The sequence below is a fragment of the Shewanella pealeana ATCC 700345 genome (assembly GCF_000018285.1).
Classification (GTDB): domain Bacteria; phylum Pseudomonadota; class Gammaproteobacteria; order Enterobacterales; family Shewanellaceae; genus Shewanella; species Shewanella pealeana.
In genome coordinates, this window is record NC_009901.1 from 2,434,191 (window position 1) to 2,549,533 (window position 115,343).

The following is a 115,343-nucleotide window of genomic DNA, read 5'->3' on the forward strand; positions in this document are numbered from 1 at the left end:
GTGGGTCTTAGTCAAACTTGGGGATATGGAGCCTCATACTATAGCTGCTTACCGAGAGAGTATTTATGATCCTAGTGTTGAGGCGGGTCTGAAACGCTTTCAAATAAGGCATGGTTTATCAGTTGATGGCAAACTGGGAAATCAAACACTGTTATCCATTAATACCAAGCCTAGCTTCAGAGTCGTTCAACTACAGAAGGCTTTAAAATTAAGCCTAAAAAAGTTTGATGAAGAGCAAGAATACGTCTTTGTCAATCTTACCGATTATACGTTACGGATCAGTAAAAATGGTGTCGAGCAGCTAAAAATGCCTGTCATAGTGGGAAAACCTAGCAGTAAAACGCCAGAATTAAACACGGTAGTGAGTGTTGTTACTATTAACCCGACCTGGACTCCACCCGCAAGCATTATTTATCAGGATATAATGAAAAGCGTTGATGAACACCCTAACTATTTGAGGAATAATAATTTTGTACTTAAGAGTTACAAAACAGGGATTGAAGATTCTAATCTCGCAGGTATGGATACTGCTATTTTGAAGCACAAGCTAAAAACGAGTACTTTAGTTCAGCGCTCCGGCGATAAAAACGCCTTAGGAAAATTTCGATTTACAATCCCAAATACTAGTGCCATTTTTCTCCATGACACACCAAATAAGTATTTGTTTAAAAGAGCTAATCGAGCCCTTAGCCACGGCTGTATTAGGCTTTCTGAACCAGAACGATTTGCTCATTACTTAATTAGCAAAGAGCCCTTACAAACGCAGCATTTATTTCAAAAAGCGCTTAAAACCAACAAAACAATGCATTTCAGACTGAGAAGCAGGCTGCCAATTAACATCATTTATCAAAATGTTTGGATTGATAAAGATGGCCGTTTGCAAATAAGAGAAAGTTAGGAGATCAAAATGGACAGTTTTTGCCATGATAATACCATGTTAGCCAAGCTTATTAGAAAAGAGAAGAATGCAAGGATGAAGGTTAAGTTATTGGCGGTTTTACATTTTCAAGATGGGAAGTCAAGGTATCAAATTGCCGACTTTCTCAAAGTTAGCCGCACCAGTGTCAACCGTTGGATTAGCCTCTATTTAGCAAGTGGATTAGAAGGATTAAAAGAGAAACCCCATCGTGGAAGACCCAGCATTCTCAATCAAGAACAGCTGGTTCAGTTGCAAAATCATATTGAAAATAAGAGTTATCATGGAGAAAAAGTAAAATTAACTGGCGTAGACATTCAGCTCTACATCGAGAAACAGTTTGGCATTAAATATGAGATATCTAGCGTATATAAATTAATAGAGCGATTTTAGGCCAGTCTTCACTATACGAGCAGCAAAGATGACGAATACAGCATGGTTCGATGTTAGAACTGTCTTTATTCCGTAAATATTCTGCACATTCGCTGTTATCCCCTCAAACACCTTGGTTTTCCTGCTTTATCATTTTCTACTGATTTTTTATTGAATAATAAAGTGGTCTGATTTTACAAGTTATTCACCTCTGTTCCGGTTGTTATGTCATGCACTTGAATACTAATAAGCTAAGTTTGTCTAATCCATAAAGAAAAATATCCGTCGAAATGAGTCGATATCACAGTAGATATTGAGCTTTGAGCGATGTTGAATGAGATTTTACAGTGAAAAATTAAAGCTGGAAGGGATAATTGAAATAGCTTCAGTAACTAACAAATAGACCAATGAATTATTCCATATGGAGACTTGATTTTACCTTTGCTACCTTTATTAACAGCGTTACTTAAGCAATAAGCTAAATTTTGCGTTTGTAGCCGAACTAGTTGTAGCTCATTTTTAGATAGGACGAATAGGTGGATACATTATGGATATCAAAGTTTTATTAAAAGAGTTTGTAGAGGATGAAAGTGGCTTAACTGCAGTTGAGTATGCAATCGCGGGAGGCTTAGTTGTTGGTGGCATGATTGCAGCATTTAATACCTTAGGAACAAACGCAACGGATAAAATTGATTGTTTAGCTTCAGCTGTAAATGGTAACTCAGCTGATTGTACAACAACAACCCCTTAAAACCGCAAAATCAAAGGGATTAAAGATTACTCATCTTAAGGTGAGTAATCTTCTGTTGCAAGTTTAGGGAATTTTATGGCTGATAATCAATTGCTATTTCAAGTCGTCACCGCTGGAGTATTTTTTGTTTTAGCGATTACCTTTGATTTAGTCAGAGAAAAAATACCAAATTGGTTGTGCTTAATTGCTATTTTTTGCGGGTTTTTAATTAATAGTTATTTTGCTCAATTAAATGGACTTATGCTGTCTTTTATCGGTTTTAGCCTCGCATTTATTATCTTGTTTCCGACCTTTATGTTCAAAATTCTAGGCGCGGGAGACATTAAACTTATGATGGGAATAGGCGCATTAATTGGGCCACAATTATTAGTTTGGAGTATTGCATACGCCATTATTGCTGGTGCAATAACAAGTTTATTACTAGTGATATGGAAATCAGGTCTAAGCGGTTGTTTCAAAACGGTACGACGTTATTGGGATTGCTTTTATTTGAGAACCTATTTTAAACCTGAAGAGGGGGAGGCTGCAGGACAAAGGGTTCCCTATGCCCCAGCTCTCGCAATTGGGTGGTTATGGGCCTGTTCTCTAAATCCAGATATTACATACTTATACTCAACTATCAGTTACTCTTTATTTTCGTAGGACATGTGCCATGAATATACCTAGAGAAGAGCAGGCTCATGAGTCAACCTCTTCAACTGCCCCAGGCTTACAAATGGAACCTCAGCTAGCCCCGCGGCCCAAAACAATTAAAGAAACCGGAGTATCTGAATCTTTATTGCTTGACTTGGTGACTAAACATCTCTTGTCTGCAGGCGTATTAACTCGAGAGCAGCTCGTAAATTTGATTGGTGTAACAGGTGGTATTATTCAACAACTGCTGGATACTGCAAAATCCTTAGCTTGGGTTGAAAATAGACAAACAACTTCAGATGGGCAGATGCGTTATGCACTTAGTGCCGGTGGAGAGATCCATGCAAAGCTGGCTTTGTCTAGAAATGGATATTTAGGTCTAGCACCTGTTCCGTTGAAACAGTATTCGGATATTTGCCAGAAACAATCTAGCAGATCAAAGGCTATCACTTTTGAAATGCTTGAAAGGGGGTTGTCAGCGTTAGTTTTACCGAAAGATTTACTCTTTAAAATTGGTCCAGCAATGAACTCCAGTCGGCCAGTACTTATCTACGGCCCTCCAGGTACTGGAAAAAGTTACTTATGTCGTCATTTGAATTTGACATTAGGAGACAGTGTACTAATTCCCTACGCGATTGCGATAGGGAATGAAGTCATCCAAGTTTACGACCCTGAATTACACCATAAAGTTGATGAGGGAGGTAAGGGAAACAGTCTTAACTTGTCTGAGGGACATGATCCAAGATGGCTCAAGTGTGAAAGACCACTACGAATTACCGGGGGGGAGTTGACGGCTGAAATGCTAGAGGTTCAGTTCGACAGTCACAGCCGTACTTATATGGCTCCCCTTCAACTTAAAGCAAACAACGGAATTTTATTGTTAGATGATTTAGGTAGACAAAAAATCAGTGCTAAACAGCTATTTAACCGTTGGATTATTCCTATGGAAGAGCGAAGAGATTTTTTAAGTCTACAGTCTGGGGAGCATTTTGAGATCCCTTTCGAACTAATTCTATTATTTTCTACTAACCTTGATCCAAAGGAGCTAGTAGATGAAGCCTTTTTAAGACGTCTAGGTTACAAAATTCATTTCGATGCCTTAGATGAAGAACTGTATAAAAAAATTTGGTTTCAAGTCTGCGAAGATTTAGGCCTAAGTTGTACTGAAGAGGTATTTCAATACTTATTAGTTGAATACCACAAGCGATATAAGAAACCGCTAATCCCATGTTATCCCAGGGATCTGCTGGGGATTATGTCAGATCAAATTAGTTTTATGGAATTTGAACCTGTGGTTACGCCATCCTTGGTTGATTCTTCTTGGTCAATATATTTTGTATAGAAAGGTTACATTTTTAGGAGCGACAAATGAATAATAAAACCGTCTTATTTGTCATTTTGTCATTAGTGTTTGGAGTTACTGCTGTTTATCTTGCGCAGAACTGGCTGAAAACAAATACTAAAACAGAAGCAGTAGCATCAACATCCAATGTGATGACTATGGTGACAGAGGTACCTTTGGGGACAATTATAGAAAGAAAGCATCTCGCCTTAACTCCAGTGGCTGACAATTTAATCCCAGAAGGGGCTATCACGGATATTACCGAGGCAGAAGGGTTTGTGGTCAAGCATCGACTTTATCAAGGGGAGGTATTACGCAAAGAGCGAATAACTCCTAAAGGAGAGGGGAGCACATTAGCCAGTTTGATTACCCCGACAATGCGTGCTGTTACGATAAGGGTAAACGATGTTGTTGGTGTGGCTGGTTTCCTACTGCCTGGCAACAGAGTCGATATTATCAATATTTTTACAACTCCTAGTCTAAAAACGGACATTGTGCTTTCAAACGTGAAAATTCTCGCTATCGACCAAAAAGCATCGAATGATGAGAACAAACCAGTCTTAGTGCGAGCGGTAACATTAGAATTAAGCTTAGAGCAGGCTGAAACCTTGATGATTGCCAAGAGTCGAGGTTCTTTGCAGTTGGCATTAAGAAATCCCAATGACACGGCAGTTATAGAATTAGCAGATATTGAAGAAGCGAATAAAACAGAAAAGACTGATAAAGAAGTGCTTTCTCAAACTGTTAAAGTCGCACAGTTTGCCAGAGTATCTGAAGCTAGCACAAATAAGGTTTTGTTGCTTAAAGGCATGAGTGAGCAAGAGATAAAAATCGACAACAATTAATTTGTTAGCATCGATCAAATAGATTCATGTTTTAAGGAGAATAACATGTCATTCCTTCGCCACTGTTCAATTGTTTGTTTATTGGCATTATTACAGCTATCAACCGCTTATGCAGGAGGACCAACGGCAGGAGCTAGAAATGATGTCCAATTGATCCCGATTTTTAAATCAAGAGTATTAATGCTGAAGGGACCTGTACATAGAGTGTCAGTAGGTAATCCAAGTATTGCCGATATAAAACTTCTTCCAAATGACGAGCTTTATATTTTGGGTAAACAGCTAGGCAGCACAAATGTCATGATATGGGATAAAAATGAGCAACTAGCAAGAATAATGGATATTGAGGTGACCCATGATTTAAATGGTTTAAAGACTAGGTTATATCAGTTCCTTCCTACTGAGAAATTAGGTGTGCAGACTTCTCAAGGACAATTGCTATTAAGCGGGCAAGCATCAAACTTACAAAAAATGAATACTGCGGTGGAGTTAGCCCAAGGTTATGCCGAAGCGGCAGCTGGAGGACAAGCTCCGAGTAAAGTGCTTAATATGATGACCATTGGAGGCGACCATCAAGTCATGTTGGAAGTGGTCGTTGCAGAGGTACAAAGAAATGTAGCGAGGCAATTTGACTCCAAGTTCTTTATCTTCAATCAAGGCTCAAATTTATCTGGTGGTCTTGTTGGAGGAGGTGGAGGTTTTGATCCTGGCAGCATTGGTGGAATAGATGCTAAGGGCTTATTTGCACAATATATTAACGGCGATTTAATGATGAATTTTGCGCTCGATATCGCTAAACAGAACGGATTAGCAAAAGTATTAGCTGAGCCGAATGTTACGGCTATGAGCGGCCAGTCTGCAGAGTTTCTCTCTGGTGGCGAATTTCCTATTCCAGTCCCTGGTGAAAATGGCAATACAACCATTGAATACAGAGACTATGGTGTCGGTGTTAAATTTGTACCGACAGTTCTCGACTCTGGTCAGATAAATTTAAACTTAAATGTAGTGGTCAGTGAAATTAGCACAGCAAATGGCTTTGCCATTTCAGGCAATACATCTACTACATTAGTTGTACCATCACTCGTAAAACGGAGCACAGCAACGACTGTCGAGTTGGCTGATGGTCAAACGATTGCTATCAGTGGTTTGATCAGTGACACATTGAGAGAAAATATTGATAAATTACCTGGCTTAGGGGATGTCCCGGTTCTAGGACAGTTATTTACTAGCAAAAGCTTTCAAAGTGGACAAAGTGAGTTAGTTATTTTAGTAACACCTAGACTCGTAAGGGCTTTCAATCGAAAAGATATCTCCTTGCCCACAGATGGTTTTGTTCTTCCATCAGATGTTGAGTTTTACTTGTTAGGTAAGCTGTCCCATAAAGAAAACTCTGATGACAGTAGTGATACTCCTTATGAACCTGCCGAATCAGATACGCAATTAGATGATACAGGCACTCAGCAAAAATATGGTCATTCACTTTAAATTGAGGAGTAATACTTATGAGGGACGACAAGGCTGTTTCAGTAATCAATTATTTTGCAATATTTTTTATTATTTGCTTCAGTTTGGGTGGTTGTACAAAGGTTAACGATTTTCCTATGGGAGAAAGTCATTATCAAATTAAACAGGTTCAAATATTAGACCCTCAAGCTGCAGAACGTAACGACGGTATTATACTTGATCTCGATGGGACCTACGGTGAAGCTGTAATGCAGTCTTATCGTGAAAGTAGTGTTAAACCTGGAGACTCAAAAAGTATGGGTTCTATTAGAGCAAATAGTTCTGGAAGAAGCTCTGGTGGCAGTAATTAGTATTTTGTAAAGTGCTGCTTGAGCAAAAGTAGAGGTTATGATGTCCAAAATAATTAAAGGTGGAAATCAGAGGCTTTTAGAAAAGCGAAATCAATCTGGTGCAATTTTAGTGATGTTTACGATTGGGCTGTTTTCCATACTCGCTTTCGCAGCTTTGGCTTTAGATGGTGGCCATATTTTGCTTAGTAAGGGGCGCTTACAAAATGCTGTAGATGCTGCGGCTTTGAATGCGGCAAAAGAGTTACAGCAAGGAGCGACTTTGTTTGAAGCGAGACAAGCCGCTTATACCATATTACTGCAAAACCTAGGTTTTTCTGAAAATGGTGAACTCAATAATTCAATATCATTGTCTAGCCCTGATTTCAACACCACACAGGTAACAGCACGTTTACATGTGGAGTTTTCAGAACAACCTGATCCGTTCAATCCTATACTTGTAGAAGGAAGTGAGTATGTTCGAGTAAGGGTTGAAAACGTAAACCTTTCAAATTTCCTTGCAGATATCCTAAATTTTGATAAAAAAATTAGAGCATCGGCCGTTGCTGGTCGTAGTCAGGATTTATTATGTGTGAACAGAGTCGCACCACTTTTGGTTTGTGGAGACGAAAATTCTACAGCAGAAGATAACTACGGGCTATCTGAAGATCTTTACCTGATGAAAATTGGTGCAAATCAGCCTAGTGCCAATGGTGCCGGTAATTTTCAATTGATTAATTTAGATGGTGACAACGGTTCACGAGCGATAGCTGATGCATTATCAGGAAACTTCTCTCCAGATCAGTGTATAGGTTCAGGAGATGATGTAGATACTAAACCTGGTAATTCAGTTGGTATAAGACATGGTTTTAATACCATGTTTGGTGTATGGGGGCCAATGAGCACTAATAATGAAGATCATCCCAGAGATATTAATATATGTGAAGGAACTCCAGTATCTATTGTAGAAGTTCAAGCTAAAGATAGTGAAGGCAATCTTCTTTTTGATGATAATGGCAACGCCATAATGGAAACAGCGATTGATCCTGACTCGATGGCGACAGCCTATCGGTGGTCACAATATGATATCGATAATCGAGCAAGTATCCCTCCAAATTGCGCAACTACTTCAGATCCTTATGCAGCGGCTTTACGTCGAGAAATGGCAGTGGTTATTGGTGTGTGCGACCCAGATCAGCATGGTACTTATCCAGTCACTGTTTTAGGTACTGGCTGTTTCTTCTTGACACAAAAAATGGGTACCAGTGGTCAGGACTCTTATATCGTGGGTGAGTTTTTGCAAACTTGTTCTAATTCAGGACAATCATCACTAGACCCAGATTATGAAGGGGACAGTTCAACGATTGTTCTGTACTGGGATCCAGATAGCCCGGATTCATGAGGAGAGAGCAATGTTAAATTTATTAAGCAGTAACAAACAAAAAGGCCTTGCTGCAGTTGAGTTTACGCTGCTGGTTCCATTTTTTTTGTTTCTGATATTTGCTGTAGCAGAGTTAGGTCGCGGGCTTTACCAATATAGTCAGCTGACCAGAATGATTCGAGATGCTGGTAGGCACTTATCTCAATCCATAATAACAACAAGAAACGGAGTGCCGTCTGATTTAATTGATCAGAACTGTGACAACTGTATTTCAGATACCTTAAATATCTTAATGTACGGCGCTAATACAGGCACTTCAAAGTTACTATCTGGGATTGAGATCACTGATATTTCAATTTCTGAGTTTCCGATTGATAGTGGGATCTTAGTGATCTCCGTTGACTATAATTGGACACCAATCTTTTTCGATAAGCTTTCAGGTTTTGGCTTCAATAATGACGCTATTGATCTAGGCTTTAGCCTTAACTCGACCTATGCAGTGAGGGCAATATGAAAATAATTAAGAGGACAAGGGGGGTATACGCTGTTGAGTTTTCGATTGTAGCAAGTGTGTTTTTCCTTTTCTTATTTTCTTCTATAGAAGTTGGTAGGTTGCTATACACCTACAATGTGCTACATGAAGCTGCCCGACGTGCAGCTAGAATTGCTGTGGTATGCCAAGTCAACACGGATATACGCTCACAAGCACTCTTCAATGGGGCTAATTTAGTACCAAACCTAACTAACGATAACTTGTTTATAACTTACTTACAATTAGATGGAAGTGCTGCTACAGATTTAGTGTATGGCAGTGATGTTCGCTTAATTAGAGCTGAAATACAAAACTATCAGCATCAATTCCTAGTACCTGGTCTTACACATACACTTAATTCTCCTGTTTTTTCAGCTACATTGCCTAGAGAAAGTTTAGGCGTTTTTAAGGGAGGGACCTCTGATTGCAGTTAATTCATTTTCAATCAATAGGTAAATAATCAAATACCTTATGGATTGTTGTCTATAGTAAATATAGCTGCATTGGAAAAGGAAGTAAGGTGTGTAATGGATAAACCCTTAGAGCTATGTGTCTCGAATAATGACCAACAAATACCTATGACTTATTGTTTACCTTTTCCTGTGCAAGCAGTTGTTGCAAGTAATGGAAGTCGAACGCTTACTTGGCTAACGGAAAGTTTGAACCAGTTTGAAAATTTAAAATGGCAGTCGTCAACTTATGAGGATGATCAATTAGCAAAAGAAAAAAATAGGTTTAATCTAGTGTTATTAGTCTTGCCTTCAGATGAGTTGGAGGCTAAGAAAGCATTATCCTATGCGGCAAATTTTGACTGCGACATTATTTTAATCGGCTTTAATACGCCACAGAATATTCTAAGATTAGCATTTCAATATGATGTTAGTGATTTTATTCCTTCATCATCACCGTTACATGAATTTTTTACTTCTTTAGAGAAAGTTTCTGACCGACTCGTAAAGAATGCTGAGCTAGCTCCTGTGGTGGCTGTGATAAACGGCAAGGCTGGTTCTGGAGCAAGCTTTATATCCGCTAGTTTAGCCGACGTTGCCTCTCAAAGAGAAGGGAGCGATCTTGCACTCCTGGATATGGACCTTCACCACGGCACTCTTTCACATATTCTTGGCTATGACGCTAAGTATTCAATTTGTGATGTGATTGAAACTATCGAAGATCTAGATGAGATCGCGTTAAAAAGCACCATGACTAAGAAAGGAAACCTTAGCCTACTTGCTGCTAAGCCCTTCGAACTTCTTACTTTAGATCAAGATGTTGATTTTAGTCGTATTAATGAACTGATGTGGAAATACCGTCAGTTCTATAAGCAAGTTATTTTAGACTTCTCTAGAGGACCTGAAGATTGGAATTGTAATTTGTTATTGAGTGCGACAATTTTAGTTGTAACTCAACAAAATATAATGCACTTACGTCAAACCAAAGACTTGATTAATCAATTGACGACAAGGATGGGGATTAATTCAAATCAGATAACTTTGGTTGTAAATCGATATAACAAAAACTCGAATATAAAATTATCTGATATCGAAGAAGCAATTGGAATATCAAGCATAAACACAGTCGTTAATGATTATAAGTTATCGAACGAGTGTGTAGATTTAGGGAAACCGATAACTCAAGTAGCAAAAAAGCACAGAATAGTTACCGATGTACGCTCTTTAGCGGATAGGTTTTTACCGATTAATAATGAACAAAATAAAAAAAGTACAAGTTTTTGGAAGCGACTTTTAGGAAACTAATATGGAAATTAGGCAAGAAAGTAATCGAATTCAAGATTTCCAGCCATTAACTCAAGATGAGCAGGATATTAAGGTTGCCCTATACGATAAGTTATTGAGCGTAATGGATCTATCTCTTATTGAGACTGTCTCGAAGGAGCAAGCTCGAATTCAGATTAGTGAAATATGTGAGCAAATTTTAAATGGGTTGAATCTACCAATTAATCTCTCCACACGAAAGCGTCTAGTAGGCCTGATTATTGATGAAGTACTGGGACTTGGCCCCCTTGAAACCCTTCTGGCCGACCCGTCAATATCAGATATTCTGGTAAACTCCTACGACAGGGTATATGTAGAGCGAAAAGGTAAGCTAGAAGCCGTTAATATCAAATTCCACAGTAATTCACATCTTTTAAACATCATTGATAGGATTGTGTCTAGCGTAGGTCGACGAATTGATGAGTCGTCGCCTATGGTTGACGCAAGGCTCGCTGATGGTTCGCGTGTAAATGCAATTATCCCCCCTCTAGCTCTTGATGGACCCTCACTTTCAATTCGTCGATTCGCTGTAGATAAGCTAAATGCTGGGCAGCTTATTGAAATTGGTTCTGTAACAGAGGCGATGATTGAACTTCTTAAAGGGGGAGTAAAGGGTAAGTTAAATATTCTTGTCTCGGGTGGTACGGGTAGTGGTAAAACAACGTTACTGAATATGCTCTCAGGCTTTATTCCAAGTGATGAACGCATCGTTACTATTGAGGACTCCGCCGAACTACAATTACAGCAACCCCATACGGTAAGGCTAGAAACTCGTCCTCAGAATATTGAAGGGAAAGGAGAAGTTTCACAGAGAGATCTAGTGAAGAACTGCTTGAGAATGAGACCCGACCGAATAGTGATAGGTGAGGTTCGTGGTGGTGAAGCATTAGACATGCTTACGGCAATGAACACGGGTCATGAAGGGTCGTTAACAACCTTACATGCTAACAGCCCTAGAGATGCTCTTGGTCGACTCGAATATATGGTTTGTATGGCAGGTTTTGATATGCCAGTAAGCAATATTCGAACGCAGGTAGCTTCAGCAATCGATATGGTTGTTCAGCTAGAACGTCAGGAGGACGGTCGCAGAAGACTCACGAGTATACAAGAAATTAATGGCATGGAAGGGGATATTATTACCATGTCAGAAATCTTTCGTTTTACGAGAAAGGGTTTAGATGAAGAAGGAATGATTATTGGAGAATTTGAGGCGACAGGTGTCATCCCAAGCTTCCATGCAAAACTTAAGCAACATGGTATTGAGCTTCCATACCATCTTTTCAATTGTGGTGATCCATTTGCAGAATTTTAGGGAGCTAATGTATGTTTTCTAATCAAGTTATTTTCCTCGGCCTCGTTTTTATCGCGGTACTTTTCTTGTCACAGGCTCTTTTTTTACCTGTATATAGCCCACAAAGGGCAAATAGTGCATTGGTACGTAAACGTCTTAAGAAGCTTTCAGAAGAGTCTGGAGATATAACATATGAGACGTCATTACTTCGCAAGAGTCGCTTAGGGAAACTTGGGCCAATAGGGCGTTGGTTGGAGCATTTTCAATTTATTGAAAATCTAAGTTACCGCCTTGAATTAGCAGATTACAAACTCATGGGTCATCAATATATCATGCTTGCTCTCTTTTCTGCTTCGGCAGTTGCGGTAATGGGCTGGTTATATTTAGGGGAACTGGTTGCGGCCGCATTTATGTTTTTCGTGATGCTATTTTTATTTAATTTCAAGCTAAATAGAGATACTTCTAAGCGCATGGATAAGATTGAAGAGAGCTTTCCTGATGCATTAGATGTGTTAAGGCGGGCGTTGCAAGCTGGTTATTCATTCTCTGATGCTATTAAGCTAGTGACTGAAGAGATGGATGGACCCTTGGCTAAGGAATTTAGCTTAATGTTTGCTAACATTAATTACAGTAAAGACACAAAAAGAGCGCTTTTGGGCTTCATCGAGCGTGTTCCTAGTGTATCGGCGATGGCATTCGCCAGCGCAGTCATGGTTCAAAAAGAAACCGGCGGTAATTTGGCCGAAAATATTAATAACCTAGCTAGGGTCATTCGCTTACGCTTTACTTTCAGACGAAGAGTGAGAACGCTATCTGCTGAGGGAAGACTTTCTGCCTGGATCTTAATTTTACTGCCGTTTGTATTATTTGCCGTTATCTATATCCAAACGCCTGGATACGTTGGTGAGCTAACAGGCACAGAAGAGGGGAATCAATTGCTCATCTGGGGGGCTATCGGTATGTTTGTCGGTGGCATGTGGATTAGTAAGTTAATAAGGATAGATATGTAATATGGACTTCCTAATTGGTTTATTTGGTCAGTTTTTTGATGATCCTCAGCATGTAGAATGGGCAATTTACTCGATTTCCGCGATTGCAGGAGTCACCTTAGCAATATCGATTTCCTATCTGATAAGCGGTGTCTACTCCCCTATCAGATCAAGGTTAAAATCACTTAATGGAGAGAAAGTGACTAAAAATAGTCAGGATGTCACTGGTACGCTCGAACATGGCATAGGCGAGATGGCTAAAAAGCCATTTCTCAACTTTTCTAACCATGAAACCAGAAGGTTACTTATACATGCTGGATTTCATTCTGAAAATGCTTTAGCCGTTTTTAATGCTTCTCGCTTATTGCTTATTCTGTTTGGTTTTATCACCTCTTTACTTATTTTAAACCTGTTCCCTAATATATCGGGATTTTGGACTTTTTATATCTTTTGCCTTTTTATTGGCGGAGCATTTATTGCGCCCTCAATGGTTTTGCAATCACTTTCAAAACGACGTATGCGAAAGCTTAGGGTCGGTTTTCCCGATGCATTAGATCTGTTAGTTGTTTGCTGTGAAGCTGGTTTAGGGCTGATGGCCGCTATGCAACGGGTTGCTAGGGAGTTGGCATTTAGTCACCCGAGCCTAGCCAGTGAGTTGGAATTGGTCTGTAGTAAGGTTAGAGCAGGACTTACCATTAAAGTTGCCCTACAAGAGTTTACCGAAAGAACTGGTTTAGAAGATATTAAGGGGCTTAATTCGGCAATTTCACAGAGTATGCGCTTGGGTACTGGCATAGCAGAAACATTGCGTGTTTTTTCTGATGAATACCGAAACAAAAGACTGCAAGCTGCAGAAGAGCAAGCGGCTAAACTTGCTGTCAAGATGATATTTCCGATGATGTGTTGTATTTGGCCGTCATTTTTTATCGTTGCTGTAGGACCTGCGGTATTAAAAGTGATGAAAGTATGGGGTCAGGCTTTTTAGTAAAATGATAAAAAGGAGATGATTATGACAATAAAATGGATACTCGAATATGGCGGGAGGAAAGCATCCTTTATCTCTTTAGTAAGAGCATGTTTGATGGTCGGTATATTGTCAGTTCTGTCTGCTTGTAGTTCTACGCCAGAAGAGACACTAACACCAGTAAAAGCGCCTGAGCGCCAAGATTTACTTGATGTTGGCGCTTTATCATCCGTAAGTGCGGACTTCTCTGCACCAGCTACTGAAGAAGAAGCGTTACTAAAAGCTCATAACGAAGAAAAGTCAGGCAATATTGAAAAAGCACTATATGCTTACATTCAAGCACTGGATTTCAACGCTAGAAATGCACAAACCTTCTATCAAATAGGCCGTATACATACCATGAGGGGAAATCCTGAAATAGCTCTTAAGGCCTATAATGAAGCGCTCGCTATTGACCCTAATTTGATGATGGTTCATGCAGATCTTGGGGTTATTAGCATGGATAAGCGCCAATATAGAGACGCACGTTTACACTTAGAAAAGGCAATTGAGTTAGATCAACAAAGGTTAGCAGAGCTGGAAGTACAGCAGGTCATGGGGTCTTTCTTAGTACCGAATAGAGAGTCACCGGCGAGAGTGTATAACGCCATTGCGATTCTGGAAGATGTAGAAAATAATCATCGACAGGCTAGAGAATATTTCAAATTGATTCTAGAGCTTCAGCCTCACTCGGCGGTATTGATTACCAATCTTGGTTATTCTTACTATTTAACGGGTGAATTAACCATGGCAGAAAAATATTTAAGGCAAGCTCTTAGAGAAGACTCTCGCTTTGACAGAGCTTGGACAAACTTAGGTCTTGTCTATGTCCGTAAAGGTATTTACAAGCGTGCGCTTTCCGCTTTTGAACAGACTATGTCTCCTGCTGATGCGTTAAATGATTTGGGTTACTTTTTGATGCTTGAGGGCAAGTATGAACGAGCGATTGCTTTATTTGAACGAGCAATTGACATGTCTCCTAGTTATTTTGATCAGGCTCAGAAAAACTTAAGAAGGGCTAGGGCCGAGATCTCGGATGAGTTTCAGCATGCGGGCTATTGACTGGTTAGATTGCATACTTAACTATTAAATAGGTAAATAAATTGAGATATTAATATGCCCTACCCTTAAGAGTAGGGCTAATCATTTCGAGCCAACTAAGGTTGCACTAATTCTAGCTGCATGAGTAACATATCCTCTCCATCTAGGACTTTCGTCTGACCGCTTTGACAATGACTACAAATAACGCTTCGCTCGTTATGTTCGGTAGTTTCACCACAAATTAAACATGAGAGTACCAAGGGTTGGATATTCATAACTAGCTCGGCTCTACGACAGATCCCTTCTAACTTAAAGGTCTCGAATGCCGTCCTGAGTAATTCTGGTTCTACTCCGCTCAAAATTCCAAGTTTGATTTCAACACGGCTAATTTCATTTGCGTTATTGGCCGCGGCATGGCGTTCGCACTCTTCAATTAGTGCTGTAACAATTGAATACTCGTGCACTAGCAGATCCTCGGTAACAGCTCGCCTTGTGGTAAGTCTAGATAACGAGAGCTCCCCCAAGGCGTGTTGAGTACAACTTTTCCTTTGCGGTTATCGTTTACGTTACCAATTACGGCTGCTTGCTCGCAATGACAAAAGCGTTTCATTATTTCTAATGTCGCGTCGGCACTCTCCTTTGGTACTGCAAGAATAAAGGTACCTTCATTGGCGAGATCGAGTGGCTCAAAACCATATAACTCGCAAAGTCCTCTCACTTCATCGCATACTGGGATCGCTTGTTCGTTTACATTGATCTCGACATTTGATGCACAGGCCCATTCATTAAGTACTGCAGATAGACCACCGCGGGTTGCATCACGCATCGCATGGATTTCGATGTTTGCCGCTATCAGCTGTTCAACTATTGGCCATAATGTCGCGCAATCACTGGTTAGCTCTGACTCAAGTGCTAGCCCTTCTCTCGCCATTAAGATTGCTGCTCCGTGTCGTCCAACATCTCGAGATACAATAATGACATCATCGCTAGCTAGGTTTTTAACTGATATTCCTTTTCGCAGAATACGACCGACTCCAGAAGTATTAATGAAGATCCCGTCGGCACAACCACGAGGAACGACCTTAGTATCTCCGCAAACAATACGTGCTCCCGATTGCTTTAATTCGTTGGCCATACTTTCGACTATGGTTTTTAAGTGAGTAATTTCAAAACCTTCTTCGATTATGAAACTGCAGCTGAGATATTGTGGCTCAGCCCCCATCATTGCCAAGTCGTTAACGGTTCCTGCAATGGATAGCTTGCCAATATCTCCACCGGGGAAAAAAAGGGGAGAGACAGTAAACGAGTCTGTCGTAAAGGCAAGATTACCGTCGAAATGCAAAACAGCTGCATCTTCTTCGCTGCGTAAAATAGGATTATCGAAGGCTTTAAAGAACAGATCTTTAATCAAGTGGTTCATCTCTTTACCACCACCGCCATGGCTAAGTTGTACTATTTTTCGAGAATTATTCTGGTTCATTACAATACTCCGTTATAGCGATAGTAAGCGTTGCAAGCGCCCTCAGAGCTGACCATACAACTGCCTAATGGCGTTTCAGGTGTACAGCCACGCCCAAATACCTTACAGTCTTTGGGCTTACATAAACCACGAAGAATATCACCGCACTGACAGGCTTTATGATCGTCAATCTCCTCACTTGGGAGAAACTCAGCAAAAAGACGTTCGGCGTCTCTATGAGCATATTTATCTCTTAATATCAAAGCAGAAGAGGGGATTGGGCCAAGACCTCGCCAGCGAAAGTTATCTCTTACTTTAAAATAGCGGTTTACCATCTCTTGGGCGGCAAGGTTGCCATCTTCTGAAACAGAGCGACTGTACTGATTCTCTAGCTCCGCCTTCGAGGCCACTTTTTGCTTTACAATCATCAAAATTGACTGCATGACATCGACAGGCTCAAAGCCTGAGATGACCACTGGAGTGTTATAGTTGTTTACTGCTGGTCGGTAGACTTTCGCACCACTAATGACGCTGACATGGGACGGTCCAATAAAGGCATTCACTTTAACCTTGGGATCGGCCATAACGGCATCAATAGCGGGAGGGACAAGCACGTGGTTAATGTGAAATACAAGGTTTTTGATATCACGCTTTTCTGCTTGGTCAATAAGAACCGCTGTCATAGGGCTCGAGGTTTCAAAACCAATCGCGAAGAAAATGACGGTTTTATCAGGATTATCGATAGCGATCTGTAAGGTATCTAGCGGATCGTAAATAGGCCGAATATCACAACCACTTGCTCTGTGCTGTGCCAAGCTTCCTTTCGATCCTGGTACACGGATCATGTCACCAAGGGTAACCAAAATGGAATTGGGCATGCTCGCCAGTGCGGCGGCATGATCGATTCGCTCTTTTGGCATGATACAAACAGGACAGCCCGGCCCATGGATAAAATCGATATTGTCTGGTAAGAGCTGGTTTAAACCGTACTTCATTATGGTGTGAGTATGGCCGCCGCATACTTCCATTATATTAATCTTACCGTCGAGCAAGTTTGCTTGAGTGGCTATCTCTTTAGCTAAGGAGCGTATGACTTTGGGATCCCTAAAGCCCTTGTATAGATCTGTTAGACCAATCATTAAGACTCCTTCTCTTCAAGTTCGAGTTTTTCTACTATCTCTCGATAGAGCGCTAAACTCTCCATAGCATCGGTTTTATCTATCTTGTTCATTACAAAACCGATGTGGATCAGCACATAGTCTCCAATCTCAAGGGGCTCAGCCATAAGGTGGCTACTGACCTTACGTTTAACGCCCATAGTATCGACGGTAACAGCCTGCTCATCTTGATGAATAGTTATAACTTTGGAGGGAATTGAAAGACACATTAGGCAGTTGCTCCCTTTTGTCTTGAAAGCCAGTCTGCGACCTGAATGAGTGATTGTGGCTCTTTAACAGATATCTCCATTAACTCAACGTTGGGATTCAGTTTTTTGAGCTGGGCCCGTGACTCCTCCATGCTAAAGTCAAAATAGGGCATAAGATCAGACTTAGTGATCAGCACTAAATCTGCACGGCGGAACATGACGGGGTACTTCTCAATTTTGTCATCGCCTTCAGGCACAGACAAAAGCACGATATTTTTATGAGTGCCAACATCGTAACTGGCGGGGCAGACTAAGTTGCCGACATTTTCAACAAAGCAGATATCCAGAGGGTCTAAGTTAATGTGATGTAAGGCGCTATGCACCATAAACGCATCTAGATGACAAGCTGCACCAGTTTGGATCTGAAAGGCATCGATACCTTTTGCTTTTAGTCTGTCTGCATCTCTGGAGGTTTCAAGATCCCCTTCAATAACAGCATACTTAAGGTTAGTGTATTCATGTAGATGTTCTAACAGTGTGGTTTTACCACTACCAGGACTGCTCATTAAATTAAAGGCGGTGATCCCTTTAGCTTCGAAATGAGCTCGGTTATGCTGCGCTTCAATATCGTTTTTATCTAAAATCTTATGAATGAGAGATAGGGTCTTTTTATCGTTGAGCTGAGGGTTCGTTGCGATATTATCGTCAGTTTTTGAATGCGAATGACCCGAACTTAATAAATGATCATGACGAGTAATCGAACAACCACAATCTTGGCACATAGGTAACTCCGTTATTTTCGTTTTACTTGATTGTCACGCAGGCCGAATACTACGGCTTTGATGCAAATCAGATTTATGTCTATTGAGTGGTGATGGATATCACACATGTGTACTGTTATGCATTGCGTACCAAAGCTGACCTAGGGCAATACCTGCATCATTTATTGGTACTTTTTCACTTGAAAGCAGGCGATTCCCTTGGGCACTCAATTGTTTTTCACACCGCTCGAGTAGATAACGATTTTGAAATACGCCGCCGCAAAGTACGATTGGGGTATCGAGGTAGTCTTTAGCACACTCACATAACATATTGCTCAAAGCGTCCATAAACGCTTTAGCGATTTGCGCAATGCGATATTGGCTTAGTGGGGCTTCAGTTACTCGCTCTATAATCTGGTGTAACAGCTCTGAGCTATCCCACTGGGAATTAACCCGTTCTATATTAAATTGAATGGTTTGTTTGCTATCAATATTTTTCAGCTTAACTTGGTTCTCTAGGCTATTGGCTGCTGTTTCAATCAAGATCCCAGCTTGTCCTTCATAGACAGTTTCATTGATTAGTCCAAGAACAACCGCGACAGCATCAAACAATCTACCAATTGATGAGGTCTTGATGCAGTTGTCAGACTGCCAAAGTTTAACAAGGTTGTTAAACATCATCGGTGAAAGCCTGTTAAACGCTGCAAGGTTAAGATCTTTAATTTCTTGTGGTGAATACTTTTCAAGCAAGATAGCGAGCAAGAGCCTAGTAGGCTGCTTGATTGCTTGCTCGCCGCCAATAAGTGCAAAGTTTTTAAGATGAGCGATACGCCGATATTGGTTTACGTCACAGTAAAGCGCTTCTCCCCCCCATAATGTTGTGTCATCACCTAAACCTGTGCCATCGAAGCTAAAGCCAAGGACTGGAGTGGTCACCTTATTTACGGCCATGACACTCAGTACATGGGCGAAGTGATGTTGAACCGAGCTTGTGTTAGCCACATTTTGGGCTAAAGCCCACCGACTGGTGGTGTAATCTGGATGACTGTCATGAACCAGTCGGTCGGCACTAAATCCATATAATCTTGAGAATGTATTCAGTGTATGGTGAAAATATTCCTCGGCTTCGATAGATAGCAGATCACCAATATGAGGACTGACAAATAGGTTATGATCAAATCCAAAACAGATGCTGTTTTTTTGCTGGGCACCGAGAGCAAGAATGCTCTCTGAGAGGGGGGCTTCGCTATATACAGAAAGTGGTGCATAGCCTCTGGCTAAGCGTAGAACCTGCAATTTATCGTTGATCAGCTGAACAACACTGTCATCGCAACCATTCAAAATAGGCCGATCGTGATCGAGAATATTGTCGATCACATGGGCCAGTTTAGTCTTGATGGTTTGGCTATCAGTGATGATAGGCTCACCCGCTAAGTTAGCACTGGTCATGACTAAAGGTCGCTTAACGCCGCTGAGTAACAGTTGATGTAAAGGCGTATATGGCAGAAATATACCGAGTCTGTCTATCTCTGGGGCAACTAAGTCACTCAGCTCTAATGTTGAGCCTTTTTGGGCATTAGGTTGAGCATTAGTATTGAAATCAGAATCAGAGGCGAATTTTGTATGAGCATCGAGTGCCGTCACTTTACGCATCAGTGTAATAGGGCGCTCGGCACTGCTTAAAGTTGACCACTCTGCTTGGCTGCCACTCACTAATTTCGCAGCGGCTTCGATATTTTCAACCATGACGGCAAAAGGTTTTGCTGGGCGACATTTTCGCTGTCTTAAGCGCTCAACGCTTTGATCGTTAGTGGCATCACAGACTAAATGAAAGCCTCCAATGCCCTTAATAGCTAATATTTTCCCCTCAATTAATGCGTTGATCGCACTCTCTAGTGCATCAGCTTTAACGCTTAACTCACTAAGGTCGGCTTGTTTGAAACTTAACTGAGGACCACACCTAGGACAACTCACTGGTTGGGCGTGGTATCGTCTGTCCATTGGGTCTAAATACGCCCGTTCACAATCAGGGCACATGGAAAAACTAGCCATAGCTGTGTTGGGTCTATCGTAGGGCAGCGCATTGATCAGCGAATACCTTGGGCCACAATTTGTACAATTGGTGAACGGGTATCTGAAATGGCGGTTATTTGGGTCTCTTATGTCATCAAAGCAATCGCTACAGGTGCATTTATCGGATGATACTGCGACTACGGCTTGGCAATCTTTTTTACTATGTATGATCTCAAAGACATTACAGCCGTCAATAATTGGCACACTAGTGGCACTAACACTATCAATACGAGCGAGGGGAGGCGGTTGATCTCTAAGGGCGCTTTCAAACTTGGCGAGGGCAACAGCGTGCCCCTGAACCTCAATGGTGACTCCTTTACTGTTATTAAGTACGCTACCAGTAAGATTTAACTCCTGAGCTAAACGGTAAACATAGGGACGAAAACCGACACCTTGAACGATGCCGGTGATCTTTACACATAAACGACTTTTAGTCAGATTCTTAGTCATGGATACAGTCACTGCTACTTAGTGTCTACGCTGCTTAAGATACAATGCACCTACTGCAATATTCAGCCCATCAAGATCCATCTGTGGATTAGTGTTGAGGCTAAAGTTCTTCCCAAGACGCAGGACGACTCTTTGTGCTAGAACCTCATTAGCAAAACTATTACCGGCGATCACAACGGACTTAATATTGATATTTTGATCCAGATGCTCAATCCAGTTACAAATATAATCAGCAAAAGAGTCATGCATACCAAAGGCGAGTTTGTCGACGTTTTCTTCTTCTGCGAGTCTAAAGCTGATAATACTGCCTAAAGTCTTGCACCAATTAAGGCTTCTAAATGCTTCACCTCGAGTTAATGGGAAATCGACCCGGGGGGCATTGGCTCCTTTATGACACATGGCGCGGGCGACTACAAAATCGCAAAGCTCCGTTTTGCTTAATGCCCTCGTTTGGTTTGTTTGACTTGTTGCGCCAAGAAATATTGCTGCAATGGCCCATAAAGTTTCAATATTATCAGTTGGTTGGGTAAGCTTTAAGGAGAGAAGTTTTAAGTAATCATCTGGATAAAGAGTTTTAAATTTATCCAATAGTGTTTTCTGCGGCGAGAGCTCAAGATGATGCACTATGTCGTAGCCATTATCGGGTAAACTTGGAAACTCGAAAAATAGCTCAAGTTGCTGTTTGCCATCTAAAGTGACTATCTGAGTCTTACTTGTATTACTGAAATATAAGGCTGCGATGTTCTTCGGTTTCTTATCATTAATCGTTGCAGCATGCAGTGCACAATTTGCGGCATTATTGATAGGTGTTATAGCATTGCCTTGATTGACACTGTGCTTATCTGCGGTGATCTCAATATGTTTTTCAGTCCAGTGCGCTTGGTAGTTTCCTGCTTGAGCATCATCGTGTAAAGGTTGACGAACCGCATTGATGAAGAGCTTTTGGGCCGATGACGGCGTATCAATCAATGACCATTTAGCCTCAACCATAGCAATCTTAGGGTTTTGACTGTTAGCAATATAGACGTAATCAATGCCTTGTTGGCGCATGATTTCGCAGATCACCAGTAATAAGCGCGACTTGGCGAAACAGAGCTCATATATGGGCTGCTTGAGTCGAGTATGGCTACTGATTGGTCGCGCTTTAATGAAAGGCTTTTCAATACTCGAAAGCGCCAGTATTTGGCTATCGTTAACACAGAAGTGTGCGTGCAAATTATTTGGATTACAGATCACCAATTGCTGACGAGCTTCAAGGGATTGGTTTTCAATGGGTTGGAAACTGATAATGGTACCGAAGCCATTATTCCCTTGTGGGAGCTCTATCGAGCCTAATTTATCGAGCTTTTTCACTAGCGCTCTGGCATCGGCTAAGGAAACCGCTTGCTCATCGGCAGATATGCGGGTGTGAGCCATGCAGCAAGGGCAGTTAAATCCTATTTCTCCAAAGTGGGCAGCTTGATTATCACCAAGCTGGGGTTGGCAATGCTGACAATACTCAAGTTCTAGCTCAGTTGTTTCGAGAAGTTTTTTTGTACCACATGGCGTTTCGATAGCACTGATCTGTGGCTTTACTAGCCAAGTAGAAATTAAGAAATCATTAGCTATAGCGTCGGCGAGAGCTTCAAGTTGACTCTGTTCACCTTTAGCCTCGATATAATAAAGGTTATCGTTTTTTCCTATGGTTACATCATACTGTTCGTTTTGCAGGTATTGATTGCAAAGGTGTGCGTAAAAAGGGACTTCACGGGTACAATTAAATTCAAATCTAATATTCTTCATCTACAGTTAAGCCACGTTTATAAGAGTCGGGAATGAGACTGTTAATATCAATGTTTGCAATACGTTGGTGAGTAACGCCTAAAGAGTCCATGTGGCTCAGTAGCGTTTTTTCCATTAAAGGCACGGCGGCCAGGATCTGCTCGGTTAATCCAAGCGTCATAGGCTCAAGAACCGTAGGGGTAACACCTAGCACGAAGGTTTTGGGTCTATCACCGACCATTTCCATCATAATCAGGGTTTGTAGCATTTCAACTTCATGGGCACTACCTTGCCAATCAATCTCGGAAGGGGCCTTGTCGAAGTCGAAGAAATACACTTCACCTGGAGCGACACCGTTAGCATTCACAGTGTCAACAACGATAAGATAGTCGTATTGGCAAAGTGTGGGAATAAGACCTTGGGCAAGCGTTCCACCATCAAGCAGATCAAGTTGATGGGTTTGATGATGGAAGCGGTAGTTTTCTTGGATGTAATTGACGAAATGTACGCCGATGCCCTCATCGGCGTACAGGACATTGCCAATACCAAGTAGCAATATCTTCATGTTTTCCTTTTATTTTTTCTTATGGTAATCATAACCAGAGACGATAGAGTCAACAGAGTTATGCTTAAAGCGAATACCAGACCAAACTGCCATATACACATGTATTACCACAAAGATGATAAATACCCATGTAAGATAGTGGTGCCAGATCCGAACCGGTGCTAATCCACCCATCAAAGCTGTTATCCAGTTAGCCATTGGCGCAAGTAAGCCACCAAGACCTTCGTGATATACATTGGCATACAAGACTAGGCCTGTAATGCAGATTAATAACGCAACTACAGAGATTGCTAGGTAAGTCACGAACTGTAGTGGACCATATACCCCGGCTTTGTCTAAATGTCCCATCCAAAGATAGGACTTAAGCTGGGTGATCCAACTCTTCACGCTCATCACATCTTTAAATGAACGTCGCTCGATGTCACTCTTACCAAAAAAGAACAGGTAAGCGCGGACTATGGTTATTGCGACTAAAATAAATCCAAAGATCTGATGAGCCGCACGAATATAGCCTTGCACTAGTACATCGGAGTTATCAGGTGCAACCAGAAATGGCCACGAGATGTAAAACCCAGTTATTACCAGTACAAGTATGGCTAAGGCTCTTAGCCAGTGAAATATCCTTATTGCAGCACCAAAGATCAGTTCCCTTTGGTAGGGCGCAGATTGAGTTGCCATACTATCCCCCTTGATTAAAATCCGTTGGGATCAATTTTAAATTCACCTAGGTTTTGGCCTTTGTAATCCATTACGTGTACAGCACACGCCATACAAGGGTCAAAAGAGTGAATAATACGGATAACTTCTAAAGGCTTAGTAGGATCTTCAAGCTTTAAGCCAATAAGTGAGGCTTCATAAGGTCCCATTTTGCCCTGTGCATCTACGGGACCCGCATTCCAAGTTGTCGGCACTACCGCTTGGTAGTTCTCAACTAAGCCCCCCTTGATGCGGATCCAGTGACTAAGCATGCCGCGCGGCGCTTCAATCATGGCATGGCCAACATACTCTTTGCTGGAATCTATCTCAGGTTTCACGTAAGTGGCTTCGTCCGACTGCATGTTGGTTAGCATTGCATCGAATGTCTTAAGACCCTCTTCGGCAACGATAACCGTTTGCAGCATACGTGCGGCGGTGCGGCCCAATGTGGTGAATAATGCTCCAACGGGGAGGCCAGTCGCTTCCAGTAAACCATTTACTGAGTCAACAACGACTTGGTTACCACGAGCATAGCTAACTAATAGGCTTGCCAGTGGGCCCACTTCGACAGGTTCACCGTTGTAACGTGGTGACTTAACCCAAGTATACTTACCGTCGCCATCGACAGTCGGTAACTTACCGTAAACGGTATCTCTTTCAACAAAGCCTGTGTAATCAGGAACTGTTGTACCGTCATATGGATGCTGTGGGCCGTCAGCCTTATACCAAGCGTGAGTCGCATCTTCTGCAATCATGTCTGGATCTAAGTCACTCACATTTCCAAGATCGCCATTCATGATAACGCCTTGGTTAAACATGTACTGGCCATCACTTAACAGGAAGTCTTCAGTTGCGAGGAAGTTCTTAACGTTTACGCCACCGAGAACACTTGGTTCAGCGCCAAATGCAGCAGCCGCCATCACGATGTCTGCTTTATAAGCGCGGATAATAAAGTCTTGAACGATTTGATGTTTTTGCTTCCACTCTTGCAAGCGAGCAGGGCTTAGCATGTCGCGTACTGAAGTGACACCACCGACAACGATTGATTGTGGGTGAGGCGACTTACCACCGAAGATAGCTAGCATCTCTGCTGCGATACGCTGAATTTCTAGTGCTTTTAAGTAATGCGATAGAGCAATTAGGTTTTGCTCTGGGGTGAACTTATAGGTGCCATTACCCCAGTATGCATTTGCGAATGGGCCTAACTTACCAGTTTCAACAAGACCAGCTACACGCTCTTGTACTGCGCGAAGATCGCCTTCACCTGCAGCGATAGGGTTAGCGGTGTACTTCATTGCTTCTTGCGCGGCTAGCGCTGGATCGGCGCTCAATGCTGAAACTACATCGACCCAATCTAGGCCGTGAAGGTGATAGAAATGCACGATATGGTCATGCATATAAAGCGATGTTTGCATTAAGCTTCTAAGGTATTTTGCATTGAGTGGAATTTTTACGCCCAATGCATTTTCTACCGCTTCTGTACCGCAGCGATAGTGTGAATAGGTACACACGCCGCAAATACGTTGAACGATGAGGCCAACATCCATAGGTGTACGGCCTTTTAAAATGACTTCAATGCCGCGCCACAAAGTAGAAGATGACCAGGCTTTCTGAATAACATTATTTTCGTCGACTTCGACTTCGACTCGTAGATGTCCTTCAATACGAGTGATTGGATCTATGACTACACGTTTACTCATGATTATTCCTCTTCAGATTTGGCAAAAATACTGGCGACAGCGTGGGCGCCAATTCCGACTGCGGTTGCACCTAGAATGACCGCGCCGACAGTGTCGCTTGTCGCATCTAGACCATGCAGTAATTGCCTTCCTAAAGGTTTCTCAAAATCAGCCATATCGTCCCAGAAGTTTGGCTCAGAGCAGCCGATACAGCCGTGACCGGCAAGCACTGGCCAACTGGTATGGTGGTTGAATCTTTCGGTTGGACAGTTGTTATAGGTGTAAGGACCCTTACAGCCAACCTTATAGAGGCAATAGCCATCTTTTGCGCCCTGGTCGCCGAACTCTTCAACAAACTCGCCAGCATCAAAACGGCCACGACGCTCGCAGTTATCGTGAACGCGAGCACCGTATGCCCACTTAGGACGGTTAAACATATCAAGGGCAGGTAACTTACCAAACATGATGAAATACATCAGCGTGCCGACGATGTTTTTCTCACTTGGTGGGCAGCCACCTAAGTTAATAACGGTTCTATCAACGACTTCGTAAACACCTTTGGCCCCTGTTGGGTTAGGTGCGGCAGCTTGAATACCGCCAAAGGCAGCGCACGTACCGACAGAAATAATTGCTGCAGCGCCTTCGGCAGCTTCTTTAATGATATGCAGGCCAGTATGGCCTTTACAGCCCACCGTTAAGTAAGCGCCATTATTTGCAGTAGGAACTGCGCCCTCAACAGCAAGCAGATAGTTACCCTTGTAGGCTGATAATGCGTGCTCAAGATTTTCTTCTGCTTGCCAGCCAGCTGCGGCCATTAAGGTTTCATGGTACTCAAGAGAGACATGATTAAAGATTAGGGTATCTAAGTTAGGTGTGTCGGTACGGATTAGCGACTCACTGCAGCCTGTACATTCGGCCATGTGTAACCAAACAAGCGGGACTCGGTCTGCAAGTTCGGCAGCTTCAGCAACTAAAGTACTAAAGGGTAAGGGTAAAGCTAACATGGCGGTAACGGCAGCGCTCCACTTCATAAAGTCGCGACGAGTAATGCCATTTTGTTCCATTTTTTGCTGTAGCGTTTCACCAGTACGGGGCTGTAGCTTGCGAAGTTGTTCCATTCGCGCCACACCTTGTTGGTAAAGGGCTTCATGTGTTTCCATGGTTAAACCTTTTTTTGTTTTTAAGGAATTTGCTCAACGAAAACAGTCTAGGCCTCAAAAGCTAGGGTCTTATTGATATGAGTCAAGATTTTGAGTTCTTTGGGGGATACTACACAGACCAGTCGTGACTCAGTTGAGCTAGATCATTAAATGGGTTTTCAGCGGGACATTATGACCCTATTTATTTCGAAAGGTGATCGTGGTCACGTAAATTGGAGGTGTTTGTATTTAACAATGGCTTAACTAAGTATCTCCTTATAAATGTATGATTTAAAAAGGGTAGATTACTTTAGTTGACTTTAAAGTTGTCAGTTTGTTGTTGACTGTGTACTGAATTTGATTGGGGAATGCTTAATAAAAAAGCCTCTGACATAAATGTGAGAGGCTTTATTGTTTAATCGTGTAGCTAAACGCTTATTCGATTAGAAGTTTGCAGACTTTGGTGAGCGTGGGAATGGGATCACGTCACGGATGTTAGATACACCAGTAACATAAGAAACCAAACGCTCAAAACCTAGGCCGAAACCAGCGTGTGGCACTGTGCCATAACGACGCAGATCGCGGTACCACCAGTAATCTTCCTGACTAAGTTCCATCTCTGCTAGACGTGCATCAAGTACATCTAAACGCTCTTCACGCTGTGCACCACCGATGATTTCACCGATACCTGGAGCAAGTACGTCCATTGCTGCAACAGTTTTACCGTCGTCATTTAAGCGCATGTAGAAGGCTTTAATGTCTTTCGGATAATTCTTCACAACAACTGGCGCTTTGAAGTGTTCTTCAGCAAGGTAACGCTCGTGCTCTGAGTGTAGATCGATACCCCATTCAACGTCGTACTCAAAGTCTTTATCGCAAGCTTTAAGGATTTCGATAGCATCGGTGTAATCGATTTGTGCAAAGTCACTGGTAACGAAGTTTTCTAAACGCTCGATTGCTGTTTTCTCAACACGTTGAGCGAAGAACTCTAAATCATCACGACGTTCTTCCAGTACCGCTTTAAAGCAATACTTCAGCATATCTTCAGCAAGCTTAGCCGCATCATCTAGATTGGCGAAGGCAACTTCAGGCTCAACCATCCAGAATTCTGCTAAGTGACGGCTGGTGTTTGAGTTCTCTGCACGGAATGTAGGACCAAAAGTATAAACTTTTGATAATGCACAGGCATAAGTCTCAGCGTTTAGCTGGCCAGACACGGTTAGGAAAGATTCTTTACCAAAGAAATCTTCAGCGTAATCCACAGTGCCTTTATCTGTACGTGGCAGGTTCTCAAGATCTAGAGTCGAAACTCGGAACATTTCACCAGCGCCTTCAGTGTCTGAAGCCGTGATAAGTGGCGTTGAAACCCAAATGTAACCTTGCTCATTGTAAAAGCGATGAATTGCTTGAGATAAACAGTTACGAACACGTGCGACTGCACCAATAATATTGGTACGAGGACGCAGGTGAGCAAGTTCACGCAAGTGCTCAATTGAGTGACGCTTAGCCGCCATTGGGTATGTGTCTGGATCTTCAACCAAACCAGCAACCTCAACCTTAGTGACTTGCATCTCGAATGCTTGGCCTTGGCCTGGAGATTCAACTACTTCACCTGTCATAACAACAGAGCAACCAGCAGTAAGCTTTAACACTTCGTTGGTGTAATTCTCTAGATTATTTGGCACAACGCCCTGAATAGGGTCAAAACATGAACCATCATAAACAGCTAGGAATGAGATCCCAGCTTTAGAATCGCGACGGGATCTTACCCAGCCACGCACTGTGATTTGCGAACCAATCGCAAAGTCACCTTTAAACACAGAAGCGACAGATGTAATGCTCATTGTTGCTTAGTTCTCCAACGAAACGTTTTTTTAAATAATTTGGAGGTTTATATTACCTGTATAAACACTTTTCTCAAGTGGAAAGTAGGGTATCTTAGTACCTAAATTGTTATTCTGACGACAATCATGACAAAAATGATGGGCGGTTAGCATGAATAGAACAAAATTCTTCCAATTCCTCTTGTCGACCCTATCTATAGTGGGTTGGTCTTTGGCGATTTATGCGTTACTGATTTTTGATAAGGCGCGACCAGATACAGCCATAGGTTATTATCAGAGCAAGGGAGCGTCGGTAAGATTAGAGTGGGATCCAAGCCAAACAGTATTACTCGAACATATTATCTGGGTTTGTGCTGGCTTAAGCTTTATCAATTTAGCCTTCAACTTTTATGTGGCAAACCATAGTCGTCTTGGCTGGTGGGTCAATATCCCACTCTTGTTTACCTGCTCCTTAGCGGCGGGGCTGTATATCCGCTTCGTCGTTTAACTTACTAGACTAATCAGAGCCCGTAAAAGAGAGTTAGGTTAAACAGAGCCTGTATAAGCAGAGCTAGAGCTTAGTTGCCTGCAGAGCAAGTCAATCATGGCCGCTGTTGCGCCCCATATAAAATGTTCCTGATAGGGGATAAAGTGCACTGGATACTCAATCCCTTTTCGACTAAAACGTTGTGTATGGCGATTATACTGTTTTAGTAAATATGACAGTGGCACAGTAAAGTATTCATCGACTTCACCAGGGTCTAACACTGGATGAAAAGCTTGCTTCACGATACCGACGAAAGGCGTTATCTCAAAACCCGTGAAGGTTTTGTGGGCGGGAAGGGAGCCGATAACCTCGACATTTGAGCGCTGCAAGCCAATTTCCTCTTCAGCTTCCCGTAATGCGGTGAATTGATGGCTTGAATCTGACGCTTCCACTTTACCACCTGGAAAACTGATTTGACCCGGATGAGCGCGAAGATGAGTCGGTCTGCGAGTCAATATTAGCTCTAATTCGTTATCGACTTCATAGAGTGCAATTAACACGGCAGCTTTACGCAGCTTTTGACTCAAGTGAATCAAATCCAGCTCTGGCAAAGTATTAAGGTTATACCTGAGTCTAAACTCTGCCAGCTTCATTAAACATCCTTTTAGTTTTAAAGGGGATAGCTCTAGGCTAGGTTAAATTACATTTGTGACAACACAGGCAAGATCCGGCTGACTTTATCGAAACTTTCCTGATATTCGGCGTCGACTTTGGAGTCGGCCACGATACCTCCACCAGCCCAACAGTACAGGGTTCCACCAGCATCTGGATTATCTATCTTTCTCTGCCCGAGCAGGGTACGAATAGTGATGCTGGTATCCATATTGCCATCTTGGCTGATGTAACCGATAGATCCACAATAGATACTTCTTCTAGACGGTTCAAGCTCTTCGATGATTTCCATTGCACGGATCTTCGGGGCCCCAGTAATCGAGCCACCAGGGAAACAGGCCTGCAATAGGTCAGTCGGACAAAGGTTTGGCTGCAGTGTAGCGGTTATCGTGCTCACAAGATGATGCACGGCAGGAAAGCTTTCGACATCGAAAAGTCGAGGTACATTGACGCTCCCCGGCGCAGCGACCTTACCAATATCATTACGCAGAAGGTCAACAATCATTAAGTTTTCAGCACGATCTTTTTCTGAGGCCTTTAACTGCTCAGCAAGTTGATAGTCTCGGTGAGGGTCTTTATCTCTAGGCATAGTGCCTTTAATAGGTTTAGTCTGCACTTTACCCAGTTGATGTTGTATAAAGCGCTCTGGAGATATCGATAACAAGGCATGCTGCTCTAAGCGGATAAACGCCGAGAAGGGGGCAGCATTAGTTTGACGTAGCGTCTTATACGCTTGCCACTCATCGCCTTTGTAATCGGCACTAAAGCGTTGAGTTAAGTTAATTTGATAGCAATCTCCGCTATGGAGATACTGCTGAACTTTGGCAAATCGATGACAGTATTCTTGTTCTGACAGTTGGTTGTGCCATTGCCCGTCGAGTGCAAAGTTTTCAGTTAACTTAAGCTTTGAAGGTTTAGCAGCAATCACAAGAGCATTCAGTCTCTGTTCGAGTTCTTCTAACGCCTGCTCAGATAGATAATGAACTAGATGCCAACACTTGATCTCATAATCAAATACAAGTGCCCAGTCGTAACAGCCCAGGTTCATTTCTGGAAGCGATATATCATTGTTTGCAATGACAGGCAGTTTTTCAATTCCGCGGGCGAGATCATAGCTAAAACTGCCCATGACTCCGCCAGAAAACAGAAACGGGCTCTGTTTTTTCTGCGGATAGTATTCGTTAATTAGCTGCTTGACGACATCGAACGGTTTACCACTTACTTCGGTAACGCTAGCTTCAAAATGCAGATTTACATTACCAAGCATGTAGAGCGGCGCTCTATCTTTAGAGCGGGTTACAATAGTCGATTGAGCCTGAGTTACAAGGGTGGCAATAGGCTCGGCACAGATCACATCAAATTTTGCATCTACGTGATCGGCGTCTGCCGAATCGAGAAGGATTGACCAAGGTAAATCTGAAAAATAGTCAAAAACTTCAGTTGTGCTTAAATTCCAATCAAGACGCTTCGAAAATACTGCATTTTGCGCCAATTTGTTCATCTGTTAACCCTATCTAAAATGTGATGTTTAACTCAAACTCGCGAAAGAGTATCATATTGCTTACACAAGTAATAAAAACAAAACATGTGAGCTTTAAAGGCGACTGAAGTTAATCATGCTAGCAATTGCCAGCTTAAGTTCAGCCAATTAATAAGTGTCTGCTAAAAAGGAAGTGTCTGTGAGCAAAGAAGTCCCTGTAATCAAGCAAGCCGATCTCATTGAAAGCGTTGCTGATGCCCTACAATATATCTCTTATTATCACCCAAAAGACTTTGTTGATTCTATGGCTGAAGCCTATGAACGCGAACAAAGCTCTGCAGCAAAAGACGCGATTGCACAAATTCTTATCAATTCTCGTATGTCAGCCGAAGGTAAACGTCCACTTTGCCAAGATACCGGTATTGTGACCTGTTTCGTTAAGATTGGTATGGGCGTGCAATGGGATAAGACAGATCTAACCGTTCAAGAGATGGTTGATGAAGGCGTACGCCGTGCTTATACCAATCCAGATAATCCTCTTCGTGCATCGATTGTCGCCGATCCTGCTGGCGGCCGTAAAAACACCAAAGACAACACGCCGTCAGTTGTGCATGTTGAGATGGTTCCTGGTAACCATGTTGACGTGGCGATTGCAGCTAAGGGCGGTGGATCTGAAAACAAATCTAAGATGGTTATGCTTAACCCATCAGATGATATTGCAGCTTGGGTTGAGAAAACGCTTCCTACTATGGGCGCGGGTTGGTGCCCACCAGGAATGCTTGGTATAGGTATTGGCGGTACCGCCGAAAAAGCGGCGGTAATGGCTAAAGAGTCGCTGATGGATCCTGTCGATATTCATGAGCTTCAAGCTCGCGGCGCCCAAACTACCGATGAAAAGTTACGCCTAGAAATTTTTGAGCGTGCTAATAAGCTAGGTATTGGCGCGCAAGGCTTAGGTGGTGTAACGACTGTACTGGATATCAAGATTAAGTCAGCCCCTACACATGCGGCCTCTAAGCCTGTAGTGATGATCCCAAATTGTGCCGCGACTCGTCACGTGCATTTTCACCTAGATGGCACCGGTCCCGCGCTTCTAACGCCTCCATCATTGGAAGACTGGCCTGAAATTACTTGGGAAGTCGGGGAGAGTGTGCGCCGTGTCGATCTTAACACTGTGACCCAAGCCGAAATGGAGCAGTGGAAGAGTGGTGACACCTTGTTGCTTAATGGCAAGATGCTGACCGGTCGTGACGCGGCTCATAAGCGTATTCAAAGTTTAATTGAGAGCGGAGAAGGCTTACCAGAAGGTGTCGACTTTAAAGGCAAGTTTATCTACTACGTCGGTCCTGTCGATCCAGTCGGTGATGAAGTGGTGGGTCCTGCTGGCCCGACTACGGCAACCCGGATGGATAAGTTTACCGATCTAATGCTAGATAAAACAGGTTTGATGGGCATGATCGGTAAAGCTGAGCGTGGTCCTGCTACCGTGGAATCAATCAAGAAACATAAGTCTTGTTACTTGATGGCCGTTGGCGGCGCTGCGTACCTAGTTTCTAAGGCGATTAAGCACTCTCGCGTTGTCGCTTTTGAGGAACTCGGTATGGAAGCTATCTATGAGTTCGACGTTAAGGATATGCCTGTTACTGTCGCTGTAGACTCAGAAGGCGTTAATGCCCATGAAACGGGTCCAGCAATCTGGAAAGTTAAGCTAGAAGGCTAATACAGAGGGCTAATACAGAAGGCTAGTACAAAGAGTTAATACAAAAGGCAAAGCTAGAAAGCCGAAAATAAAAGCCTACTTGTAAACTTTGAGTGAGTAATTTGTTTGCCAAATAGCGTTAACAGTGGCTTAGGCGTATTGCTTAAGCCATTTATTTTGGCTAATGTGCTGGGCAATCAACATAAAGTACAAGTAGTTGAGCAGACTAGTATCAATCACAAATTGATCGCACCACACGTTTAACTAATCCCTTTAACTATAAGAATAAGATTATAACGATGAAAAAAACTGCAATCATAATAGCGCTTGCATCTGCAGGGGCCGTATTTAGCGCTCAGGCCACGTCAACATCACCTTTCACTGTGCAAGACCTCGTTAAAATGAATAAGCTTCATTCGGCAGCATTGTCAAATGATGGCACAAAAATTGTTTATGCGGTGAAAAATATTGATGCAGAAGGTGAGGCGAGTACTGATCTTTACATTCAAGACCTGACTTCAAGCTCTTCAAAAGCAAAACAGATCACCAGTGCCGCTGGTACTGAGCATAGCGTCGCTTTTGCTCCTAATGACAAGAGTATCTATTTCCTTGCTGCGCGTAATGGCTCAAGCCAAGTGTACGAGCTTGCACTCGACGGCGGTGAAGCGATTCAGGTAACCGATTTTCCGTTAAATGTAGAAGGCTATAAGCTATCGCAAGATGGCAAGCAAGTCGTAGTCAACATGCGTGTCTTCCCAGACTGTAAAGATCTAGCTTGCTCAAAAGATAAATTCACAGCTGAAGCCGAGCGTGATACTACGGGTCGCGAATATAAGCAGCTAATGGTGCGTCACTGGGACACTTGGAGTGACCACTCAAGAAGCCATCTGTTTGTTGCCCAATTAAACGGCGAAAAAGTGACTTCAGCTATTGATGTTACTGCCGGATTAGATACCGAAACACCGCCAAAGCCATTCTCTGGCATGGAAGAAGTGACCTTCACGCCAGATGGTAAGCATGTAGTTTATACGGCTAAAGCACCGGGTAAAGATCAGGCTTGGATCACTAATTACGATTTATGGAAAGTGAGTGTGGCTGGTGGCGAGGCTGAAAACTTAACCGAGTCGAATAAGGCTTGGGATGCACACCCAACGTATTCAGCCGATGGCCGTTATCTGGCCTATTTCGCCATGACAAAACCTGGCTTTGAAGCCGATCGCTACCGCATTATTTTGCGTGATACCGTAACGGGCCAAGAGAAAGAAGTGGCGCCGCTATGGGATCGCAGCCCAAGCTCTCTAGCTTTTGGTAAAGACAACAAAACATTATATGTGACTGCACAAGATGTTGGTCAGGTATCAATCTTTGAAGTGAATACCCAGTTTGGTGATGTTAAGACCATCTATAACGAAGGTAGCAACAGCATCGTTGGTGTGAATAATGACAAGATTATCTTTAGTCATAAATCGCTAGTTGAGCCAGGCGATCTTTATACCATCAACCTAGACGGTCAAAACCTTAATCGTGTGACTGAAGTTAACAAAGACAAGTTAGCTAAAGTTAACTTTGGTGAATACCAGCAATTTAGCTTTAAGGGCTGGAATAACGAAGAAGTATATGGCTATTGGATTAAGCCTTCAAACTACAAGGCTGGTGAGAAGTACCCCATTGCTTTCTTAGTGCACGGTGGCCCACAAGGATCATTTGGTAACTCATTTAGCAGCCGCTGGAACCCTCAGTTATGGGCTGGAGCGGGTTATGGTGTGGTGATGATCGATTTCCATGGCTCAACTGGTTATGGCCAAGCGTTTACTGATTCAATCACTCAAGATTGGGGCGGCAAGCCACTTGAAGATCTGCAAAAAGGTTTAGCGGCGGTGACTAAGCAGCAGAAGTGGTTAGACGGTGATAATGCTTGTGCACTTGGAGGTTCATACGGTGGATACATGATGAACTGGATCCAGGGTAACTGGAATGACGGTTTCAAGTGCCTAGTGAATCACGCTGGTCTATTTGATATGCGCTCTATGTACTATGTAACTGAAGAGCTTTGGTTCCCAGAGTTTGAGTTTGGCGGTACCTACGAGAAGAACAAAGAGCTATACGAGAAGTTTAACCCAGTGAATTATGTAGAGAACTGGAAGACTCCTATGCTAGTTATCCATGGCGAGAAAGACTTCCGTGTTCCATACGGTCAAGGCCTCGCGGCATTCACCTACATGCAGCGCAATGGGATCCCATCAGAGTTACTCATCTATCCAGATGAAAACCACTGGATCTTAACCCCTGAAAACCTAGAGCAGTGGTACGCCAACGTACTAGGCTGGATGGATCGCTGGACAGAGAAGTAAGTTTAACTGTTAGTGATGTTAGCGGCATAAATTGAAAGCCAGAACTTAAGTTCTGGCTTTTTTTTGCGAAAATCAGCTTGTGCTAGCGACTTTTATTGCGAACAACCAAAAATGCGACCGCTGTACTGAAAAGAACTTAGCTAAAGCCTAAGCGTCTATAACTAACAGTCGCTACAGTTAACAGTCTCTAGAATACACGTTCACATTATAGTCACGATAAGGCGTTGGCGAACTGTATTCCACATGGCACTGAAATTTGCCATTTCGTATATCGGTCAATTTACTCTGCCACTGTGAAGGCACAATAGCCACAGCTCCAAAATGAGCGGGGACGCTGGTGAATTGAAAGTCTGTTTTAGGTAAACCGAAAGCGATGCGATAGTTTTCACCTACCACAGAGCCGGAAGTCAGTGGCGATAAGGGATAACCTAAACTGACATAGACACGAGTATCGGAAACATCGACAAAATACTGACCTACGCGTACATCCCAGTTAGGATGCGCTGCACACTGATAACTACAACCTATGAGTCGCTCTATTTGGTCTATCGCACTCTTGCTATAGATAAGTTGATTTTGTGCACTGATCTTAGCTGCAATACTATTTAACTGGGCGATATGGGCATCACGATTGATGCTTAAGAATTTTGGTGTAGCGATAACTGCGATAATGCCCAATATAATGATGACAGCGATCAACTCTAGGAGTGTAAAGCCATGAGTATGTTGGCGATTAAATAACATATTAATGGGCCTTATTTTACAAAAGGCCGCAGAATATCGATCATTTAAACCTATAACAAGTCTCGGTGGATACAGTTTGATACATCCTGCCTAAAGTGCGGTAGTGCACGCTTTTCACGATTTGCTGGTGTGATCTGGGTTGGGGTTTATCTGGTTTGTCTGAGGCGGAGCCGTTCAATAACGTCACTTTCTAAAATCAAACGGATTGAGTTTAATTGAATTTCAGTTGTGAGTATTTTTGATTGCTAATGGGACAATGTGACCTAAAGAGAAACTAGAGGTAATTACATCCATTACCTTAATGGCTTTGTAGGCTTTCAAAAATATTAAAGGTAATAGTGATCCGGGAAATAAAAAGGCCTACAAAGAGTAGGCCTTAAGTTATTAGCTCGTTTACAACAAGTTAGTCCACTTCAAAAACTAACAGTGATAACGACGGCTTAGCTAAATTGGTTCATAGTGTTGTCTTTACCCGATGCCTTCAATGCTTGGTCACCAGAGAAGTACTCTTTGTGATCATCACCCATATCTGAGCCAGCCATGTTTTGGTGTCTAACACAGGCAATCCCTTGACGGATCTCTTTACGTTGAACGTTTGCCACATAACCTAGCATGCCTTGGTCACCGAAGTACTCTTTCGCCAAGTTATCGGTAGATAGCGCCGCAGTATGGTACGTAGGAAGTGTGATTAAGTGGTGGAAAATACCCGCTTCACGTGCAGCATCTGCCTGGAAGGTTCGGATCTTCTCATCAGCTTGAACAGCTAGATCTGTGCCGTCGTAATCGACGCTCATAAGCTTGTCACGGTCATAAGTTGATACGTCTTGACCTGACTCTTGCATCATATCGAACACTTGCTGACGGAAGTTAAGCGTCCAGTTAAACGAAGGTGAGTTGTTATAAACCAGTTTTGCATTTGGAATAGTCTCACGGATCTTATTTACCATACCGCCAATCTGAGCAACGTGAGGCTTTTCTGTTTCAATCCAAAGCAGATCCGCACCATTTTGTAATGAGGTAATACAATCGAGTACACAGCGTTCTTCGCCTGTACCCGCTCGGAACTTAAATAGGCCATTTGGTAAACGCGCGGGCTTAACAAGTTGACCGTTTTGCTGGAATACAACATCGCCATTTGCAAGATTGGCCGCATCTACAGATTCTACTTCTAGGAATGAGTTGTATTGGTCGCCTAAATCGCCAACCTCGCTCGTTACAGCAATTTTTTGCGTTAGGCCAGCACCTAATGAGTCTGTACGAGCAACGATAACACCATCATCAATACCGAGTTCTAAGAATGCATAACGAACGGCGTTAATTTTAGCGAGGAACTCAACATGAGGTACGGTAACTTTACCGTCTTGGTGACCACATTGCTTAACATCAGACACTTGGTTTTCAAGCTGAATACAACAAGCCCCGGCTTCAATCATCTGCTTAGCCATTAGATAGGTGGCTTCTTCGTTACCAAAACCGGCATCAATGTCGGCAATAATCGGTACAACATGGGTTTCAAAGTTATCAATTTTTGCTTGGATAACTGCTTTTTCGCTTTCATTCGCAGCGTCTAATTGACGGAATAGACCACCTAATTCACGGGCATCGGCTTGACGTAAGAAGGTGTAAAGCTCTTTGATCAGTGACGCAACAGAGGTCTTCTCATGCATAGACTGATCCGGTAGAGGACCAAACTCACTGCGAAGTGCGGCAACCATCCAGCCAGAAAGGTAAAGGTAGCGACGCTTAGTGGTCAGTAGATGTTTCTTAATTGAGATCATCTTCTGCTGACCGATAAAACCATGCCAACAACCTAAAGATTGCGTGTATTGAGACGAATCCTTGTCGTAGTTGTCCATATCTTCGCGCATAATTTTTGCCGTATATTTAGCAATATCAAGCCCGGTCTTAAATTGATTTTGCAGACGCATGCGTGCTACAGATTCAGGGTTAATTGCGCTCCATGCACTACCTTCGGCATTAATCAAGGTAGCAGCTTCATCGATGTTTGATCTGTAATTTGTCATGTGTCTATTCCTTTAACAATATGATTAGCGGCGATTGATTACGTTGAAAATATTAGTAAGATTTGTTTAAATAAGTCTAATTTATAGTTTTTATATCCGGTATTTATTTTATGAATATATCTCGTATCGATTTGAATTTATTGGTTTATCTAGACGTGCTGTTACGTGAGAAAAATGTTACTAAGGCGGCGGATCAGCTAGGGATCAGTCAACCTGCCATGAGTAATGGCTTAAAGCGGTTGAGAATATTATTCGACGATCCACTATTAATACGAACCAGTCAGGGGATGACACCGACTGAGCGTGCACAGGAGCTACAGCCTACTATCAGCGAGCTTATTATTGGTTTAGAAAAAGCTGTACAACCCCGAGCCGAATTTAATGCGGCCGAGAGTGAGCAAGTGTTTCGAGTGATGGCCAGTGATTACGCCGAAGCAACACTTATCCCCCCACTGATTGCTAGGCTTCGCACCGAGGCGCCTAATGTCATTCTCGATATCATGACACCCAGTGACGTGAGTTTTCCCGATGTAGAGCAGGGACGCGTCGATATGGTTATCAATCGCTTCGACAGCATTCCACAATCATTTCATCAGAAAGTGTTATGGAGTGATGATTTTAGCTGCCTGATTAGTAAGAATAATCCCGTGCTGGATAACTTCTGCCTTGATAGTTATTTAAAAGCCAACCATGTCTGGGTCAGTAAAACGGGGATGGGAGTTGGAGTGGGTATGGATCCTGGTGATGTACAAAGGTTAGGTTGGGTAGATGAAGCGCTTACCCGAATAGGAGTACAAAGACGGATCACTGTATTTACCCGGCACTATCAGGCTGCTTGTTTATTGGCAGAGCAACAAGATTTGATCGCTACCATACCGAGTAAGATGGCAAAGCAGCATGTAAATAACGAGCGAGTCTGTATCGTGCCACCGCCGTTTATTATTCAGCCTATCGCACTGACAATGGCCTGGAGTCCTCTACTACAGCACAATCCTGCCCATAAGTGGATGCGCCAACTTATAACCAAAACTGCTGATAGTTTTGGGCGTGATTAATCCTGCACTGGTAGTGGTAAGTGATTCTATTTCAAGGGTGATGATTTATTACACCAAAATGCCGTTCTTAAATTAGTTTGGTGAATACTGGTAATACAGGGTATAAATTTCATAAATAAGACAAGCTTAGTATAGGCTTGTTGGGTATGACTAAATTGAATTAAGAGCAAATGGAGAGCCATTGCTCTGCATCGCTAAATGGATAGATAAGGGCATATTATGACTGCAAGGATCCGAGTCGGTGGTTTACAAATTGCTAAATCACTTTGGGAATTAGTTGATAGCGAGATCTGTCCTGGAACTGGGATCAGCTCACAGATTTTCTGGACGAAATTTGAAGATATAGTCAACGAGCTTGGCCCAGTCAATAGACAACTACTAGATAAACGTGATCAATTACAAGCTCAAATCGATGAATGGCACAAAGGAAATGCACAACAATCTTTTGACTCGATTCAATATAAGCAGTTTCTCATGGATATTGGTTATCTAGTCGAAGAGGGGCAGCCTTTTACTATCTCTACCGAAAATGTAGATTTAGAGATCACCACTCAAGCCGGACCTCAGTTGGTTGTGCCAGTCAAGAATGCACGCTTTGCCTTAAATGCCGCCAACGCCCGTTGGGGGAGCCTCTACGATGCACTATATGGTACTGATGCCATTTCATTTGCAGATGGCGCAGAGATCACCAAAGAATATAATCCCGTGCGTGGTGCAAAGGTGATCGCTTTTGCTAAAAACCTTTTAGATACTGCAGCGCCATTAGCATCAGGGCTACATAGTCAAGTAACTCGATACTTCGTAGAAGATAATGCCTTAAAGGCTCTGCTAGAAAACGGTGAGCAGACTGTTTTAGTCGAGCCAAGTAAGTTTGTTGGTTTTAAAGGTGAGGCCGAAACACCATCGGCGCTATTGCTAGTGAATAACGCTTTACATATCGAGATCCAAATCAATCCAGATAGTTTGATTGGTCAAACTGATCTTGCTGGGGTTAAAGATTTATTAATCGAAGCCGCAGTTACGACCATTATGGATTGTGAGGATTCAGTTGCAGCGGTTGACGCCGAAGATAAAGTGGAAGTTTATCGTAATTGGCTAGGGCTGATGCAAGGCAAGCTGACAGCTTCACTGAAAAAGAATGGCAAAGAGATTGTACGTGAGCTAAACGATGACAGAGTATACACAGGCACTCATGGGCAGAGTGTAACGCTTTCTGGACGTAGTCTGCTGTTTGTCCGCAATGTCGGTCACCTAATGACAAATGATGCCGTGCTTGATAAAAATGGCGACGAAGTGCCTGAGGGGATCCTCGATGGCATGGTCACTGTACTGGCAGCAATGCACGATCTTAAAGGCAATAATAACCAGCGCAGTAATAGCCGTAAAGGCTCGGTCAATATCGTTAAGCCGAAAATGCACGGTCCAGAAGAAGTTCAATTCACCTGTGATCTGTTTACACGCATAGAAGATGCGTTAAAGCTTTCACGAAATACCATCAAAGTGGGGATCATGGATGAAGAGCGTCGCACAACAGTCAATCTTAAGGAGTGTATCCGAGCGGCGCAGGAACGTGTGGTCTTCATCAATACAGGTTTCTTAGATAGAACCGGTGATGAAATTCATACTTCTATGCTGGCTGGGCCATTTGTTGCCAAATCTGTGATGAAACTGCAGGCGTGGATCAAGGCATACGAAGATTGGAACGTGGACATCGGCCTAGAGTGTGGCTTACAAGGTCGCTCGCAAATAGGCAAAGGTATGTGGCCAATGCCGGATGAGATGGCTGCGATGTTAGAACAAAAAATGGGTCATCCAAAAGCGGGAGCCAATACAGCCTGGGTTCCATCGCCTAATGGTGCAGCTTTACACGCGACCCACTATCATCAGATTAATGTTACACAGGTTCAAGATGAGCTTAAGCAGCGCAAGCGCGCAAGCTTGGATGATCTACTGACTATTCCACTTATGCAACAGGGAGAGCGACTCACTGCCGAGCAAAAGCAGTTTGAGCTAGATAATAATGCACAAGGTATATTAGGTTATGTAGTCCGCTGGATTGACCAAGGCGTGGGCTGCTCTAAAGTGCCGGATATCAATAATGTGGGTTTGATGGAAGACAGGGCAACCTTGCGTATTTCGTCTCAATACCTCGCTAATTGGTTGCACCATGGCGTGTGCACCAAAGATGAGGTGATGGCATCACTTAAGAAGATGGCGCAAGTGGTCGATAAGCAAAACCAAGCCGACAGCGAATATACCAATATGGCACCGAACTTCGATGGTGTTGCGTTTAAAGCAGCTTGCGACTTGATCTTCAAAGGGGAGCTGCAGCCATCAGGCTATACTGAGCCTTTGCTGCATGCTTATCGAAAGCAAGCAAAACTGCAGTCGTAATTCAACCTTAGGGGGAACCACAATAAAAAGCCCTAACCATTCGGTTAGGGCTTTCTAATGATTAAAGCAAGTTATTGATCGCTATAGTCATTACCGTAGTAACTTGCCAACAATACTTGCTTAAGCTCGCTAATTAGCGGATAGCGAGGGTTAGCGCCTGTACATTGGTCATCAAAGGCATCTTCGGCTAGTTCGTCGAGTTTGGCGAGGAAGTCGGCTTCGTTGACGCCTGCTGCTTGGATTGAGCATGGAATGCCAATCGTCTCCTTGAGCTCATCAACTTTTTTAATGAGCGCTTCGACTTTTTCTTCATCACTAACACCTTCACCTAATGTTCCTTCGAGTTTCAAATATTCTGCAATTTTTGCATAACGACACAATGCTTTAGGCCTGTCATACTGACTAAAGGCAGCTTGCTTAGTCGGCAGATCTGTCGCGTTAAAGCGGATCACGTTACTGATAAGTAATGCGTTGGCCAAACCATGGGCTAAATGGAATTCAGCTCCTAACTTGTGGGCCATTGAGTGACAAATGCCTAAAAAAGCGTTGGCAAAAGCAATGCCCGCAATGGTCGCGCCGTTATGAACCTTTTCTCTGGCAACGGGTGCATTAGCACCGTGTTCATAGGCATCAGGCAGATGCTGAAACAGTAAGTCTAGCGCTTGTAATGCTTGACCATCTGAATATTCGTTGGCCATCACACTAACATAGGCTTCTAATGCGTGGGTTATCGCATCGATACCACCAAAGGCGGTGAGGGACTTTGGCATATCCATCACCAAGTTAGGGTCAACGATAGCCATGTTAGGCGTTAATTCATAATCGGCAATTGGGTATTTCATCCCTGTTTGCTCATCGGTAACCACGGCAAAAGGTGTGACTTCTGAGCCCGTACCTGAGGTTGTCGGAATCGCGACCATCTTGGCCTTGCGTCCAAGCTTTGGAAACTTATAGATACGTTTGGTGATATCCATAAAGCGCAGTGCTAAATCGGCGAAATCGACATCTGGATGCTCATACATTACCCAGATAATTTTAGCGGCGTCCATCGGTGAACCACCACCGAGCGCGATAATCACATCGGGTTGAAAGCTTTGAGCGACTTTAGCTCCTTGCTTAACAATATGCATAGTTGGATCGGCTTCCACCTCGTAGAAGACTTCGGTTTCTAGCCCTTGTGCTTTTAAAATCTTAATCGTTTCATCGCAGTAGCCGTTATTAAACAGATACTTGTCAGTAACGATAAGGGCTCGTTTCTTATCGCTTAATTCTTCGAGCGCGATAGGTAAGCTGCCGCGGCGGAAATAGATTGATGAGGGGAGTTTGTGCCACAACATATTTTCAGCTCTCTTAGCGACCATTTTCTTGTTGATTAAGTGGCTCGGGCCAACATTTTCTGAGATAGAATTTCCCCCCCAAGAACCACATCCTAACGTGAGTGATGGTGCTAACTTAAAGTTGTAGAGATCGCCAATTCCACCTTGGGAAGCGGGGGTGTTAATTAGAATTCTAGCAGTCTTCATTCTAAAACCGAATGCTTTGACTCTTTCTATTTCTGTGTCCTGATTGGTATATAAACCTGATGTATGGCCGATACCACCTAAGGTTACCAACGCCTCCGCCTTGTCTACGGCGTCGGCAAAGTCTTTGGCGCGATACATAGCGAGCAGAGGGGAGAGTTTTTCATGAGCAAAGGCTTCAGATTCATCAATATCAATAACTTCGCCTATCAGCACTTTGGTTGTAGGATGAACTTCTATTCCGGCCATCTTGGCAATACTCGCCGCGCTTTGGCCAACAATATCGGCGTTGAGCCCACCATTTTTCAAAATAACACTCTGCATAGCAGCAGTTTCTGCGACCGATAATACATAGCCCCCATGGCTGGCGAATCGCTCTTTTACCGCTTCGTATACTTCATCAACAATCACAACAGCTTGCTCTGAAGCGCATACCACGCCGTTATCAAAGGTTTTAGACATGAGGATTGAGCTGACTGCGCGTTTAATATCGGCCGTTTCATCAATAACAATCGGCGTATTACCTGCGCCTACACCGATGGCTGGCTTTCCTGAAGAGTAAGCCGCTTTTACCATTCCAGGACCGCCTGTAGCAAGAATGAGATTAATGTCATCATGAGTCATTAATTGATTCGATAAGGCCACCGATGGCTCATCAATCCAGCCAATAATGTCAGTAGGTGCGCCTGCGCCTATAGCGGCTTCAAGGACTATGCGGGCCGCCATTGTGGTGGATTCTTTTGCTCTAGGATGTGGCGAAAAGATAATGCCGTTACGGGTTTTCAAGCTGATTAAGGCTTTAAAGATTGCTGTAGAAGTGGGGTTAGTTGTGGGGACGATACCGCAGATGATACCGACGGGCTCAGCGATTGTGATAGTGCCGAACGTTGGGTCTTCAGATAAGATCCCACAGGTTTTTTCGTCTTTATATTTGTTGTAGATGTATTCGGATGCAAAGTGGTTTTTAATCACTTTATCTTCAATTACACCCATTTTGGTTTCGCTTGCAGCCATCTTCGCTAGCGAGATCCTCGCGTCTGCAGCCGCGAGAGCAGCGGCTCTGAAAATTTTATCGACTTGCTCCTGGGAGTAGTTGGCGAACGTCTGCTGCGCCGTTCGTACCTTTTCAACTAGGAGATTGAGTTCTTGCTCATTTGATACTGTCATAGTCGCAATCCTGAAAAAATTTAGCCAAATCGTATTTGGCTAAACATTCTCTAGTGCTCTAAAATCTTTTTGATGATGAAAAATTACACGCAAAGACGACTATGAACTGTGACTCATGACACAAACAAGCGGTATTGTGTAATTTTATAACCATATTAGTGACATTCTGCAGGCTTTGTCGTTAGCGATGTTCACTATTAATTAAAAAATATTATTCAAAGTTGTGATTTAGGATAGAAAATCTCATTTTTTGTTTTAAGGGCCATGAGTTAGAGTAGCGCCACATTTTTAATGAACAAATAACGCCTTGGGCGTGTTGAGGAAACGACGGTGGATTTAACACTCTATGTTAAATTTTTTCTCGGCTTAATTGCGATAATTAATCCTTTTGGATTATTACCGGTTTTTGTGAGCTTAACTAGCCACCAAACCGAAGCTGAGCGTAACCAGACAGCTAAAGTGGCAAATTTTGCCGTAGTTGTTATTTTGCTAGTAACAATATTTGCGGGTCAGCACATTCTAAACTTGTTTAGTATTTCCTTGTCAGCTTTTAGAATAGCGGGCGGAACCCTGATTGCTATCATTGCGATGTCGATGCTTCAGGGTAAATTAGGTGAAGTTAAGCGTAACAAAGAAGAGGGACGAGAAGCCTCAGCAATGGATTCAGTCGCTGTTGTTCCCTTGGCCTTGCCATTAATGGCAGGTCCTGGTGCGATTAGTTCTGTTATTGTTTCGTCAGCTGAGCATAGTAGTTTAGAAAACCTTATTGGCATGTCAATCGCCATTATTGTGTTTGGTATATTGAGCTTTTTACTGTTTAGAATGGCACCGATAATTTTCAAGCTGCTGGGTAATACTGGCATTAACGTGATCACCCGTTTAATGGGTCTATTAATGTTGTCTATTGGTATTGAAGTGATAGCGGCTGGCGTTAAAGGTTTTTACCCCGGTTAATCGACAACCGGTTTATGATGAATAAAAAAGGCACCTTCGGGTGCCTTTTTTACTTTAGTGCAGAGATTAGAAAAGCTTAAAAATCGCTGTTAAAGTCCATCATAGAGTGTGATTTAGCGCTAAACAGATGTTGGTGTAACCTTGCTGCAAAACCGTCAGTCATACCAGAGATATAATCGGCAATCACTCTGTGACTGTTTTCCCCTAGTCTTTCATGTGCAAGCCAACGTTCTTGTGTATTTAGCGGCAGCAGTCTCTCGGGATCTGAGATAAAAGCCTCAAACAACTCCATTACTATCTGTTGGCCCTTATATTCAAGCATTTGGATCTCAGGTTTGCGGATCACGTATTTATAGACAAACTGCTTCAAGATACTTAATGCTTCATGGAAGGCGGGTTCCAATGCAGCATTATATCTTAACAGCGGTTCTTCAAAGCCATCGACTTCAGTAATAGCTATTGCGGTAACAAAGCCATTGACTAAGGTCCCGATAGCGTCTTTACGCAAATGGTGTTTGGCTGAAAATAGTCTTTGGCTGATAGTAGCAAATTCGTTTTTCAACCATGGGTCATTGCTTTGCGAAAGCGGCAGTGAAACATCTGTATGCCATTGCTGTTCGCTGACAATACCCATTACTATTGCGTCTTCTAAATCATGTACCGCATAGGCAATATCATCGGCCAGTTCCATGATAGAGCAATCTAAGGATTTAAAGCGGGTACGTTTGTGTTTTATGTCTTTAACTACATGACTTGAGAGAAACTTCGCTCTGTCTTGCTGTGAAAGTGGCGCTAATACCCAGTCTAAGATCTCACGATCATCATCAAAGATCCCTTTTACAGGTGGCCATTTTGAGGGCTTAAGTTGTCTGAAATCATCAACCGACTCCTCAGGTGTACCGACGCAGAGGTTAGTATAGGGCGCCGGGTACTTTAATATTCCTAATAAAGTACGACGGCATAGGTTCATGCCAAAATGCTCTGTATAGGGCTCAAGTCGGGTTAATATACGGAAGGTCTGGCCATTGCCCTCGAAACCTCCGTGTTTACGCATCATATAATTGAGCGCCACTTCGCCACCATGACCAAAAGGGGGATGACCTATGTCATGGGCTAAGCACAGAGATTCAATCAGACTCATGGAGTCTAGCAGGGGGTTATGTTGCGGCTGCTTCTGTTTAAGCTGAGCACAAATTCCTGTACCAATTTGCGATACTTCAAGAGAGTGGGTGAGGCGTGTACGATAAAAGTCATTCATCCCAACGCCTAATACTTGGGTTTTGGCCTGAAGACGTCTAAAGGCTGCAGAGTGAAGGATCCGTGCACGGTCGCGCTGATACGGACTTCTATGGTCGTTACGCCTTTGTTTGTCTTCGCCTAAGCGCCTTTCATTCCAAACGGCATCTGTCATATCTATTCCTTCGAAGGCTTAAAGCAGCTTATTGATATCGTCGAGATCTAGGGTGAAGCTTGGAATAAAACATTCAATAAAATAATTGACGGCAGGGTTAGGGTCATTCTTAAGGCTTTGTTCGAGCCGTTTCTGTGCAGTGTTAAATTCAGTATTACCAGCACGTCTTTCTTCAAGGCATTTTAGGTAGGCACACAGGGTGTCTGCAGACTTGACCAATGCCTTGTATTCTTTGTCGGCATGTTCACTGGTGAGTAAGGCTTGATAATCTTCTTTAAACTCTTCAGGTACCATCTCTAGGAGGCGCTGCTCGGCGATGGCTTCAATTTTTTTGTACTCGGCCTCTATCTCTTTATTGAAGTACTTTACTGGGGTTGGCAGATCACCGGTGAGAATTTCACTGGCATCATGAAAAATAGCTATGGTTGCAACTTGATAAGGGTCGTAGTTGCCTTCAAACTTTTTGTTGCTAATTAATGCGAGTGAATGCGCAACCATGGCGACTTGTAGCGAATGCTCTTGAACATTTTCAGTTCTTACATTGTACATCAGCGGCCAGCGTTGAATTAATTTCATTCGTGCTAGATGGGCAAATAGGTGGCTCATCGGATCCCTTTGAAGTTAGGAGTTGAACCCTTTCAGATTAGCATAGTTAGAAAACAAAAAACGACCCTGAGGTCGTTTTATTTTTCTGTGTTTTATTAGTGAGTTACTGCTTATAATTAGCTAAGAAATCACCAAATTCAGATAAGGCTTTGGTTAGTTCTTCTTTGTAAGGCAAAAATACGACACGAACATGATCAGGTTCTGGATAATTAAATGCCGAGCCTTGAACTAATAAGATCTTACGGTCTTTTAGTAAATCAAGCACTAAGCGTTCATCGTCACGCAGGTTAAATTTCTTTTGATCTAACTTAGCAAACGCATATAAAGCACCTTTCGGCGTTTTAACACTGACACCAGGAATAGAGTTGAGCATTTCAACACAGGCATCACGCTGCACGCGTAAACGTCCGCCAGGCTGCACTAACTCTTGAATGCTCTGATAGCCACCCAATGCTGTTTGAATAGCATGCTGACTTGGCACGTTTGCGCACAGACGCATTGATGCCAGCATATCTAAGCCTTCAACATAACTCTTTGCCGCTTTTTTGTTACCAGTTAGCATCATCCATCCCACGCGGAAGCCGGCCGCACGGTAAACCTTTGATAGGCCGTTAAAGGTAACGGTTAAGATGTCATCCGATAGACTTGCAGCAGGAATATGAACAGCTTCATCATACAAGATCTTATCGTAGATTTCGTCGGCGAACAGAATCATATCGTTTTGACGACAAAGCTCGATCACTTCAAGGATCAGTTCCTTGGAGTAAACTGCTCCTGTTGGATTATTCGGGTTAATCAACACAAGACCGCGAGTTCTTGGGGTAATTTTGCTTTTAATATCTTCAAGATCTGGGAACCAATCTGATTCTTCATCACAACGGTAATGCTGTGCTTTACCGCCAGACAGGTGCACAGCTGCAGTCCATAAAGGGTAGTCAGGTGAAGGAACCAAAACTTCATCACCACTATTCAGTAGACCTTGCATAGCCATAACAATAAGCTCAGATACACCATTACCGATATAGATGTCTTCAATATCGACACCGAAGATCCCCTGAGACTGGTAATGTTGCACGATCGCTTTACGCGCAGAAAACAGACCTTTCGACTCACAGTAGCCTTGCGCGCTCGGTAGATTTAAAATTACATCTCGCACGATCTCTTCTGGTGCCTCAAATCCAAATGGGGCTGGGTTACCAATATTCAGTTTAAGAATACGGTGACCTTCATCTTCAAGACGACGGGCTTCTTTATGTACTGGACCACGAATGTCGTAACATACAGAATCTAATTTGTTGGATTTGATAATAGGGCGCATCTACACCTCGAAAATGCTGAAAATACGAGTCAAACACTTCTTTGACTTTGTTGCTGGCACAATAGCTAAATTCAAAGAACAAATAAAGGATTAATTCACTGATTCGAGTGGATTTAAAAGAGGATCGGTCTATTAGGGGCGGCATTTGATGATGGTTTTAGTGTTTAATGCTGCTAGTGTGTTCTGGTGCAGTCGTTAGTATGGCTGTTTGTGCATTCTTACTGTTTAAAGACTAAATCTATTATTTGCTATCTGGATCGATTTTTTTAGTCATCACTAATGCAGCAATAAAAAAGCCAGCATATTTGCTGGCTTTGTAAAGCGGCTTTAAAAGATTAAACGCGCTTTTTGAACTCGTTAGTACGAGTGTCAATTTCAATCATGTCGCCAGTTTTAACGAAGTCTGCAACACTTAGCGTGCCGCCACCAGTGATGGTAGCTGGCTTCATTACTTTACCTGAAGTATCACCACGAGCTGAAGGCTCAGTGTATGTTACTTCACGTACAACTGAAGTTGGTAGTTCAACTGAAATTGCTTTGCCTTCGTAGAAAGTTACTTGGCAATTCTCTTCCATACCGTCAACGATGTATGCAGCTGCATCACCTAGGTTTTCAGCTTCAACATCATACTGGTTGTATTCAGCATCCATGAATACGTACATAGGATCAGCGAAGTATGAATAAGTACAATCTAGACGCTCTAGAATAATATCTTCCATCTTGTCTTCACCTTTGAAGGTGCTTTCAGTAGAAGAGTCTTGTAGAACGTGCTTAAGCTTTAATTTAACGATAGCAGCGTTACGGCCAGAACGAGTTGTTTCAGTTTTTTGAACAACCCATGGGCTGCCATCTAACATGATCACGTTACCAGGACGGAGTTCATGAGCAGTTTTCATTACACTATTTCCTATTTTAGGTTTTTCTATTTAAACGTAGTATCTTAGCTATTTTTGACGAATTGAACTAGTCGAGAAACAAGATCTACATCATTTATTGCATCGATTGGCCATTGCTTTGCGTGTTGCTGCAATGGCAAATCAGCTAAATTAAGTTGTTGCCAGTATTCACAAGTCAGTGCCGCTTGCTCTTGATTGAAGGCAAGATTAAGCCCTTTCCAGCTCATCGCTAATTCTGACGGCAGATTATTACAGTAAAGCTGCATAAAGGCATCTAATTTTATTAGATGATAGTCCTCTTCTTGCTCATATATGTGCCAAATGAACGGTTTTGCAGCCCATTGAGCCCTTAAAAATGAATCTTCGCCGCGTACAATATTAAAATCACAGCTCCAGAGGAGCTTGTCATAGCCCTCTTGATCTGTCATCGGCAAGATATGAATGACCAAGTTACCGAAAGCAATTTGCATTCCGGGCGTCAATTCATCAATGGAGCAGGGGAGAATCGATTGTAAGCTATTGAGGCTTCTGCCCTTAGGGATTAACGCGTGAGTCTTGGTGTCATTTGCTTGCCAATGCTGGCAAAGGGCTAATAACGCACTAGATTCATAGCTAAACACACTAATTACCGTATCGGTCTCGTCAATACCCGTTAGCCCTAATGATTTAAACAAATTTTGACGGTTTTGTGTATCAAGTTGCCAATGTTCTCTATCTGTGAAAAGCGTCTTCTCGCAGATAAGTCCGCCAGTTTTATCGCTAAATCCAGGGAAATAAAAATACTTCTTAATTCCGCTTGCCTGCATTGAGGGCAATCCATGGCATCCTTCGACCCATGACTCAGCACTGAGATATTCCAGGTTTAACCAAACCGGTGGCTTTTTATTTTTACTGTTATCGAAATAAGCTTGCTTAGCCGTTACTAGCTGTTGCTTTACCTGTGCGGGTAATTCACATGCAAAGGCTTCAATAAGTACGTCACCTACTTTATAGTCGATTTTTAAAGGCTCTGACCATTGATTTATTTTGATGCCACAATGACTTTGAGTCACTTGGTTTGGATCCAAGTGCGGCAAAATGTGCTGAAAACTGTTTAAATCATCGACCCAAAGTGTGACGTTGATTTTCTGCTCTGCGGATAACTGTTTAGCAAGGCGCCATGTAACACCTATGTCACCGTAATTGTCGACGACAGCGCAAAATATATCCCAATTTTGCTCTGAGTTTTGACTTGTCATATTTTCAATGCTTACTGTCATAACCGATATCAGCTTTTTGATTAACCAAGATTTGCTGTTTATTTTTGAGACAAAAAAGCGGCATATTATAATGCCGCTTTTACAAGAAGTTCAGCAAAGCCAAATTTGGCTTTCAAGTTAACTTCTAGTCTTCTAATTCAGCTAAACACATCTCTTCGTGGATCTGCTTAACCCATGCGTCAACACGTTCTTCAGTTAGCTCAGGTTGACGATCTTCGTCGATACCTAATCCAACAAAGTGTTTGTCGTCTGCTAAGCCTTTTGACTCTTCGAAATCATAGCCTTCGGTTGGCCAGTGACCAATTACGATAGCGCCACGAGCTTCAACGATTTCGTTGACCATGCCCATCGCATCAAGGAAATACTCAGCGTAATCCTCTTGATCGCCACAACCAAAGATTGCGACTAACTTGTCTTCGAAGTTGATCTGCTCAAGTTCAGGGAAAAAGTCATCCCAGTCACATTGTGCTTCACCGTAATACCAAGTTGGAATGCCGAAAATTAGCAGATCGTAATCTGCAATTTGCTCCTTGGTACTTTTGGCGATATCTTTCACCTCAACCATTTTTTTGCCCAGTTTCTTCTGGATCATTTTGGCGACGGCTTCGGTGTTGCCTGTATCAGACCCGAAAAAAAGACCTACAGTTGCCATTGTTGTTCCTTTAATATCTAGTTAACTATTAATGGTATGCGTGTATTTAAAGTGGATTAGTTACTAACCAGCTTTTGCAGTATAGATTCGATTAGTTGGCTGCGGCTGATATTACTGGCCAAAGCTTGTTCATTCAAGGCGTCATACAAATCTTGTGACACCTTTAACTCTATTCGTTTTAATCCGTTCGCTCGATCACGCTGAATTTGGTTTCTTTTATTAATTTTGAGCTGTTGGTCCCGTGGCAAAGGATTGCTGCGGGGCCTACCACGTCGCTTTTCTGTTGCGAACAGATCAATGGTGGTTCTATCTGATGTTTCTTTTGCCATTGAGTTCGTATTTACCCGATGCCTGAGCCTTCCCAGGTCATCTGTATAATCCCTTTTGCAATAAACCCGGCACAGCCGAGAAATAAAACGAGCCAAACGATGTTACGTCCAAACTTAGGTACATTGCCCTGTTTGAGTACATCTCGAATGGCCATACCAATAAAAAAGAAAATGGCTGCAAAAAACAGGTTTAAGCCAAGCGACTCAATCTGCTCCATATATTGCATTAGCATTTGCCATTCCTTTCTAGGCCAAAAAAGTTGCGCGAATATACCATATAAGTTTTCGAGCGGCTATATGCTTTATGCCTTTCTGGCGTGAAATGTGGTTCAATCGGCGGTTATAAAATCTTTAACTATTCGGTTGAATATGGCTGGTTTTTGCGCATGCAACCAATGACCTGTTCCCTCGATAGTTTTTGCTTTAACCGTTGGAAACTGAATCATGATAGCTTGCCTATGCTCTGCGGTAACATAATCGGAATCACCACCACGAACAAATAGACAGGGGCCTTGGTAATTACCTGAAAAGGTCGGCCAATCAATAATATCTGCGTAGCTTGCTTTAAGTCCCTCTAGGTTCATTTTCCAGCTGAAACCTTGCTCTGCACGTGTCAGAGACTTTAATAAAAACTGTGCAGTACCGTCATCAACACCACATGATTGCATATGAGCAAGAGCTTGGCGGCGATCTTTTAGATCGTTTAATGGCATAGACTCTAACGCGGCAAAAACTTTGTCGTGACGACTTTGGTAGGCAACTGGCGCAATATCGGCTACAACCAGTTTACTGACCAAGTGGGGATAATTGAGTGCAGTAGCCATGGCTATCTTGCCGCCCATGGAGTGACCAATCAAAATAGCTTCTTTACAGTCAAGTTCTCTAATCAATTTCGCCATTGCATCAGCGAGTGATTCATAGCACATGCTGGCAACCTGAGGGCTACAGCCATGATTGAGTACATCAATGCGAACAACAGTAAATTGCTCCTCGAGTTCTTTGCCTAAAGCCTTGAGGTTATCAAGATCCCCAAATAAACCATGAATGAGGATAACTACTGGACCTTGGCCACTGATCACATGATGCATTGTCTTTCCGATTACTTGAGTCGATTGGCGCAGATTGTGCCTCGGATTAGGATAAATTCCAACAATGGGCGGGTAAATCGGTGTTTACTGCTGAAAAAGTAAACATAGTTTGCGATCTTTCCTCTCTGGATCGCAGTTTTCATTTAATGACGCTTTATCAAGGCCCTAAACCTCGCTACACTGAGCTGATAATTCGGGATAGTTATGCGATCTTTTGCATTTAAGAACACCGATCCGCGTTTCTACTTAAGGAAGATAACCGTTATGAAATATATCGAAGTTGATGAAGAGCTTTATCGACACATCGCCAGCAAGACTGAACATATTGGCGAGAGCGCTTCGGATATTTTGCGCCGTATATTGGGATTAGAAGTTGAATCAGTGGTTCAAGCTGCACCTGAAGAGATTAGTCATCCTAGCCTTGAAGAGTCTTCACCTAAGCCTATAAAAGTGACAAAATTGGCAGCTAAGCCAGTTTCTGATTTTAGCAATTTGATTGATGCCGATGCGTTAGCTGCGCAAAAAGGCGCTGTCGGTCGTTTTCTATTCATTCTAGACACAGTTTATAGAGCATCGACTAAACAGTTTGAGCAGGTATTACAAATTCAAGGCCGTGACCGTTTGTATTTTGCAACGTCGAAAGACGCACTGCTAAAAGCCAGTAAGTCAGCTAATCCAAAAGAGATTGGCCGCAGTGGTTTTTGGGTGACGACCAACAATAATACCGCGAAGAAGCGCACTATACTTTCGGAAGTGTTGCTGCAGTTTGGTACTGATGAATCGCAAGTTGCCGATATCATAGAAAGAATTTAACGATATAAAGCGTTAACGTAAAATATATAGACTTACCATTTATGAATTCATAAAGGTAATAGAAGGAGAGGGACTTGGCTATACATAAGAGAGCAGGATTGATTGCTGAGCAAAAGGATTTGGTCAATATCCCAAAACTCGTTAGCCTGTATTATTGCTTAACGCCCGATGTGGAAAATGTGAGTCAAAAGGTCACTTTTGGTACCTCGGGCCATCGTGGTAGTGCTGCACAAAGAAGTTTTAATGAAGCGCATATTATTGCTATCGCACAAGCCGTTGCAGACTATCGTAAGCAAGCCAATATCACGGGTAAGTTGATATTGGGCATAGATACGCATGCATTATCACAACCTGCTGCAATGTCGGTTATAGAAGTATTAGTCGCTAACCAAGTGAGTGTGGTTGTACATCAAAATGACGGTTTTACACCCACTCCTGTGGTTTCTCACGCCATTATTAGTGCCAACTTAGGTAAAAGTGATACTGATGAGTTAGTGGATGGTCTTATTGTTACGCCTTCGCACAATCCACCACAAGATGGCGGTATTAAATATAACCCACCACATGGCGGCCCGGCGGAAGGTGAGATCACCACTTGGATCCAAGACAAAGCCAATCAATATTTGGCCAATGATTTAGCCGGTGTAAAGCGCATTAGTTACAGTGAAGCGCTTAGCAGTGACTACCTTATCGATGAAGACTTTATCACGCCTTATATCACCGACTTAAATCGTGTTATCAATATGCAAGCGATTGCAGACGCTAAGATCCGTTTGGGCGTCGACCCTCTGGGTGGTTCGGGCGTCCACTACTGGGCACCAATTGCAAAGCATTACGGTATAGATATCACGGTACTTAATACTCATGTCGATCCAAGTTTCAGTTTTATGCCGCTAGATAAGGACGGTAAGATCCGTATGGATTGCTCGTCACCTTATGCAATGGCTGGACTGCTAGAGCATAAAGATAGCTTTGATCTTTGCTTGGGTAATGACCCAGATTTTGATCGTCATGGTATCGTCTGTCCAGGTAGCGGCCTGATGAATCCAAATCATTTCCTTGCTGTCGCAATCGACTATTTGGTAACCCATCGTCCACAATGGACAGAGCAGATGGTGATCGGTAAGACGCTGGTATCGAGTGCGATGATCGATAAAGTCTGTCAGATGCATAATAAACCGATGTCAGAGGTGCCAGTCGGCTTTAAATGGTTTGTCGATGGGCTTGCTAATAGTGAGTTTGCCTTTGGCGGTGAAGAAAGTGCCGGTGCAGCCTTTTTAAGGCTCGATGGCAGCACTTGGTGTACCGATAAAGATGGCTTTATTTTGTGTCTACTAGCGGCTGAAATTCTTGCTGTTACCGGAAAAACACCTCAGCAAAGATACGATGAACTCGAAGCACAATTTGGTAAGAGTTTTTACCAGCGCATAGACAGTCCTGTGAGCCTTGAGGATAAAGCTAAGTTTTCCAGAATTGAAGCCGATTCGATTCACACAGAGACACTAGCGGGCGATGAAATATTGCAGAAGTTGACTCATGCTCCAGGTAACAATGCGGCTATCGGTGGCATTAAAGTTGTGACAGAAAATGGCTGGTTCGCTGCTCGACCATCTGGTACAGAGGCGCTATTTAAGCTTTATGGTGAAAGTTTTGTTAGCCAAGAGCATCTTACTTGCTTACTAAAAGAAGCTCAGCAGATTGTGGCTGCTGCATTAAGATAAATGGATCGTTTGTTATAAGAGTTAAGTATCAAACACCGCAGGCACCTTTGATAGCTTGAGCATATAGTTAAACATTTAGTTGAGCATATAGCTTGAAATCCTTGCAGCATAAGGGATTGTGAAATCTTCGGCGCACACATCGCAACTGTTAGCAGATCACAATAAGAAGCCCCAATTTTGGGGCTTTTTCATTTGATTTAAGCCTGCAGCTGAATGCGCTAATAAGCGAGAGCTAGGGATAGCGAACTGGCCGTTAAACACGGAAGTTATTGGAAACAGAGCACAAAGAAAGGCCGCAGTTCAAGCCCTTTGCAGTCTTTATTCTTTACCTTCGTGTTCTTCTTGAAAACGCAGCGCTTCGTGGTGAGGTTAGTGCTTTTTTAAAAGTATGCTTATACAACATGATCGCTTGATGAGCACTGATACTTTCACCGTTCGCTAACACATTTTTGGACAGAAACGATTTAGAGCTAAGGCACTAAAGGTGGGCGTTTGGATTAGGATATTTAGGTCAACAGACATGAACAGCTCATTAGGTGCATTTAGCACTAAGCCAGCCATTCACTTAATTTAGTAGCTGTGTTTGTATGCTGATCGTATACCATCCATAAAGATTTTTGTTCACCTTTCATTTTTCCCCACACTATATGCCTATACAATCCCAAATACTCTTGCTGCGCCCAAGACTGTTCATAGTTGAATGTTGCTGCCGGCAATAAAGCTACATTATTAGTTGATAAACTCTCATCAGCTATACCAAGCTCCCACGGAACCCACTTTGAATCCTTACTGTTTGTAGTAACAAATACTATAAGTTTACGGCTGACTTTAATTTGATTTTTCAATATTGCCGCTGTTTCAGGGTTTGGATTATCAGGGAGCCTATTATCTCCTAAATCACAATATACGGATGCCCCGTGACTTTCTAAAAGATTAATTACTCCGGGTAAATACTCAGCATCTTTTGATGAATGAGACAAGAACGTATCTTTGTTACTCTTTGCTGAAGAATTGGATTTAAGTACGGCCCTTTCATTAAGCGTTAACTTATCATTAAACCTTTTAAGATCTTCAAATGTTGTAAAATTTACCATGTGACTCTTATAACTCCTAACCGATGGCTACTGTTTTTGTGACAAAGATTAAGACAGCAAGAGATAAGTAAAAACCCCAAACTGAAAAGGACTTCAAAGACTCCCATTGTAAGTATGAAAGATTCCCTTTGGGGGCAACACTATATAAATCAGTCTCCGTAAGAACTTTAGAGTGAAGCTTGGCAATAAAGTCGTTATATGAGTTTCTAAATGCTTTCTCTAAAGCCAAGTAATACGCATCTAAAGCGGCAAAAACTACTGTAGGTAACATAGCAATATATGCATACTCAGGTTTTCCTTTATCTGCAACAATAACAAGCACTGCTGCGACTAAAGTTACACACCATGCTTTGCTAGAAGAACTATTTACTGCCATACGTTGAATCACATTTTGTAATATGCCCAAATGGGTTTGTATAGATGGTGATGCTGGGTCAATATTTACGACTGGATCTTCCATATTTAATTTGCCTTATTAGATATAGCGTGACTAATCCAATTGGACATGTTTTCTGCTATATCACCATATGCATTGATAGAGTTAGGATCATAACAAGGAACATAGTCTGATATTTTTTTACCATTTGCGAATTTAATCTGATCAAACGGATTTTCACCTTTACGACTAGTACCATTTCTAGGGCATTTAATATTGTGTATATAAATACCTAAAATAGCTTTCCCATCATTCCATGCTTTAATTATTTCGTGTTCAACCCAAGGTCTGCCCGCTGTCTCGCTACCGATCAAAACTATGATACATCGTTTGTATTTCATGTTTTGATCTATCCAATTTTCTACAGATTTTTTACCTGTTCGTTTTAATGTTTCCCATTCATTTGGTGTGGTTGGCGCATTTCCTTCAATCGAACCAATATTTCTTATTTGTTGAACTCTCATAGCATCATTTCCGAAATGAAAGCTATAAAAAACAGGTGTTTTTGCCATTTTTCTGTCCTTGTTATTTGATGACATTCCAGTTAAACCACCGATTATACTACCTCCGACAATTCCTCCTATACCTGGAAATATTATATTTCCGGCAATGGCTCCAACGACTACAGGAAATGCAGTTTTGACGTTGAAGTTATCGGTATCCTTATTGAATTCTTTTTTCGGTGCCTTTAATTTACTCACGACTTAAATAAAACTCCATATGCAGCTATAGACAGGTATCTCCATGAATGGGTCTGTTATAACGGTTATTGTTGATTATGTCTAACAATGGCGTATTTGAAATAACTCGACTTACACATCCGTAATCATTGTCAAGTCGAAGCTTCACCAGTGAAACTTTTTGAGCAGACAGAAGATCATTTAGGCTCTTTGTTCTAGGAGCTCATCTCCAACGGTTGGTCAAAATAACCCTGCTACTTATGAGTTTTTTATTCGTCATCGTTTACATTCTACTAGTTTAATTTACAGTGCCTAGAAAGAAGTAGGATCAGGATAGACTTATGCCAGGAAAAACTAAAAGGAAATTTGTGGGCGAAACCATTAAGTACAAGAAGTGTTACCGAGGGCCAATTCTTAAAGTTATGGCAACAATGCCATACGAATACGACCCTGAAGCTTTGTTGCAGAAGTTTCAGAAGTTTTATCCCAAGAAGTGGAAGGAGTTAAATGAACGCTACAAACAGTACCAAGGTCTCGACGAATTTTTAGTCAGATGTGGAAAAAAGCGAAGATATAAACACCTTAGTCCTCCAAATTTTTTCAAAAGCCTGCCAATTGTCAAAAGTGTATGCTCTGATAAATACAAGCAGCAGCGACAAGCTACTTTCAACGAAGAGTCTATTGCAAAGGCGGAGGAGAGCATGACAAATACCATTAATTCACTCCAACCTTCCCCCCCCTCTAATGCAAGAGGTAGACCCTTATTACCTAGAGGTTTACATTGCTGCATATCACAAACGCGGTTCAACACACAGTGAAAAGCTTGAAATCATAAGCGAGTTGCGAAAATTTAACACAGAAAGAACGCAACTATTCTTCCAAAAATTGAATAGCTCTGAAAGAAATAATCACATTAGAAATATCGCATTTAAACATCTACAAGAACTAGGTGCTTTTGTTCGCAAACGTAAAGGGTTTAAAGGTAAGAAAAAACAATACCACTTGGAAAAAGTCAATTTTGAAGTAACACCCCAGGACCTAGCCAAGCTCCTTAGTTCAAATAGCTTACAGAGTAAGAAAACCTTTGATTGTTTTGTATCACATAGCTATAAAGATAGTCTGCTAATTAGTGACTTGAAACAACAACTGAACAAGCATGACATTCATATTTACTATGATTGGAGTAGCGATAATGATTTTTTAAAACGAGAGCTTACGAGTGAGTTCACCAAAATTGTGCTTAAAGAAAGAATCAAACAATCGCGTAGATTTCTCTTTGTCCAGACCAATAATTCTGTGTCTGAAAGACTCGAAGTTAAGTCTCTTTGGGTACAAATGGAACTAGATTACGCCGTTGAAATTGGTAAAGAAATACACTGCTTAAATTTGACTGAATTTCCATCTCTTTTTAGTGCGCTAGAGCTTCAAAACGATAACACAGAGCTAACTAAAAGTTCTGTAAGCTTCATTAAAACTTCTATCAAATAAAATGGTAACTCTATACGCACTCGTCAGCGATTCAGGGGCTGATCTTGTACCAGCCTATCTATTAAAGAAGGGTCTGTTCTCCGATTCATCCATTTGTCTCGCCAACTAGTAATGGGGCATGAGCGTGCCAGCAACATTTCACTGGCACGTACCTGGACAAAGGTGAGCTAGATTATTTGCTCTATCTCACCAGATAGAGATTACTAAAAGTAAGTCGATCAACCATAATTTCTGTTACGCACACACTTCACTACCTGTTTATAGTATCACTCTTTATCTATGCTCTTTATTTCAGTTTTAATACAAGGTAGCTCATCCACTAAATCCACTTTCATCCAATAATTTATCGATAATTCACCGACATTTTCATTTTGAGATGGCACATAATTTACTTCTACAAATTGATTATCCATAACCTTGCCAAATACGATTGATTCGAATAAATCTCTAGTTGTCAGTAAACTAAAGTTTACGTCCGAAAAATGAAGACTATATACAATGATATCACCCAGATTACAGATATAGTTATTCCCGAAGCCATCAATAAAGGAGATATCAAACTTATTAGCTATTTCTGGTTTGTATCTTGCTTCTCGAAGTAATTGATTCAACTCTGAGCTTCCTGAAAACAACACTGGATTTGTAATATCTTTGGTTAAGTTAGAAATGTCGAAAATGTTGTTTTCTGCATTGGTATAGACTTTTGAATTAGAAGTTTTGTACTGCAATAGCTTTCTTAGAATATTTACTTCAACATTATTTCTGGTTGATTCTTTAAGCCAACTTTCCTCGTTGACAGCTCTATTGGCTTCAATGTTTTTAGCAATATTTTCTTTATGATATCCCTGTATATTTAATTTATACAAGGTTTCCTCCACAGGATTGCCGTTAAAACCAACCGATTTAAATAAATTTATAGGAAACTCGAAGTTCGCGTCTTCGCCCATAAAAGCCTTGGAACAAGCTATGCCAAATTTAGTTATCAGATCTTCGTCAATATCTGCCTCTGCAACTAACTGATTCTGTCGTTGGTTTAGTTGGTCAATAACTTGTTGAATTGAAGTTTTAAAGTTATCTAGGTTACTATCAAATTGTTCTTTAGAGATGAGGAATGGTTCTTTGATTTCGTCAACCAATCTAAGCCACTCTTGTAAGTCACGAACAAGGGATTGTTGGTCTTGATAGCGAAATGCATCCGAAAAAATAATATCGAACCATTTACGTCCCAGTTGCCATTGGCTATTTGAAAAGGAAACTGCTATCTCAACATAAGCAATATTCATACTTTGAGCGTCGTTGCGTCCCCAACCTGAATAGATACGACCCGATACTCTTCTCTTTTCATTAACTCGCCCAAAGGACTCAAGTACTTTTGAAATCCATGAGCCGTAGCTACCGCTTCCATAATTGGGATAATCCCTATGCCTAATATACGTTCCAACTACGTCACTAGCGTTGGATATAGACTTAGTTCTTCGACCAATTGCACCTGTTGGGTGAATTGCAGCGTTAGAAAGTAACGCTTTAATGTATTGTCTTATTCTTTCATTATCATTTAAGTTCGGTTTTAGCAACATGTAACAAGCAGTAATAACTCTAAGGTCAAACGCTGCATTCTCAAATGCAATATTAAAAGCTGATTTAAGGTTAAACTGATGACCATTTAAGATCACAATCCAATTTTTGTCATCTAAGCTTTTAAGCAACATATCATGAGTCACTAATTCAGAGTGCCATCTATATTCTTCTAGTCCATGACCATAATCTCTAACTGATAGCTTTTCACACCAATTGTTCAGCATGTCAACACCCCATCCAGCAGCCTCGTCATTGTTATACCTCAAAGCTGTTATCGCGGTATGCGCTGTAAACTCTAAATGGGCAAGGAACAATGGTAGTGACTCAGTTAGGCTATCAAGCCGTTTACGTCTCGGTTCAATATAATCCAGCCAAGACTCCCACGACCCAACAAAATCAAAAAGTACGTCTTCATATTTATTTGCCACGCGCATATCTGACGAGGAAGAACTATATGAACGCCATTCCATCAATAATGACCAAGTAAAGTAACTACCTTGGATCAATAAAAAGCCTTCACGCTTAACCAGTTTTTCCCGCCGTGAAAACAGTCGTTTATGCAAATAAATGACTTCGTCAAAGAATTCAATATTTTCAGGAATTAGTTCGACAGCAGATTTAGCAATTTGATAATATTCTGTCAAAATTTCATCGAGATAGCTCCTACTGAAAAAATTGGTAGTTGGCAACAAAAGCCAATTATCGTCTTCTTTATTATCGTTAATAAAGCTTAAGGCAGAAGCAATCTCTATATGCCATTTCACGATGTTGTCTAAAGCGTATTTAAATTCTCCTATGTTCTTTTCTCGAATCGAATCATTAGCTGAGCCAACTAAGCCTAGCATCATGGAAGTTAGGCTTCTTTCATCATTATATTTGTTTTTCTTGATTGTAAAGCTTAATTTAATCAACAACTTAGATAGCCAATCCAGATCGAAGCCAGAATACCTAACAATTACTAGACCTGTTTCATTTTCATTAGTCCAAATAGGTTGTAGTACAAATTCTGGTTCAGCATTTAAATCTAAATGGAGCCAGCTAAAACCTTTTTTCGAAACTAGCCTCTTCACCAAACTCTGGCGATTAAGCCAACGAAGCACTTTGAGCTTCTTAACTTGGTAATGAATTATCGCATTGATGATTGAAAAGTAGACGTTAGTTACTCGAATTGGATCTGGTGACGGAACCATAATTTCATTGTATTTATCATCAGAGAACTTATAGGTGCTTACTTTGAGTACGCCCTCATCTGGGTTAGCCAGAACATTATTTCTTACTGAGTTTTGTAGTAATAATTCATGAATCCTGTGCCTAATATCAGTCTCACATAGTTCATGAATAGTGAATCGAACAACTATCCTGTCACGTTTCGTTTCATCTAACATCAAGAATGTAGCTGTAAAAAACCAACTCGTTAATAAAACATTAAATGTCAACCATAACGCGGTAGTTATGCAAATCGCTAGATAAGTTGACTGATCCATACTAGCGCTGAGGAAGTAGCCCACAATTATAAAGATGGACAAAAACAATCCACTTAAACCAGCAAACATGAAGCCAGAGTACAGCTGATAAATAGGAAACAATGTCTTCTTAGCTGACTTATTCTGAAAAAGTACACCAATCAAACCAATAACAAGTGGATATACAACACCGACAATGGTTAACTGACCAGCAAGAAAACCACCTTGCCAGTCGATTAGTCTTCTCCAGTTAGGAAAATACTCGATAGCAAATGGAGTTAATTCTTCTTTCCAAAGCAATAAATTGGCTACAAGTAAACTAGCTAAGACGAAGGTGAGAAAGGTGTAATAACTATGCCTTTGAGACCAACGTAATATGTTGTGCTCTAAAAGGTTCCATTTACTTGAGAGGAACGCCTTATTTTGGTAGAGCGTTTCATCAATGTTTTTATTTACATGATGCTGAAGTGAATTTAACAGCTTCTCAATACTAACAAACACTTAGATGCCCCCCAGGAGCTAGCTCGTTCTTTTTTAAGTGCAACTACTTTACTAGAAATCGGCTGTTAATCAATGATATGCATCTCTTTGAATTGATTAGAGTGTAGTGGTTGTACTAGCTGAGCAAATTTGGCCGTATAGCTAGAGCTTTGACATAAGGAAAAATAAGTCAAATACCAAAATGAACGCTGTACAGAAAAACTGACCTAAAACATTTTGGGGCAAAACTGAGTTACGACACATGCAGAAAACACTAATCCCCCATCGGAGTTGCCGAGGTCATTGAAGACAAATCACGTGAGCGAGGCATGGATGCCAAGGTAGCCTTAGGTGAGCCTTGGGCGGCGAATATGAGGCGATAGTGATTTTCGAAAATGAGTGAGGTTCAACAACTCCGTCGGGGCGCTGAGGGTTTGTTAAGGGGGGCAAGCGCTTTCCCCCTTGGCTTGGGTGTGGGCGAAGCGCCACGACTCTCGTCAAGCGAAGCTTGAGAGTCCCAAGTTCGTCACCAGTAGGCTAGAGACTAAGCTTGAATTAGATAGCGAGTTGGCGATGAAATTTGAAATGAGAAATTGAGCTTAGCCAGGTACTGACGGGGTAGCTGAAATGGATTCGCTATTAATGACAGGTTTAGGACTGGCTGCACGTACAACAACCTCTGCACCTTCAGCTGACAGCGCCAAATCAATATCACTTTCAGGAATACAGCAGCAGGGCAGGCATTCATCAGCCTCGAGTGAGACTAAAGGCTCTTTGATATAAGTGACTTTACCGCTTTTGACTTTAGTTTTGCATTGCCCACAAAAACCACTGCGACATTCAGAGAATATCTTAACCTTCTTTTGTTCAAGCGCTTCAAGCAAAGTCTGGTGCTGCTGATTAAACAGCAACACCGGCATGCCTTGAAGACTCACAATCGGAGCCTTCTTAAAGCTTGCTTGACTAAAGCTGACAGGCTTAGAGGTCAAAGTCTGAGAACTCATTGTCATCGATTGAAGAATCGATTTGACCAACAAGATAAGAAGAGACTTCTACTTCTTGCGGTGCAACTTGCACTGAATCACTCTCTAACCAGTTCTTCATCCATGGTAGTGGGTTAGTTTGCTCTGCATAAGGAGAAGCAAAGTTCACCGCTTTCATGCGCTCGTTAGTGATGTATTCAACGTATTGGCACAGAATGGTTTCGTTTAGACCAATCATAGAACCATCTTTAAATAGGTATTTAGCCCACTCTTTTTCCTGCTCGGCTGCTTTGATAAAAATATCAATTGCAGTTTGCTCGCACTCTTTAGCAATTTCGGCCATTTCAGGGTCGTCTTTACCAGCATGCATAATCTTTAAAATATGCTGAGTGCTGTTTAGATGCAATGCTTCATCGCGAGCGATCAAGCGAATAATCTTTGCATTACCTTCCATAACCTTGCGCTCGGCAAAGGCAAATGAACAAGCAAAACTGACGTAGAAGCGGATAGCTTCGAGTACGTTAACCGATACCATACATAGGTACAGCGCTTTCTTGATTTCACGCTTAGTGACTTCAATGATTTCGCCGTCGATCTCGTGGCTACCTTCACCTAATAGGTGATAAGCCTGGCTTAGCTTAATCAAGTGATCGTAATAGTTAGCGATATCGCTAGCGCGCTTTAAGATCTCTTCATTTTCTACGATGTCGTTAAATACGATTGAAGGATCGTTAACAATATTACGAATAATATGAGTGTACGAACGTGAGTGAATCGTCTCAGAGAATGACCAGGTCTCAATCCATGTTTCTAACTCTGGTAGTGATACCAGTGGCAAGAAGGCAACGTTTGGTGAACGGCCTTGAATTGAATCAAGCAGAGTTTGATATTTCAGGTTCGAAATGAAAATATGCTTTTCATGCTCAGGCAATGCAGCGTAATCGATTTTATCTCGGCTAACGTCAACTTCTTCAGGACGCCAGAAGAAAGAAAGCTGCTTTTCGATTAGCTTTTCGAATACTTCATATTTTTGTTGGTCATAACGCGCTACGTTTACTGATTGCCCAAGAAACATAGGCTCTAGCATTGCGTTGTTTGGAGTTTGACAAAATGTTGAATAGGCCATTTTTCTATCTTCCGATAATGGGGGCTAGGCCCCCTTAAATTAACGTTTAATACTAATGATTAATATCTTGGGTTAGATCTTACATGCGCCGCCAGCGCAACTGTCATCTTCTTTCTCGATGGCAGTGATATCGTCATGACTATCTGAAGCTCCATCACGAGTATTGTGATAGTAAAGTGTCTTCACACCATATTTGTAAGCGGTTAATAAGTCTTTTAATAGTACCTTCATCGGTACTCGGCCACCCTCAAAACGACTAGGGTCGTAGTTGGTGTTAGCTGAAATCGACTGATCGACGAACTTCTGCATTAAACCGACTAACTGTAAGTAACCATCGTTATTAGGCATTTGCCATAGTAACTCATAGCTATACTGGTACTTTTCAAAGTCAGGTACTACTTGCTTTAGCTGACCATCTTTACTGGCTTTAACGCTGATTAAACCACGTGGTGGCTCAATACCGTTAGTTGCGTTTGAGATCTGCGAAGAGGTCTCTGATGGCATTAGCGCAGAAAGGGTAGAGTTACGTAGACCGTGAGTCTTGATCTCTTCACGCAACGTTTCCCAATCTAGGTGCAATGGCTCATCGCAAATCTTATCTAAATCACGCTTGTAGGTATCAATTGGTAAAATACCTTTAGAGTAAGTTGTCTCATGGAACGCAGGGCAGGCGCCTTGTTCCTTAGCCAGCTTCATCGATGCCTTCAATAGGTAGAATTGAATCGCTTCAAAAGTCTTGTGAGTAATGCCGTTCGCTGAGCCGTCTGAGTAACGTACGCCTTCTTTTGCTAAGTAGTTAGCAAAGTTAATTACGCCTATACCCAGTGTGCGGCGATTCATTGACGCTTTTTGAGCTGAGATGATTGGGTAATCTTGATAATCCAGTAGGTTATCGAGTGCACGTACAGCAAGATCGGCCAATGGCTCTAATTCTTCTAACTTCTTGATAGCACCTAAGTTAAGTGCTGACAGTGTACAAAGTGCAATCTCGCCATCAGGATCGTTAATGTTGTTTAACGGCTTAGTTGGCAATGCAATCTCAAGGCACAAGTTAGACTGACGAACTGGTGCAACCTTAGAGTCAAATGGACTGTGGGTATTACAGTGGTCAACGTTTTGAATGTAGATACGACCGGTAGAGGCGCGCTCTTGCATCATTAACGAGAATAACTCAACGGCTTTAATCTGTTTCTTACGAATACTGTCATCAGCTTCATATTTAAGATACAGACGCTCGAATTCTTCTTGGTCCTCGAAGAATGCATCGTACATACCTGGTACATCTGATGGGCTGAACAAGCTGATCATGCCGCCTTGAATAAGACGTTGATACATAACTTTGTTGATTTGAACGCCGTAATCTAAATGACGGATACGGTTATCATCAACACCACGGTTGTTCTTAAGTACTAACAGTGATTCAACTTCTAGGTGCCACATTGGGTAGAATAGGGTAGCTGCACCACCACGTACGCCACCTTGAGAACAAGATTTAACCGCAGTCTGGAAATACTTATAAAATGGTAAACAACCTGTATGGAATGCTTCACCACCACGGATTGGACTACCTAGGGCACGAATACGGCCAGCATTGACGCCGATACCAGCACGTTGTGACACGTACTTAACGATTGACGATGAGGTAGCATTAATTGAATCAAGGCTGTCACCACACTCAATCAATACACATGAGCTGAACTGACGTGTAGGCGTACGTACACCGGCCATGATAGGTGTTGGTAGCGAGATCTTAAATGTAGATGTCGCGTCGTAGAAATCTTTAACGTACTGAAGGCGCGTCTCTTTTGGATACTTAGCAAATAGGCAAGCAGCAACCAAGATATACAGGAACTGGGCACTTTCGTAGATCTCGTGGGTTACACGGTTTTGAACTAGGTATTTACCTTCAAGTTGCTTAACTGCAGCATAAGAGAAGTTCATATCACGCCAGTGATCGATATAGCTATCTAGGGTATCGATCTCTTCTTGACTGTAGTCTTCTAGAATATGCTGATCGTACTTACCAAGCTCTATCAACTTAACCACATGATCGTAAAGCTTAGGTGGCTCAAATTGACCAAAAGCTTTCTTACGAAGATGGAAAACAGCTAAGCGTGCAGACAGGAACTGATAATCTGGTGATTCTGGAGAGATTAAATCTGCAGCAGCTTTAATGATAGTCTCATGGATGGCTTCAGTGGCAATGCCGTCAAAAAACTGCAGGTGAGAGCGCAGTTCAACTTCAGATACAGAGACGTTGTTTAGTCCTTTTGCCGCCCACTCGATAACGCGATGGATTTTATCGAGATCGATAGTCTCACGTTCGCCACTACGCTTTGTGACTGTCATATTGCTATTCATTAAAGATAAACCTTGGTTTTTATATTTATGAAAGTGACCCGTTCAGGTGCACCGTACGTTTCCTTGTAAACAAGCAGTTTTAACCGAAAAACGGAGAGTTCCTTTTTGTTGACACAAACGACTAAATAGTGCCTGCTTTCGTCACTCACACACTATATATGGTGTTTTGAGTTTCAATAACTACAAGATAGTGAGGTTAATGGTTTTTTGCAAGTGGGAATTTAGGGGACAAGTTGTGGATATCTTGAGGATAAATCAGCCTGTTAGTAACGGCTAACCGTTAAAGCTTGTTTTGGTTTGATTTCCTTTTCACTGGCGGATAAATGAACAAATAAAAATGATCTGTCGGATCGCCACTTAGTTGAGCGATCCAGGCAGATCATTTTGACGACTTTAGTATGAAGTTTACAAGCCTAAATCATCATGGATTAAAATGTGTACGCTTAGAAAATTAACTCTGCTGCATAACCGTAAAAAAATCAGCTAAATGACCGCCAGTCTCAAAGCTGAGATCGGCAGGCCAAAGCGAAATATCATCATTAGCGCCAATATAACCCCACAGGGCAAGACCTGAGATCATATTTGCCGCTTTAGCCGCGACAAGATCGCGCTCTGCATCACCTAAATACAGAATATGCTCAGGCAATACCTTAAGTTGCTGCGCGGCTAAATGCATAGGCGCCGTATGAGGCTTGGAATAAAGCGTTGTGTCTCCGCTTATCACAGTAGGCATTTTTGCCGTAAGGCCGAGTCGATTGAGTAGCGGTCGTGAGAAGCGAGCTGGTTTATTGGTTACCACACCATACGGAATAGAAAGCCCGTGAAGCGTTTCGAGTAACCTGTCTAAGCCTTCAAATAAACAGCAATCGTTACCGTTTATACGCTCATAGTTATCGAAGAGTGATTGCTGTAATTGGGCAATGTATTGCTCATCAATATGGGGCAGGGCCGCCCTAATCATGGCTATGCTGCCATGGGACGCACTGTCGCGGATCTGCTCGAATGGCACCCGTGAATGCCCATGGGCTTCTAGACTGATGTTGAGAGCCTCAATCATATCTGGCGCGGTATCGACTAGCGTACCATCGAGATCGAACAGTACGCCTTTAATCTGTAATGCTTCTGCCTTAGTCATTTTTAACCGTGGCAATCATATAGTTCACTTCAAGACTCTTAGTATATCTAAAAATGTCTGTAATTGGGTTATAGGTGATCCCGACAGCATCTTTGCAGAACAGTTCTGCATTATCGGCTAAATCGATAAGCTCTGAAGGCCTGATAAATTTATTATGGTCGTGGGTGCCGATAGGTAACATCTTTAATAGGTACTCAGCACCTAAGATGGTTTCAACATATGCGCGTAGGTTACGGTTAATCGTTGAGAAGAACACATAGCCACCGGGTTTGACCATATCGGCGCAGGCTTGAATAACAGAACTTGGATTAGGAACGTGTTCAAGCATTTCCATGCAGGTAACGACATCATATTGACCACGATGTTCATCTCTATGGGCTTCTGCAGTGTTTTTGATATAGTTTATTTCAACGCCAGTTTCTAAGGCATGCAGCCTCGCGACATCTAAAGGCTCATCGCCCATATCGAGGCCGGTAACATTGGCGCCTATTCTCGCCATGCTTTCAGACAGGATCCCGCCGCCACAACCAACATCTAGCACTTGTTTACCAAAAATACCGCCAGCGGTTTGGTCTATATAGTTAAGGCGCAATGGGTTTAAGTTGTGTAGTGGTTTGAATTCGCCTTTAGGGTCCCACCAAGTGGCGGCCATTTTCTCAAACTTCGCGATCTCTTGTGGATCAACATTATTATGTGTTTGCACTTTAATTACCTCACAGTGACAAAACCGTCTTTAGCGTCAGATTATAATGAATAGTGGCAATAAACAAACAAGTAATGATTTTGCGGAACAATGTGATGAAAAATTGTGCCTATGCCTTGATTTTAATCAAGTGAATTGACTTTATCTGGTTATTTAAAATGAATCGATGTTTGGGTCTAGCGCCATAAAATAACTGTGTTAGAATGCCAAATCACGTTTTCAAGCATAGCTATTTTAGGAAATAAGAATAGCACGCTAAATTTCAGGGGATCGAGCAGTTTATGACTGATCTGGCTTCATCTATAACACCAATTAATATTGAAGACGAATTAAAAAATTCATACTTAGATTACGCCATGAGCGTAATCGTTGGCCGTGCACTGCCTGACGTTCGTGACGGTTTAAAACCGGTACATCGCCGCGTACTTTTCGCCATGAGCGAATTGAAAAACGACTGGAACAAGCCTTATAAAAAGTCTGCCCGTGTCGTTGGTGACGTAATCGGTAAGTATCACCCGCATGGTGATACCGCTGTATATGACACAATCGTTCGTTTGGCTCAGCCTTTCTCTATGCGTTACCCACTTATTGACGGTCAAGGTAACTTCGGTTCTGTCGATGGCGACGCCGCAGCTGCAATGCGTTATACCGAAATCCGTATGGACAAGGTGGCACATCAGCTTTTAGCCGACCTTGAGAAAGAGACCGTTGACTTCGTTCCAAACTACGATGGCACCGAGTTTATTCCTGCCGTTCTACCAACACGCATTCCAACACTACTAGTGAATGGTTCGTCAGGTATTGCGGTTGGTATGGCTACAAACATTCCGCCACATAACTTGAATGAAGTTATCAGCGGTTGTTTAGCACTAATCGAAGACCCTGCATTATCTATCGAACAATTGATGGAATACATTCCAGGTCCTGACTTCCCAACTGCAGCGATTATTAATGGCCGTAAAGGCATTATCGATGCGTATAAAACCGGCCGTGGCCGTGCGGTTATGCGTGCTCGTGCAGAGATCGAAGAAGAGAATGGCCGCGAGCGAATTATCGTTCACGAAATTCCATATCAGGTTAACAAAGCGCGTTTGATTGAAAAAATTGCCGAGCTAGTTAAAGATAAGAAGATCGAAGGTATTAGTGGTCTACGCGACGAGTCTGATAAAGACGGCATGCGTATTGTTATCGAGATCAAGCGTGGTGAAGTGGGCGAGGTTGTTCTAAATAACCTTTACGCACAAACTCAAATGCAGTGCTCTTTTGGTATTAACATGGTTGCTCTGACCAATGGTCAGCCAAAACTATTTAATTTAAAAGAGATGCTAGAGTGCTTTATTCTTCACCGTCGTGAAGTGGTTACTCGTCGTACCGTATTTGAATTACGTAAAGCACGTGAACGCGCGCATATTCTTGAAGCGTTAGCGGTGGCGCTTGCAAACATCGACCCAATTATCGCCTTGATTAAGGCATCTCCGACTCCAGCCGAAGCGAAAGTGAAGCTAGTTGCAGAAGGTTGGGAACTTGGCCACGTTAAAGGCATGCTTGAAAAAGCAGGCGATGACGCAGCCCGTCCTGAGTGGCTAGAGCCTGAATTTGGTATTCGCGACGATAAGTACTATCTGACTGAGCAACAAGCTCAAGCGATCCTTGAACTACGTTTACACCGTTTAACCGGTCTAGAACATGACAAGATCATTGCTGAATACGAAGAACTACTAGAAATCATCGCGGCATTACTATTCATTCTTGGTAGCCCAGAGCGTTTGATGGAAGTGATTAAAGAAGAACTTGAAGAAGTTCTGACAAACTTTGGTGACGAGCGCCGTACTGTTATTAACGCTAACGAAGTTGATATGAGTCTAGAAGATCTTATCAATGAAGAAGACGTTGTAGTTACACTGTCGCACCTTGGTTATGCCAAGTACCAAGTTCTATCTGATTATCAGGCTCAACGCCGTGGTGGTAAGGGTAAAGCTGCAACTAAAGTGAAAGACGAAGATTTCGTTGAAAAACTATTGGTAGCTAACACTCATGACACCATCTTGTGCTTCTCTGACTTTGGTAAGATGTACTGGCTGAAAGTTTACCAATTGCCATTGGCAAGCCGTACAGCACGTGGTCGCCCAATTGTTAACTTGTTACCGTTGGCAGAAGGTGAGCGTATCACTGCGATTCTACCTGTTCGCGAATACGCTGAAGACAAGTACATCATTATGGCGACGTCTCACGGTACAGTTAAGAAGACTGCACTAACGGCTTATAGCAACCCACGTGTAAACGGTATTATCGCTGTAAACCTTAAAGATGGTGACCAGTTGATTGGTGTTGATATTACCGATGGTAATGACGATATCATGCTGTTCTCGAATGAAGGTAAAGTGGTTCGCTTTAACGAGAAAGCCCGTAGCTCTGAAACAGGTGAAGTGAAAATTGATCCTGAAACAGGCGAAGAAGTTATCGCACTACGTGCGATGGGACGTACTGCAACGGGTGTTCGTGGTATTAAGCTTGAAGATGGCCAAACTGTTGTATCGCTAATTGTACCTAAGGGTGAGGGTGATATCTTAACTGTGACCGAGAACGGTTATGGTAAGCGTACCGATTTAGCCGAATATCCAGCTAAGAGCCGTGGTACGAAAGGTGTTGTCTCTATCAAAGTGAGCGAACGTAACGGCGCCGTAGTTGGTGCAGTACAAGTTGGCGAAAATGATGAGATCATGCTGATCAGTAACAAGGGTACTTTAGTACGTACTCCAGCTACTGGCGTATCAAGCATTGGTCGTAACACTCAAGGTGTGACCATTATTCGTACCGCTGAAGATGAGAAAGTTGTTGGTCTACAACGTATCGATGAAATTCAAGTTCCTGATGTTGAGCTTGATGAAGAGGGTAACCCTATCATCGTTGAAGGCGCTGCAGGAACAGAAGTTCAAGCAGAAGCTGTCAATACCGAAGCTGAAGTGACTGAAACACCAAAAATTGAAGATTAATATTCATCAATGAGATGATGTATTGATTTGAAAAAAAGGATGCCAATGGCATCCTTTTTTGTTTTTAGCCCTAAACCACTTCAGTAGGTGGTTATCATCAATTTGGCTCAGCCTGAAGTACGCTCAATGGCATTGCGGAGTAAGGCAATGTTTAACGACTTATAAGCACGCCGACTTTTGTTTGAAAAGAAAGTGTCCATGGAGGCAAGCTTAGCATCCCTGCGATACACGGCTTATAAGTTCATTAAACATAGCTTATTAACTCAAGTGATACGTGAGCTTTGCTAATGGTGCGGTACAAGCTTCTAAATCAGGGCCACAAATGTTCCCTACATTTGTTGGCATTTCCGCCAATCCATGGCAGTCAGTGATTTAGCCCATGCTTTAAAGAAAGGCCTATAGGGATATATTTACGGCGTCTTCTTAACGCACGGTAGGAAAGCTCCCTTTTAGGGAGTCTGCTTTATAACAGATGGGCAAAGCCACCTTCTTCAGAAGGTGGATCTTTTACTTTCAGATGATTTAAGCTTTGGTATGAACAAACGACCAATAGCGGCTGCTACAGCCGCTTATATTCCAAGCTTGTCGGCTCGTTTAAACGCATCCTGCCAAAACTCAGCACTTAACTTAGCGATGACTCTGGATTCGCCATTCAATAACATCGCCATACCAATATTGAGCTCCGGTGAGTAAGATATTTCTGCGACATAACCTGAAACCCATCCTGCATGATAGATAAGCGGCCGTCCGTTGAACTCATAGATGCGCCAACCTTTACCGTAATGGGCACTATCGAGGAAAGGGCGCCAATCTCGGCGGCGTAACTCTTTGGTGGTCTTAACCCCTGGCGTGGTTATATCCTCTATCATACTTGCTGAGATTACTTCGGGGTTTTGGCCTAAATTCGCCATTAGCCATTTTGAAAGATCGGTAATACTCGCATTAACACCAGCTGCGGGGGCGAGCTGATAATAGTTGGGTTTAACTTTAACCTGCTGAAATCCTGATTTGGTTTTGACGTGGGGTTCCGCTCGGTTACTTTCATTTAGAAACGCGTCGTAGCCCACAGAGGCAGAGCTCATACTTAATGGAGCAAAGATCCGTTTCTGTATAAAGTTGGCGTAGCTGAAAGTCGATTGTTGTTCTATGGCTTCTTTGATAAAAGAAAACGCCACATTTTGATAGCCATAGCAGATCCCCGGTTGGCAAATAGGGCTAAGCTCATCAAACTTGCTGACAATTTTAGTAAGATTGACGTTCGCGTTGATCAAATTGTCGTAACTATTGGGCATTAAGCCAGTACTATGACCAATGATATGGCCTAAATTAATGAGTTTTGCATTTTGCTGATCAGCTAAAGTAAATTCCGGTAAATAACTAGCAATAGGTTGTTGCCAATCCAGCTTTCCCTCTTCGACCAACATGGACGCCAGGGTACCTGCAAAGGTTTTAGAGACTGAGGCGAGTCTAAAGACTGTGTCAGCATTAATATTTGGATTACTGCCTTTACTTCTTTTTCCATAGGTACCTAACTTTAAAACATTATCTGCTTCAACGATTACGAAAGCGCCGCCGGGAAGTTTGTTTTCTCTTAATTCATGGTTGAAGCGTTTTTTGAAACTATTTGAGAGATCGGAATATTGAGACTCTGCAGCTGATACTTGCACAAGCGTAAGCAAAGACCCTATAGATAAGGAGCCGATAAGGAGGAAAGGTTTTAAAAGCATGTACAAGTCCAATGTGCCGTTATAACGGTCTGTTTAGTATATTTGTTGTGACTTAAGCTACTAACAATAGATGGTCACTTAAAAACATCTCTATTGATGCTATGCCCAAAGGCTTAGGTTACGAGTAATGCGAGTATAAAACGTGATTATTTCTAACATTTCACTAGTATACCCAAGCAACCTCAAGATGCTCGTTTCAGAGCTCCCGTAGGATAGCTGAACAAGGCAGTGATTGAGGATAATGGTTATTCCCTTTTCGATATCACTAACGCCGTGCAGGTATTCTACGGGAACTCCCGTAGGGCACGGCGAGAAGCAACATTTTTCTGTGTTATGAAATATTGAATTAGAATAACTAGTCCTACAATTTCATGCCTTGAACTCTGTCACTTCTCGACATGCTGAATCCTGCATCTTGAAGTTGTTTGGGTATAACACTAACCTGAGCAGTATCTTAACCATAATGTTAGCAAAAGCAGATATTAAAATTCAAAAATAGTGAATTGATATGGCTTAATTTAGGGGCGGTTATTTGATTTTTTAATGTTAGCTGCCAAATAGTTGGGATATACTGATTGGTATAACGAATAGCTATACCCTAATGTTTCTACTGATAATAGAAGGACAACACTGTGAGCGCGATTTTCAACTTCTGTGCAGGCCCAGCCATGCTCCCCCCTGCTGTTATGCAAAAGGCTCAGAAAGAACTGTTAAACTGGAATGGCCTAGGTATTTCCGTTATGGAAATTAGTCATCGTAGTAAGGAGTTCATCGCGTTAACCGAGCAAGCAGAAGCGGACTTACGCGCTCTGATGGAGATCCCATCCAATTACCATGTGCTGTTTATGCACGGTGGTGGTCGTGGCCAATTCTCTGCTGTTGTGAATAATTTTCTTGGTAATGATGGTCGAGCCCTCTATCTTGTCGATGGAAGCTGGTCAAAGGCTGCGGCTGAAGAGGCTGAAAAGCTAGTCGGTAAGGCAAATATTGATAGCATAGAGCTAGTCAGTGCTGTCAATTGTTTAAACCGAGTTACCCTGCCAGATTTAAGTAAAATAGATAAAGATTATCGCTACGTTCACTACTGTCCAAATGAGACTGTTGATGGTATCGAAATTTTTGATGATATTAACAGTCCGTGGCCTGTTATTGCCGATATGTCTTCTAACATTTTGTCGCGTAAGATTGATGTTAGTCAGTTCGGTTTGATTTATGCGGGTGCGCAGAAGAACATCGGGCCATCGGGTTTAAGTATCGTAATCGTCCGTGATGATATGTTGGCCCTACCAAGTTTGCCGCAATCATCCATCATGGATTATCGCTTAGCGGTAGAAAACGACTCCATGTATAACACTCCGCCGACCTTTGCATGGTACTTAGCCGCCGAAGTATTTGCTTGGCTCAAATGCGTTGGGGGAGTAACTGAGATGGAGAAACTCAATATCGAGAAGGCTAGGCGCTTGTATGAGTGTATCGACGAGCTAGATTTCTACGTCAGCGGCGTAGCAAAAGAGAATCGTAGCCGTATGAATATTACATTCCAGCTAACCAATTCTCAGCTAGATAGTCAGTTTTTAGCCGAGGCTCAAGCTGCCGGGCTCGTCGCGCTAAAAGGGCATCGTAGTGTTGGTGGTATGCGAGCGAGTTTGTATAACGCTATGCCATTAGCAGGCGTAGATGCTCTAGTCGGATTTATGAGGGCGTTTGCAGCTAAAAATGCTTAAACATATGCTAGCTCCAGCTTAAAAAGAAAGCCGACACATAGAAGTGTCGGCTTTTTTAATTGCTTTATATATAAATTCTTAACAGATGACTTTGGCAATGGACTCGGCTAGGTAATCAACATTGCCTGTGCCAATGCCCGCTATGCTGATGCGGCTAGAATCTACCATGTATACGCTGTAATGTTCTTGCAGCTCTGCAACTTGGGCTGGGGTGATCCCTAGGAAGGAAAACATGCCTTTTTGCTCTGCAATAAAGTCAAAATCACGTTGTACGCCTTTTTCTTTTAACTTATTAACCAGCATGGCACGATTACCATTAATGCGTTCACGCATCTCCTTTAGCTCATCGAGCCATTGCTGTTTAAGCTCATCTGAGCCAAGAATGGTTTCAACAATAGCTGCGCCATGTGCTGGTGGCATTGAGTAAATACAGCGCACAACATACAAAAGTACTGAGAAAGCAATGTCGGCACGGGTAGAGTCACTGCCTACGATACTGCAGGCTCCAATACGCTCTCGATATAATCCAAAGTTTTTTGAGCATGAACTGCATAGGATCATATTCTGAACCGTCGCAGCCATCTTACGTACGCCATAAGCATCTTCATCAACGCCATCACCAAAGCCCTGATAGGCCATATCGATAAGTGGTGTAAAACCGTTTTCGGCTGTAAGAGCAATGATTTCGTCCCACTGGGCTGGTGTTAAGTCCATACCGCTTGGGTTGTGGCAACACGCGTGCAGCAGCACGACATCATCGGAACTCACTTGTGACAGCGCAGCCTTCATTTCATCGAACTTTAGTGATTTTGAATCGTAATCATAGTATGGGTAGGTCTTGACGGTAATACCCGCTGCTTCAAATAATCCAGTGTGGTTGGCCCAAGTCGGATCGCTGACCCACAAAACAGTATTTGGGTTGCAGCGTTTAATAAAGTCGGCTGCCACTCTTAATGCTCCCGTACCGCCTGGCGTTGATACGGTGCGGACTCGGTTGGCGAGAATTGCAGGGTTATCTATACCAAAAGCCAGCTCAGACATAAGACGATTAAAATCGGCTGAACCTGTTGGTCCGATGTAAACTTTTGTTGCCTCAGTCTCTAATCGGAATTTCTCAGCCTTTTTCACACAGGAGAGGATCGGGGTGTGACCAGACTCATCTTTATAAACACCTACGCCTAGATCGACTTTTTGAGGCTGGCTATCTTCACGGTATTTAGTGAGTAAACCTAAGATGGGATCGGCAGGCATAGCGGTTAATTTGTTGAACATGTCTGAGGTTACCTCTTCTGTTATCGGCAAGTGTTCAGCCGTTTTCATTATTAACTTAGAGTAACTTAATAAATGTAAAAATGGATAGGTTTTATAATAATTTTCATCATAACAAGATCCGGAAATTTTTAGTTCCACTCAAAATTTCGCATAAAAAATCGACCTTAAACAACACGCTTAAAGTCTGACTTATCGATACTTGAGAAGATTTCGTCTATTAAAGGTCGATTTTTATAAAAAAGTGTTGAATCCTTCGGCGCAATGAGTAATTTTATAACAACGAAGTTCAAACAAATGCTCAGTTGACGGTCATTTTGTCGTGGTGACCGCATTACGTCTTCTAGCATGAACATCTACTGTTAACCAGCGGGCGAGTTTGACTCCCGCAGCAATATTAAGAAGTATGCAATGAATCAATTACGATTAGAGCCGATCAAAAAAGTGTCAGGTACCATTAATATTCCTGGTTCAAAAAGTATTTCAAATCGTGCTTTATTATTGGCAACCCTTGCCGAAGGAACCACGACACTCACCAATTTACTGGACTCCGACGATATTCGTTATATGTTGGCCTCACTTAAGCAGTTAGGTGTCAGCTATCGTCTATCGAATAACAACACAGTGTGTGAATTAGACGGATTAGCGGGGCCATTAAACGCGAGTGAAGCGCAAACCCTATTTTTAGGTAATGCCGGAACGGCCATGCGTCCTTTGTGCGCTGCGTTAACACTTGGCCAAGGTGATTTCACATTAACGGGTGAACCCCGTATGGAGGAGCGCCCCATTGGCGATCTAGTTGATGCGTTACGTCAACTTGGTGCAGAGGTGAGTTACTTAAAAAATGATGGTTTTCCACCTTTAAGTATTTCATCCACTGGACTAAATGGTGGCAACGTAGAAATTGCGGGCGATCTTTCTAGCCAGTTCTTAACCGCACTACTTATGGTTGCCCCTTTAGCGAAAGATGATGTGAATATTCAGATTAAGGGCGAATTAGTCTCTAAACCTTACATCGATATTACACTCGCTTTGATGGCACAGTTTGGGGTTAAGGTTCAAAACAACGATTACGCATCGTTTGTTATAAAAGCGGGGCAACGTTATGTTTCTCCGGGTAAAGTACTGGTAGAGGGCGATGCATCCTCTGCGTCGTATTTTCTTGCTGCAGGCGCTATTCAAGGCGGTGAAGTGAAAGTTACTGGCGTAGGTAAACTCAGCATTCAAGGTGATGTAAAGTTTGCCGATGTATTACAGCAGATGGGCGCAGAGATTGAGTGGGGCGATGATTACATTATTTCTCGTGGAGCAAAGCTAACTGCGGTCGACCTTGACATGAACCACATTCCTGATGCAGCAATGACGATTGCAACGACGGCGCTATTTGCAACCGGCACAACCCATATTCGTAATATTTATAACTGGCGTATTAAAGAGACAGATCGCTTAGCGGCAATGGCAACAGAACTGAGAAAAGTGGGGGCAATTGTCGATGAAGGCCACGATTACATCAGTGTTACGCCTCCGGCGGAACTAAATACAGCTGCTATTGATACCTATAGCGATCATCGTATGGCAATGTGTTTTTCTATGATGGCATTTGCCGATTGTGGCATTACTATTAATGAGCCTGAGTGTACCTCTAAAACCTTCCCCGATTATTTTAATCAATTTAATTCGCTTGCTCATTAAATTGACCTAAAAGCAGTATTAAGCTTCAGGTGTCAGCCTTTTAAACCTGAAGCTTAGCTGAACCAAGTTCCCGAATATTTGAAGTTTTTGCCGCTTTCTTAAGTTACATGGTTTATAATGCGCGCGCTCATTTTTCGGTTATATCAAGGAAGATGGAATTTCTTGTGGAGGATTTTATGTCAGAAAGGGCGCCTGTTGTCACTGTTGACGGCCCAAGCGGTGCGGGAAAAGGTACTATTAGTCAGTTACTTGCTGAGCGATTAGGCTACAAGTTACTCGATAGTGGTGCAATTTACCGTGTATTAGCGTTAGCTGCTATTCATCACAATGTAGAACTAGATAATGAAGAAGCGTTAACATTACTTGCTGCACATTTGGACGTGCAGTTTGTTACGGGTAATGAAAGTAAAGGTATAAAAGTTGTATTAGAGGGCGAAGATGTATCTATTACGATACGTAGCCAAGAATGCTCTAATGCGGCATCTAAAGTAGCGGCATTCCCACGTGTTAGGGAAGCGTTACTACGTCGTCAGCGTGCATTTGCCGAAGCACCTGGTTTGATTGCTGACGGTCGTGATATGGGAACTATTGTATTTCCAACGACGCCAGCGAAATTATATTTAACTGCGTCGGCGGAAGAAAGAGCGCAAAGACGCTATAATCAGTTGCAGGACAAGGGCTTCGATGTTAATATCGATCAACTTTTGTCTGAGATAAAAGAGCGTGACGACCGCGATATGAATCGTAGTGTCGCTCCTTTGGTGCCAGCCGAAGACGCACTTATTATCGATACGACGAACATTAATATTGAAGATGTGTTGGACTTAGCGCTAACCCATATTCATCAAAAGCTCCAAGTGCCGGCGTAAGCCGGTACTTAACCATTTGCCCCAAGGATGAGGCAAATTATTATACTGACTCCACGTCCAGGATGGTCCGTGGTTTATTAAAGAAAGTAACTTAAACATGACTGAATCTTTTGCTGATCTATTTGAACAATCCCTTAATGAACTTGAATTCCGTCCTGGTTCTATCGTACGTGGTGTAGTTGTTGCCATCGAAAACGGTATGGTACTAGTTGACGCAGGTCTTAAGTCTGAAAGCCCAATCCCAGCTGAACAATTCAAGAACGCTCAAGGCGCTCTAGAAGTTGCTGTTGGTGATGAAGTTGACGTAGCTCTTGACTCTGTTGAAGATGGTTTCGGTGAAACTCAACTTTCTCGTGAGAAAGCTAAGCGTCACGAAGCTTGGATCGTTCTAGAAAAAGCGTACGAAGATGCTGAAACTGTAATCGGTATCATCAATGGTAAGGTTAAAGGCGGTTTCACTGTTGAATTAAACGGTATCCGTGCATTCCTACCAGGTTCTCTAGTTGACGTTCGCCCAGTTCGCGACACAGCTCACCTAGAAAACAAAGAATTAGAATTCAAAGTTATCAAGCTTGACCAGAAGCGTAACAACGTTGTTGTTTCTCGTCGTGCAGTTATCGAATCTGAAAGCAGCGCAGAGCGTGATGCTCTTCTTGAGAACCTTCAAGAAGGTCAATCAGTTAAGGGTATCGTTAAGAACCTTACTGACTACGGTGCATTCGTTGATCTTGGTGGTGTTGACGGTCTTCTACATATCACTGATATGGCTTGGAAGCGTGTTAAGCACCCATCTGAAATCGTTAATGTTGGTGACGAAATCAACGTTAAAGTTCTTAAGTATGACCGTGAGCGTACACGCGTATCACTAGGTCTTAAGCAACTTGGCGAAGATCCATGGTTAGAAATCAGCAAGCGCTACCCAGAAAACACACGTTTGACTGGTCGCGTAACTAACCTAACTGACTACGGTTGTTTCGTTGAAATCGAAGAAGGCGTTGAAGGTCTTGTTCACGTTTCTGAAATGGATTGGACTAACAAGAACATCCACCCATCTAAGGTTGTTAACCTAGGTGATGAAGTTGAAGTTCTAGTTCTTGACATCGATGAAGAGCGTCGTCGTATCTCTCTAGGTCTTAAGCAATGTAAGACTAACCCATGGGATGATTTCGCAGAGCGTTTCAACAAGGGCGACAAGGTTTCTGGTAAGATCAAGTCAATCACTGACTTCGGTATCTTCATCGGTCTTGACGGCGGCATCGACGGTCTAGTTCACCTTTCTGACATCTCTTGGAACGGTACTGGCGAAGACGCAGTTGCTGAATACAAGAAAGGCGACGAAATCCACGCTGTAGTTCTTTCAGTAGACCCAGAGCGTGAGCGTATCAGCTTAGGCGTTAAGCAAACTGAAGACGATCCATTCAACGCATACCTTGCTGACAAGAAGAAAGGTGTTGTAGTAAATGGTGTTGTTACTGCAGTTGACGCAAAAGGTGTTACAATTGAACTAGCTGAGACTGTTGAAGGTTACCTTCGCGTTTCAGATATCTCTCGTGAGCGCATCGAAGATGCATCAACAGTTTACTCTGTAGGTGACAAAGTCGAATCTAAGTTCATGGGTGTGGATCGTAAGAACCGCACTATCAGCCTATCTATCCGTGCGAAAGATGAAGCTGAAGAGAAAGAAGCAATGGCTAGCTTGAACAGCCAGGAAGACGCTGTGATGAGCAGTGCAATGGCTGAAGCGTTTAAAGCAGCTCGTAAATAATCGCCTTGAAGTTCAGGGGTGCTTGCACCCCTAAAAGGTGACTGTGTTTGGCTTGATAATAGAGGGTATAGGATGACTAAATCCGAACTAATCGAAAAACTTGCCACTAGGCAGTCGCAGCTGTCTGCGAAAGAAGTGGAAGCCGCTATCAAAGAAATGTTAGAGCAAATGGCTGATACATTGGAAACGGGAGATCGAATAGAGATCCGTGGATTTGGTAGTTTCTCACTTCATTATCGTGCACCACGCACTGGCCGTAACCCAAAGACTGGTACTTCAGTTGAATTGGAAGGCAAGTACGTTCCGCACTTTAAGCCAGGCAAAGAACTGCGCGAACGTGTAGATGCAATCAACACGTAATTTACATTGTATTAAAAGCCTCCATTAGGAGGCTTTTTTATACCTAAAACTTAGGTATCACTAGCTAGTTCTCTCTTTTTCTTAGATAATTAAACGTCACATACGCGTTCATGGAGCAAAACGTGAAGTCATTTATCATTGCTTTTTTAGTCGCTGCGTTTTTTTTCTTAGCGCTTATCTTTGGTGCCCGTAACGAGCAGGTCGTCACCATAAGTTATTTTGTTGCTCAGGGTGAATTTAGATTACCAGTAGTCTTAGCTTTTGTTTTTATGGCTGGTTTCTTGGTGAGCTGGATATTTGCCATGTACCATATCGCAGGCCTTAAATTGTCTTTACGTCGTGCAAACAAAAAACTGTCTGTATATGAAGACAAGCAAGAGCAGTCAAAATTGGTGGCAGTGAAAAGCACTGACAAAGAAGTAGACGCTTAATATGTTAGAAATCCTGTTTCTGCTTCTTCCAATAGCAGCCGGTTACGGTTGGTATATGGGACGCAGAAGTGTCAGACAAAAGCAGACAAATCAGCGAAAACAGCTGAGCCGAGACTATTTTACTGGGCTTAACTTTCTGTTGTCTAATGAGTCAGATAAAGCCGTCGATCTGTTTATCAGTATGCTTGATGTCGATGACGATACTATCGATACCCATCTTTCTCTAGGCTCACTATTTCGTAAGCGCGGTGAAGTAGACCGCTCGATCCGCATTCATCAAAACTTAATTGCTAGACCGAGTCTAACCACAGAGCAAAGAGACATTGCTATGATGGAGCTTGGCAAAGATTATCTCGCTGCTGGTTTTTATGATCGTGCAGAAGAGATCTTTATCAATTTGGTCAATCAAGATGACCACAGCGAAGAATCTGAGACTCAACTGATTGCGATATACCAAGTGACTAAAGATTGGCAGAAAGCCATCGATATTATCAAAAAGCTCAAGCGTAAGCGTCAGCATGAACTTAAACACGACAGCGCCCATTTTTATTGTGAGTTGGCAAACGAAGCCGAAGATGATGCGCTTAAGCTTAAGAATTTACAGTTAGCGATTAAACAAGATAGCCAGTGTGCTCGTGCCTTATTAACGCTCGCTGAGCAATATTTGAAACAAGAAGAATTCAAGTCTTGTAAACAAGCCATTGAAAAACTGCTAACAACGGATATCGACCTAGTACCGGATGCCTTGGCCATTGCTAAAGAAGCATACTTGCTGACAAACGACAGTACGGGTTATCAAGAGCTACTTAGAGAGGCGATTGAAAAGGGGGCTGGTGCAAGCGTCACCATTACCCTTGCTCAGCACATGATTGAGCAAGGCCACCCGAAGGATGCAGAGAAGTTAATTATGGAAGGTCTAATAAGACACCCAACCATGAAGAGCTTTCAGCACCTAATGAAGATGCAATTACTGCAAGCGGAAGAAGGGCAGGCAAAGAAGAGCTTATCGATGCTAGAGCAGCTTGTAGAACAACAAATTAAATATCGACCAGGGTATCGCTGCCGAGAATGTGGCTTCCCATCACACAGATTATATTGGCATTGCCCCTCCTGTAAGCATTGGGGCAGCATTAAAAGGATCAGAGGTCTAGACGGAGAGTAACCGTTAGAGCTTCTGGTTTATCAACAAAAACAGTAAAACCTACACCGCAAAGCGATTGGAGAAAGAATGACTGACAAGCCTATTTTAGTTGCCCTAGACTATGATAATAAAAATGATGCTTTGCAGCTTATTGATCAATTAGATCCAGAGATGTGTCGATTAAAAGTCGGCAAAGAGATGTTCACTTTGTTTGGGCCGCAATTAGTCACAGATATCCACAACCGCGGATTTGAATTGTTCCTTGATCTTAAATTCCACGATATCCCGAATACGGTAGCTAAAGCGGTTGCAGCAGCTGCAGAGCTGGGCGTTTGGATGACAAATATCCATGCAACTGGTGGTCTGGCAATGATGGAAGCGGCTAAGCGTGCTCTTGAGCCATACGGCGATAAAGCTCCGTTACTGATCGCAGTAACAGTGCTGACATCTATGAGCGACGACGAACTTAAGCTACTGGGTATTAATGTACCGGCATCTGAACATGTATTGCGTTTAGCTGCCCTGACTAAACAAGCAGGCCTAGATGGTGTTGTTTGTTCAGCTCAGGAATCTGCACTTTTGAAAGCCAAATTTGGTCAAGATTTTAAGCTGATTACGCCAGGTATACGTCCTGAAGGCAGTGACAAAGGTGATCAGCACCGCGTAATGACGCCATCACAAGCGTTAACTGCAGGTTCAGATTACTTGGTGATTGGCCGCCCAATTACCAAAGCGGCTGACCCATTAAAAGCATTACAGGCGATACACCAAACGATTGCTTAATTGAGTATTGCCTAGTAGGTTAGATTTATATTCGCATGACTGCTTAAAAAATCTAATTCTAAGGGAGAAGTTACAATGTTTAGCTATCAAGGAAAGAATGTTGTCGTTGTAGGTGGTACTAGCGGGATTAATCTTGCTATTGCCGTTCACTTCTCTCAAGCCGGAGCGAATGTTGCTGTGGCGAGCCGCTCCGTCGAAAAAGTAGATGCCGCTGTAGAGTTATTAAAACAAGCAAACCCTAATGGAGAACACTTAGGTGTTTGCTTTGATGTCAGGGATCTTGAGGCCTTATCAAAGGGCTTTGCTACTATTAGTGATGCCTTCTCAACTATCGATGTTTTAGTGAGTGGCGCCGCCGGTAATTTTCCGTCAACTGCTGAAAAGCTTTCCGAAAATGGTTTTAAGTCGGTAATGGATATCGATCTCTTAGGCAGTTTTCAGGTGCTTAAGCAGGCTTATCCATTAATGAGTGACACTGGTGGAGCGATTATACAGATCTCTGCACCACAGGCGTTTGTACCTATGCCTATGCAAGTTCATGTGTGCGCTGCTAAAGCGGGCGTTGATATGTTAACTAAAACATTAGCAATAGAATGGGGACGCAAAGGGATCAGGATAAATTCAATTGTCCCAGGTCCTATAGCGGGAACCGAAGGCTTTAATCGGTTAGCCCCATCAGAAGAGCTGCAGGCTCACGTTGCGCAAGGCGTTCCATTAAAACGTAATGGGCGTTGTGAAGACATTGCCAACGCGGCCCTATTTCTCGCTTCAGATATGGCCTCGTATATCACAGGCACTGTGTTGCCAGTTGATGGTGGTTGGTCATTAGGTGGGGCTGGTTCTGCAATCGCCGAGATCGGCCAATTAGCTAGACGCAACTAAGTAAGATACGAATAAAAGTTCAGTACAATTAGAGTAATCGTTAATTTAGAGATTTTTAGATATGGCAAACCCATTTCAAGAGCAGCTTCTTAAAGCTGGTTTAGTAAGTAAACAAAAAGTTCGTGACACTAAAACTCAAAAGCGTCGTGATAGAAAAGCTAAGGTCGATGATGGCTCTGAGGCGCTTAAGAAAGAGATAGCCGCGAAGAAACAAGCTCAGATTGAAAAAGACAAACAATTAAATGAGCAACGCTTTGCAGCAGCAAGCGAAAAAGGCCTAGTACGTGGACTGGTTACTGAGTTTAAAAGGTTTGCAATTTCAGCACCGAGAGATGCTGAAATTAAGTTTAACTATACCTTTGAGAATAAGATCTTTTCATTATACGTAAATGAAAAGATTCAGGGCGAATTGCTTAATGGCCATCTAGGTATTATTCGTCATGAAGAAGTTAGTTATCTTGTGCCGCATAAGTTAGCTGAGCGGGTTAACTTACTAGTACCAGAGTGGGTAGGCTATCTTTGGTCTCAGGAAGACAGTACTGAGGTCGTTGAGGAAGATGATCCATACGCAGATTATGTTATTCCTGATGATCTAATGTGGTAACCACTATTCTGTTAAACAGTGACGTTTAAAGCCGTAATGATCAACTCATTATGGCTTTTTTTTTGCCTCTTCTTAAACTAGTTTGCCTTGTTGCATGTATTTTCATACAGTAATCGTACTAGCTTATAACACCACTATATTCGTTATCGCCTATAGTCATTCCCTCGAGCCTGTCAACAAAGTCGACTGGCAACGAAATGTCTAGTATGACTATAACCAGCGCTTTAATTTGAAAAAACCAAATGTGGCTGCTGCACTGGCGAACATTAGTGCTATGGACCATGGATAACCATAGTGCCAATGTACCTCTGGTATATTCTCAAAGTTCATACCATAGGTACTTGCTATTAATGTTGGCGGGAGAAAAACTATTGCCGTGATAGAAAAAATTTTGCTAATTTTATTCTGCTGCAAACCGGTAAAACCCATGGCGGCATCCATTAAAAAGTTGATTTTTTCAAAAATAAACTGAGTATGTGGTATTAACGATGCAATGTCAGATAGCATATTATTAATATCTTTTGCCTCATCGTTAGTCAGTTCAATTTGGTTATCACGCAGTATGTAATTCAGCGCACGTTGAGTATCGAGTAGGTTTAGGCGGATCTTTCCATTGGTGTCTTCCCTGTTTGTGATCAGTTTAAACACCTTATCAATATGATCTTTTTCAAATATTTCATGGCCAACATTTTCCAGAGTGCTATAGATCTCTTCAATAAGATCGGCTAGATGGTCAACTTTCATTTTGAAGAGCTGAATGAACAATTGCAGTGGTGTGATCTGTGGAGTGGGTTCTTTTTGCAGACTGGTCAATAATGAGTCTAATAATCGTTCATTATCATCTCGAATGGTGATCAATAACTGCTTTCTAAGATTAAAGTAAATATTAACTGAGCTTAGCGTCTGGCCAGACTTTTGACTAAATAAGGAGTTTACGTGTAAACCATCTTTGTTTTGGTAAAAGCGCGAAGAAGCCTCAATTTCATTTCTATCTTCCCTATCGGGCACCTCAGCGGAGGAAAAGCTGGATAACCATAACCTTTCAGCCTCAATGGGTTGATATATATCCAGCCATAATGCTGTTTCAGGTAAAGACTCTTTAATATTGATAGTTGTAGCAGTGACTTGGTGATGTTCATAGCAATACGCAGTGATCATGTTGGCCCCATAGCAAAAGAGTGATATTAGTTGAAACTGACAATTAAATATTAGTCAATGATTGCAAAGATATAGTATTAAAATTGAATGATACTTCCCTATCAGATCGCTAAAGCTTAACTCTACAGCTGCAATACAAGGTGGAAGTAACTTGCTGTAGTTATTGTGCCTAAGTAGGCAGAAGAGAAATTTTGATTGAAGGAAATAACTTAGATGCAGATGTTGGTTTTACTAAAAGATTTATCGTGAAAAGGGTGTCATTTGCAGCTACTTCTGATAGATTTGAAACAACTGTTTAAATCTATTGTTTAAGAGCCCTATATGAACCCGTATAACGCCCCGTTAGCTGAGATGCGCTTCTTACTTGAAAAAGTCTTTGATGCACCAAAAACTTGGTCTGAAATGCCTGCAATGGCAGAGACTGTTGATATGGATACTGCTGCGGCTATTTTAGATGAAGCTGACAAGATTAGCCGAGAGCTAATCCATCCTATTAACCGCAGTGGTGATGAGCAAGGTGTACGTCACGAAGCTGATAAGGTGATCACACCTGATGGTTATAAAGCAGTTTATGACCAATATGCAGAGGGTGGCTGGGTAGGTTTATGTGGCGATCCAGAATTTGGAGGCATGGGAATGCCGAAGATGCTGGGCGTGCTTGTTGATGAGATGGCATACAGCGCTTGTAATGCATTTACGCTGTACGGCTCATTAACTGCAGGTGCTGCGCTGGCTATTCATGCTCATGGCAGTGAGGAAATCAAAGAGCAGTATCTGCCTATGATGTATAGCGGTGAGTGGGCTGGAGCCATGGATATGACTGAGCCACAAGCGGGTTCGGATCTACGTAACATCCGCACCAAGGCTGTGCCTAATGAAGATGGTAGCTACAAGATCACAGGTAGTAAGATTTTCATTACAGGTGGCGATCATGATTTAACAGAAAATGTGATTCACTTAGTATTGGCTAAGTTACCAAACACCAACGGCATTTCATTGTTCCTAGTGCCAAAAATTAAGGTGAATGCAGATAATAGTTTAGGTGATGCTAATGGCGTGACAGTGGGTTCTATTGAACACAAGATGGGGCTTAAGGGCTCGGCAACTTGTGTAATGAACTTCGATGATGCTGAGGGTTACCTGATTGGTAAACCGAACCGCGGTCTAGTGTGTATGTTTACCATGATGAACTATGAACGTTTAGCCATTGGTATTCAGGGGCTAGGTACTTCACAAGCAGCATATCAAATGGCGGCTGATTATGCGAAAGAGCGAGTGCAGGGCGTTGCAGCGGGTGGTTCTCCAACGGGGGCTAACTGCGATCCAATCCTAGTCCATGGCGATGTTAGACGTATGCTATTAACGATTAGAACCTTGACTGAGGCAGGGCGTGCATTATCTGTCTATACCGGTCAGCAATTGGATTTAGCTAAGTACTCAGAGGACCCCGATGTTAAAGCTAAGGCTAGCCGCTTTATGGGACTGCTCACACCTGTTTCAAAAGCCTTCTTAAGTGATCGCGGGCTTGACGCTGCCATCATGGCCCAGCAAGTGTTTGGTGGACATGGTTACATTCGCGAAACGGGGATCGAACAGCTAGTCCGTGATACCCGTATTGCTCAGATCTATGAAGGCACTAACGGTATTCAAGCGATTGATTTCCTCGGCCGTAAAGTCACAGGAGACAATGTAACCGCACTGTCAGAATTTATTACTGAGCAAGTGGCTAACATCAATGGATATCAACATGTTAGTGACGCAGATAAAACTCGGATACTAGGATTGTTAGAGCAACTACTCGTGGTTGCAAAACAGGTTAACGAAAACAAACTATCGCATCCAGCCCTGATTAACGCTTGTGCCGTCGATTATTTGGATGCCTTCGGTTATAGTCTTTATGGTTGCTTCTGGTTAGCAATGGTTAATGCGGCTAATGATCACGATGATGATAATTTTAAACAGCAAAAATCGCACCTTAATCGTTTCTATTTTGACAAGTTAATAGCTAAAGCAGATTTCCATTTATCACAGGTTAGCATGGGTGATGCTTCTATCATGCAGATGGATGCCGAGCTATTCTAAGCAGACTTTGCGATAAGCTAGTCCTGCAAATAAAAACGCCACTTTTAAAGTGGCGTTTTTATTTGTTATTAAAACTTGAAGATAATTTGGTCTAGTTTGTATGTCCGTTTAACTAGGGTTGACTTTTTTGAAGCATAGACTGTAAAAATAACACGTTAAAAGGTGCGACTTCGGTTTTTTTGACCGAAGGACTATGTCCATTTTCTAAGATCACAAACGCTTGGGTTAATTGTCCATCTTGTTTAATAAAGCCCGCTAAATTCGCCACTCCCATCATTGAGCCTGTTTTTGCCAACACAATTCCTTTAAGAGGCAAGCTTGTGTAGCCACTACGATAAGCTAGTGTCCCAGTTTTACCTGCGATAGGCAGTTGATCGATTAAGAAGTTAAGTTGTTTATCTTGTTTGATAAGTAGCAGTACTTGGCTAAGTTGCTGGGCGCTGAGTAGGTTATAACGAGATAAACCAGAACCATCGACGATATTGGCACTGGATAGATCGATGCCTTGATCGGTTAAGATCTGCTTCATTGCCGTGCTTCCGTTAATAAAGGAGCCCGGCACTCCGTAAATATGCTGCCCTAGACGCTTTAGCAGGCTGTCTGCGATTAAGTTATCTGATTTTAACAACATGGTATCAGTCAGATCGGAAAGGGGCTTAGATTTGTGCTGCGCAAGCAACAATGTATTGGCAGGTCTTTTACTGGTTAGCAGTACATTGCCGTTGATACTGATCCCTAAGTTCTCCAGCATATTCGTTAGGCTATTTTGCGCATAAAGGGCTGGGTCAGAGATGGCTATCGAGAGTTTTAACGGTTTTTGGCCAGCGTAGCAACCCGATAACGCAAACTGATTATTAGAGTGACGTTGTAAGCTTAATTCGCAAAAAGGAATGTCATCGACTTTGTCGAAAACAGCAGTATTTGTGATGGAAATGGGTTCGAATTGGCTAAATGTCAATTTTGACTGATTATCGGCAAGGGTTGGTGCTAACTTGGCTTTTACACAGTTTTGATTAAGGATATAGCGGGAAACTGGCGCAGCATAACAGATCCCCAAGTCATCCCAAACCCAACCAGGTGCCTGTAGAGTCTCTTGCTGATCGCCAACTAAATAGAGATTCCCCTCGATATGTTTTAAGCCTTGTTTCTGAAGCAGCTTAAATAACTGTCTTAGATCGTTTGTTGTAAGTGTTGGATCGCCATCGAACCTGAGGAATAAATCTCCCTCAATACGATTGTTTTTAATCCCGACAAAAGAATCTATCTGTGTTGTAAAGCTAAAGTCCCTGCCTAATGCCTTGGTTGCTGCAACGGCTGTTAACAACTTCATTGTACTAGCAGGGACAAATAGACGCTCTGCGTCCTTACGAAATCCTACATCAGCCTTTAAATCTTTGGCATTGTTATCAAGAGGGCTGACAATTATGGCTGTTTGAGAAGTCTTAGGTTCAATTATTTTGACTATGTTAGTTAAGTAATCATTAGCCAGCACTGGGGTTACAAACAGCATCAGGCTAAGAGTGGAGGCAATAACGCGTTTATGCAAAAGTGAGCCCTTGTTCTATGTGTAAAGATATGTGTGGCCAGCAAATAAAGAGAGCTGAACGAGCAAACTCAATCAACAAGCTTAATTAGCAAAACTCAATCGGCAAAACTCAATCGGCAAAACTCAATTGGCAAACTCAATTGGCAAAACTCAATCGGCAACTAAGTGAGCCAATACTGAGCATTAGTCTGGGCTATTGAGATCGTCTTTCTCCATCAGGCGATACAGCCTAAAAGTGACAAATAAAACCAGTCCAAAAAATAGCGGTAATACTAAAATCCCCAACTGGGCTTTAAAGTGAAATATACTCCATGCGCCTAGCAGCACGACCATTAGGGTTACCAGTGTCTTAATATTCATCAAGTTGTCCAAAGCGTAATAACTAGCACCATATTAGCAAAAGCGTGTCCATTTATCAGTGACGCTTTTGGCAAACTAAGCCTGTTTAAATATAAAAATTGATATAGATAGAGTCAGCATTTTCTGACTACTATTTTGGCGAACAGCGCAAGAACCCAGCTAAAACTGGCTCTAGAGAGGGTTATTAACAGAAAAACCTTGCTCAAAGAGACTTAAATCGGTAATTTCTATGCCCTTATCTAGGAGGATCTTTATGCCACATATAAGAGTTAGCGGAATACCTGAAGCGGCAGTTGCCACACTGAGTATCGACCTACTCAAGGCATTAGCCGATATCTGTCAGGCAAAACCAGAGTCTTTCATTCTCGATTGGATAAATAGCAATAGTTATCGTGATGGCGATCAGATCAAAGATATTGCTCAAGTCGAGGTGTTATGGTTTCCAAAAGATCCCGAAACACACCATCGTGCACAAACGGTTATCCGTGAAGCCTTACTAAAGGTTTATCCGGGGCTAAAACATGTGATTGTCATGTTTAGAGAGCTTGAACCGAGCACTTATTATAAAGATGGTCAGCACTATTAAGGAGAGAGCCTTGCTGAGTAAGCTAGGTGGCATACCGCTACAACCAGATTCGCTTTCATGGCTATTAACGCCTAAAGCGTTAAAAGCTGAATTGTTATCTCGAATTGCAACTGCAACGCATTCTATCTATATCGCAGCACTCTATTTAGAAGATGACGAAGCAGGTAGAGAAATTATTGCCGCTTTGATAGCGGCGAAAAACCAGAACCCTCAACTCGATGTCAAAGTGCTTGTTGATTTTCATCGTGCCCGTCGTGGTCTTATTGGCCATAAAGGTGACAGTGGCAATTACTTTATGTATCGCAAGGTCATTGAGGCTGCAGAGCACCCTATCGATATTTTAGGGGTACCGGTTAAGTCCCGTGAGTTTATGGGCGTGCTGCACCTTAAGGGCTTCATTATTGATGACACTGTTATCTTTAGTGGCGCAAGCTTAAATAACATCTATCTTCACCAAGATGATAAGTATCGTTTTGACCGTTATCATGTGATTGAATCTGCAGAGCTTGCTCGCAGTATGCGTGAAATGATCCAAACTTATTTGGTTAATGATGTTGCAGTTAGCTCTTTGACTCAGCCTAAAGAAACCGAGCAGCTGCCAACCAAAGCAGAGGTTAGCAGCCTCAAGCATCGCTTATCAAAAGCTGAGTATAAATATACTGAGACTCGAATTGGCAATCGCGTTACGCCGTTAGTGGGTCTTGGGCGTAAGAAAAACAAGTTAAACAGGGTGATTGTAGCAATGGTAGAGGAGTCTCAAAACTCACTCTTTATTTGCACTCCCTATTTTAATCCGCCCTATATCTTAGTTCGAGCATTAGCTAAGCATCTGCGTAATGGTAAGAAGATAGATATCGTTGTGGGTGATAAAACCTCAAACGATTTTTACATTCCACCAGAGGAAGAGTTCTCTACCATTGGCGCACTGCCTTATATGTATGAGCAGTCGCTTAGAAAATTTGCAAAACGCCAGCAATGGGCGATTGAGAATGGTCAGTTAAACATTCATCTATGGAAAGATGGCCGTAACAGCTTCCATTTAAAAGGGATCAGCGCCGACAGTAATCGCCATATGATCACTGGCAGCAATCTAAACCCAAGAGCTTGGGCGTTAGATTTGGAAAATGGCTTATTATTGCAAGACGATAATGAATGCTGGAAAGAGAAGTTTGAGCAAGAACAAGCGCACATTCTTGAACATACTGAGCGTCTGTTTCATTATAGCCAGATTGAAACGCTAAATAATTATCCTGCGCCAGTGCGTAAGATCATGAAGCGAATTAAGCGTTTGAAAGCAGATTTTCTGTTAAGACGTATACTTTAAGTATGTCGATTGACTAACGATTAAAAGCCTGCCGATGAGTAGGCTTTTTCTTTTTAAAACTTATCCACTCAGATAGTTATAATTTCACATAGACACTATTAGGTTTTAGCTAAAATGACTTTGCCAAAGCATGCGATTCATCGCCTGTATGAATACAGAAAAGCGATCTCTTCTCGGCCTTTTACCGCTAGAGGCAAGAATGTTATACGCTGCCAATCTTGCCTGTTAGCAGAAAAGCTCTGCACCTGCCGTTATCGCAAGCAAGTCGATAGTGAGCTGGCTTTTATGCTCATCATGTATGATGACGAGGTGTTAAAACCGAGTAATAGTGGTCGCTTGATCGCCGATATTATTCCAGACACCCATGCATTTATTTGGTGTCGTAGTCAGCCTAACCGTAAAATGCTTGAGATAATCAATGATCCAAGCTATCAGCCTTATGTTATTTTCCCGTCGGAATATGCCGTTGAGGGGCAGGCTGTGGTTGAGCGTGTTGAGCCATCTATGTTGGCACCAGGCAAGAAGCCACTGCTTATTTTGCTTGATGGAAGCTGGCGTGAAGCGATTAAAATGTTTAGAAAGAGTGAGTATCTGCATCAATTTCCACTTTTTTCATTCTCACCTGAATCAACCGCATCCTATGCACTTAGAAAAGGGGCGCGTGATTTCCAACTTGGCACAGCAGAGGTAGCTTCATTAGCCTTGTCAGCGGCGGGTGAAGTACAAAATGCTGCGGTGCTAGAGTCCTGGTTTGCGTTCTTTGTCGAGTCTTCCTTACACGGTCGTAGCCGTAATAAACGTGAAGAGTCGGCTTTATCCCAGCTTAAGCAAGAATACTTCGATGCCTATCAAAAGGTTTCTAATAACAAGAACTAGGAACAGAAGAGTTTACAATCGGAAAAAGAAGAAATAGATAATCTAGTAAATCAAGACGTTGAATCTGTTGTTATATACGTTATGCTTAATGTTCGATAGCAGATAGGTAAGGGCAATGGATGGCTTTAAGTAAGGTTTTGGTTTATTTAAGTTTGATTTGCTCGTTTAGGTCTGTGTTTTTTGTTTTATTAGCCTTATGCTCTGCTTCTACAATGCCGGCCAATACCTTAGATACGGCTAACAGTGAACTCTTGGCCAAAAGCCGTTATAGCGCAGGGCTAGTTTGCCAAGACAAAGGTTGGGAGTTCTGCGCCCGCTGGGCTCAATTTAGGCGCAGCCCAAGTAGTCGTATCGCATAAGTGACTTATTAAGGAGTGAACCGACTATTCGGTACTCTTACCCATCAAAAAAGCCAATTCGGCAACGTTACTGACCTGCATTTTTTGCATCACTTTCTGACGGTGTAATTCTAGAGTTCGCTGTGCAATATTAAGCTCGGCAGCAATCACTTTATTGAGCTTACCCTCTAGTACCTTTTCCATCACTTCATGCTCTCTAGGAGTCAGTGCTTCAAGCTTATCGCTTAGCGCTTCACGTGCTAGTTTACGCTGCATGTTAAGCTTTGTTTGGGTTTTGGCCTGCTCAAGTAGCACGACAAGCTTGTCACCATCTACGGGCTTTTCAAGAAAGTCTAAAGCCCCTCTTTGAATCGCTTGTACCGCCATAGCAATATTGCCATGGCCACTCAACATGATCACAGCGATAGGACTTTGAGCCTTAGTGAGGAGTGACAGTAGCGCGCTACCATCCATACCTGGCATCTGTACATCTAAGACTGCAATGCCTTCATTGTGAAGATTGACTTGATTTAAGAAACTGTCGGCGGACAGGAATCCTTGGGGTTGGAAGCCAAGCCCATTTAACATCCAAGTCAAAGAGTCTAATACCGCTTGATCGTCGTCGACTAGATATAAGTTACACAATTTGAGGCCCCTTAATAGGTAGGGTTATTGTTATGGTCAAACCTGGAGCGGCCGAGCCTTCAAGGTTATTGTTAGCTGCGATGATCTCGCCGTCATGTTCTTCGATGATCCTTTTACAGATAATCATCCCAAGACCTAAGCCGTTCTCTTTTGATGTTTCAAAAGGGAAGAATAACCGTTCTAGGGCTGTTTCGCTTAAACCAGTGCCATTATCTTTAAATACAATAGAAGCCTGCTCAGCTTGCTTAGAGAGCGTTATAGATAGACAAGGCTCCTTAGTTTGAGCCATGGCATCGAGTGCATTACGAATAATATTAACGAATACTTGTTGTAAAAGACTCGGATCGGCTTTAAGGCTAACCACTAGGCTATTTAAGTCTGGAGTCAGCTGTATTCGGGAAAACTCGGCGGCCATTAGGCTGAGCGTATCTTCTAAAACCTGATTTAAACAACACTCGGTCATCACACTAGGTTGTTGGCAGAAGTGCCTAAAGCGCTTAATGGTCGATTGAGCCCTATCGACCTGCTGAATGGCTTTATTCATGGCCTCTTTAAGCTCGACTTGATCATCAGACAGGCGATAAATACAACCCTGAGTGAGATAACGGATCCCTGCTAAGGGTTGATTAAGTTCATGGGCGATGCCTGACGCCATTTCACCAGTCAACAAGACGCGTTGAGCCTTATAAAACTGCTTTGTTTGCTCTAGTAGGGCTTTTTGTGTTTGAGTGTGTAGTTCAACTTCTGCCTTAAGATCTCGTGTGCGCAGCACTACAAGTCGCTTTACTCTAAGGTGATGAATATAACCGAATAACAAAATTATTGCGGCGACAACAGCCCAGGGCAGTGCACTCTTAAAAATAGAGGTCCAATTGGTGACAAATGGCCATTGCTGTAACTGTTTCAGCAGTTTAAAAACATGGCTATCGTTTACCGTGGCAGACCACGAGTCATAGCGGCCTTGTGTTGCTGCATGATCTATGGGTTTTATTGAAAGTAACGAGCGTACGACTTCAGTTGCTAAGCGATGATCTGTCTTGCCAAGTTTGGAAAAAGAGTAATAGGGATATAGCTCGCTTGAGGTTTGACATTGAAAGCTAGGTGCGTCTTTAGCGAGCACGACTTGCAGGGCCTTAGCCGCAATCTCGCCTTTTAATATCGCATTCTCAAGCACACAAGTGGGCAGAATTGCTATATCAGCTTTACCGTCAACTATCAGTGACAATAACTTTTGCTGGGGAAACCCAACAAAATTCAACTGTTTAAAATCATTGAAGGGATTTAAACCGTTATGGGCCATTTCGCCGGCAAAAATTTGAAAGCCACCGAATGCTTGTTTATCAGTTGAAATTGCTCTGAGGGTCTTTAAATCATCTAGATTATCAACTTGCTCGTGCGCCCGCATGATCAATGCTGAGCCTACCGATTGCGTAGGGTGCTTATTACCTCGAGGAACCAGTGTGAGAAGACTACTTGTCCCAAAGTCTTTTTTATAGCTAACACCGGTTAACGCATTAGTGATTAAAAAATCTAATTTTCCCTGTGCAACATCGGCGTCTAATTCGCTCGGTGTCAATGCGACCAATTCAAAAGGCGTGTTTAAGTCTGCTGCGATTCTATCTATTGTCGGTTGCCAGCGCTTTTCTACGTTCTCTGGATGAGTAAATGCCAACACTCCGACACGAATTGGGACTGAGTCTTGAGCAAAGCTATAGCATGCCTGGAAACAAGAGAGAGTAAGGCAACTCAGTGCTAAGAAAGGGCGTAGTTTGGATATCATCATTGAGTATGTGAAAGAAACACCTGGCTATTATGACCTTCTTATAGATAAATGTAGTAGTAAAAACTGGCGTCGGGTGAAGTATGTCACATATTTTACTTGGATGCGGAAAACCACTACATATCAAATTTAATCAACTCATTATAATAAATGAGCTTGATAAACTATGTGTTTTTAATTAAATAGTGGATTATGATAATACTGAATTAAATTTGTCACAATTTAATTCAGTATTATTTGTTGCAGGGATTGCGACTTATATTCGGTATTTCACGAAACTTTTAAATTTCATTCACATGTTCCGTGAAAAATTCAAGTTCAATGTAGAGTGGAACAAGAAAAGTTAGAGACTCATTCGGTAATCTTTGAAGTTGTTACTCTCTTTTTTATCACCTGCTGCATTTAAATACCATATCGCTTCGACATCGTTATTATGGTTAGTGTAGTTAATAGCCTCGTTAAGTGGCATTAAAAACAATGCAGTGGAAATTATGTCTGCATAGATCTGATTATCATTCATCACTATGGTGGTCGAGATCCCCGCTTTCTTTGGGTATAAGGTTTTAGGATTAATAATATGATGGTATTCTTGGCCATTAACACGATAGTATCTTAGATAATTTCCGCTCGATACCACAGTAATATCTTTACCTGTAATCACTTCATGAAATTGACCTGCAAAACTTTGGCATTGCTCGAGTGAGTTATTGTACTTCTTACACACTGGATCTTCGACTGCAGTTGTAAACTGGCGCCCTTGTGGATGAAGCCCGTAATGGCGAATGTTGCCACCTGCATTGATCATAAAATTGTCTATACCATCATTTTTTAATTGGCGGTAAACCATCTCTGCCATCCAGCCTTTGGCAATCCCCCCCAGATCTATGCTCATACCAGCTTGCATTTTTATAGTATTGTTAGCTACATCTAGATCAATATTATTGATGTTAATGAGTGGCTTGGCTGCATTAAGTTCAGCATCCGTCGGGATATTACACTTGTCTTGTGATTTACGCTCGCCTTTACATTGTGCCCTGTAACCTCGCCAGATATCGATCACAGGTGACAAGGCTATGTTGAAGTAACCATCCGTTTTATCATGCCAATCAATGCTGGCTTTAATCAGTTGAGTCAACTTAGGATCCAGATGATGAGTCTTTTCCGGCTCATTATTAATACTCTTAATATTAATTACATGGGGATAGGTACTGTAGTTTGATGCTAAGTAATGGTATTCCTGTATCACTTTTAGTGCATTGCAAAGTGCTAGATTTATATTCGAATTATTTTTGTCATATATATTGATGCTAATTGAGGTGCCAAAATATTTTAACGTTGTTAAATTTGTGACCCCTTGGTCAAGAGTAATTGTGGCATTACCTTCACATCGATATGGTTGACCTTGAGTATCAACCTTAATGATTTCGAAATCTGGTGCTGGTGGAAGTACTGTTACCGCAGCTTTATTTACAGAGACTTGGGTTTCAGTGCGATGCTCTTCAAAACCAGCTTGACTAACGTTAGTGGCTGTTAGTAAAAGCAATAAAGGGTAAATACGTTTCATAATAAAGCCTAAGAATGTCGTTATTATTAAATGAATATCATATTGATGAAGAATAATGTTCATCAATAATCGGTAGTGTTAACTGTGTCAAATAAATAGTACGCAACTTAACGTATTGCGGTTTTCCGCAATTGTGAAGAATTATAAACCTTCTATTCTGACCTCAATGAAATAACACTCGAAGGCTGACAGAATGAAAAGCTCAAAAATATTCAATAAAACACTCGTTAGTAGCGCCGTATTATTTGCCACTATGACCCTTGCTGGTTGCTCTAGCACCATGGAGCAGGCTAAATACGCTGATGGTACTCATGATGTGTCTGCTAAAGGGAAAAAGGGCTTAATCACCTTAACCGTTGAAGTTAAAAACGGTCATATTATCGATATTAAGACTAAGTCTCATAATGAAACAGAGTCTCTTTACCTAAATGCCGAACGCCTATTATCAAAGGTTGTAACTAACAATGGTCATGAAGGTATTGACGCCGTTTCAGGGGCAACTTACTCATCTAATGGAATTTTAAAAGCAATCAACAGTCTTCCAAGAGCCGACGGTAGCCAAGTTGAATATGTAGCTGTGGGGGCAAAAGAGGAATCTGGTGATGACAACTTTAAACTCAAATGGTCTATTCAGCCTCAACTTGGTCTATTGAAAGGTGATTATTACTACGAGGAAGCACGTTTTCGTCAAGGTCACATGGGTAGTGTCTCTATCGTTACCGAGATAAATAACTCAGATAATGTGATTTTTGCTGAGTTTAACGAAAGTGGCCGACCAAATTATTACACCCGTTTATACCAAGATGTGCCTAAGCGTATGTCGGAATACAACTTCTCTATGGGTAAGAAGAAGGGAACTGCCTGGGTTCAATCGGCGCTTACCATGGAGAAGCTCATGGTTGAGCAAGACAAGTTGACGTTTGATCTTAACCCAGACTTTGATCCTTCACTTGGCAATAAGTTAAAAGAACCTAATCGTCTTAAGTATGCAGGTATCGATGTTGTTGCAGGCGCCTCAAACAGTATTCAGCAATCTATGGTGCCATTAACCGCTAAAATTCACGCAAATATCAACGGCAAAGGTACCAATGAAAGATTCTATCAACACGCCGAAAAGCTTGTCGATGCCAAAGGTAACTGGACAGGCGTGACCGCCATGTTACGTCTAGTGGTGGATACAGAGACTAAACAAATTACCAAAGCTCATTATGATGAAGTATTTGCCGACGAAAAAGCGCAGATTAAAGATGCTTCGCAGAAGAAGTTTTACCGTCAATCTAAGTATGAATCTATCAACTACGTAGAGCCTGCTCGCATTGGTTTCAATGTGATGATCGATGGGTTGAACGCTCATCTACAGCAAGGTGGCTCACTGTTTTTAATCGATGATTTACCTGCAACAGGTGATACCGGCAGCTATGCCGCTACTGGATTCACCAAACGTTCGAACTCTTGGGATAACTACTTGAAGCAAGCTGAGATCTTGTATAAAGAGATGCGCCAAGACGGAATGATCATTGAGCATAAGAAGCAATAATTCAGCTCTAGTGTACGGCTCCTAAACGCCTTAGCGCTAGGGAGTCGTCAGCCTTCCTATTTGATAAAATATTGAGAGAAGATGATGAAAACAATTAAATTAACATTGCTTGCCGCTGCAGTATTAGCTTCACCAAGTGTTATGGCAGATGCCTATAAGTTCTATGGTCGTATCGATTACTCGGTGACTCACTCAGACAGTGGTAGTGCGACTCATAGTGGCAAAAGTGGCACTATTTTAGAGAACAACTGGAGCCGTTTAGGTGTTAAAGGTGATGCGGCGCTGAATGAAGAGTTTACCGTGTTTTACCAAATTGAAGTTGGTGTAAACGGTGCTAGTGAGGGCAAAAGCAATAACCCATTTTCAGCGCGTCCTACTTTCCTTGGTATTAAACACTCTACAGCAGGTCAGCTAGCAGCCGGCCGTATTGATCCTGTATTTAAGATGGCGAAAGGCACGGCCGATGCAATGGACATGTATTCGCTAAAGCATGACCGTTTATTTGCAGGTGATAAACGTTGGGGAGATTCTCTTGAGTATAAAACCGTTAAATGGAACAAGCTTCAATTTGGCGCAAGCTACATTCTAGAAGATAATTACTATGACGAAGATGATGTACGCCGTGACAATGGTAACTACCAAGTTGCATTAACCTATGGTGATAAGCTTTTCAAAACTGGCGATTTATATCTTGCAGCCGCATATACCGATGGCGTTGAAGACATCAAAGGTTTCCGCGCTGTTGCTCAGTACAAAATTGACAAGCTAATGTTAGGTACTATTTACCAAAGCTCTGAAATCGTTAATCCAAACTTAGATAACTGGCAGCAGCGTGATGGTGATGGTTTTATTGTTAGCGCTAAATATCAGATTGATAAGTTAACACTTAAGGCTCAATACGGTCAGGACGACTCTGGAACGGGTAAAATTGCAGGCCGAGTTTATAGTCAATTAGGCGCAGCAGCGACTGAAGTGCCTGAGGTCTCTCAATGGGCTATTGGTGCTGAATACCGTCTTTCTAAATCAACTCGTGTTCATACTGAAATCGGTCAATTTGATGTGAAACAATATTCAGATTTTGATGACACGATTGCTAGTGTTGGCTTTAGAATCGATTTCTAATCGGGACTTTTGATAGCCCTTATTGATAGAAAATAGTTAACCTGATGGTAGATGTAGACTGTTATTGTTAATCATAATTCTTGAACTAAAAGTTCATATCTGCTTAGAAGAGCAGCTCCCAAGGAGCGTACAAGGATGTACGTTCTACTGCCTGTAAAACTTCAATTTCCTACACACTTCTTTGTTAAGCTATGCATTATTTTGCATATAAAAGCGCGTAAGTTAAAAATATCTCGGGGTTATATTTTTGTAATCGCCTTTTTATGCAATGAGGTGCATACATGCATTGCTCTAACTTTTGTGATACTTGATTAAATAAATAGTTTATTTTCCTACTTTTAAAGACTTAACTAACAGTATTTTTATACAGACTTTGGTGCTGATATAATGATCGATAGCGATGTGTAGACAAAAAAATTAGCAAGATTTAGAACGAGAGTAGTGGGTAGGTAGAGCAAGATTTTGAATAACCTCTAGAATATTTTAGCCGTTAAACGCCTAGTTTCGAAGCTTTTATGCCATCCAATTAACGTATTTATAAGCTCGTTGCTGTGGTAAAACTCATGTATCATAAGCCGTCTTTTAACTCTATCGAGTCAATCTCATTGCAACTTATTCCTACAGCAGCTGACAATTTTATTGCGCCTCCTTGTTTTGAGGAGATCACTATTCTGTTTCAAGATGAGCACCTGTTATTAATCAATAAGCCCTCTGGTTTACTGTCTTTATCAGGTAAGAATCCAGCGAACCTTGACTCTGTTCACTATCGATTAGTTAAAGATTTTCCCGATTGCACCTTAGTGCATAGATTAGATTTGGGCACTTCGGGCATTATGGTGATAGCACGAAACAAGACGGTTAATGCGCTTTTGTGTAGGCAATTTAGTGAACGCTCGGTATTAAAAGCTTATACAGCATTGCTGCTTGGCGAGATTAAAAATGAAGATGGATTTATTGATGCGCCAATTGCGAAGGACAAGCCAAACTTTCCATTAATGAAAATTTGTGACAAAGAGGGTAAACAGGCTCGCTCTTTGTATAGAGTTTTAGCTAAAGAATCTTGTGCAAGCCTCGATGAAAAAACTCAGTTACTTAATAACAAACGTGAACATATAGCTGATTCAGTTGCTGTTACTAGAGTTGAGTTTATTCCTGAAACCGGTCGAACTCATCAATTACGGATCCATAGCCAGTACTTTGGTCACCCAATTATCGGCTGTGATCTTTACGGCTCCGACTTTTCTTATCGACTGGCATCAAGGTTGATGCTGCATGCAACACGGCTTGAATTTGATCACCCCATCACAGGGGAAAGGATAGTGGCAAATAGTCCGTGTCCATTTTAGTTTTTCATAAAACTAAAACTTAAACTTAAAATGAAGCGACCTAACAATCAAAACAAGTATTAATCTTTAGGTTTTAAGTAGTGTCGCAATGATCTTGGATCTGTATGCCCAGTTCTTGCCATGATGTAGAGATGGTCTTTATCATTTTCATGGAGCTGGGTAACACAACCGCTTCGTAAACTATGGGCTCCATAGAATCGAGAATTGAGTCCCGCCTTATCACAGTATTTTTTTATCATCTGATAAATGTCATCCCCCTTTAAAAAACCCTTACCTATTTTTTCTTGAGTGATCTGATACTCTCTAACTGAGTTGCCATCACGGCTAAGTGATCTAAACAGGTGTCCCTGTTTAATCTTGGTGGCGTCGAGCCATTGTTGAACGGCATCATAAGCAGAAAATAGTTCTTGTTTAGGGAGATCTTTCCACTCCCTTTGTCCCTGCTGGTTACTCTTTGAATAGGGTACCCGAACCTTTAACTTCTCTCTTAAAAAACTAATATGCTCAATTCTGACTTCTGCTAATTCTGAACGTCTAAATCCACCTTGCAGGCCAAGCTGTAAAATAGCCTTATCTCGTAAACGAGTTAGCTCTTTTGGTTGTTGATCAATTACGGCCAATAACATCTCCAGTTCGTCATAGGTGATCGGTTGCTGATCATAGTCAGAAACATGTCGATATTGGTTACGCATCAGGCCGCGCATCACTCGGATCACCAGTGGATGTTCAGTCGGTGAGTGCAATGCGGCTTGAATATGAAAGAAACGGATTGCCGCCAAACGGGTGTTGATTGTTTGTTTTGATAGCTGGTGGCCATTCTTTTCCTGGTAGAGCTCTTTTTGATGACCGATAAAAGAAATCACACTGCGAGGGTCTGCGGGCAGGGGACTTAGATTATGTTGATCGCAGTAATTCTTGAAAATGGTAAAACTGGAACGATAGACTCGGCGAGTGTTAGCAGAGATCTCATATTGGGTTTCACCAGCCGCACTTTTGTAATCATCTAAGATTGAGATAGGAAGTTGCTGCTCTTTGAAGAACTTCTCATTGTGATCAAACTGAGAAGTTCGACTCTCTGCTAAGCCAGAATTAAATCGAGTCAGAGCACTCTCGCCATCAACAATAGCGACCTCTTGAGGAGCATTCTCTATCAGATCTGAGTCTTCGATTTGTGAAAAGCCCTCTATTTCAGGAAAGTTTTGCTCAGAATTCATCTTTAGATCTTTGGCCTTAATCTGTAAAAGTGACGTTAAATCCAGCATTTAACGGCAGGTATTCTACTTAAAAACCCTTATCCCTACCAGTGATAATCGTCATTATCACTGGTAGAGCGGGATTAAATACTTTTTGATTAATTTACCCACAGATATCATGCGGGAGGGGAGGTTTTTGAGTGAATATTAAGCGGTATTGTCATGAGTTTTTATACCGCTATCTTTTATTAATTAGCTATCAATGTTGGTGAGAGCAGTATTAATAAAAGACTGGTTAAACCATTTAATATGGCGGTAAGCATATAAGATCGTAGGAGCCCCTTGATCCTGTGTTGATATAGGTGAGTTTTGTAACCCAGTTTTAGACGTATTTGGCTGAAGGCGCTGCTAAGCAAACAAATCAGTAGAAAATCTAACTGCGCTATATTTTGTTATTTGCCTATCAAGTATAGCCACATCTATATTGGTATTTATATGGTACAACCATTATATTGGTTTTTTAGATTGATTATTTCAGAGATTCTGGAATATTTAAACGGCTATTTGAATTGAAGTTGAATGCTGCAGGTTCATCTATAGGAGATACTGCAAAATTGACATGCACATTTAAATTATTATGGTGACACCATTTTATTGTTTAGTTTTGTACTAAAGAAACCAGATTAAAAATATGCTAGCGTAACTAGTAACTTAACTATAGCAGTAGCATGTCCATCAATAATATATATGGTTGAACCATACTTTAAAAGTGTTACTATACTGGCATTCAAGTATAGTGAAATGAACTTGCAGTCGAATATTAATAGTGAATAAAATGAAAATAGAAGCAGAGAGTGCAGGCAAGGGTTGGCATTATCATCAAGCAAAACCAACAGCGGGCCGAAAATTAAAACTGCTTGAAGGCGATGAATTGGTTGCAGCTTTACCATTGATCTACCGACTCATACCTCTGACTGAAATAGCAAAAAGACAAGATTGGTTCTTTGAGTTTGAGTGTCAAACAGAACGAGAAAATCTTTATATTGAGCTTAGCGAAAGCTTGTCGACACTGAATCAAACCCGCAAACAAACGACAGGGCTAGAAATTGCGCTAACACAAACCAACTTGTTGCTTAATCGCTACTTTAGTGATTATGGGTGGCGAATGGTTCGCAAAGAACTATCACAGATAAAGAAGCGTAAGAAGAAGTCCCATATTGAGATAGGCAATGATCTTGTTATTAAACTCAAGGAGTTTATGGCATTAAATCAAATTGATACTTTTGACCAAGCTATCGATCATCTATTGAGTGAGTACCCAGATTCAACAGAATAGCCATGGGCATAGTTAATTCGTCTCGGTAACGGTGTTAATTTTTAGTTTTACATATTAACACCGTTAAGCCACTAGGCTTAGTGGTCTTAAATACTTTTAAAAGGTTTACTCTCAGCTATGGAGTGATCAGACTTGTGTAGCCAAGGTTATCCTGTATTAAGTTTACCTAAATAGAGTCTAATGCTCGTTGTGTAATTTGCTGACTAAACCGATTTCGTTTTTGATGGTTAGGAGCCCAACCTACTAGGAAGCGCTCGAAGTCCGCCCAGGCTATATCTACCAGCTTTTGCCACTCTTTAATGACTAAAATTGGATCTATTTGAGGCTGATATAAGCTTAATGCTTGGGTTAACTGATTGAAATATTCATTCACTAATTGTGCAAAGTTAGTCGCGCACTCCTTCTCAGACAAACAGCTGCCAATAAGATAAATAAGATCTTTTACGCCAACACCACTGCCCACGTATTGAAAGTCGACCGCAGCAACATCCGTAAACCCCGCATTGAAACAAAAGTTAGCCACCTTGGCATCACCGTGAATTATGGTTTTATATTCACAATTATTCAGTAACTTATCGATTTTGCTCGCCTTTGTTTTAAGAGGTGATTCCGGCATCACTTGCCACTCTTCCTGTCGAGTCGATAGGTGCCAGTAACTCCCTATAGCCCAAAGCTCATCAGATGACAATGCTGTTGAATGCGATAAAAATCTTGCATGAAAATGCGCTAGCCAACGCAGGCATAATTTGATTTGTTTGACAGAAAGGCTAGAGGCGCGAACAGAAAAGCCTTGGATATCGAGATCAGACATTAATATTAATTGGCTTGCCTGTCCGGACTCTGTAAAACGGCACTCTCCTAAAAATGTAGGGACCAAGCAGGTATCATTGCAGAGCTTTGCCCAACGTTTATAAAAATTCACTTCCACCTGATAAGAATTAAGCTTTCTGCGATGGGAGGCCGAAGTTGACCAGCCTCTTGGATGCTGCGCCTGATTAGGAGGACAGATATGTTTGACTATAAACTGACTAATCCCAAACCGATTTACTAAATGTTGCGAGGTAAACTTATATCTAGCAATCTCACCATATCCAGACCAAAGTGATTGAATAATTTCTATTTTTTCAAAACTAGAAGAGTCAAAGAAATCAGACAAAACAGCTTCAATCGATCTGTTATTTAAATCCATTCATTTACCTTAGTGAATATTTGTTCAAGTGTCAGACAGGTAGAACGCTGTACTATAATTGATATAAAGCAGTTATCAAAACAGAGTATGTTTGAACAGTTTAAGCATGTTGACTTTAGCAACATCTTATCAATAAAGAGGAAGCATTGAATGAGACGTCATATATTAACCCTTGGCCTACTGTTACTCCCCGTTAGTGCTATGGCAAATATTATTGTCGATAAAACTGGTGTTGATGAGAAAGACTATGTGTACGATCTCCATCAATGCACTGAGATGTCGACTCAAGTCGAGCAAAAACAGACTGAGGGAAGTGCCATCGGCACAGCTGCTAAAGGCGCTGCAATTGGCTCTGCTGGTAAGGCGATAGCAGGAGGCTCAGGTTCTGAAGGCGCAAAACAGGGCGCTGCGATTGGTCTGGGTGTCGGAGTGCTGTCTAAAGGCAGAGAAAGAAGAAACAATAAAGACACCTACGCCGCCGAACAACAAACAGTGATAAAAAATTGCATGACAAATAGAGGTTACGTTGTACTCAACTGATAGATTACGTTCTGATTGACTTGAATACGGATTAAATCAGCGAGTAAGCTTTGAGTGTTTAAGTAACCGTATTTTAGTCAGCTTGTCAGTAGCCGATAAACTAGGGTCCGTTACAGTTTGAGCTCCTGTGTATGAGAGTCTGTAGACAGACTCGTTAATTGAATAGCAAAAGGCTAAGCGAAATGTGCTTAGCCTTTTTTGTCCTTAACGGGTGGGGGGAATTGCTATTACTTGTATTAGTTATATTAGTCCGCTAAATCCACCTTTAGCCAAGATGATTCATTATCAAATAAAACGGACTTAACTTTGCCTTTTCCTTCGACATTAACCAAATTTATCTGAGCAGGCCAAAGCTCTTGTAACGCACCATTTGAGATATTTAGCCCAGTTAAGCCTTTTGGAATAGGGCTTTGTTGATATATCCAGAGATATTTACCGTCTAACTCTGTTCCAATAAAAGATAACGGGATATTCGTGCCGTTATCCTGTTTTAAATCAAACTGAAGTTGAACATAATCAGCAAATGTCTGTTGAGTTTTTGCGTTACTGAGAATATCAGCTCTCGGGTCAAATAGAGCCTTTACTGCATGTTCGGCATCATGCAGATAGAATTTATGCATGATCTCTATTTGCTGCGTTCTATGATTAAACTTAATACTTGTGACCGCGGTTTTTTGCTGATGACCGTACGAATAGCTAGACATAATAAAGCAAATTAAACCGATGAAAAAACGCTTCATGCTTACGCTCCTTTACCATTAGTTGAAGGGCCATCTTCAGCATCATCTTTAATTTCAGTCTTAATATCCTGCATGATATCACGCTTAAGTTTGCTCTTGCTCTTCTCCTTTTTGAAGGCTTCTATACGCGAGGGAATGATCCGTCTTGGAAAGTAGTTATTGTTTAGTTCTACGTCCGCGGTTTGCCAACTTGGGTCAATTTCTATCTCTTTAAGCTCTTTATCTGTCACGATTAATTTATTAACAATCGTTGGACTGCGACGCCAGATCTCTGCAGGAATGTTTAGCTCTTCGACAGTACCGTCTGTATAAGTTAGCTGTAACAGAATTGGCATCACTAACCCACCATGGTTTGAGAATTCCAACACGTAATAGTTTTTGTCTTCTTTCACCGCACGCTCAATGACTTTTCTCTCCCAGTTTTTTAGTTTATTAAGGAATTTATTATATTTATTCCTTTCCTTGTTGGTTACGGTAAATTGGTCATTTTCATCATAAAAATCAGTTATATCATCATTCAGTTCAACCCAGGTTTTAATGCCTTCTTCTTGGTTCTTAACAATGGCCATTGGAGTCGGCTTATCCTGTTCAATTTCACGCTCTCGCTTAAAGTCGATATCAGGATCCTTACTGGTCATGTTGAGCTTATAGACTCTATCTATGCTTAGATCTACATGATCCGTAGAATAAAACCAACCACGCCAGAACCAGTCAAGATCGACACCAGATGCTTCTTCCATTGTTCTAAAGAAATCCGATGGAGTAGGGCGTTTATACTTCCAGCGGGTGGCATACTCTTTAAAAGCAAAATCAAACAGTTCACGACCTAAAATGACCTCACGTAAAATATTAAGGGCGATAGCTGGTTTAGTGTACGCATTAGGCCCGAATTTTAAGATACTGTCAGACTGCGTCATGATCGGGACTTGAATCGAGGATTTCATGTATTCGATGATGTCTCTGGGCTCTCGCGCCCAATTAGAATCAGTTTCCCATTCTCGAACCGCAATGGATTCTACGAAGCTATTTATCCCCTCATCCATCCAAGTCCATTGGCGCTCATCTGAGTTAACTATCATGGGGAAATAGATATGGCCAATCTCGTGGATCACAACTCCAATAAGAAAGCGCTTTTCGGATAAGGTGTAAGTGCGTGTACCGTCATCTTGAAGCTCTGTACGAGGGCCGTTAAAGGTGATCATCGGATACTCCATTCCACCGACTGGCCCGTTGACTGATTGTGCTGTTGGGTAGGGGTAATCGAAGGAATATCGAGAATAAACTTTCATGGTATGAATTACTGATTCTGTGGAATATTTCTTCCATAAATCACCGCCTTCCTTAGGGTAGAAAGACATCGCCATGACAAGTTCTTGCTCAGCTCCTGGCTGTTGATATCCTTTAGCGTCCCACATAAATTTACGAGATGACGCCCAGGCAAAGTCTCGCACATTTTCAGCCTTAAAATGCCAGGTCTTTTCGCGAGTCGTGCCTTCGGACTCGTTTTCTAAGGCCTCTTCCTCGGTAACAATAAATACCGGACGCTTACTGGTCTTAGCTTGATCGAATCGTTTTCGTTGAGTGGAAGTAAGCACAGCTTTAGGGTTTGCTAGATAGCCTGTAGAAGCAACGATATGATCGGCAGGAACGGTGATTTCTACGTCATAATCACCAAACTCTAGGGTAAATTCACCGCTACCTAAAAAGGCCTTATTGGTCCATGCTTCATAATCTGTATAGGCGTGAAGCCTTGGAAACCATTGGGCGAGTTGAAAGATATCGTTGCCACCTTCACGTTTATCTTCAGTAAAATGCTCATATCCTGAACGGCCGCCAACAGCCTTCTGTTCGGTAATATTGTAGCCATAATCTAATGAGAAGCTGATTTTGTTACCTGGTTTAAGTGGCGTTAGCAAATCGATACGCATGTTGGTGCCGACGACTGTGTAGCTAAGTTTATTGCCGTCAATTGTGATATTACCTATCTCATAACCCACATTGTTATCATCGAGAAATTGCTGTTTACGTAAGGTGTTTAAGCTGATTTTGGTGGGGTTGCCATTAACACTGTTTGCTAGTTCTTTAGGGGTAGAGAAGGTTCTAGTTTTGCTAGCGATAGAATCTGACTGATAATAGTTTTGGTCGAGTTGTAACCATAGATACTTGAGGGTATCAGGCGAGTTATTAGTGTAAGTAATTGTCTGTGTGGCATCAATTCTTCGCTTTTTTTCATTTAATCGGGCATTAATTTGGTAGTCAACTTGCTGCTGCCAGTATTCATGGCCAGGTTCGCCTGCAGCGTTTCGGTATACATTGGCTGTCGGTAAACTTTCATCTAGTTGCCTAAATTTATCTTCGAACTCGCCTTTTGATTGTTTAATCACCGAAGCATGTGTACTAAGTGTGATGACTGCAAACGCTGACACTATAAGTCGAGATGAACTTGTTAATTTTTTCACTGAATCTGTTCTCTTGTTATTGTTTTTAGCTGGGTAGAGTGATTACAAACTGAGGTTTGCCTGAGTACCCTCACGGCAATAGTATACAATAGACAATATTGAGCTTGTCATGAAATTTAACTACTGTGTAACTTTTCATGTTGAGTCGTTTTTGTTAAATAATCGCCAACTTCTTGCAACACTGAACTAGACTGAGCGAATATAAGGCGATGAAGCTTAGTGAAGGTAACCAAATGACTAAACACGCATTGATTACGGGTGGTAATCGTGGAATTGGACGAGCGTTCGTAGAACACTATTTAAAAGCTGGTTGGAATGTTACAGCTTGTTGTCGAGATCCTAAAAGGGCGGTTGAACTGTCGGTATTAAAATCTGATTATGAGCAACTAAAAGTTATGTCACTGGACGTCAGCCTTTCAGAGTCAATTGCTATCTTAACCAAAGAATTGGCCGGAACTCCGATCGATTTACTAATTAATAATGCAGGGTATTATGGTCCTAAGGGAGTCGAGTTTGGAAGCTGTGATGCTAAGGAGTGGGGTAAAGTCATTGAGGTTAACACTATTGCACCATTGATGCTTACAGAAGCCTTGTATCAAAACCTAAAATTAGTGGGCAACCCTGTAGTCGCCTTTATTTCCTCTAAAGTCGGCAGTATGGAAGATAATACCAGTGGTGGTGGCTATTACTATCGCTCATCCAAAGCGGCGCTTAATTCTGTGGTAAAGAGTTTATCTATTGACTTGAAAGATGACGGAATAAAATGTGTTGCTCTGCATCCAGGTTGGGTACTGACAGCAATGGGAGGCCCTAAAGCACTTATCGATACCGACATGTCGGTTAAGGGCATGATGGCAGTAATAGGTAAGTTAACATGGGAACAAAGTGGTGATTTTTACGACTACCAAGGAAAACCAATACCTTGGTAGTTTCAATTTGGGTGGGACTCGGTGGTTGAGTTTAGGGGAAACTGGCATTTTAAATAGCGTAAATTATAATTAACTCGACTAATCTACTCAGAAAACAGGATTTTTGATACCCTGTATAAATAAGTTGTTTCACCGTGACTTCAGACGTTTATCGCGTTTAAAAACCGCGATAGATGTCTCAGTTTTCAGGATTTTAGAAAAAATTCTATCCGTAAGCAGAAAATAACTAAAATTTAGTTTGCATCTGCTGAAAAAAGGAGTACTTTCGCGCTCCTTAATTTAACTTAACTGGAAGAATTGTAATGAGCGACAATAAGTTTATTATCGGAAGTGAAGAGTGGTGTGCATTCCCAGCTCTTGGTGTTCCTGCAATTAAAGCTAGAGTAGACTCTGGCGCCAGAACGTCATCAATCCATGCTGTAAATATCCGTCCTTTTAAAAGAGAAGGCGAGCCATGGGTTTCTTTTGAACTTCATCCGATACAAAACAGTCGCAAGATCATTCTCAGATGTGAGAGTAAGGTTGTTGATCGCCGTAATATTAAGAGTTCTAACGGTGAATCAGAGAAACGTTATGTTATTGCATCTGTTATCCAGTTAGGTGGTAATGCATGGGAAGTTGAGTTGACCTTAACTAACCGTGACAGCATGGGCTACCGTATGCTGTTAGGTCGTGAAGCGATGAGCAACAAGACCTTGGTTGACCCATCAGAATCATTTTGTTTAGGTGAGAAGGGCGACCTAGAGGTTGAGCAACTTTACGGTGTTAAAACAGCTAAGAAAAGTGGTCTTAAGATCGGATTGCTAGCCAGTAACCCAGACTTGTACAGTAACCGCCGTATCATTGAAGCCGGTGAACAGCGCGGCCACGAAATGGTATTCTTAAATATCAGCCAATGTTACTTGAAGCTAGATGCGTCTTCGCCAGAAGTTCACTATCGTGGTGGCAGAGTTCTTAATAACGTTGATGCGGTTATTCCACGTATTAGACCAAGCATGACCTTCTACGGTTGCGCGTTGACTCGTCACTTTGAAAGTTTGAATATCGAAGCGTTAAACACTTCTGATGCGATTACTCGCTCAAGAGATAAGCTGTTTTCGCTGCAGTTATTGCAAAAGAATAACCTAGATATTCCAACGAGTGGTTTTGCTAACTCGCCTGTTGATACTAAAGATCTTATCGATATGGTTGGCGGCGCTCCGCTTATCGTTAAGTTGCTGGAAGGTACACAAGGTAAGGGCGTTGTCCTAGCGGAAACAACTAAAGCAGCAGAGAGTGTAATTAACGCATTTAAATCTCTGCGTGTTAACTTACTTGTGCAAGAGTTTATTAAAGAAGCTCAAGGTAAAGACTTACGCTGTTTTGTAATTGACGGTAAGATTGTTGCGTCAATTGAGCGTACAGCCGCTCCTGGTGAGTTCAGAGCTAACATTCATATGGGTGGTAGTGCATCAATCGTTTCAGTGAGTGCTGCAGAAAAACAATTGGCGATTAAAGCAGCCAAAACTATGGGTTTACGTGTTGCCGGTGTTGATATTATTCGTTCTAGCCGAGGACCTCTATTACTAGAGATAAACTCTTCACCAGGACTTGAAGGTATTGAATCTGCTACAGGTATTGATATCGCTGGTGCGATGATCGAATCTATCGAGAAGAAACTAGGTTGGAAGGCTGATTAACAGCGTCTAATTCTAGGTTAGCTCTAAAAAGCGTTATGTCTAAGACATAGCGCTTTTTTTTGTTTAATTGTCGCTTGCACAAGCTAGTTAAGTTTTTATTAAAGCACTAAAAGTGTGATACTTGTGTTTAAAACACTGGTATTTTAAGCTGAAATTTTTACTCTATAACCTCATTGTGCTACTTTTATAGATTACTTTTTTGCTATGGAGGAAGTAGTGAAATCCACAGTAGACAAAATGTTAGTCAAGCACGATAAACTTGTACATTCGGAAGGGGTCAAAGTGTGCTCGCATACCCAGAGAGTTAAAGACGAATGGGTACAACATACCGTGATGATAGATGACTGCCAAACGCCATTTACATTTCGGCGAACAAAAAAATATAAAAGTCTGAACGGTGCAAGGGTTAATATTACTTATTATGCCGACACTCAGGGCGTAGCAGGCTTTGAAATGGATATCTTTAAGGTCGTCAGGATCAAGCGAAGTTAAGCTAATTATTATCCAGATGGTTTCTGATCCCATCTAGGGGGATTGCTAAGTTTTGGTTAATCAGTATTCATTAAGTATGAGTACAGTTCTAGATTGTTAAGATTTGCCTCAGAAAGCCCACACTTTGTGGGCTACTCCTAATACCAATCAGGATAAGAGGTGGGTATGTATTCTACTCGACAACAGAGTCTGCAATATAGCGGCTTAGCTTCTCAAATTATTAATGACGATAAGTTAGCGATCCTTCGTCATAGCGTACAGATCTCTATTAAACTTACCCAAAGAATGCTGCTTAAGCGTTACCTCAGTGTCGAACAGATTTCAGCATTAACACTGTTAAATTTAAAATCAGAATCACTTGAGTTGCACCGGGCTATTTTGTGTGCGGATATTGGTACAACGGAAAGAAATATTTTACTCGGTTATATCAATCACAATATCGATTCAATTGATGAGGCTATCAGTGTCAGGGCTGTGAATAGACCGCTCATTAATTGAAGCTTTTTAATAGGATATTAGTAATACAAGATTCTATGGCTAAATGTGATTTATTTTGGCTGAATTCTTAGCGGATTACCCTGAATGACGCATTAACCTCACATCAGCCGGCTACCTTATTTTGAACTCGAAGCAGTTTAGTTACTTCAGATACAAAAAAACCAGCCTAAGCTGGTTTTTTTAGAAGACTAACGAATTACTTAGCGTTCATTAATGCAACAGCATTGTCTAGCATGCGGTTACTGAAGCCCCATTCGTTGTCATACCAAGCCATTACTTTAACGAGGCGACCGTTAACACGCGTCTGTGTTGCGTCAAAGTTTGAAGAGAATGGGTTGTGGTTAAAGTCGATAGATACCAATGGCTCATGGTTAACGGCTAGTACTTCACTTAATGGTGCAACTGAAGCCGCTTTTTCGATGATGGCGTTGATCTCTTCTACTGAAGTATCACGTGCAGCAACAAAAGATAGGTCAACCAAAGAAACGTTAACAGTTGGTACTCGAACAGCTAGGCCGTCAAACTTGCCGGCAAGCTCAGGTACTACAAGACCGACTGCTGCAGCTGCGCCAGTTTGCGTAGGGATCATTGACATTGCAGCTGCACGAGCACGACGTAGATCGGTATGATAAACATCAGACAAACGTTGGTCGTTTGTGTAAGCGTGAATCGTAGTCATTAGACCTGACTCAATACCAATCTCATCATTTAGCGGCTTTGCAAACGGTGCTAAACAGTTAGTAGTACAAGAGGCATTTGAAATTACCGTCATGTCACTGGTAATGAGTTCATTGTTTACGCCGTACACAATGGTGGCATCAACATTTTTACCCGGTGCAGAAATAATGACTTTTTTGGCACCGGCATCAAGATGTGATTGGACTGATTCTTTAGATGTGAATATACCAGTACATTCGAATACGACGTCAACATCTAGTTCTTTCCAAGGAAGTTTTGAAGGATCACGCTCTTGGAAGGTTAGGATTTTGTCTTCGTTAACAAAAATTGCGTCGTCAGCATGTTCTACTTTTGCGTTAAAGCGACCATGTACTGAATCGTACTTAGTTAAATGAGCATTGATTGAAGCATCGCCTAAATCGTTCAGTGCAACAATCTTGATAGGATAGTTCTTTTCGCTTTCATATAGAGCACGTAGAACATTGCGGCCGATACGGCCATAGCCGTTAATTGCAACTCGGATAGTCATCTCATATCCCTCAGGTAAATGTAAAAACAGAATCTGGTTGTAAAATTACCAAACTGGCAGCCATCGTCAAGTTATATCGGTGGTAAAAGGCTAGATTTTGCGTTTATTTAGGTAATTTTTTTACATGTGTCGCGAATTTGCATATAAATCGTCTCAATTTACAGGTTAGCTGTAAGTTGGCAAAATTATTGCCGAATTGTGTATACAGCCCATACATCTTATAGCGACTTAGTTAAATCTTTATCCAGCAATATTTTTAGCTTACTTTGTTGATACTTTCCAGCCTCGAGTTGTTCTGCTAGCAAAATCGCGTCATGGTCCAATTTAAGTTGCAACTTCTTATTGCCCTTTATAAGTGCAAGCATCTGCTCTGAGGAGAATTTAGCTCCAGTTATTTCGATATTAGCTTTTGAAAGCCAGTATTCAATATCACCTCTTTCTTCAAAACGGTAGAGACTAGCAAGGGCTAATAACCAATCTGGTTGGAAGTTATCTTGGTTACTTCCTTGAAATACTTGTGCATAGAGCTGTTTAGATTTAAGTGGATCAATTCGTAAATAATAAGACGCTAACTGAGCCTGTAAGTCGATGTCATTTATCTTATTCGCTTTCTCTGCTGCAAATAACACGGCTTCGGCTTCATTGTCATTAAAACGAGACCAATGATAGTAGGCAAGGTGAGGGTCTAAGCTTCCACGCGTCGTTTCTTGTAGCTGGGCTAGAGTTTGCGAACTGAGGCCGAATGCTCGAGCGCGTTCGTTAGTTCGCTCAGGATGTAAAATGTGTTGTACGCCTGCCGCGAGTTCGACACATTTATTGTAATCTTCTAGGTACAACAGTTGCTGATAAATTTGCTCACCAGAGGGCATTTGTATACTTTTTAACTTGAACCTATTGCGGATCAGGTCTCCTCGCTCAAATCGGCACCAGCTATCGTCATGTAGATCGGCACAAAGTTCGGGATTTTTGTTACAAATAGCCTGAGTATTTGTCGGTTGTTCACAGCCAAACAGGCCCAAAAAAACCGTAATTCCGAAAAATGATGTAAACATTACAAATTTTCTATTCAAAACTAGCTCCGAGGCTATATTTATCTAATAAAATTACAGTGTTATAAAAAATATCTTGCTAGCCTGATAGCCGACTTTTCATTACAATGGCGCCGACCAAACGGGGAAAGACACCCTATATAACGTTAGATTATTGGTCTTTTCTTTTTGTTACTCAAACATTTCTGATGAAAAAAGCAGAAAAGTGAGATAAAGGATCTGTTAATGAGCGCTGATAAACACCTACAAAGTTGGCAAGAACGATTCGAAATGGCTGAGGCTATGCAGCCATTACTTGGTAAGTTATACCGTAACCAAGGTGTAGAAGTCGTCGTCTATGGCAAACCTCTACTGAATGCCTCTACAATCGAAATCATTAAATCGCACCGTTTAGTGCGTCGCCACGTTGGTGAAAAACTAAGACTACGTGAAAGCTTTCCATTTGTTGAGGCTTTAAGCAAGTTAGCGGTAAAACAGTGCAAAGTCGATATCGGTAAATTAGCTGTTAATTACTGGCGCGAATACCCTGATGCGAGTCAAATTGAGGCTTATATGAGCCGTGAACTTGCAGATGCTATCACTAACGAAGACGACGAAGCCGCTAGAGATGTTGTCCTATACGGTTTTGGTCGTATTGGTCGTCTATTAGCACGTTTGCTGATTGAAAGAACAGGTGTTAGTAACAAGCTTAGACTACGTGCAATCGTACTGCGCGGTGGCCGTAAAGGTGATTTAGAAAAGCGTGCAAGCTTACTACGTCGTGACTCGGTACATGGTCCATTCAACGGTTCAGTTGAAGTCGACGAAGAAAACAACGCAATTATCGCTAACGGTACCTACATTCAGGTTATCTACGCGAACTCGCCAGACGAAGTGGATTACACTAAATTCGGTATTTCAAATGCGCTTGTAGTTGATAACACCGGTATTTGGA

Annotated in this window: 100 protein-coding genes and 1 pseudogene (2 of these 101 cut by a window edge); 52 read left to right on the forward strand and 49 right to left on the reverse strand. The window is 42.0% G+C overall.

Translation table 11 applies throughout. The features are described 5' to 3' along the window. The 16 genes from SPEA_RS10530 to SPEA_RS10605 form a co-directional block, all read left to right on the forward strand. A protein-coding gene (locus tag SPEA_RS10530) for a L,D-transpeptidase family protein (RefSeq protein ID WP_012155244.1) crosses the window boundary here: on the forward strand, positions 1 to 898 show its 3' portion. It extends 407 nt beyond the left edge of the window; the window shows 898 of its 1,305 coding nt (coding positions 408-1,305); the start codon falls outside the window, past its left edge; the stop codon is at positions 896 to 898. A 9-nt stretch (positions 899 to 907) separates the two neighbouring features. Next, a complete protein-coding gene (locus tag SPEA_RS10535) occupies positions 908 to 1,309 on the forward strand; it encodes a helix-turn-helix domain-containing protein (RefSeq protein ID WP_012155245.1) in 402 nt (133 codons plus the stop codon). A gap of 526 nt (positions 1,310 to 1,835) precedes the next feature. Then, on the forward strand, positions 1,836 to 2,039 hold the full coding sequence (locus SPEA_RS10540) for a Flp family type IVb pilin (protein WP_041410921.1): 204 nt from the start codon (positions 1,836 to 1,838) through the stop codon (positions 2,037 to 2,039). A 75-nt stretch (positions 2,040 to 2,114) separates the two neighbouring features. Continuing rightward, positions 2,115 to 2,681 carry an A24 family peptidase gene (locus SPEA_RS10545; protein WP_012155246.1) on the forward strand — a complete coding sequence of 189 codons (567 nt, stop codon included), beginning with the start codon at positions 2,115 to 2,117 and terminating at the stop codon, positions 2,679 to 2,681. 10 nt (positions 2,682 to 2,691) lie between these two features. Then, the gene (locus SPEA_RS10550; protein WP_012155247.1) at positions 2,692 to 4,014 is read left to right on the forward strand and encodes a DUF8689 domain-containing protein; all 1,323 of its coding nucleotides are present in this window, start codon (positions 2,692 to 2,694) and stop codon (positions 4,012 to 4,014) included. A 26-nt stretch (positions 4,015 to 4,040) separates the two neighbouring features. After that, positions 4,041 to 4,859, forward strand: coding sequence for a Flp pilus assembly protein CpaB (gene cpaB / locus SPEA_RS10555; protein ID WP_012155248.1), 819 nt, complete (start codon positions 4,041 to 4,043; stop codon positions 4,857 to 4,859). A 45-nt stretch (positions 4,860 to 4,904) separates the two neighbouring features. Continuing rightward, positions 4,905 to 6,341, forward strand: a complete 1,437-nt coding sequence (locus SPEA_RS10560) for a type II and III secretion system protein family protein (protein WP_012155249.1) — start codon at positions 4,905 to 4,907, stop codon at positions 6,339 to 6,341. Between the two features lie 17 nt (positions 6,342 to 6,358). Then, the gene (locus SPEA_RS10565) at positions 6,359 to 6,670 is read left to right on the forward strand and encodes a hypothetical protein (protein WP_223296586.1); all 312 of its coding nucleotides are present in this window, start codon (positions 6,359 to 6,361) and stop codon (positions 6,668 to 6,670) included. A 37-nt stretch (positions 6,671 to 6,707) separates the two neighbouring features. Further along, positions 6,708 to 8,048: a TadE/TadG family type IV pilus assembly protein gene (locus SPEA_RS10570; RefSeq protein WP_223296587.1), complete on the forward strand. Its 1,341-nt coding sequence runs from the start codon at positions 6,708 to 6,710 to the stop codon at positions 8,046 to 8,048. 10 nt (positions 8,049 to 8,058) lie between these two features. After that, entirely contained in the window at positions 8,059 to 8,541 is a 483-nt protein-coding gene (locus tag SPEA_RS10575; RefSeq protein ID WP_012155252.1) for a TadE/TadG family type IV pilus assembly protein, read from the forward strand. Then, complete coding sequence (locus SPEA_RS10580) at positions 8,538 to 8,993, forward strand: TadE/TadG family type IV pilus assembly protein (RefSeq protein WP_012155253.1); 456 nt, start codon at positions 8,538 to 8,540, stop codon at positions 8,991 to 8,993. Before SPEA_RS10575 ends, SPEA_RS10580 begins: the two co-directional genes overlap by 4 nt. A 93-nt stretch (positions 8,994 to 9,086) precedes the next feature. After that, positions 9,087 to 10,313: a CpaE/TadZ family protein gene (locus SPEA_RS10585; protein WP_012155254.1), complete on the forward strand. Its 1,227-nt coding sequence runs from the start codon at positions 9,087 to 9,089 to the stop codon at positions 10,311 to 10,313. 1 nt (position 10,314) lies between these two features. After that, positions 10,315 to 11,643, forward strand: a complete 1,329-nt coding sequence (locus SPEA_RS10590; RefSeq protein WP_012155255.1) for a TadA family conjugal transfer-associated ATPase — start codon at positions 10,315 to 10,317, stop codon at positions 11,641 to 11,643. A gap of 11 nt (positions 11,644 to 11,654) precedes the next feature. Continuing rightward, on the forward strand, positions 11,655 to 12,632 hold the full coding sequence (locus tag SPEA_RS10595) for a type II secretion system F family protein (RefSeq protein ID WP_012155256.1): 978 nt from the start codon (positions 11,655 to 11,657) through the stop codon (positions 12,630 to 12,632). 1 nt (position 12,633) lies between these two features. After that, entirely contained in the window at positions 12,634 to 13,596 is a 963-nt protein-coding gene (locus SPEA_RS10600) for a type II secretion system F family protein (protein ID WP_012155257.1), read from the forward strand. Between the two features lie 24 nt (positions 13,597 to 13,620). Next, on the forward strand, positions 13,621 to 14,676 hold the full coding sequence (locus SPEA_RS10605; protein WP_012155258.1) for a tetratricopeptide repeat protein: 1,056 nt from the start codon (positions 13,621 to 13,623) through the stop codon (positions 14,674 to 14,676). Between the two features lie 95 nt (positions 14,677 to 14,771). Here SPEA_RS10605 and SPEA_RS10610 read toward each other — a convergent pair whose 3' ends face one another. The 12 genes from SPEA_RS10610 to asnS all read right to left on the reverse strand — a co-directional run bounded on the left by SPEA_RS10610 (position 14,772) and on the right by asnS (position 28,448). After that, the gene (locus SPEA_RS10610; protein WP_012155259.1) at positions 14,772 to 15,119 is read right to left on the reverse strand and encodes a hydrogenase maturation nickel metallochaperone HypA/HybF; all 348 of its coding nucleotides are present in this window, start codon (positions 15,117 to 15,119) and stop codon (positions 14,772 to 14,774) included. After that, positions 15,119 to 16,135, reverse strand: coding sequence for a hydrogenase expression/formation protein HypE (gene hypE / locus SPEA_RS10615; protein WP_012155260.1), 1,017 nt, complete (start codon positions 16,133 to 16,135; stop codon positions 15,119 to 15,121). The genes SPEA_RS10610 and hypE overlap by 1 nt, the downstream gene beginning before the upstream one ends. Beyond that, positions 16,135 to 17,253 carry a hydrogenase formation protein HypD gene (gene hypD, locus SPEA_RS10620; RefSeq protein ID WP_012155261.1) on the reverse strand — a complete coding sequence of 373 codons (1,119 nt, stop codon included), beginning with the start codon at positions 17,251 to 17,253 and terminating at the stop codon, positions 16,135 to 16,137. Before hypD ends, hypE begins: the two co-directional genes overlap by 1 nt. After that, positions 17,253 to 17,501 (reverse strand): HypC/HybG/HupF family hydrogenase formation chaperone, encoded by a 249-nt coding sequence (locus tag SPEA_RS10625; protein ID WP_012155262.1) that lies wholly within the window; start codon positions 17,499 to 17,501, stop codon positions 17,253 to 17,255. The genes hypD and SPEA_RS10625 overlap by 1 nt, the downstream gene beginning before the upstream one ends. Next, complete coding sequence (gene hypB / locus SPEA_RS10630; RefSeq protein ID WP_012155263.1) at positions 17,501 to 18,262, reverse strand: hydrogenase nickel incorporation protein HypB; 762 nt, start codon at positions 18,260 to 18,262, stop codon at positions 17,501 to 17,503. The genes SPEA_RS10625 and hypB overlap by 1 nt, the downstream gene beginning before the upstream one ends. Positions 18,263 to 18,361: 99 nt before the next feature. Then, on the reverse strand, positions 18,362 to 20,764 hold the full coding sequence (locus tag SPEA_RS10635; protein ID WP_012155264.1) for a carbamoyltransferase HypF: 2,403 nt from the start codon (positions 20,762 to 20,764) through the stop codon (positions 18,362 to 18,364). A gap of 18 nt (positions 20,765 to 20,782) precedes the next feature. Next, entirely contained in the window at positions 20,783 to 22,546 is a 1,764-nt protein-coding gene (locus SPEA_RS10640; protein WP_012155265.1) for a Kae1-like domain-containing protein, read from the reverse strand. Continuing rightward, on the reverse strand, positions 22,533 to 23,090 hold the full coding sequence (locus tag SPEA_RS10645) for a HyaD/HybD family hydrogenase maturation endopeptidase (protein WP_012155266.1): 558 nt from the start codon (positions 23,088 to 23,090) through the stop codon (positions 22,533 to 22,535). Before SPEA_RS10645 ends, SPEA_RS10640 begins: the two co-directional genes overlap by 14 nt. 9 nt (positions 23,091 to 23,099) lie before the next feature. After that, on the reverse strand, positions 23,100 to 23,768 hold the full coding sequence (cybH, locus tag SPEA_RS10650; protein WP_012155267.1) for a Ni/Fe-hydrogenase, b-type cytochrome subunit: 669 nt from the start codon (positions 23,766 to 23,768) through the stop codon (positions 23,100 to 23,102). 14 nt (positions 23,769 to 23,782) lie between these two features. Then, entirely contained in the window at positions 23,783 to 25,486 is a 1,704-nt protein-coding gene (gene hyaB / locus SPEA_RS10655) for a nickel-dependent hydrogenase large subunit (protein ID WP_012155268.1), read from the reverse strand. A 2-nt stretch (positions 25,487 to 25,488) separates the two neighbouring features. After that, on the reverse strand, positions 25,489 to 26,625 hold the full coding sequence (gene hyaA, locus SPEA_RS10660; protein ID WP_012155269.1) for a nickel-dependent hydrogenase small subunit: 1,137 nt from the start codon (positions 26,623 to 26,625) through the stop codon (positions 25,489 to 25,491). A 422-nt stretch (positions 26,626 to 27,047) separates the two neighbouring features. Next, positions 27,048 to 28,448 carry an asparagine--tRNA ligase gene (gene asnS / locus SPEA_RS10665; RefSeq protein ID WP_012155270.1) on the reverse strand — a complete coding sequence of 467 codons (1,401 nt, stop codon included), beginning with the start codon at positions 28,446 to 28,448 and terminating at the stop codon, positions 27,048 to 27,050. A gap of 151 nt (positions 28,449 to 28,599) precedes the next feature. On the opposite strand from asnS, the gene SPEA_RS10670 reads away from it, so the two are divergent. After that, the gene (locus SPEA_RS10670; RefSeq protein ID WP_041410922.1) at positions 28,600 to 28,935 is read left to right on the forward strand and encodes a hypothetical protein; all 336 of its coding nucleotides are present in this window, start codon (positions 28,600 to 28,602) and stop codon (positions 28,933 to 28,935) included. 38 nt (positions 28,936 to 28,973) lie between these two features. Here the strand turns inward: SPEA_RS10670 and SPEA_RS10675 are convergent, their stop codons facing one another. Then, a complete protein-coding gene (locus tag SPEA_RS10675; protein ID WP_012155272.1) occupies positions 28,974 to 29,567 on the reverse strand; it encodes a CoA pyrophosphatase in 594 nt (197 codons plus the stop codon). A 47-nt stretch (positions 29,568 to 29,614) separates the two neighbouring features. Further along, a complete protein-coding gene (gene pabB / locus SPEA_RS10680) occupies positions 29,615 to 31,087 on the reverse strand; it encodes an aminodeoxychorismate synthase component I (protein WP_012155273.1) in 1,473 nt (490 codons plus the stop codon). Positions 31,088 to 31,265: 178 nt separating this feature from the next. Between pabB and SPEA_RS10685 the strand changes: the two genes are divergently transcribed. Further along, positions 31,266 to 32,786: a fumarate hydratase gene (locus tag SPEA_RS10685; RefSeq protein WP_012155274.1), complete on the forward strand. Its 1,521-nt coding sequence runs from the start codon at positions 31,266 to 31,268 to the stop codon at positions 32,784 to 32,786. A 278-nt stretch (positions 32,787 to 33,064) separates the two neighbouring features. Then, positions 33,065 to 35,116, forward strand: coding sequence for an alpha/beta hydrolase family protein (locus SPEA_RS10690; RefSeq protein ID WP_012155275.1), 2,052 nt, complete (start codon positions 33,065 to 33,067; stop codon positions 35,114 to 35,116). A gap of 177 nt (positions 35,117 to 35,293) precedes the next feature. Here the strand turns inward: SPEA_RS10690 and SPEA_RS10695 are convergent, their stop codons facing one another. Together SPEA_RS10695 and SPEA_RS10700 are read right to left on the reverse strand one after the other, a co-directional pair. Beyond that, positions 35,294 to 35,860 (reverse strand): prepilin-type N-terminal cleavage/methylation domain-containing protein, encoded by a 567-nt coding sequence (locus SPEA_RS10695; protein ID WP_012155276.1) that lies wholly within the window; start codon positions 35,858 to 35,860, stop codon positions 35,294 to 35,296. Between the two features lie 440 nt (positions 35,861 to 36,300). Next, positions 36,301 to 37,884 carry an isocitrate lyase gene (locus SPEA_RS10700; RefSeq protein ID WP_012155277.1) on the reverse strand — a complete coding sequence of 528 codons (1,584 nt, stop codon included), beginning with the start codon at positions 37,882 to 37,884 and terminating at the stop codon, positions 36,301 to 36,303. A gap of 110 nt (positions 37,885 to 37,994) precedes the next feature. Here SPEA_RS10700 and SPEA_RS10705 point away from each other — a divergent pair, with 110 nt between their 5' ends. Both SPEA_RS10705 and SPEA_RS10710 read left to right on the forward strand, forming a co-directional pair. Further along, positions 37,995 to 38,939, forward strand: a complete 945-nt coding sequence (locus SPEA_RS10705; RefSeq protein WP_012155278.1) for a LysR family transcriptional regulator — start codon at positions 37,995 to 37,997, stop codon at positions 38,937 to 38,939. A 219-nt stretch (positions 38,940 to 39,158) separates the two neighbouring features. Further along, entirely contained in the window at positions 39,159 to 41,333 is a 2,175-nt protein-coding gene (locus tag SPEA_RS10710; RefSeq protein WP_012155279.1) for a malate synthase G, read from the forward strand. A 71-nt stretch (positions 41,334 to 41,404) separates the two neighbouring features. Here SPEA_RS10710 and adhE read toward each other — a convergent pair whose 3' ends face one another. Then, on the reverse strand, positions 41,405 to 44,020 hold the full coding sequence (adhE, locus tag SPEA_RS10715; protein WP_012155280.1) for a bifunctional acetaldehyde-CoA/alcohol dehydrogenase: 2,616 nt from the start codon (positions 44,018 to 44,020) through the stop codon (positions 41,405 to 41,407). Positions 44,021 to 44,350: 330 nt separating this feature from the next. Here adhE and SPEA_RS10720 point away from each other — a divergent pair, with 330 nt between their 5' ends. Further along, the gene (locus tag SPEA_RS10720; protein WP_012155281.1) at positions 44,351 to 44,974 is read left to right on the forward strand and encodes a YchE family NAAT transporter; all 624 of its coding nucleotides are present in this window, start codon (positions 44,351 to 44,353) and stop codon (positions 44,972 to 44,974) included. 76 nt (positions 44,975 to 45,050) lie between these two features. Here the strand turns inward: SPEA_RS10720 and SPEA_RS10725 are convergent, their stop codons facing one another. The 9 genes from SPEA_RS10725 to SPEA_RS10765 all read right to left on the reverse strand — a co-directional run bounded on the left by SPEA_RS10725 (position 45,051) and on the right by SPEA_RS10765 (position 52,533). Next, positions 45,051 to 46,385 (reverse strand): anti-phage deoxyguanosine triphosphatase, encoded by a 1,335-nt coding sequence (locus tag SPEA_RS10725; protein ID WP_012155282.1) that lies wholly within the window; start codon positions 46,383 to 46,385, stop codon positions 45,051 to 45,053. A gap of 18 nt (positions 46,386 to 46,403) precedes the next feature. After that, complete coding sequence (gene yfbR / locus SPEA_RS10730) at positions 46,404 to 46,991, reverse strand: 5'-deoxynucleotidase (protein ID WP_012155283.1); 588 nt, start codon at positions 46,989 to 46,991, stop codon at positions 46,404 to 46,406. A 103-nt stretch (positions 46,992 to 47,094) separates the two neighbouring features. Then, positions 47,095 to 48,309, reverse strand: a complete 1,215-nt coding sequence (locus SPEA_RS10735) for a pyridoxal phosphate-dependent aminotransferase (protein WP_012155284.1) — start codon at positions 48,307 to 48,309, stop codon at positions 47,095 to 47,097. Between the two features lie 335 nt (positions 48,310 to 48,644). Beyond that, entirely contained in the window at positions 48,645 to 49,205 is a 561-nt protein-coding gene (gene efp, locus SPEA_RS10740) for an elongation factor P (RefSeq protein ID WP_012155285.1), read from the reverse strand. A gap of 44 nt (positions 49,206 to 49,249) precedes the next feature. Beyond that, positions 49,250 to 50,443 (reverse strand): elongation factor P maturation arginine rhamnosyltransferase EarP, encoded by a 1,194-nt coding sequence (gene earP / locus SPEA_RS10745; protein ID WP_041410924.1) that lies wholly within the window; start codon positions 50,441 to 50,443, stop codon positions 49,250 to 49,252. 145 nt (positions 50,444 to 50,588) lie between these two features. Further along, positions 50,589 to 51,116 (reverse strand): flavodoxin FldA, encoded by a 528-nt coding sequence (gene fldA, locus SPEA_RS10750; RefSeq protein WP_012155287.1) that lies wholly within the window; start codon positions 51,114 to 51,116, stop codon positions 50,589 to 50,591. Between the two features lie 56 nt (positions 51,117 to 51,172). Next, on the reverse strand, positions 51,173 to 51,445 hold the full coding sequence (gene ybfE, locus SPEA_RS10755) for a LexA regulated protein (RefSeq protein WP_012155288.1): 273 nt from the start codon (positions 51,443 to 51,445) through the stop codon (positions 51,173 to 51,175). 11 nt (positions 51,446 to 51,456) lie between these two features. Then, positions 51,457 to 51,678 (reverse strand): DUF2788 domain-containing protein, encoded by a 222-nt coding sequence (locus SPEA_RS10760; RefSeq protein ID WP_012155289.1) that lies wholly within the window; start codon positions 51,676 to 51,678, stop codon positions 51,457 to 51,459. Between the two features lie 96 nt (positions 51,679 to 51,774). After that, a complete protein-coding gene (locus tag SPEA_RS10765; RefSeq protein ID WP_012155290.1) occupies positions 51,775 to 52,533 on the reverse strand; it encodes an alpha/beta fold hydrolase in 759 nt (252 codons plus the stop codon). Between the two features lie 264 nt (positions 52,534 to 52,797). Between SPEA_RS10765 and seqA the strand changes: the two genes are divergently transcribed. Together seqA and pgm are read left to right on the forward strand one after the other, a co-directional pair. Further along, the gene (seqA, locus tag SPEA_RS10770) at positions 52,798 to 53,346 is read left to right on the forward strand and encodes a replication initiation negative regulator SeqA (protein WP_041410925.1); all 549 of its coding nucleotides are present in this window, start codon (positions 52,798 to 52,800) and stop codon (positions 53,344 to 53,346) included. 74 nt (positions 53,347 to 53,420) lie between these two features. Continuing rightward, complete coding sequence (pgm, locus tag SPEA_RS10775) at positions 53,421 to 55,067, forward strand: phosphoglucomutase (alpha-D-glucose-1,6-bisphosphate-dependent) (RefSeq protein ID WP_012155292.1); 1,647 nt, start codon at positions 53,421 to 53,423, stop codon at positions 55,065 to 55,067. A gap of 548 nt (positions 55,068 to 55,615) precedes the next feature. Here pgm and SPEA_RS10780 read toward each other — a convergent pair. The 3 genes from SPEA_RS10780 to SPEA_RS10790 are packed head-to-tail and all read right to left on the reverse strand — an operon-like array spanning position 55,616 to position 57,298. Beyond that, positions 55,616 to 56,161, reverse strand: coding sequence for a toll/interleukin-1 receptor domain-containing protein (locus SPEA_RS10780; RefSeq protein WP_041410926.1), 546 nt, complete (start codon positions 56,159 to 56,161; stop codon positions 55,616 to 55,618). A gap of 16 nt (positions 56,162 to 56,177) precedes the next feature. After that, positions 56,178 to 56,621 carry a hypothetical protein gene (locus SPEA_RS10785; protein ID WP_049767963.1) on the reverse strand — a complete coding sequence of 148 codons (444 nt, stop codon included), beginning with the start codon at positions 56,619 to 56,621 and terminating at the stop codon, positions 56,178 to 56,180. 2 nt (positions 56,622 to 56,623) lie between these two features. Next, positions 56,624 to 57,298, reverse strand: coding sequence for a TIR domain-containing protein (locus SPEA_RS10790; RefSeq protein WP_223296588.1), 675 nt, complete (start codon positions 57,296 to 57,298; stop codon positions 56,624 to 56,626). Between the two features lie 723 nt (positions 57,299 to 58,021). On the opposite strand from SPEA_RS10790, the gene SPEA_RS22415 reads away from it, so the two are divergent. Continuing rightward, on the forward strand, positions 58,022 to 58,765 hold the full coding sequence (locus SPEA_RS22415; protein ID WP_012155296.1) for a TIR domain-containing protein: 744 nt from the start codon (positions 58,022 to 58,024) through the stop codon (positions 58,763 to 58,765). A gap of 266 nt (positions 58,766 to 59,031) precedes the next feature. Here SPEA_RS22415 and SPEA_RS10800 read toward each other — a convergent pair whose 3' ends face one another. From SPEA_RS10800 to ubiG, 6 genes are all read right to left on the reverse strand, one after another. Beyond that, positions 59,032 to 62,307: a hypothetical protein gene (locus tag SPEA_RS10800; RefSeq protein WP_012155297.1), complete on the reverse strand. Its 3,276-nt coding sequence runs from the start codon at positions 62,305 to 62,307 to the stop codon at positions 59,032 to 59,034. Between the two features lie 578 nt (positions 62,308 to 62,885). Then, positions 62,886 to 63,296 carry a class I ribonucleotide reductase maintenance protein YfaE gene (yfaE, locus tag SPEA_RS10805; RefSeq protein WP_012155298.1) on the reverse strand — a complete coding sequence of 137 codons (411 nt, stop codon included), beginning with the start codon at positions 63,294 to 63,296 and terminating at the stop codon, positions 62,886 to 62,888. Further along, positions 63,265 to 64,395, reverse strand: coding sequence for a class Ia ribonucleoside-diphosphate reductase subunit beta (nrdB, locus tag SPEA_RS10810; protein WP_012155299.1), 1,131 nt, complete (start codon positions 64,393 to 64,395; stop codon positions 63,265 to 63,267). Before nrdB ends, yfaE begins: the two co-directional genes overlap by 32 nt. A 72-nt stretch (positions 64,396 to 64,467) precedes the next feature. Beyond that, positions 64,468 to 66,756: a class 1a ribonucleoside-diphosphate reductase subunit alpha gene (nrdA, locus tag SPEA_RS10815; protein WP_012155300.1), complete on the reverse strand. Its 2,289-nt coding sequence runs from the start codon at positions 66,754 to 66,756 to the stop codon at positions 64,468 to 64,470. Positions 66,757 to 67,207: 451 nt separating this feature from the next. Next, complete coding sequence (locus SPEA_RS10820) at positions 67,208 to 67,891, reverse strand: HAD family hydrolase (protein ID WP_012155301.1); 684 nt, start codon at positions 67,889 to 67,891, stop codon at positions 67,208 to 67,210. After that, positions 67,884 to 68,594 carry a bifunctional 2-polyprenyl-6-hydroxyphenol methylase/3-demethylubiquinol 3-O-methyltransferase UbiG gene (gene ubiG, locus SPEA_RS10825; RefSeq protein WP_012155302.1) on the reverse strand — a complete coding sequence of 237 codons (711 nt, stop codon included), beginning with the start codon at positions 68,592 to 68,594 and terminating at the stop codon, positions 67,884 to 67,886. The genes SPEA_RS10820 and ubiG overlap by 8 nt, the downstream gene beginning before the upstream one ends. 281 nt (positions 68,595 to 68,875) lie before the next feature. Between ubiG and gyrA the strand changes: the two genes are divergently transcribed. Beyond that, positions 68,876 to 71,587: a DNA gyrase subunit A gene (gene gyrA, locus SPEA_RS10830; protein ID WP_012155303.1), complete on the forward strand. Its 2,712-nt coding sequence runs from the start codon at positions 68,876 to 68,878 to the stop codon at positions 71,585 to 71,587. Between the two features lie 569 nt (positions 71,588 to 72,156). Here gyrA and SPEA_RS10835 read toward each other — a convergent pair. Continuing rightward, positions 72,157 to 73,314, reverse strand: a complete 1,158-nt coding sequence (locus SPEA_RS10835; protein ID WP_012155304.1) for a serine hydrolase domain-containing protein — start codon at positions 73,312 to 73,314, stop codon at positions 72,157 to 72,159. Positions 73,315 to 73,946: 632 nt separating this feature from the next. Here SPEA_RS10835 and serC point away from each other — a divergent pair. Then, positions 73,947 to 75,038: a 3-phosphoserine/phosphohydroxythreonine transaminase gene (serC, locus tag SPEA_RS10840; protein WP_012155305.1), complete on the forward strand. Its 1,092-nt coding sequence runs from the start codon at positions 73,947 to 73,949 to the stop codon at positions 75,036 to 75,038. Positions 75,039 to 75,116: 78 nt separating this feature from the next. Here the strand turns inward: serC and SPEA_RS10845 are convergent, their stop codons facing one another. Then, positions 75,117 to 76,310 (reverse strand): amino acid aminotransferase, encoded by a 1,194-nt coding sequence (locus SPEA_RS10845; protein ID WP_012155306.1) that lies wholly within the window; start codon positions 76,308 to 76,310, stop codon positions 75,117 to 75,119. A gap of 408 nt (positions 76,311 to 76,718) precedes the next feature. Here SPEA_RS10845 and aroA point away from each other — a divergent pair, with 408 nt between their 5' ends. The 9 genes from aroA (at position 76,719) to SPEA_RS10890 (ending at position 84,834) form a co-directional block, all read left to right on the forward strand. Next, the gene (aroA, locus tag SPEA_RS10850) at positions 76,719 to 77,999 is read left to right on the forward strand and encodes a 3-phosphoshikimate 1-carboxyvinyltransferase (protein WP_012155307.1); all 1,281 of its coding nucleotides are present in this window, start codon (positions 76,719 to 76,721) and stop codon (positions 77,997 to 77,999) included. A 176-nt stretch (positions 78,000 to 78,175) separates the two neighbouring features. Further along, positions 78,176 to 78,868 (forward strand): (d)CMP kinase, encoded by a 693-nt coding sequence (gene cmk, locus SPEA_RS10855; RefSeq protein WP_012155308.1) that lies wholly within the window; start codon positions 78,176 to 78,178, stop codon positions 78,866 to 78,868. Between the two features lie 97 nt (positions 78,869 to 78,965). Further along, positions 78,966 to 80,633 (forward strand): 30S ribosomal protein S1, encoded by a 1,668-nt coding sequence (gene rpsA / locus SPEA_RS10860; RefSeq protein WP_012155309.1) that lies wholly within the window; start codon positions 78,966 to 78,968, stop codon positions 80,631 to 80,633. 72 nt (positions 80,634 to 80,705) lie between these two features. Beyond that, a complete protein-coding gene (gene ihfB, locus SPEA_RS10865; protein WP_012155310.1) occupies positions 80,706 to 80,993 on the forward strand; it encodes an integration host factor subunit beta in 288 nt (95 codons plus the stop codon). Positions 80,994 to 81,115: 122 nt separating this feature from the next. Next, positions 81,116 to 81,424 (forward strand): LapA family protein, encoded by a 309-nt coding sequence (locus SPEA_RS10870; RefSeq protein WP_049767966.1) that lies wholly within the window; start codon positions 81,116 to 81,118, stop codon positions 81,422 to 81,424. A gap of 1 nt (position 81,425) precedes the next feature. After that, positions 81,426 to 82,586, forward strand: a complete 1,161-nt coding sequence (lapB, locus tag SPEA_RS10875; RefSeq protein ID WP_012155312.1) for a lipopolysaccharide assembly protein LapB — start codon at positions 81,426 to 81,428, stop codon at positions 82,584 to 82,586. Positions 82,587 to 82,652: 66 nt separating this feature from the next. Next, complete coding sequence (pyrF, locus tag SPEA_RS10880) at positions 82,653 to 83,348, forward strand: orotidine-5'-phosphate decarboxylase (RefSeq protein ID WP_012155313.1); 696 nt, start codon at positions 82,653 to 82,655, stop codon at positions 83,346 to 83,348. Between the two features lie 75 nt (positions 83,349 to 83,423). Further along, positions 83,424 to 84,230 (forward strand): SDR family oxidoreductase, encoded by an 807-nt coding sequence (locus tag SPEA_RS10885; protein ID WP_012155314.1) that lies wholly within the window; start codon positions 83,424 to 83,426, stop codon positions 84,228 to 84,230. 61 nt (positions 84,231 to 84,291) lie between these two features. Next, complete coding sequence (locus tag SPEA_RS10890) at positions 84,292 to 84,834, forward strand: DUF2058 domain-containing protein (RefSeq protein ID WP_012155315.1); 543 nt, start codon at positions 84,292 to 84,294, stop codon at positions 84,832 to 84,834. Between the two features lie 210 nt (positions 84,835 to 85,044). Here SPEA_RS10890 and corA read toward each other — a convergent pair whose 3' ends face one another. After that, entirely contained in the window at positions 85,045 to 85,992 is a 948-nt protein-coding gene (gene corA, locus SPEA_RS10895; protein WP_012155316.1) for a magnesium/cobalt transporter CorA, read from the reverse strand. 321 nt (positions 85,993 to 86,313) lie between these two features. Between corA and SPEA_RS10900 the strand changes: the two genes are divergently transcribed. Beyond that, positions 86,314 to 88,074 carry an acyl-CoA dehydrogenase family protein gene (locus tag SPEA_RS10900; RefSeq protein WP_012155317.1) on the forward strand — a complete coding sequence of 587 codons (1,761 nt, stop codon included), beginning with the start codon at positions 86,314 to 86,316 and terminating at the stop codon, positions 88,072 to 88,074. Between the two features lie 112 nt (positions 88,075 to 88,186). On the opposite strand, the gene dacB is transcribed toward SPEA_RS10900, so the two are convergent. Both dacB and SPEA_RS22965 read right to left on the reverse strand, forming a co-directional pair. Next, positions 88,187 to 89,620 carry a D-alanyl-D-alanine carboxypeptidase/D-alanyl-D-alanine endopeptidase gene (gene dacB, locus SPEA_RS10905; RefSeq protein ID WP_150102221.1) on the reverse strand — a complete coding sequence of 478 codons (1,434 nt, stop codon included), beginning with the start codon at positions 89,618 to 89,620 and terminating at the stop codon, positions 88,187 to 88,189. A gap of 183 nt (positions 89,621 to 89,803) precedes the next feature. Then, complete coding sequence (locus SPEA_RS22965) at positions 89,804 to 89,980, reverse strand: hypothetical protein (protein ID WP_012155319.1); 177 nt, start codon at positions 89,978 to 89,980, stop codon at positions 89,804 to 89,806. 253 nt (positions 89,981 to 90,233) lie between these two features. Between SPEA_RS22965 and SPEA_RS10910 the strand changes: the two genes are divergently transcribed. The 4 genes from SPEA_RS10910 to SPEA_RS23260 all read left to right on the forward strand — a co-directional run bounded on the left by SPEA_RS10910 (position 90,234) and on the right by SPEA_RS23260 (position 93,125). Further along, entirely contained in the window at positions 90,234 to 90,566 is a 333-nt protein-coding gene (locus tag SPEA_RS10910; protein ID WP_012155320.1) for a DUF1904 family protein, read from the forward strand. A gap of 10 nt (positions 90,567 to 90,576) precedes the next feature. Then, positions 90,577 to 91,890, forward strand: a complete 1,314-nt coding sequence (gene pssA / locus SPEA_RS10915) for a CDP-diacylglycerol--serine O-phosphatidyltransferase (protein ID WP_263053345.1) — start codon at positions 90,577 to 90,579, stop codon at positions 91,888 to 91,890. Positions 91,891 to 92,004: 114 nt separating this feature from the next. Then, positions 92,005 to 92,766, forward strand: a complete 762-nt coding sequence (locus tag SPEA_RS10920; protein WP_012155322.1) for a tRNA-uridine aminocarboxypropyltransferase — start codon at positions 92,005 to 92,007, stop codon at positions 92,764 to 92,766. Positions 92,767 to 92,978: 212 nt separating this feature from the next. Then, positions 92,979 to 93,125, forward strand: a complete 147-nt coding sequence (locus tag SPEA_RS23260; RefSeq protein ID WP_190272102.1) for a hypothetical protein — start codon at positions 92,979 to 92,981, stop codon at positions 93,123 to 93,125. Between the two features lie 24 nt (positions 93,126 to 93,149). On the opposite strand, the gene SPEA_RS10930 is transcribed toward SPEA_RS23260, so the two are convergent. From SPEA_RS10930 to SPEA_RS10940, 3 genes are all read right to left on the reverse strand, one after another. Continuing rightward, positions 93,150 to 93,749 (reverse strand): response regulator transcription factor, encoded by a 600-nt coding sequence (locus SPEA_RS10930; RefSeq protein ID WP_012155324.1) that lies wholly within the window; start codon positions 93,747 to 93,749, stop codon positions 93,150 to 93,152. Beyond that, entirely contained in the window at positions 93,742 to 95,532 is a 1,791-nt protein-coding gene (locus SPEA_RS10935) for a sensor histidine kinase (RefSeq protein WP_012155325.1), read from the reverse strand. The genes SPEA_RS10930 and SPEA_RS10935 overlap by 8 nt, the downstream gene beginning before the upstream one ends. 340 nt (positions 95,533 to 95,872) lie before the next feature. After that, entirely contained in the window at positions 95,873 to 97,093 is a 1,221-nt protein-coding gene (locus SPEA_RS10940) for an FAD:protein FMN transferase (protein ID WP_041410927.1), read from the reverse strand. A 193-nt stretch (positions 97,094 to 97,286) separates the two neighbouring features. Here SPEA_RS10940 and SPEA_RS10945 point away from each other — a divergent pair, with 193 nt between their 5' ends. The 3 genes from SPEA_RS10945 (at position 97,287) to SPEA_RS10960 (ending at position 101,098) form a co-directional block, all read left to right on the forward strand. Beyond that, on the forward strand, positions 97,287 to 98,630 hold the full coding sequence (locus SPEA_RS10945; RefSeq protein ID WP_012155327.1) for an FMN-binding protein: 1,344 nt from the start codon (positions 97,287 to 97,289) through the stop codon (positions 98,628 to 98,630). 81 nt (positions 98,631 to 98,711) lie between these two features. Beyond that, positions 98,712 to 99,752, forward strand: a complete 1,041-nt coding sequence (locus SPEA_RS10950; RefSeq protein WP_012155328.1) for a porin — start codon at positions 98,712 to 98,714, stop codon at positions 99,750 to 99,752. A gap of 563 nt (positions 99,753 to 100,315) precedes the next feature. Further along, on the forward strand, positions 100,316 to 101,098 hold the full coding sequence (locus SPEA_RS10960) for an RluA family pseudouridine synthase (protein ID WP_012155329.1): 783 nt from the start codon (positions 100,316 to 100,318) through the stop codon (positions 101,096 to 101,098). A 59-nt stretch (positions 101,099 to 101,157) separates the two neighbouring features. On the opposite strand, the gene SPEA_RS10965 is transcribed toward SPEA_RS10960, so the two are convergent. After that, positions 101,158 to 102,312 carry a site-specific integrase gene (locus SPEA_RS10965; protein ID WP_083766710.1) on the reverse strand — a complete coding sequence of 385 codons (1,155 nt, stop codon included), beginning with the start codon at positions 102,310 to 102,312 and terminating at the stop codon, positions 101,158 to 101,160. A gap of 814 nt (positions 102,313 to 103,126) precedes the next feature. Between SPEA_RS10965 and SPEA_RS10970 the strand changes: the two genes are divergently transcribed. Further along, positions 103,127 to 103,627, forward strand: a complete 501-nt coding sequence (locus SPEA_RS10970) for a hypothetical protein (RefSeq protein ID WP_012155331.1) — start codon at positions 103,127 to 103,129, stop codon at positions 103,625 to 103,627. 166 nt (positions 103,628 to 103,793) lie between these two features. Here SPEA_RS10970 and SPEA_RS10975 read toward each other — a convergent pair whose 3' ends face one another. Beyond that, positions 103,794 to 104,816 carry an oxidoreductase family protein gene (locus SPEA_RS10975; protein WP_012155332.1) on the reverse strand — a complete coding sequence of 341 codons (1,023 nt, stop codon included), beginning with the start codon at positions 104,814 to 104,816 and terminating at the stop codon, positions 103,794 to 103,796. 150 nt (positions 104,817 to 104,966) lie between these two features. Between SPEA_RS10975 and SPEA_RS10980 the strand changes: the two genes are divergently transcribed. Further along, the gene (locus tag SPEA_RS10980; protein ID WP_012155333.1) at positions 104,967 to 105,356 is read left to right on the forward strand and encodes a glycine zipper family protein; all 390 of its coding nucleotides are present in this window, start codon (positions 104,967 to 104,969) and stop codon (positions 105,354 to 105,356) included. Between the two features lie 245 nt (positions 105,357 to 105,601). Here SPEA_RS10980 and SPEA_RS10985 read toward each other — a convergent pair whose 3' ends face one another. Further along, entirely contained in the window at positions 105,602 to 106,096 is a 495-nt protein-coding gene (locus tag SPEA_RS10985) for a DUF6702 family protein (RefSeq protein WP_012155334.1), read from the reverse strand. A 2-nt stretch (positions 106,097 to 106,098) separates the two neighbouring features. Continuing rightward, entirely contained in the window at positions 106,099 to 108,555 is a 2,457-nt protein-coding gene (locus tag SPEA_RS10990; protein ID WP_012155335.1) for a M1 family metallopeptidase, read from the reverse strand. 233 nt (positions 108,556 to 108,788) lie between these two features. Between SPEA_RS10990 and SPEA_RS10995 the strand changes: the two genes are divergently transcribed. The 5 genes and pseudogenes from SPEA_RS10995 to SPEA_RS11010 all read left to right on the forward strand — a co-directional run bounded on the left by SPEA_RS10995 (position 108,789) and on the right by SPEA_RS11010 (position 112,153). Beyond that, complete coding sequence (locus SPEA_RS10995) at positions 108,789 to 109,484, forward strand: SDR family oxidoreductase (protein ID WP_012155336.1); 696 nt, start codon at positions 108,789 to 108,791, stop codon at positions 109,482 to 109,484. Between the two features lie 302 nt (positions 109,485 to 109,786). Then, positions 109,787 to 110,194, forward strand: a pseudogene (locus SPEA_RS23370) (ATP-dependent zinc protease family protein); the annotation flags it as partial. 84 nt (positions 110,195 to 110,278) lie between these two features. Beyond that, complete coding sequence (rimK, locus tag SPEA_RS23375; RefSeq protein ID WP_223296613.1) at positions 110,279 to 111,163, forward strand: 30S ribosomal protein S6--L-glutamate ligase; 885 nt, start codon at positions 110,279 to 110,281, stop codon at positions 111,161 to 111,163. A gap of 204 nt (positions 111,164 to 111,367) precedes the next feature. Continuing rightward, positions 111,368 to 111,655: a hypothetical protein gene (locus SPEA_RS23380; protein WP_398353652.1), complete on the forward strand. Its 288-nt coding sequence runs from the start codon at positions 111,368 to 111,370 to the stop codon at positions 111,653 to 111,655. Positions 111,656 to 111,820: 165 nt separating this feature from the next. Next, complete coding sequence (locus SPEA_RS11010; protein ID WP_012155339.1) at positions 111,821 to 112,153, forward strand: hypothetical protein; 333 nt, start codon at positions 111,821 to 111,823, stop codon at positions 112,151 to 112,153. Between the two features lie 196 nt (positions 112,154 to 112,349). Here the strand turns inward: SPEA_RS11010 and gap are convergent, their stop codons facing one another. Both gap and SPEA_RS11020 read right to left on the reverse strand, forming a co-directional pair. Then, on the reverse strand, positions 112,350 to 113,360 hold the full coding sequence (gene gap / locus SPEA_RS11015) for a type I glyceraldehyde-3-phosphate dehydrogenase (protein WP_012155340.1): 1,011 nt from the start codon (positions 113,358 to 113,360) through the stop codon (positions 112,350 to 112,352). A 218-nt stretch (positions 113,361 to 113,578) separates the two neighbouring features. Then, positions 113,579 to 114,412 (reverse strand): DUF2989 domain-containing protein, encoded by an 834-nt coding sequence (locus SPEA_RS11020; RefSeq protein WP_012155341.1) that lies wholly within the window; start codon positions 114,410 to 114,412, stop codon positions 113,579 to 113,581. A gap of 222 nt (positions 114,413 to 114,634) precedes the next feature. Here SPEA_RS11020 and SPEA_RS11025 point away from each other — a divergent pair, with 222 nt between their 5' ends. Next, positions 114,635 to 115,343: the 5' end (the start) of a glyceraldehyde-3-phosphate dehydrogenase gene (locus SPEA_RS11025; RefSeq protein WP_012155342.1), read on the forward strand. 728 nt of this gene lie beyond the right edge of the window; only the first 709 of its 1,437 coding nucleotides appear in the window; it begins with the start codon at positions 114,635 to 114,637; the stop codon falls past the right edge of the window.

What these genes read in the sequence shown, in the direction of transcription:
- SPEA_RS10535 (WP_012155245.1), top strand. Translation starts at nt 908, where the DNA reads ATGGACAGTTTTTGCCATGATAATACCATGTTAGCCAAGCTTATTAGA.
- SPEA_RS10540 (WP_041410921.1), top strand. Translation starts at nt 1,836, where the DNA reads ATGGATATCAAAGTTTTATTAAAAGAGTTTGTAGAGGATGAAAGTGGC.
- SPEA_RS10545 (WP_012155246.1), top strand. Translation starts at nt 2,115, where the DNA reads ATGGCTGATAATCAATTGCTATTTCAAGTCGTCACCGCTGGAGTATTT.
- SPEA_RS10550 (WP_012155247.1), top strand. Translation starts at nt 2,692, where the DNA reads ATGAATATACCTAGAGAAGAGCAGGCTCATGAGTCAACCTCTTCAACT.
- cpaB (WP_012155248.1), top strand. Translation starts at nt 4,041, where the DNA reads ATGAATAATAAAACCGTCTTATTTGTCATTTTGTCATTAGTGTTTGGA.
- SPEA_RS10560 (WP_012155249.1), top strand. Translation starts at nt 4,905, where the DNA reads ATGTCATTCCTTCGCCACTGTTCAATTGTTTGTTTATTGGCATTATTA.
- SPEA_RS10565 (WP_223296586.1), top strand. Translation starts at nt 6,359, where the DNA reads ATGAGGGACGACAAGGCTGTTTCAGTAATCAATTATTTTGCAATATTT.
- SPEA_RS10570 (WP_223296587.1), top strand. Translation starts at nt 6,708, where the DNA reads ATGATGTCCAAAATAATTAAAGGTGGAAATCAGAGGCTTTTAGAAAAG.
- SPEA_RS10575 (WP_012155252.1), top strand. Translation starts at nt 8,059, where the DNA reads ATGTTAAATTTATTAAGCAGTAACAAACAAAAAGGCCTTGCTGCAGTT.
- SPEA_RS10580 (WP_012155253.1), top strand. Translation starts at nt 8,538, where the DNA reads ATGAAAATAATTAAGAGGACAAGGGGGGTATACGCTGTTGAGTTTTCG.
- SPEA_RS10585 (WP_012155254.1), top strand. Translation starts at nt 9,087, where the DNA reads ATGGATAAACCCTTAGAGCTATGTGTCTCGAATAATGACCAACAAATA.
- SPEA_RS10590 (WP_012155255.1), top strand. Translation starts at nt 10,315, where the DNA reads ATGGAAATTAGGCAAGAAAGTAATCGAATTCAAGATTTCCAGCCATTA.
- SPEA_RS10595 (WP_012155256.1), top strand. Translation starts at nt 11,655, where the DNA reads ATGTTTTCTAATCAAGTTATTTTCCTCGGCCTCGTTTTTATCGCGGTA.
- SPEA_RS10600 (WP_012155257.1), top strand. Translation starts at nt 12,634, where the DNA reads ATGGACTTCCTAATTGGTTTATTTGGTCAGTTTTTTGATGATCCTCAG.
- SPEA_RS10605 (WP_012155258.1), top strand. Translation starts at nt 13,621, where the DNA reads ATGACAATAAAATGGATACTCGAATATGGCGGGAGGAAAGCATCCTTT.
- hypE (WP_012155260.1), bottom strand. Translation starts at nt 16,135, where the DNA reads ATGAACCAGAATAATTCTCGAAAAATAGTACAACTTAGCCATGGCGGT.
- hypD (WP_012155261.1), bottom strand. Translation starts at nt 17,253, where the DNA reads ATGATTGGTCTAACAGATCTATACAAGGGCTTTAGGGATCCCAAAGTC.
- SPEA_RS10625 (WP_012155262.1), bottom strand. Translation starts at nt 17,501, where the DNA reads ATGTGTCTTTCAATTCCCTCCAAAGTTATAACTATTCATCAAGATGAG.
- hypB (WP_012155263.1), bottom strand. Translation starts at nt 18,262, where the DNA reads ATGTGCCAAGATTGTGGTTGTTCGATTACTCGTCATGATCATTTATTA.
- SPEA_RS10635 (WP_012155264.1), bottom strand. Translation starts at nt 20,764, where the DNA reads ATGACTAAGAATCTGACTAAAAGTCGTTTATGTGTAAAGATCACCGGC.
- SPEA_RS10640 (WP_012155265.1), bottom strand. Translation starts at nt 22,546, where the DNA reads ATGAAGAATATTAGATTTGAATTTAATTGTACCCGTGAAGTCCCTTTT.
- SPEA_RS10645 (WP_012155266.1), bottom strand. Translation starts at nt 23,090, where the DNA reads ATGAAGATATTGCTACTTGGTATTGGCAATGTCCTGTACGCCGATGAG.
- cybH (WP_012155267.1), bottom strand. Translation starts at nt 23,768, where the DNA reads ATGGCAACTCAATCTGCGCCCTACCAAAGGGAACTGATCTTTGGTGCT.
- hyaB (WP_012155268.1), bottom strand. Translation starts at nt 25,486, where the DNA reads ATGAGTAAACGTGTAGTCATAGATCCAATCACTCGTATTGAAGGACAT.
- hyaA (WP_012155269.1), bottom strand. Translation starts at nt 26,625, where the DNA reads ATGGAAACACATGAAGCCCTTTACCAACAAGGTGTGGCGCGAATGGAA.
- asnS (WP_012155270.1), bottom strand. Translation starts at nt 28,448, where the DNA reads ATGAGCATTACATCTGTCGCTTCTGTGTTTAAAGGTGACTTTGCGATT.
- SPEA_RS10670 (WP_041410922.1), top strand. Translation starts at nt 28,600, where the DNA reads ATGAATAGAACAAAATTCTTCCAATTCCTCTTGTCGACCCTATCTATA.
- SPEA_RS10675 (WP_012155272.1), bottom strand. Translation starts at nt 29,567, where the DNA reads ATGAAGCTGGCAGAGTTTAGACTCAGGTATAACCTTAATACTTTGCCA.
- pabB (WP_012155273.1), bottom strand. Translation starts at nt 31,087, where the DNA reads ATGAACAAATTGGCGCAAAATGCAGTATTTTCGAAGCGTCTTGATTGG.
- SPEA_RS10690 (WP_012155275.1), top strand. Translation starts at nt 33,065, where the DNA reads ATGAAAAAAACTGCAATCATAATAGCGCTTGCATCTGCAGGGGCCGTA.
- SPEA_RS10695 (WP_012155276.1), bottom strand. Translation starts at nt 35,860, where the DNA reads ATGTTATTTAATCGCCAACATACTCATGGCTTTACACTCCTAGAGTTG.
- SPEA_RS10700 (WP_012155277.1), bottom strand. Translation starts at nt 37,884, where the DNA reads ATGACAAATTACAGATCAAACATCGATGAAGCTGCTACCTTGATTAAT.
- SPEA_RS10705 (WP_012155278.1), top strand. Translation starts at nt 37,995, where the DNA reads ATGAATATATCTCGTATCGATTTGAATTTATTGGTTTATCTAGACGTG.
- SPEA_RS10710 (WP_012155279.1), top strand. Translation starts at nt 39,159, where the DNA reads ATGACTGCAAGGATCCGAGTCGGTGGTTTACAAATTGCTAAATCACTT.
- adhE (WP_012155280.1), bottom strand. Translation starts at nt 44,020, where the DNA reads ATGACAGTATCAAATGAGCAAGAACTCAATCTCCTAGTTGAAAAGGTA.
- SPEA_RS10725 (WP_012155282.1), bottom strand. Translation starts at nt 46,385, where the DNA reads ATGACAGATGCCGTTTGGAATGAAAGGCGCTTAGGCGAAGACAAACAA.
- yfbR (WP_012155283.1), bottom strand. Translation starts at nt 46,991, where the DNA reads ATGAGCCACCTATTTGCCCATCTAGCACGAATGAAATTAATTCAACGC.
- SPEA_RS10735 (WP_012155284.1), bottom strand. Translation starts at nt 48,309, where the DNA reads ATGCGCCCTATTATCAAATCCAACAAATTAGATTCTGTATGTTACGAC.
- efp (WP_012155285.1), bottom strand. Translation starts at nt 49,205, where the DNA reads ATGAAAACTGCTCATGAACTCCGTCCTGGTAACGTGATCATGTTAGAT.
- earP (WP_041410924.1), bottom strand. Translation starts at nt 50,443, where the DNA reads ATGACAAGTCAAAACTCAGAGCAAAATTGGGATATATTTTGCGCTGTC.
- fldA (WP_012155287.1), bottom strand. Translation starts at nt 51,116, where the DNA reads ATGGCAACTGTAGGTCTTTTTTTCGGGTCTGATACAGGCAACACCGAA.
- ybfE (WP_012155288.1), bottom strand. Translation starts at nt 51,445, where the DNA reads ATGGCAAAAGAAACATCAGATAGAACCACCATTGATCTGTTCGCAACA.
- SPEA_RS10760 (WP_012155289.1), bottom strand. Translation starts at nt 51,678, where the DNA reads ATGCTAATGCAATATATGGAGCAGATTGAGTCGCTTGGCTTAAACCTG.
- SPEA_RS10765 (WP_012155290.1), bottom strand. Translation starts at nt 52,533, where the DNA reads ATGCATCATGTGATCAGTGGCCAAGGTCCAGTAGTTATCCTCATTCAT.
- seqA (WP_041410925.1), top strand. Translation starts at nt 52,798, where the DNA reads ATGAAATATATCGAAGTTGATGAAGAGCTTTATCGACACATCGCCAGC.
- SPEA_RS10780 (WP_041410926.1), bottom strand. Translation starts at nt 56,161, where the DNA reads ATGGTAAATTTTACAACATTTGAAGATCTTAAAAGGTTTAATGATAAG.
- SPEA_RS10785 (WP_049767963.1), bottom strand. Translation starts at nt 56,621, where the DNA reads ATGGAAGATCCAGTCGTAAATATTGACCCAGCATCACCATCTATACAA.
- SPEA_RS22415 (WP_012155296.1), top strand. Translation starts at nt 58,022, where the DNA reads ATGCAAGAGGTAGACCCTTATTACCTAGAGGTTTACATTGCTGCATAT.
- yfaE (WP_012155298.1), bottom strand. Translation starts at nt 63,296, where the DNA reads ATGACAATGAGTTCTCAGACTTTGACCTCTAAGCCTGTCAGCTTTAGT.
- nrdB (WP_012155299.1), bottom strand. Translation starts at nt 64,395, where the DNA reads ATGGCCTATTCAACATTTTGTCAAACTCCAAACAACGCAATGCTAGAG.
- nrdA (WP_012155300.1), bottom strand. Translation starts at nt 66,756, where the DNA reads ATGAATAGCAATATGACAGTCACAAAGCGTAGTGGCGAACGTGAGACT.
- SPEA_RS10820 (WP_012155301.1), bottom strand. Translation starts at nt 67,891, where the DNA reads ATGACTAAGGCAGAAGCATTACAGATTAAAGGCGTACTGTTCGATCTC.
- gyrA (WP_012155303.1), top strand. Translation starts at nt 68,876, where the DNA reads ATGACTGATCTGGCTTCATCTATAACACCAATTAATATTGAAGACGAA.
- SPEA_RS10835 (WP_012155304.1), bottom strand. Translation starts at nt 73,314, where the DNA reads ATGCTTTTAAAACCTTTCCTCCTTATCGGCTCCTTATCTATAGGGTCT.
- SPEA_RS10845 (WP_012155306.1), bottom strand. Translation starts at nt 76,310, where the DNA reads ATGTTCAACAAATTAACCGCTATGCCTGCCGATCCCATCTTAGGTTTA.
- aroA (WP_012155307.1), top strand. Translation starts at nt 76,719, where the DNA reads ATGAATCAATTACGATTAGAGCCGATCAAAAAAGTGTCAGGTACCATT.
- cmk (WP_012155308.1), top strand. Translation starts at nt 78,176, where the DNA reads ATGTCAGAAAGGGCGCCTGTTGTCACTGTTGACGGCCCAAGCGGTGCG.
- rpsA (WP_012155309.1), top strand. Translation starts at nt 78,966, where the DNA reads ATGACTGAATCTTTTGCTGATCTATTTGAACAATCCCTTAATGAACTT.
- ihfB (WP_012155310.1), top strand. Translation starts at nt 80,706, where the DNA reads ATGACTAAATCCGAACTAATCGAAAAACTTGCCACTAGGCAGTCGCAG.
- lapB (WP_012155312.1), top strand. Translation starts at nt 81,426, where the DNA reads ATGTTAGAAATCCTGTTTCTGCTTCTTCCAATAGCAGCCGGTTACGGT.
- pyrF (WP_012155313.1), top strand. Translation starts at nt 82,653, where the DNA reads ATGACTGACAAGCCTATTTTAGTTGCCCTAGACTATGATAATAAAAAT.
- SPEA_RS10885 (WP_012155314.1), top strand. Translation starts at nt 83,424, where the DNA reads ATGTTTAGCTATCAAGGAAAGAATGTTGTCGTTGTAGGTGGTACTAGC.
- SPEA_RS10890 (WP_012155315.1), top strand. Translation starts at nt 84,292, where the DNA reads ATGGCAAACCCATTTCAAGAGCAGCTTCTTAAAGCTGGTTTAGTAAGT.
- corA (WP_012155316.1), bottom strand. Translation starts at nt 85,992, where the DNA reads ATGATCACTGCGTATTGCTATGAACATCACCAAGTCACTGCTACAACT.
- SPEA_RS10900 (WP_012155317.1), top strand. Translation starts at nt 86,314, where the DNA reads ATGAACCCGTATAACGCCCCGTTAGCTGAGATGCGCTTCTTACTTGAA.
- SPEA_RS22965 (WP_012155319.1), bottom strand. Translation starts at nt 89,980, where the DNA reads ATGAATATTAAGACACTGGTAACCCTAATGGTCGTGCTGCTAGGCGCA.
- SPEA_RS10910 (WP_012155320.1), top strand. Translation starts at nt 90,234, where the DNA reads ATGCCACATATAAGAGTTAGCGGAATACCTGAAGCGGCAGTTGCCACA.
- SPEA_RS10920 (WP_012155322.1), top strand. Translation starts at nt 92,005, where the DNA reads ATGACTTTGCCAAAGCATGCGATTCATCGCCTGTATGAATACAGAAAA.
- SPEA_RS23260 (WP_190272102.1), top strand. Translation starts at nt 92,979, where the DNA reads ATGCCGGCCAATACCTTAGATACGGCTAACAGTGAACTCTTGGCCAAA.
- SPEA_RS10935 (WP_012155325.1), bottom strand. Translation starts at nt 95,532, where the DNA reads ATGATGATATCCAAACTACGCCCTTTCTTAGCACTGAGTTGCCTTACT.
- SPEA_RS10940 (WP_041410927.1), bottom strand. Translation starts at nt 97,093, where the DNA reads ATGAAACGTATTTACCCTTTATTGCTTTTACTAACAGCCACTAACGTT.
- SPEA_RS10945 (WP_012155327.1), top strand. Translation starts at nt 97,287, where the DNA reads ATGAAAAGCTCAAAAATATTCAATAAAACACTCGTTAGTAGCGCCGTA.
- SPEA_RS10950 (WP_012155328.1), top strand. Translation starts at nt 98,712, where the DNA reads ATGATGAAAACAATTAAATTAACATTGCTTGCCGCTGCAGTATTAGCT.
- SPEA_RS10960 (WP_012155329.1), top strand. Translation starts at nt 100,316, where the DNA reads ATGTATCATAAGCCGTCTTTTAACTCTATCGAGTCAATCTCATTGCAA.
- SPEA_RS10965 (WP_083766710.1), bottom strand. Translation starts at nt 102,312, where the DNA reads ATGAATTCTGAGCAAAACTTTCCTGAAATAGAGGGCTTTTCACAAATC.
- SPEA_RS10970 (WP_012155331.1), top strand. Translation starts at nt 103,127, where the DNA reads ATGAAAATAGAAGCAGAGAGTGCAGGCAAGGGTTGGCATTATCATCAA.
- SPEA_RS10975 (WP_012155332.1), bottom strand. Translation starts at nt 104,816, where the DNA reads ATGGATTTAAATAACAGATCGATTGAAGCTGTTTTGTCTGATTTCTTT.
- SPEA_RS10980 (WP_012155333.1), top strand. Translation starts at nt 104,967, where the DNA reads ATGAGACGTCATATATTAACCCTTGGCCTACTGTTACTCCCCGTTAGT.
- SPEA_RS10985 (WP_012155334.1), bottom strand. Translation starts at nt 106,096, where the DNA reads ATGAAGCGTTTTTTCATCGGTTTAATTTGCTTTATTATGTCTAGCTAT.
- SPEA_RS10995 (WP_012155336.1), top strand. Translation starts at nt 108,789, where the DNA reads ATGACTAAACACGCATTGATTACGGGTGGTAATCGTGGAATTGGACGA.
- SPEA_RS23380 (WP_398353652.1), top strand. Translation starts at nt 111,368, where the DNA reads ATGGAGGAAGTAGTGAAATCCACAGTAGACAAAATGTTAGTCAAGCAC.
- SPEA_RS11010 (WP_012155339.1), top strand. Translation starts at nt 111,821, where the DNA reads ATGTATTCTACTCGACAACAGAGTCTGCAATATAGCGGCTTAGCTTCT.
- gap (WP_012155340.1), bottom strand. Translation starts at nt 113,360, where the DNA reads ATGACTATCCGAGTTGCAATTAACGGCTATGGCCGTATCGGCCGCAAT.
- SPEA_RS11020 (WP_012155341.1), bottom strand. Translation starts at nt 114,412, where the DNA reads ATGTTTACATCATTTTTCGGAATTACGGTTTTTTTGGGCCTGTTTGGC.